The 115,343-nt window shown below is 49.4% G+C and carries 96 protein-coding genes and 3 pseudogenes (2 of these 99 running past the window's edge); 42 read left to right on the top strand and 57 right to left on the bottom strand.

Annotated elements, in window-relative coordinates; translation table 11 throughout:
- Together AC50Y5_RS02490 and AC50Y5_RS02485 are read right to left on the bottom strand one after the other, a co-directional pair.
- On the bottom strand, window positions 1-1,908 hold the 5' portion of the coding sequence (locus AC50Y5_RS02490; protein ID WP_494858236.1) for a glycosyltransferase family 39 protein. Its footprint begins 567 nt before the window's first position; only the first 1,908 of its 2,475 coding nucleotides appear in the window; the start codon lies at window positions 1,906-1,908; its stop codon lies off the left edge, out of view.
- Between the two features lie 263 nt (window positions 1,909-2,171).
- Window positions 2,172-5,948, bottom strand: coding sequence for an S-layer homology domain-containing protein (locus AC50Y5_RS02485; RefSeq protein ID WP_494858785.1), 3,777 nt, complete (start codon window positions 5,946-5,948; stop codon window positions 2,172-2,174).
- Window positions 5,949-6,134: 186 nt separating this feature from the next.
- Between AC50Y5_RS02485 and AC50Y5_RS02480 the strand changes: the two genes are divergently transcribed.
- Together AC50Y5_RS02480 and AC50Y5_RS02475 are read left to right on the top strand one after the other, a co-directional pair.
- A complete protein-coding gene (locus AC50Y5_RS02480; protein ID WP_056029652.1) occupies window positions 6,135-6,818 on the top strand; it encodes a response regulator transcription factor in 684 nt (227 codons plus the stop codon).
- Window positions 6,815-8,347, top strand: a complete 1,533-nt coding sequence (locus AC50Y5_RS02475; RefSeq protein WP_494858233.1) for a sensor histidine kinase — start codon at window positions 6,815-6,817, stop codon at window positions 8,345-8,347. Before AC50Y5_RS02480 ends, AC50Y5_RS02475 begins: the two co-directional genes overlap by 4 nt.
- 51 nt (window positions 8,348-8,398) lie before the next feature.
- Here AC50Y5_RS02475 and AC50Y5_RS02470 read toward each other — a convergent pair whose 3' ends face one another.
- Window positions 8,399-9,664 carry a purple acid phosphatase family protein gene (locus AC50Y5_RS02470; protein ID WP_494858231.1) on the bottom strand — a complete coding sequence of 422 codons (1,266 nt, stop codon included), beginning with the start codon at window positions 9,662-9,664 and terminating at the stop codon, window positions 8,399-8,401.
- Window positions 9,665-9,875: 211 nt separating this feature from the next.
- On the opposite strand from AC50Y5_RS02470, the gene AC50Y5_RS02465 reads away from it, so the two are divergent.
- Genes AC50Y5_RS02465 through AC50Y5_RS02455 form a run of 3 tightly spaced genes read left to right on the top strand, consistent with a single transcriptional unit; the run spans window position 9,876 to window position 12,987 of the window.
- Entirely contained in the window at window positions 9,876-10,589 is a 714-nt protein-coding gene (locus AC50Y5_RS02465) for a polyphosphate polymerase domain-containing protein (RefSeq protein ID WP_494858229.1), read from the top strand.
- A gap of 3 nt (window positions 10,590-10,592) precedes the next feature.
- The gene (locus tag AC50Y5_RS02460; RefSeq protein ID WP_494858227.1) at window positions 10,593-11,321 is read left to right on the top strand and encodes a DUF4956 domain-containing protein; all 729 of its coding nucleotides are present in this window, start codon (window positions 10,593-10,595) and stop codon (window positions 11,319-11,321) included.
- A gap of 19 nt (window positions 11,322-11,340) precedes the next feature.
- Window positions 11,341-12,987, top strand: a complete 1,647-nt coding sequence (locus AC50Y5_RS02455) for a CotH kinase family protein (protein ID WP_494858226.1) — start codon at window positions 11,341-11,343, stop codon at window positions 12,985-12,987.
- Window positions 12,988-13,154: 167 nt separating this feature from the next.
- Here the strand turns inward: AC50Y5_RS02455 and AC50Y5_RS02450 are convergent.
- From AC50Y5_RS02450 to AC50Y5_RS02440, 3 genes and pseudogenes are all read right to left on the bottom strand, one after another.
- Window positions 13,155-13,550: pseudogene (locus AC50Y5_RS02450) on the bottom strand (BclA C-terminal domain-containing protein); the annotation flags it as partial.
- A gap of 167 nt (window positions 13,551-13,717) precedes the next feature.
- The gene (locus AC50Y5_RS02445) at window positions 13,718-14,002 is read right to left on the bottom strand and encodes a DUF4183 domain-containing protein (RefSeq protein ID WP_494858224.1); all 285 of its coding nucleotides are present in this window, start codon (window positions 14,000-14,002) and stop codon (window positions 13,718-13,720) included.
- Window positions 14,003-14,089: 87 nt separating this feature from the next.
- Window positions 14,090-14,911, bottom strand: a complete 822-nt coding sequence (locus AC50Y5_RS02440; protein ID WP_494858223.1) for a DUF4183 domain-containing protein — start codon at window positions 14,909-14,911, stop codon at window positions 14,090-14,092.
- A 505-nt stretch (window positions 14,912-15,416) separates the two neighbouring features.
- Between AC50Y5_RS02440 and AC50Y5_RS02435 the strand changes: the two genes are divergently transcribed.
- From AC50Y5_RS02435 to AC50Y5_RS02410, 6 genes are all read left to right on the top strand, one after another.
- Window positions 15,417-16,862, top strand: coding sequence for a PTS mannitol transporter subunit IIBC (locus AC50Y5_RS02435; RefSeq protein ID WP_494858221.1), 1,446 nt, complete (start codon window positions 15,417-15,419; stop codon window positions 16,860-16,862).
- Window positions 16,863-17,045: 183 nt separating this feature from the next.
- Complete coding sequence (locus tag AC50Y5_RS02430) at window positions 17,046-19,124, top strand: BglG family transcription antiterminator (RefSeq protein WP_494858783.1); 2,079 nt, start codon at window positions 17,046-17,048, stop codon at window positions 19,122-19,124.
- Window positions 19,121-19,558, top strand: coding sequence for a PTS mannitol transporter subunit IIA (locus tag AC50Y5_RS02425; RefSeq protein WP_494858219.1), 438 nt, complete (start codon window positions 19,121-19,123; stop codon window positions 19,556-19,558). The genes AC50Y5_RS02430 and AC50Y5_RS02425 overlap by 4 nt, the downstream gene beginning before the upstream one ends.
- On the top strand, window positions 19,555-20,706 hold the full coding sequence (locus tag AC50Y5_RS02420; RefSeq protein WP_494858217.1) for a mannitol-1-phosphate 5-dehydrogenase: 1,152 nt from the start codon (window positions 19,555-19,557) through the stop codon (window positions 20,704-20,706). The genes AC50Y5_RS02425 and AC50Y5_RS02420 overlap by 4 nt, the downstream gene beginning before the upstream one ends.
- Window positions 20,707-20,792: 86 nt before the next feature.
- Window positions 20,793-22,508 carry a phosphoenolpyruvate--protein phosphotransferase gene (gene ptsP, locus AC50Y5_RS02415; protein ID WP_494858215.1) on the top strand — a complete coding sequence of 572 codons (1,716 nt, stop codon included), beginning with the start codon at window positions 20,793-20,795 and terminating at the stop codon, window positions 22,506-22,508.
- 58 nt (window positions 22,509-22,566) lie between these two features.
- Complete coding sequence (locus tag AC50Y5_RS02410; RefSeq protein WP_056029695.1) at window positions 22,567-22,827, top strand: HPr family phosphocarrier protein; 261 nt, start codon at window positions 22,567-22,569, stop codon at window positions 22,825-22,827.
- A gap of 112 nt (window positions 22,828-22,939) precedes the next feature.
- On the opposite strand, the gene AC50Y5_RS02405 is transcribed toward AC50Y5_RS02410, so the two are convergent.
- The 12 genes and pseudogenes from AC50Y5_RS02405 to AC50Y5_RS02350 all read right to left on the bottom strand — a co-directional run bounded on the left by AC50Y5_RS02405 (window position 22,940) and on the right by AC50Y5_RS02350 (window position 36,663).
- On the bottom strand, window positions 22,940-24,403 hold the full coding sequence (locus tag AC50Y5_RS02405; protein WP_494858213.1) for a sensor histidine kinase: 1,464 nt from the start codon (window positions 24,401-24,403) through the stop codon (window positions 22,940-22,942).
- Window positions 24,396-25,080: pseudogene (locus tag AC50Y5_RS02400) on the bottom strand (response regulator transcription factor). The gene AC50Y5_RS02405 and the pseudogene AC50Y5_RS02400 overlap by 8 nt, the downstream one beginning before the upstream one ends.
- Before the next feature lie 294 nt (window positions 25,081-25,374).
- Window positions 25,375-26,127: an ethanolamine ammonia-lyase subunit EutC gene (eutC, locus tag AC50Y5_RS02395; protein ID WP_494858212.1), complete on the bottom strand. Its 753-nt coding sequence runs from the start codon at window positions 26,125-26,127 to the stop codon at window positions 25,375-25,377.
- Window positions 26,105-27,469, bottom strand: coding sequence for an ethanolamine ammonia-lyase subunit EutB (gene eutB, locus AC50Y5_RS02390; protein ID WP_056029706.1), 1,365 nt, complete (start codon window positions 27,467-27,469; stop codon window positions 26,105-26,107). The genes eutC and eutB overlap by 23 nt, the downstream gene beginning before the upstream one ends.
- Window positions 27,466-28,965 (bottom strand): ethanolamine ammonia-lyase reactivating factor EutA, encoded by a 1,500-nt coding sequence (locus AC50Y5_RS02385; protein WP_494858211.1) that lies wholly within the window; start codon window positions 28,963-28,965, stop codon window positions 27,466-27,468. Before AC50Y5_RS02385 ends, eutB begins: the two co-directional genes overlap by 4 nt.
- On the bottom strand, window positions 28,962-30,377 hold the full coding sequence (locus tag AC50Y5_RS02380; protein ID WP_494858210.1) for an NAD-dependent malic enzyme: 1,416 nt from the start codon (window positions 30,375-30,377) through the stop codon (window positions 28,962-28,964). Before AC50Y5_RS02380 ends, AC50Y5_RS02385 begins: the two co-directional genes overlap by 4 nt.
- Window positions 30,378-30,409: 32 nt before the next feature.
- Window positions 30,410-31,189, bottom strand: coding sequence for an SDR family NAD(P)-dependent oxidoreductase (locus AC50Y5_RS02375; protein WP_056029709.1), 780 nt, complete (start codon window positions 31,187-31,189; stop codon window positions 30,410-30,412).
- A gap of 50 nt (window positions 31,190-31,239) precedes the next feature.
- Window positions 31,240-32,229, bottom strand: coding sequence for an ABC transporter permease (locus tag AC50Y5_RS02370; RefSeq protein WP_200931583.1), 990 nt, complete (start codon window positions 32,227-32,229; stop codon window positions 31,240-31,242).
- Between the two features lie 17 nt (window positions 32,230-32,246).
- Window positions 32,247-33,785 carry a sugar ABC transporter ATP-binding protein gene (locus AC50Y5_RS02365; protein ID WP_494858207.1) on the bottom strand — a complete coding sequence of 513 codons (1,539 nt, stop codon included), beginning with the start codon at window positions 33,783-33,785 and terminating at the stop codon, window positions 32,247-32,249.
- A gap of 18 nt (window positions 33,786-33,803) precedes the next feature.
- Entirely contained in the window at window positions 33,804-34,844 is a 1,041-nt protein-coding gene (locus AC50Y5_RS02360; RefSeq protein ID WP_056029712.1) for a sugar ABC transporter substrate-binding protein, read from the bottom strand.
- Window positions 34,845-34,871: 27 nt separating this feature from the next.
- Window positions 34,872-35,756, bottom strand: coding sequence for a nitrilase-related carbon-nitrogen hydrolase (locus AC50Y5_RS02355; protein ID WP_056029715.1), 885 nt, complete (start codon window positions 35,754-35,756; stop codon window positions 34,872-34,874).
- 34 nt (window positions 35,757-35,790) lie between these two features.
- Window positions 35,791-36,663 (bottom strand): polysaccharide deacetylase family protein, encoded by an 873-nt coding sequence (locus AC50Y5_RS02350; RefSeq protein WP_056029718.1) that lies wholly within the window; start codon window positions 36,661-36,663, stop codon window positions 35,791-35,793.
- A gap of 304 nt (window positions 36,664-36,967) precedes the next feature.
- Between AC50Y5_RS02350 and AC50Y5_RS02345 the strand changes: the two genes are divergently transcribed.
- The 6 genes from AC50Y5_RS02345 (at window position 36,968) to AC50Y5_RS02320 (ending at window position 44,097) form a co-directional block, all read left to right on the top strand.
- On the top strand, window positions 36,968-38,407 hold the full coding sequence (locus AC50Y5_RS02345) for a sensor histidine kinase (RefSeq protein WP_494858197.1): 1,440 nt from the start codon (window positions 36,968-36,970) through the stop codon (window positions 38,405-38,407).
- A gap of 2 nt (window positions 38,408-38,409) precedes the next feature.
- Window positions 38,410-39,810: a response regulator transcription factor gene (locus AC50Y5_RS02340; protein ID WP_056029724.1), complete on the top strand. Its 1,401-nt coding sequence runs from the start codon at window positions 38,410-38,412 to the stop codon at window positions 39,808-39,810.
- Window positions 39,811-39,931: 121 nt separating this feature from the next.
- On the top strand, window positions 39,932-40,684 hold the full coding sequence (locus tag AC50Y5_RS02335) for a glucose 1-dehydrogenase (protein WP_056029727.1): 753 nt from the start codon (window positions 39,932-39,934) through the stop codon (window positions 40,682-40,684).
- A 143-nt stretch (window positions 40,685-40,827) separates the two neighbouring features.
- Window positions 40,828-41,487 carry a hypothetical protein gene (locus AC50Y5_RS02330; RefSeq protein ID WP_494858194.1) on the top strand — a complete coding sequence of 220 codons (660 nt, stop codon included), beginning with the start codon at window positions 40,828-40,830 and terminating at the stop codon, window positions 41,485-41,487.
- A 165-nt stretch (window positions 41,488-41,652) separates the two neighbouring features.
- Window positions 41,653-42,846: an enoyl-ACP reductase FabV gene (gene fabV / locus AC50Y5_RS02325; RefSeq protein ID WP_494858192.1), complete on the top strand. Its 1,194-nt coding sequence runs from the start codon at window positions 41,653-41,655 to the stop codon at window positions 42,844-42,846.
- A 312-nt stretch (window positions 42,847-43,158) separates the two neighbouring features.
- Complete coding sequence (locus tag AC50Y5_RS02320; RefSeq protein ID WP_056029736.1) at window positions 43,159-44,097, top strand: ribose-phosphate diphosphokinase; 939 nt, start codon at window positions 43,159-43,161, stop codon at window positions 44,095-44,097.
- 95 nt (window positions 44,098-44,192) lie between these two features.
- Here AC50Y5_RS02320 and AC50Y5_RS02315 read toward each other — a convergent pair whose 3' ends face one another.
- The 6 genes from AC50Y5_RS02315 to AC50Y5_RS02290 form a co-directional block, all read right to left on the bottom strand.
- Window positions 44,193-44,867, bottom strand: a complete 675-nt coding sequence (locus AC50Y5_RS02315) for an NAD(P)H-dependent oxidoreductase (protein WP_494858188.1) — start codon at window positions 44,865-44,867, stop codon at window positions 44,193-44,195.
- 187 nt (window positions 44,868-45,054) lie between these two features.
- Window positions 45,055-47,346: a glycoside hydrolase family 3 protein gene (locus AC50Y5_RS02310; protein WP_494858781.1), complete on the bottom strand. Its 2,292-nt coding sequence runs from the start codon at window positions 47,344-47,346 to the stop codon at window positions 45,055-45,057.
- Between the two features lie 348 nt (window positions 47,347-47,694).
- The gene (locus tag AC50Y5_RS02305; RefSeq protein ID WP_494858184.1) at window positions 47,695-48,681 is read right to left on the bottom strand and encodes an iron-hydroxamate ABC transporter substrate-binding protein; all 987 of its coding nucleotides are present in this window, start codon (window positions 48,679-48,681) and stop codon (window positions 47,695-47,697) included.
- Window positions 48,682-48,796: 115 nt separating this feature from the next.
- Complete coding sequence (locus AC50Y5_RS02300) at window positions 48,797-49,813, bottom strand: FecCD family ABC transporter permease (protein ID WP_494858182.1); 1,017 nt, start codon at window positions 49,811-49,813, stop codon at window positions 48,797-48,799.
- A 2-nt stretch (window positions 49,814-49,815) separates the two neighbouring features.
- The gene (locus tag AC50Y5_RS02295; RefSeq protein ID WP_494858180.1) at window positions 49,816-50,820 is read right to left on the bottom strand and encodes a FecCD family ABC transporter permease; all 1,005 of its coding nucleotides are present in this window, start codon (window positions 50,818-50,820) and stop codon (window positions 49,816-49,818) included.
- A 127-nt stretch (window positions 50,821-50,947) separates the two neighbouring features.
- Entirely contained in the window at window positions 50,948-52,573 is a 1,626-nt protein-coding gene (locus AC50Y5_RS02290) for a helix-turn-helix domain-containing protein (protein ID WP_494858178.1), read from the bottom strand.
- 170 nt (window positions 52,574-52,743) lie between these two features.
- Here AC50Y5_RS02290 and AC50Y5_RS02285 point away from each other — a divergent pair, with 170 nt between their 5' ends.
- Genes AC50Y5_RS02285 through AC50Y5_RS02275 form a run of 3 tightly spaced genes read left to right on the top strand, consistent with a single transcriptional unit; the run spans window position 52,744 to window position 56,461 of the window.
- The gene (locus tag AC50Y5_RS02285) at window positions 52,744-54,243 is read left to right on the top strand and encodes a spore germination protein (RefSeq protein WP_494858176.1); all 1,500 of its coding nucleotides are present in this window, start codon (window positions 52,744-52,746) and stop codon (window positions 54,241-54,243) included.
- On the top strand, window positions 54,240-55,343 hold the full coding sequence (locus tag AC50Y5_RS02280) for a GerAB/ArcD/ProY family transporter (protein ID WP_494858174.1): 1,104 nt from the start codon (window positions 54,240-54,242) through the stop codon (window positions 55,341-55,343). The genes AC50Y5_RS02285 and AC50Y5_RS02280 overlap by 4 nt, the downstream gene beginning before the upstream one ends.
- On the top strand, window positions 55,340-56,461 hold the full coding sequence (locus tag AC50Y5_RS02275) for a Ger(x)C family spore germination protein (RefSeq protein ID WP_494858172.1): 1,122 nt from the start codon (window positions 55,340-55,342) through the stop codon (window positions 56,459-56,461). The genes AC50Y5_RS02280 and AC50Y5_RS02275 overlap by 4 nt, the downstream gene beginning before the upstream one ends.
- A gap of 84 nt (window positions 56,462-56,545) precedes the next feature.
- Here AC50Y5_RS02275 and AC50Y5_RS02270 read toward each other — a convergent pair whose 3' ends face one another.
- Window positions 56,546-57,241: a metal-dependent hydrolase gene (locus AC50Y5_RS02270; protein ID WP_494858779.1), complete on the bottom strand. Its 696-nt coding sequence runs from the start codon at window positions 57,239-57,241 to the stop codon at window positions 56,546-56,548.
- Window positions 57,242-57,454: 213 nt separating this feature from the next.
- A complete protein-coding gene (locus AC50Y5_RS02265; protein ID WP_257790756.1) occupies window positions 57,455-57,580 on the bottom strand; it encodes a hypothetical protein in 126 nt (41 codons plus the stop codon).
- Window positions 57,581-57,812: 232 nt separating this feature from the next.
- On the opposite strand from AC50Y5_RS02265, the gene AC50Y5_RS02260 reads away from it, so the two are divergent.
- The gene (locus AC50Y5_RS02260) at window positions 57,813-58,826 is read left to right on the top strand and encodes an ABC transporter substrate-binding protein (RefSeq protein ID WP_494858170.1); all 1,014 of its coding nucleotides are present in this window, start codon (window positions 57,813-57,815) and stop codon (window positions 58,824-58,826) included.
- Between the two features lie 184 nt (window positions 58,827-59,010).
- Window positions 59,011-60,624: an ABC transporter substrate-binding protein gene (locus tag AC50Y5_RS02255; protein WP_494858168.1), complete on the top strand. Its 1,614-nt coding sequence runs from the start codon at window positions 59,011-59,013 to the stop codon at window positions 60,622-60,624.
- A gap of 71 nt (window positions 60,625-60,695) precedes the next feature.
- On the opposite strand, the gene AC50Y5_RS02250 is transcribed toward AC50Y5_RS02255, so the two are convergent.
- On the bottom strand, window positions 60,696-61,799 hold the full coding sequence (locus tag AC50Y5_RS02250) for an MBL fold metallo-hydrolase (protein ID WP_494858167.1): 1,104 nt from the start codon (window positions 61,797-61,799) through the stop codon (window positions 60,696-60,698).
- Window positions 61,800-62,054: 255 nt separating this feature from the next.
- On the opposite strand from AC50Y5_RS02250, the gene AC50Y5_RS02245 reads away from it, so the two are divergent.
- Window positions 62,055-62,351, top strand: coding sequence for a hypothetical protein (locus AC50Y5_RS02245; RefSeq protein WP_056029773.1), 297 nt, complete (start codon window positions 62,055-62,057; stop codon window positions 62,349-62,351).
- A gap of 131 nt (window positions 62,352-62,482) precedes the next feature.
- Here the strand turns inward: AC50Y5_RS02245 and AC50Y5_RS02240 are convergent, their stop codons facing one another.
- The 6 genes from AC50Y5_RS02240 to AC50Y5_RS02215 form a co-directional block, all read right to left on the bottom strand.
- Window positions 62,483-66,163, bottom strand: a complete 3,681-nt coding sequence (locus AC50Y5_RS02240; protein ID WP_494858164.1) for a non-ribosomal peptide synthetase family protein — start codon at window positions 66,161-66,163, stop codon at window positions 62,483-62,485.
- 81 nt (window positions 66,164-66,244) lie between these two features.
- On the bottom strand, window positions 66,245-67,999 hold the full coding sequence (locus AC50Y5_RS02235; protein WP_494858162.1) for a methyl-accepting chemotaxis protein: 1,755 nt from the start codon (window positions 67,997-67,999) through the stop codon (window positions 66,245-66,247).
- Between the two features lie 475 nt (window positions 68,000-68,474).
- On the bottom strand, window positions 68,475-69,128 hold the full coding sequence (locus AC50Y5_RS02230) for a stalk domain-containing protein (RefSeq protein WP_494858160.1): 654 nt from the start codon (window positions 69,126-69,128) through the stop codon (window positions 68,475-68,477).
- A gap of 135 nt (window positions 69,129-69,263) precedes the next feature.
- Window positions 69,264-70,886, bottom strand: coding sequence for a helix-turn-helix domain-containing protein (locus AC50Y5_RS02225; RefSeq protein WP_494858158.1), 1,623 nt, complete (start codon window positions 70,884-70,886; stop codon window positions 69,264-69,266).
- A gap of 136 nt (window positions 70,887-71,022) precedes the next feature.
- Window positions 71,023-72,057, bottom strand: a complete 1,035-nt coding sequence (locus AC50Y5_RS02220; protein WP_056029787.1) for an ABC transporter substrate-binding protein — start codon at window positions 72,055-72,057, stop codon at window positions 71,023-71,025.
- Window positions 72,058-72,220: 163 nt separating this feature from the next.
- Window positions 72,221-73,249, bottom strand: a complete 1,029-nt coding sequence (locus tag AC50Y5_RS02215; RefSeq protein WP_056029790.1) for an AI-2E family transporter — start codon at window positions 73,247-73,249, stop codon at window positions 72,221-72,223.
- A 296-nt stretch (window positions 73,250-73,545) separates the two neighbouring features.
- Here AC50Y5_RS02215 and AC50Y5_RS02210 point away from each other — a divergent pair, with 296 nt between their 5' ends.
- From AC50Y5_RS02210 to AC50Y5_RS02200, 3 genes are read left to right on the top strand one after another with little or no spacing between them, the layout of a single operon-like run.
- Window positions 73,546-74,364, top strand: a complete 819-nt coding sequence (locus tag AC50Y5_RS02210; protein ID WP_494858155.1) for an SDR family NAD(P)-dependent oxidoreductase — start codon at window positions 73,546-73,548, stop codon at window positions 74,362-74,364.
- Between the two features lie 2 nt (window positions 74,365-74,366).
- Complete coding sequence (locus AC50Y5_RS02205) at window positions 74,367-75,182, top strand: SDR family NAD(P)-dependent oxidoreductase (protein WP_494858153.1); 816 nt, start codon at window positions 74,367-74,369, stop codon at window positions 75,180-75,182.
- Window positions 75,183-75,230: 48 nt separating this feature from the next.
- Window positions 75,231-76,616 carry a mandelate racemase/muconate lactonizing enzyme family protein gene (locus AC50Y5_RS02200; RefSeq protein ID WP_494858152.1) on the top strand — a complete coding sequence of 462 codons (1,386 nt, stop codon included), beginning with the start codon at window positions 75,231-75,233 and terminating at the stop codon, window positions 76,614-76,616.
- A 136-nt stretch (window positions 76,617-76,752) separates the two neighbouring features.
- Here AC50Y5_RS02200 and AC50Y5_RS02195 read toward each other — a convergent pair whose 3' ends face one another.
- Window positions 76,753-77,868, bottom strand: a complete 1,116-nt coding sequence (locus tag AC50Y5_RS02195; protein WP_494858777.1) for a phosphodiester glycosidase family protein — start codon at window positions 77,866-77,868, stop codon at window positions 76,753-76,755.
- A 216-nt stretch (window positions 77,869-78,084) separates the two neighbouring features.
- On the opposite strand from AC50Y5_RS02195, the gene AC50Y5_RS02190 reads away from it, so the two are divergent.
- The gene (locus AC50Y5_RS02190) at window positions 78,085-78,960 is read left to right on the top strand and encodes an aldose epimerase family protein (RefSeq protein ID WP_494858150.1); all 876 of its coding nucleotides are present in this window, start codon (window positions 78,085-78,087) and stop codon (window positions 78,958-78,960) included.
- 285 nt (window positions 78,961-79,245) lie between these two features.
- On the opposite strand, the gene AC50Y5_RS02185 is transcribed toward AC50Y5_RS02190, so the two are convergent.
- From AC50Y5_RS02185 to AC50Y5_RS02170, 4 genes are all read right to left on the bottom strand, one after another.
- Entirely contained in the window at window positions 79,246-80,268 is a 1,023-nt protein-coding gene (locus AC50Y5_RS02185) for a mannonate dehydratase (protein ID WP_494858148.1), read from the bottom strand.
- Window positions 80,269-80,317: 49 nt separating this feature from the next.
- Complete coding sequence (locus tag AC50Y5_RS02180) at window positions 80,318-81,664, bottom strand: ABC transporter substrate-binding protein (protein ID WP_494858146.1); 1,347 nt, start codon at window positions 81,662-81,664, stop codon at window positions 80,318-80,320.
- A 61-nt stretch (window positions 81,665-81,725) separates the two neighbouring features.
- Window positions 81,726-82,556 (bottom strand): carbohydrate ABC transporter permease, encoded by an 831-nt coding sequence (locus AC50Y5_RS02175; protein WP_056029811.1) that lies wholly within the window; start codon window positions 82,554-82,556, stop codon window positions 81,726-81,728.
- A complete protein-coding gene (locus tag AC50Y5_RS02170; RefSeq protein WP_056029814.1) occupies window positions 82,553-83,455 on the bottom strand; it encodes a carbohydrate ABC transporter permease in 903 nt (300 codons plus the stop codon). The genes AC50Y5_RS02175 and AC50Y5_RS02170 overlap by 4 nt, the downstream gene beginning before the upstream one ends.
- Window positions 83,456-83,716: 261 nt before the next feature.
- Here AC50Y5_RS02170 and AC50Y5_RS02165 point away from each other — a divergent pair, with 261 nt between their 5' ends.
- On the top strand, window positions 83,717-84,622 hold the full coding sequence (locus tag AC50Y5_RS02165) for an RraA family protein (protein WP_494827446.1): 906 nt from the start codon (window positions 83,717-83,719) through the stop codon (window positions 84,620-84,622).
- A 432-nt stretch (window positions 84,623-85,054) separates the two neighbouring features.
- Window positions 85,055-85,653: pseudogene (locus AC50Y5_RS02160) on the top strand (Rpn family recombination-promoting nuclease/putative transposase); the annotation flags it as partial.
- A gap of 129 nt (window positions 85,654-85,782) precedes the next feature.
- On the opposite strand, the gene AC50Y5_RS02155 reads toward AC50Y5_RS02160, so the two are convergent.
- On the bottom strand, window positions 85,783-86,952 hold the full coding sequence (locus AC50Y5_RS02155) for a helix-turn-helix domain-containing protein (RefSeq protein ID WP_494858143.1): 1,170 nt from the start codon (window positions 86,950-86,952) through the stop codon (window positions 85,783-85,785).
- Window positions 86,953-87,015: 63 nt separating this feature from the next.
- Window positions 87,016-87,663 (bottom strand): GntR family transcriptional regulator, encoded by a 648-nt coding sequence (locus AC50Y5_RS02150; protein WP_494858141.1) that lies wholly within the window; start codon window positions 87,661-87,663, stop codon window positions 87,016-87,018.
- Between the two features lie 199 nt (window positions 87,664-87,862).
- Here AC50Y5_RS02150 and nagZ point away from each other — a divergent pair, with 199 nt between their 5' ends.
- On the top strand, window positions 87,863-89,170 hold the full coding sequence (nagZ, locus tag AC50Y5_RS02145) for a beta-N-acetylhexosaminidase (RefSeq protein ID WP_056029823.1): 1,308 nt from the start codon (window positions 87,863-87,865) through the stop codon (window positions 89,168-89,170).
- Window positions 89,171-89,220: 50 nt separating this feature from the next.
- Here nagZ and AC50Y5_RS02140 read toward each other — a convergent pair whose 3' ends face one another.
- On the bottom strand, window positions 89,221-90,180 hold the full coding sequence (locus tag AC50Y5_RS02140; protein WP_494858139.1) for a hypothetical protein: 960 nt from the start codon (window positions 90,178-90,180) through the stop codon (window positions 89,221-89,223).
- A gap of 101 nt (window positions 90,181-90,281) precedes the next feature.
- Entirely contained in the window at window positions 90,282-91,103 is an 822-nt protein-coding gene (locus AC50Y5_RS02135) for a uroporphyrinogen-III synthase (protein ID WP_494858137.1), read from the bottom strand.
- Window positions 91,104-91,445: 342 nt separating this feature from the next.
- Between AC50Y5_RS02135 and AC50Y5_RS02130 the strand changes: the two genes are divergently transcribed.
- On the top strand, window positions 91,446-92,294 hold the full coding sequence (locus AC50Y5_RS02130) for a helix-turn-helix transcriptional regulator (RefSeq protein WP_494858775.1): 849 nt from the start codon (window positions 91,446-91,448) through the stop codon (window positions 92,292-92,294).
- On the opposite strand, the gene AC50Y5_RS02125 is transcribed toward AC50Y5_RS02130, so the two are convergent.
- The 6 genes from AC50Y5_RS02125 to AC50Y5_RS02100 form a co-directional block, all read right to left on the bottom strand.
- Window positions 92,249-92,893: an HAD family hydrolase gene (locus tag AC50Y5_RS02125; RefSeq protein ID WP_056029835.1), complete on the bottom strand. Its 645-nt coding sequence runs from the start codon at window positions 92,891-92,893 to the stop codon at window positions 92,249-92,251. The two genes, AC50Y5_RS02130 and AC50Y5_RS02125, sit on opposite strands and share 46 nt — an antisense overlap.
- A gap of 67 nt (window positions 92,894-92,960) precedes the next feature.
- Window positions 92,961-93,554: a DUF1349 domain-containing protein gene (locus AC50Y5_RS02120; RefSeq protein ID WP_494858135.1), complete on the bottom strand. Its 594-nt coding sequence runs from the start codon at window positions 93,552-93,554 to the stop codon at window positions 92,961-92,963.
- 280 nt (window positions 93,555-93,834) lie between these two features.
- Window positions 93,835-95,079 (bottom strand): MFS transporter, encoded by a 1,245-nt coding sequence (locus tag AC50Y5_RS02115; protein WP_056029847.1) that lies wholly within the window; start codon window positions 95,077-95,079, stop codon window positions 93,835-93,837.
- 96 nt (window positions 95,080-95,175) lie between these two features.
- Entirely contained in the window at window positions 95,176-96,207 is a 1,032-nt protein-coding gene (locus AC50Y5_RS02110) for a zinc-dependent alcohol dehydrogenase (RefSeq protein WP_494858133.1), read from the bottom strand.
- A gap of 35 nt (window positions 96,208-96,242) precedes the next feature.
- Window positions 96,243-97,514: an aminotransferase class III-fold pyridoxal phosphate-dependent enzyme gene (locus AC50Y5_RS02105; protein ID WP_494858131.1), complete on the bottom strand. Its 1,272-nt coding sequence runs from the start codon at window positions 97,512-97,514 to the stop codon at window positions 96,243-96,245.
- A 24-nt stretch (window positions 97,515-97,538) separates the two neighbouring features.
- Window positions 97,539-98,696, bottom strand: coding sequence for a glycosyltransferase family 2 protein (locus AC50Y5_RS02100; protein WP_099519552.1), 1,158 nt, complete (start codon window positions 98,694-98,696; stop codon window positions 97,539-97,541).
- Between the two features lie 404 nt (window positions 98,697-99,100).
- Between AC50Y5_RS02100 and AC50Y5_RS02095 the strand changes: the two genes are divergently transcribed.
- A complete protein-coding gene (locus tag AC50Y5_RS02095; protein WP_494858128.1) occupies window positions 99,101-100,933 on the top strand; it encodes a UbiD family decarboxylase in 1,833 nt (610 codons plus the stop codon).
- Window positions 100,934-101,066: 133 nt separating this feature from the next.
- On the opposite strand, the gene AC50Y5_RS02090 is transcribed toward AC50Y5_RS02095, so the two are convergent.
- From AC50Y5_RS02090 to AC50Y5_RS02065, 6 genes are all read right to left on the bottom strand, one after another.
- Window positions 101,067-101,804, bottom strand: a complete 738-nt coding sequence (locus AC50Y5_RS02090; RefSeq protein WP_494858126.1) for a spermidine synthase — start codon at window positions 101,802-101,804, stop codon at window positions 101,067-101,069.
- 13 nt (window positions 101,805-101,817) lie between these two features.
- Window positions 101,818-103,218, bottom strand: coding sequence for a hypothetical protein (locus AC50Y5_RS02085; protein ID WP_494858124.1), 1,401 nt, complete (start codon window positions 103,216-103,218; stop codon window positions 101,818-101,820).
- Window positions 103,219-103,360: 142 nt separating this feature from the next.
- On the bottom strand, window positions 103,361-104,359 hold the full coding sequence (gene bioB / locus AC50Y5_RS02080; protein WP_494858773.1) for a biotin synthase BioB: 999 nt from the start codon (window positions 104,357-104,359) through the stop codon (window positions 103,361-103,363).
- A gap of 282 nt (window positions 104,360-104,641) precedes the next feature.
- Complete coding sequence (locus tag AC50Y5_RS02075; RefSeq protein ID WP_494858122.1) at window positions 104,642-105,139, bottom strand: SRPBCC family protein; 498 nt, start codon at window positions 105,137-105,139, stop codon at window positions 104,642-104,644.
- Window positions 105,132-105,503 carry an ArsR/SmtB family transcription factor gene (locus tag AC50Y5_RS02070; protein ID WP_056032800.1) on the bottom strand — a complete coding sequence of 124 codons (372 nt, stop codon included), beginning with the start codon at window positions 105,501-105,503 and terminating at the stop codon, window positions 105,132-105,134. Before AC50Y5_RS02070 ends, AC50Y5_RS02075 begins: the two co-directional genes overlap by 8 nt.
- A 272-nt stretch (window positions 105,504-105,775) precedes the next feature.
- The gene (locus AC50Y5_RS02065; protein ID WP_063892464.1) at window positions 105,776-106,060 is read right to left on the bottom strand and encodes a hypothetical protein; all 285 of its coding nucleotides are present in this window, start codon (window positions 106,058-106,060) and stop codon (window positions 105,776-105,778) included.
- A 208-nt stretch (window positions 106,061-106,268) separates the two neighbouring features.
- Between AC50Y5_RS02065 and AC50Y5_RS02060 the strand changes: the two genes are divergently transcribed.
- The 6 genes from AC50Y5_RS02060 to AC50Y5_RS02035 are packed head-to-tail and all read left to right on the top strand — an operon-like array spanning window position 106,269 to window position 109,811.
- Window positions 106,269-106,499 (top strand): TM2 domain-containing protein, encoded by a 231-nt coding sequence (locus tag AC50Y5_RS02060; RefSeq protein WP_235533039.1) that lies wholly within the window; start codon window positions 106,269-106,271, stop codon window positions 106,497-106,499.
- A gap of 38 nt (window positions 106,500-106,537) precedes the next feature.
- Window positions 106,538-107,056, top strand: a complete 519-nt coding sequence (locus tag AC50Y5_RS02055) for a hypothetical protein (protein WP_056029876.1) — start codon at window positions 106,538-106,540, stop codon at window positions 107,054-107,056.
- A gap of 12 nt (window positions 107,057-107,068) precedes the next feature.
- On the top strand, window positions 107,069-107,593 hold the full coding sequence (locus AC50Y5_RS02050) for a tubby C-terminal domain-like protein (protein WP_494858119.1): 525 nt from the start codon (window positions 107,069-107,071) through the stop codon (window positions 107,591-107,593).
- A 16-nt stretch (window positions 107,594-107,609) separates the two neighbouring features.
- Window positions 107,610-107,960 carry a LytTR family DNA-binding domain-containing protein gene (locus tag AC50Y5_RS02045; RefSeq protein ID WP_056029882.1) on the top strand — a complete coding sequence of 117 codons (351 nt, stop codon included), beginning with the start codon at window positions 107,610-107,612 and terminating at the stop codon, window positions 107,958-107,960.
- Window positions 107,957-108,904: an ABC transporter ATP-binding protein gene (locus tag AC50Y5_RS02040; RefSeq protein ID WP_494858117.1), complete on the top strand. Its 948-nt coding sequence runs from the start codon at window positions 107,957-107,959 to the stop codon at window positions 108,902-108,904. The genes AC50Y5_RS02045 and AC50Y5_RS02040 overlap by 4 nt, the downstream gene beginning before the upstream one ends.
- Window positions 108,873-109,811 (top strand): DUF2705 family protein, encoded by a 939-nt coding sequence (locus AC50Y5_RS02035; RefSeq protein WP_494858115.1) that lies wholly within the window; start codon window positions 108,873-108,875, stop codon window positions 109,809-109,811. Before AC50Y5_RS02040 ends, AC50Y5_RS02035 begins: the two co-directional genes overlap by 32 nt.
- Window positions 109,812-109,912: 101 nt before the next feature.
- Here AC50Y5_RS02035 and glpK read toward each other — a convergent pair whose 3' ends face one another.
- The 3 genes from glpK to AC50Y5_RS02020 form a co-directional block, all read right to left on the bottom strand.
- Entirely contained in the window at window positions 109,913-111,403 is a 1,491-nt protein-coding gene (gene glpK, locus AC50Y5_RS02030) for a glycerol kinase GlpK (RefSeq protein ID WP_494858771.1), read from the bottom strand.
- A 20-nt stretch (window positions 111,404-111,423) separates the two neighbouring features.
- Complete coding sequence (locus tag AC50Y5_RS02025; protein ID WP_494858113.1) at window positions 111,424-111,966, bottom strand: glycerol-3-phosphate responsive antiterminator; 543 nt, start codon at window positions 111,964-111,966, stop codon at window positions 111,424-111,426.
- 242 nt (window positions 111,967-112,208) lie between these two features.
- Window positions 112,209-112,856, bottom strand: a complete 648-nt coding sequence (locus AC50Y5_RS02020) for a hypothetical protein (RefSeq protein ID WP_494858111.1) — start codon at window positions 112,854-112,856, stop codon at window positions 112,209-112,211.
- Between the two features lie 250 nt (window positions 112,857-113,106).
- Here AC50Y5_RS02020 and AC50Y5_RS02015 point away from each other — a divergent pair, with 250 nt between their 5' ends.
- The 4 genes in view from AC50Y5_RS02015 to AC50Y5_RS02000 are tightly spaced (at most 1 nt apart) and all read left to right on the top strand, a layout consistent with a single transcriptional unit that may run on beyond the window.
- Entirely contained in the window at window positions 113,107-113,664 is a 558-nt protein-coding gene (locus AC50Y5_RS02015) for an RNA polymerase sigma factor (protein ID WP_056029898.1), read from the top strand.
- On the top strand, window positions 113,651-114,415 hold the full coding sequence (locus AC50Y5_RS02010; RefSeq protein ID WP_494858109.1) for a hypothetical protein: 765 nt from the start codon (window positions 113,651-113,653) through the stop codon (window positions 114,413-114,415). The genes AC50Y5_RS02015 and AC50Y5_RS02010 overlap by 14 nt, the downstream gene beginning before the upstream one ends.
- Before the next feature lies 1 nt (window position 114,416).
- Window positions 114,417-115,298, top strand: coding sequence for an ABC transporter ATP-binding protein (locus AC50Y5_RS02005; RefSeq protein ID WP_494858107.1), 882 nt, complete (start codon window positions 114,417-114,419; stop codon window positions 115,296-115,298).
- Window positions 115,295-115,343: the beginning of a hypothetical protein gene (locus AC50Y5_RS02000; protein ID WP_494858105.1), read on the top strand. Its footprint extends 1,241 nt past the window's final position; only the first 49 of its 1,290 coding nucleotides appear in the window; it begins with the start codon at window positions 115,295-115,297; the stop codon falls past the right edge of the window. Before AC50Y5_RS02005 ends, AC50Y5_RS02000 begins: the two co-directional genes overlap by 4 nt.

Genomic DNA, 115,343 nt, shown 5'->3' with positions numbered 1-115,343 from the left:
TGCCTCCGGCAGCTGGCTGCTCTGCCCGTATACGATAGGCGTCGCCGCCCAGTAAGCCGGGCCAATGAACAGCACAAGCAGCCCGAGCAGCGCAATCAGGTTCACGGCTGGCTGCTGCCAAATTTTTTGGCGGCTCGCCGCATGCTTTCCGTTTTGAACGCCAGCATTCGCTGTCAAATATCCGCCATGCTCATACGGCAGCTTGCCGCCATACAGCTCGTTATCTGCGCCAGCATCTGCCCCTGCTTCTTCCCCTTCCGTGCCACCACTACTATGCCGTATTAATGACTTCGCCTGCTTCTGCTTCGCTATCCGCCAGCCAATGAGCAGCAAACTTGCTGCCATTCCGCCAACTAGCACGGCAAGCGACCACCCGCTGCCAATTGTCGCGTCAAATGGATGCATAATATACCATTCGAACCCCGCTGTTGCGGCAATACCGAGCGGCAGTAGCCAGCTTACCCAGCCCGCTTTGCTGCGATATTGTCTCCATAGCTCACTCCAGCCTGCTCCAAGCAGTGCGGCAATCGGGGGGCCCATCATAATTAAATAATATTGATGAAAAAAACCTGCGACGCTGAAAAAGGCCATAACCGGTACCAGCCACGCCAGCCAGAACAACGCCTCCTTATGCTTCATCGTCATATTCCGTCTGCGAATGCTAGCCAGCAAACCCACGCAGCCTACAAATACAAAAGGCAAAAACCAGCTTGCTTGACCGGACAGCTCGGCTTGGAATAATCGAAGCGGCCCTGCTGTTCCTGTTCCAAACATGCCGCCTGAGCCACCGCCGCCGCGACCACCCATGCCGTCCATTCCCCCACCTGGACCGCCGTTAAAACCGCCGGCTCCAGCATCTCCCCCGGCACCTCCTGGGAGCCCACCAGTCCCGCCGCCATTATTGTTATTGCTATCCGCGCCCTGGCTGCTTCCGCCACGGCGGCTGCCACCATCGACGCTCGCCCCCTGCCCATCCTGCTCTATAGCCGCAATGCTGCGGTTCCCGCCTGGCACATCGCCGCTGAACCAGCTATTTACAATATTCGTCTGGGCAAAATCTGTATTTCCAACCGCTGGAAGCTGCTGCTGCCCCATCATCGAGCCTGTACTGCCTCCGCGATTTCCAGTCAGCCTTAAAAGTCCGTTATACCCGAAAGCCAGCTCCAACACGGAGTTTGTCTGGCTGCTGCCCACATAGGGACGACTATCTGTGGAAATAGAATCAACTGCTACCGCCCAGGACAAGGAAATCACGAGCATAAGGGCGGTCGCTCCTGCCAGCAGGCTGATTTTTTTAAACCATTTGCCCTTCCACGCCATTAAAGCAAATAAATAAAACGCCGGAAGCACCATGTAGGCTTCCATCATTTTCATATTAAATCCAACACCTATGACGGCAAAAGCGCCTATCAGCCAAATCGCCTTGCCCTGCTTCGTTCCACGGAATAACAGCCATACGGCAAGCAGCAGCGTAAAAACGAGCATGCTATCGATATTATTCGTCCGGCTCACGGCAACCGCAACCGGCATCGTTGCCATCGCTGCTGCTCCGATCCGTGCTGCCGCAAGGCCAAAGGACGGTTTGAGCAGCACATACAGCAAAATCGTCGAGCCAATACCTGCTAACGCTTGGGGCAAAATCACGCTCCAGCCATGCAGACCCAGCACATAGGCAAAAGCCGTCTGCACCCAGAACGTGACCGGCGGCTTGTCAACGGTTACGAAGCCTCCAGAATCTACGGTTGCAAAGAAAAAATTGTGGAAGCTTTGCAGCATACTTGCGACCGTAGTCGTGTAATACGTATTGACATGGTCATCTGTCCAGATTAAAAATCCATTCAAAAATGCCGATACGAGGATACATACCATTAATATTGCATCCATGCGCTGTTTTTTTATTACTGCCATGGCTCAGCCGCCCTTTCGCTTCCGTCTCTTGCTTCACTATGAGAGATTGTGCGCCTTTTCCCTGAAAATCGAATGAAGCAAAGCTGAAATTGAGCTTAAAAAACAGAAACGATACAAATGGAGCAATAAAAGTAAGGCTGAGGTCCAGCGAAAAAAGGTTATAGTCGTTCGCCCTGAGTGGAATGCCAATGTTCAAACAAAGAAGACTCAAGAACCACCGCCAGTGGAGCTTGAGTCTTCTTTATTGAAAAATAACGATTTATCTAGATTAAATCCGATTTGCTCAACAGCTTCTGAACGAGAACGGCCACTTCAGCTCGGGTAATAAATGCACCTGGAGCAAGTTCATTCCCCTTTCGTCCTGTTACTAATCCATAGCTCAAGCTTTCGATAATGCCTTCCTTGGCCCAGCTCGATACCGCACCATTGTCGGTGAAAGCATCCAGCGCTTGCCCTGCAGCTGGTGATGTTTTCTCCTTCAATTTCGTTAGCAGCATTGCTCGGGCTAGGAGGGTCATCGCTTGCTCACGCGTCATTTTATCGTTCGGACGCATCGTCCCATCCCCGAAGCCACTGATTAAGCGATATTGGGATGCTGTGCCCAAATCTCCCGCGAACCAGCTGTTCGGAGCAACATCGACGAAGCTCGTCCCCTGCATTTTGGGCTGCAAGCCCAGAGCACGGATCAGAATCGCCGCGAACTCCGCTCGGGTTACCTCTTGATTGGGATTAAACATGCCGTTCGCGTCCCCTTTAACGATCAGGCGCGAGCCCATATCGTTAACCGCTTGTTTTGCCCAGTGTCCCTCTACATCCTTGAACGCGAGCGGGTGCCAGATTAAGGAATAGACACTGTTCGTCAAGCTGCTCACCTTAGCATAAGAAACTCCATCGCGTAACACTATTTTCGTTGGGACGTGGCGCAGCGTTCCGTCCGTTTCAATTACAACCCCAGTCGTCATTTTGCTCGTATCCACACCTGCAGGAATTGCAATACTGCGTTCTACGTAAGCATCGAACTCACTCACATTGATGCTCTCGTTCAAATATATGGCTCTTACACTAAAGTCCAGCTGTGGAACGACAAAGGCTATCTTTGCTCCAGCAGACTCATCGTGAGTCCACTTAAGCGGCTCTTTGGGCACAGCAATTTCGATCTGAAAGCGAATATCCTGCAAGGCAATCGACTTGCCAAATTGATCTGCAATGGCTCCGATATCGATCTGCAGCGCTGGTAAACGATAAATTGCTTTATCCGTTTGCAGCTCCAGAACCGCCTGCCTCGATTCCATTTCATGAATAATTTGCCCATTAAGCTCTGCGATAATAACATCGGAATTGGCTTTCGACTGTATCGTTACGACCGCCGAATGAGCCTCTGCTGCAAGCAGGCTTTCCAGCTTTTTCTGATCAACGGTAATCGTTGTTACGCTCTGGGAATCAACTTTCGTTACTTTAGCCGATCCCAAGTTCTGCGATTTACCATTAATAAGAACGAAACTGTCAGATGGGCCGGCTTCCGGCGCCGTTGAAGGTGCCGGCTGCGACGGCGTGCTTCCTCCGCCGTTGTTATTGGGAGGACTTACCGGTGTTACAGCAACGGACGCAGTAGAAGCCGCGCTATTGCCCACTTCATTAATCGCGATTACGGTAAAGGTGTACGCTGTGTCATTTGTTAAGCCTGTAACCTTAATGGGGCTGCCCGTACCGCTCGCTGTCACTCCCCCTGGATTAGACGTTACCGTGTAGCCCGTAATAGTGCTGCCTCCATCGCTGGCAGGCGGAATGAAACTTACCGTCGCTTCTCCATTGCCTGCCGTCGCTGTCACACCGGTCGGTTCGTCCGGATGTGTCATTGGCGTAACGGCATTCGTTGCCGCCGAGGAAGGTGAATCTCCGCTTCTATTCGATGCAATAACGGTAAACGTGTAGGATTGACCATTCGTCAAACCGGTCATTTTGATTGGACTATCCGTGCCGGTCGCTATCAGGCCTCCTGGATTAGCCGTTACCGTGTAGCCCGTAATTTCGCCGCCCCTATCATTGGCAGGCATAGTGAAGCTTATCGTCGCTTCTCCGTTGCCTGCGGTTGCTGCAACGCTAATAGGAGCGCTCGGAGCAGCATAATCCCATTTTTGAATACGATGATTGCCGAAATCAGCCACATATATAATTTCATTGTGGTAAACTGCCACACCGGTCGGACTGCTAAACTCGCCAAGACCGCTTCCTTCCCCGCCCCCGCTCTTTGACCACTCAATCCACATTCCATCCGCTATATTCAGCTTCTGAATGCGATGATTGCCCAAGTCCGCAACGTAAATATCCCCATTAATGTCTACCGTCAATCCGTATGGCTCGTTGAACTCGCCCAAGCCGCTTCCTTCTCCGTTGCCGATTTCCTCCCATTCGCCTTTGGAGATGTCCAGCTTTTGAATGCGATGGTTATCTGTATCGGCTACGTAAATATTGTTGCTGCTGTCTACCGCAACACCAGTCGGATAATTAAACTCGCCTATCTCGCTTCTTCCGTTTCCTCCGCCTACAGTCTTCCATGTTCCGGTTGAAGCCTCCAGCATTTGAATGCGAAAGTTGTTCGTATCAGCGACATAGACGTTACCCTCACTGTCTACTGCAACGCTGGAAGGGTATGCAAATTCCCCAGAGCCACTTCCTTGGCCGCCTCCTGCTTTTCCCCATGCCCCCCACGTTCCCGTACCTTCATCCAGCTTCTCTATCCGGTGATTGTTACGATCAGCGACATAAACGTTTCCATTGCCATCAACAGCTACGCCAGTCGGATTTTCAAACTCGCCCAGGCCGGTACCCGAGCTTCCGTCTATTTTCCCCCACGCGCTCCAGCTGCCCGTAATCGCATCGAGTTTCTGAATGCGATGGTTTTCATAATCGGCCGCGTACACATCGCCTTCATCATCTATCGCGATTCCTGTTACACCATCAAATTCGCCGAGGCCATCGCCTGCAATCGCCCCCATATAACCCCAGTTGCTCCAAGAGTCCGCCAGCCTATCCAGCTTCTGAATCCGGTGATTTTCGCTATCGGCTACATACACATCGCCGCTTTCGTCTACCGCTACGCCGAATGGACTCCTAAACTCGCCTAACTGGCTTCCCAAGCCTCCGCCGCTCTTCTTCCACTCGCTCCACGAATTTGTAGAAACATCAAGCTTCTGAATCCGATGATTTCCCGTATCGGCTACGTAAATATTCCCGCTATGATCAAGGGTGACATCGGACAAATTTTTAAACTGGCCCAGACTGCTCCCAAGCGTGCCGCCGATCAGCTTCCACTCGCCCGATGACACCGTCGAGAAATCCAGCTTCTGGATGCGGTTGTTGCGAGAGTCGGCTACATAGACATTACCACCCTCGTCTACCGCGACGCCTCTAGGAAAATTAAACTCTCCCAGGCTAGTTCCCGAGCCTCCGCCGCTCCTCTTCCACTCGCTCCACGTATTCGTAGAAACATCCAGCTTCTGGATGCGATGGTTGTCGGTATCGGCTACATACACGTTCCCGTTAAGGTCAACGTCTACGCCTCTAGGCGATTTAAATTCCCCTAAACCGCTTCCTGAGCTTCCGCCAGCCTTCGACCATGCGCTCCACGTATTCGTAGCAGCATCCAGCTTCTGGATGCGATGGTTGCCCATATCCGCTATATATACATTTCCACTGCCATCTACTGCAACGCCTGACGGGTTTTTAAACTCTCCTAGTCCGCTTCCCGAGCCACCGCCGCTTTTCTTCCACTCGCTCCATTCCCCCGTAGAAACATCCAGCTTCTGGATGCGATGGTTGTTGGAATCGGCTACGTATACGCTATTGCTGCCGTATACCGAAACGCTAACGGGTAGATCAAAAGAACCTAGCTGGTCATTCATCGTTATACCAAGCTTCGCATACTGACTCCACGTTTCGGCTTGCGCTGAAACTCCTGATACAGGAAGCACAACCATTGAGATGATTACGCTCCATACCCATAATTTTCTTAAAAAATGCTTGACATATCCCCTATTCATCACTATTGATCGTCTCCTTCGACTCTAATCGACTACATTCTACAAAAACCCACTTAACAAACACTTAAAAGACCGCTCTAACCGCAGGGCTGTCCTAGGTTTGAACAAGATTTGCAAACATGGTAGACTTTTTCATGAGATCGCCCGTGTTGAGAAGCAACCGTTTGCAAAACTGGAGATGATAAAATGTCGGTAAAAGGAATTAAGCTGCTGCTTGTTGATGACGAGCCGCATATCGTGCAGTTTTTGGAGCTTGGCTTGCTGAATGAAGGCGCGGATGTTCGAACAGCCAGCAATGGCGAGGAAGCGATTATGGTCGCTAGCGACTTTAGGCCCCATGTAGTCATTTTGGATGTGATGATGCCGGGCATGAACGGCTTTGAGGTTTGCCAGGCGCTTAAAGCAACGGGCGATAATATCGCCATTATTATGCTGACTGCCAAAGATGAAACGCAGGATCGCGTGAAAGGGCTGCGCATTGGTGCTGACGATTATGTCATTAAGCCATTCAGCTTTGAGGAATTGCTTGCCCGCATTCAAGCAAGGCTACGCAATCAATTTCCGAATTTGCTCGGGGAAGTCGTATACGGCCCGTTCCGCATCGACGATTTGCGCAAGGAGCTATCCTACATGGATCAAGTGCTGGAGCTGTCGCCTACCGAATATGAGCTGCTGAAATTTATTGTAATGAACAACGGCATTGTGCTGAGCAAGGCGCTTATTTTGGACAAAGTATGGGGCTATCATTTTGGCGGCGAGGAAAATATCGTTGAGGTGTACATTCGTTCGCTGCGCGAGAAGCTGCAGGACAAGGAGCACCGGCTTATTCGCACGCTGCGCGGCTCTGGCTATCGCATGGATTTGCCATGACGGACCGCAAAGCTCCGCTGCTGCTTCGCCTACTAAAGCCCGAATCGCTGCGCTATCAGCTGCTTAGCCGTTCGCTGTTCGTACTGGCAGGGCTGCTTCTGTTAATTGGAACGCTGCAATATGTTTTAATGAAGGACTTTATATATAATAATCGAGCCGAGGCTTTGGAAGCGCAAATTCAGGCGATGCCTCCCCAGTGGCATTCAGACGGCAAACCCGTTTACCCGAAAAAATCACCCAATATCGGCGAGATGGCATCGGATGATTCCACATTTTCACCGCCGCCTTCGCAGGAAGGCCCAAGCAATATGCCTACGATTACTCAACCAGGCCTATCACTTGCCTATGTGAGCAGCACAGGTGAACGAACGATATTAACAACTAGCAGTGAAACGTGGACACCAGAGCTAAGCAAAGCGGAATACATGAAAATTTTTGAGGATTTGAAAAAGCATCGCGACGGCGGTTATCAGCTGCTCAGCAATAGCGAAGGCGCCCAGCAGCTTGTCGTCTTTCGGCTTGCCGGACCGCCGAATTCGCCAGATGGACTCATTCAAGCAGGCAACGACACCGATTTGCTGCAAACGGTGCTTGCATCGCAGCTAGCTATTTTCGCCGGGCTGTCTATTGTTGCCTTGGCCGGTGGCTTATCGCTTTACTTGCCACTGCTGCGCAAGACGCTCGCACCGCTGTCGCGCATCGTGAAGGCCGCACAGCGCACCGATGCCATTAATCTCACCGAGCGATTGCCCATATCGCAAGGACAGCAGGAAATCGATCTGCTTTCCGAAGCGTTCAACGGCATGCTCGGTCGGCTGGAAAGCTCCTTCGAGACGGAGCGGCAGACGACGGAGAGGATGCGGCGCTTTGTTGCTGACGCTTCGCACGAGCTGCGGACGCCGCTCACTTCCATCCATGGGTTTCTGGAGGTGCTGCTGCGCGGAGCCGCTTCAAATCCGGAGCAGCTGCACCGCGCCTTAACGAGCATGAAGCTTGAATCGACGCGCATCAACAAGCTCGTAGAAGATTTACTGCTGCTAGCCAAGCTTGATCAGACGCCAGAGCTCGTTAAGGTCGATACGAACCTTGGCAATCTCATTCATGAGCTGGAGCCGCAGCTGCATATTTTGGGCGGCCAGCGTGAGGTGCGGATTGACGCTGCTGTGAGCCTAAGCGGGTGCTACAATCCCGATCAGCTCAAGCAGGTGGTGCTCAATTTATTTTTAAATGCAGTCCAGCATACCGACGCCAATCAAGGCAAAATATCGCTTAAGCTCGCAAAAGCCGGAGCCTATGCCGCCATCTCCATTACCGATAACGGAGCGGGCATTAAGCCGGAGCATCTCCCCCATTTGTTCGAGCGTTTTTATCGCAGTGAATTTTCCCGCACCCGCCTAAGCGGCGGAGCAGGCCTCGGGCTTTCAATTACGCAGTCCATCGTTGAAGCGCATGGCGGAACGATTGAGGCGGCCAGCACCGTCGGCGAAGGCAGTACATTCACCGTCAAGCTGCCGTTAGCGGATGTATAAGCAAACAGGGTGCCCCACAAGGCCACAATCTGGCCGCGGGGACACCCTGTTTTATTTTTCACTTTGCAGCACGAACGCATCCAGCTTATTGCCATCCACATCATAAGCCTCATATGTCAGCTTATCTCCTTCGATCGTAATGCCGGCAAACATTTGCTTATTATTTTGAAAATGAACCTTATGATAAAATTGATCCTCTTTCATCTCATTAAATTTCTGGCCCGCTGCGTTAGTGACGACGTAGACGGTACCGCTTGACGTGCTGATGACACCATCTCCATCCCCTGTCACCTTGCCATCCTTCAGCGGATACGATCTTGCATATTCATGGTTATGCCCCTGAAGCACGAGATCAACCCCATATTTGTCAAACAGCTTAACCCAATCATCGATTTTCTCGTATTGATTACCGGCATAGGGGCCACGATGAACCGATACGATAATCCAGCGTTTGTCTGTAGCTGCCAAATCCTTCTCCAGCCACTTGGTCTGCTCCTTTTTGTTCGACTCCGTGTTCAGCATGATGAAGTGCGCCGAGCCGTAGTCGTATGAATACGTTGTACCTTCAATCGAGCCGTCCGCTCCATTGGCTGGCAAATTGAAATGAGCGACGAATTCGTCTGCGTTATTATCGACCTCGTCATGATTGCCTGTCACAGGCATAAGCGGAAAACGCGTAACCCACTGCTGCGCCTTGCCAAAAAAGTTTTGCCACGCGATTTCATCATCCGGATTTTCCGTCAAATCGCCGTTATGCACAATAAACTGCGCGCCAGGAAATGTGCTAAACGCCTGATCCAGCGTATTTCCCCACAGCTCGAAATCCTGCTCCGTCACCCCTTGAGAATCGGTCACATTTATAAAAGTAAATGGATCCGCAGCCTGCGCCTGCGTCATAAAATGGAACGCTTCGCTCCAGCCGCTCTCACTCCCGTCGCCCACACGGTACGTATAGGCTGTGCCCGGCGACAGCCCCGTAAGCTCCAGCTTATGCCCCCCTCTTACTGCGCCATTGCCTGTATCCAGCGTTGATGTCTTCCCCTCAAGACGACTGACCTGCGCCCCCTCGCCCTCGCCTGACAATTTTGCAGCATCCATTCCTTCAATCCATTCAATCACTGTTCCCGCTTGCGGATTATCCGTAAACCAGGTGAAAGCGCGGCTCGTTGCCGCATCCTCTTTAAAGGTTGTAACGATAGCATAAGGCTTCCCAGCCGCCTTCTCTGTTGTCCCAGCCGATTTCAGCCATTCTATTCCTGCAACGACAAGCAATAGTACAAGGCAAAGGGCCAAAATCCATATCCATTCTTTTTTCATCTTAATCTCCTTTCCCGTGAAGTTCATACCTGTGCTGCCTTTTACGATAACGCTCCCGCCTAAAGCAAGTCAAACTTTTCACCCGGCATTCAGCAATCTTTCAGCGGGCACTCATTTTCACATCAGCATCTGAATTTACAATAGCTTTACAAACAGCTTAGCGAAGACACCATAACAGCTAAACGATTGATAGAGAGAAGGAGGGAGTCATTTGCAGCAAAATTTAAAGTTCCGGCATGAGCTGAAATTTATCATCAACCAGCATCAATATTTCATCATCCGGCAGCGGCTAAAAAATATGATGCAGCAGGATGCCAATGTCGGCGATACGGGCGAATACCACATTCGAAGCTTGTACTTCGACGATGTGAACAATAAAGCGCTGCATGAGAAGCTGGGCGGCGTACGCGACCGAAGCAAATATCGGATTCGCATTTATAATACGCAGGACAAGGTCATCCATTTTGAGAAAAAAATCAAATTCAAGGATTACATCGCCAAAGTCAAGGAGCCGCTTACGCGGGCCATGTACGACCAGATGATGGCTGGCGACTATGAAGTGTTCAACCGGCCTGATAAGCCGCTGCTTATGGAAATTTACAATGAGATGAAGTACCGGCTGCTTCGCCCGAAGGTGATCGTCGATTATGTGCGCGAGCCTTATGTTTATGAAAATGGCAATGTACGGATTACGTTCGACAAGGATTTGCGAACGGGGCTGCATGCGCTGGACATTTTTGACCCGAATCTAGATCCCGTCATCGCTCTGGAAGATAACCGGATGATACTCGAAGTGAAATTCGATGAATACATGCCGGCTTATATTCAAACTGCGCTTCAGCTTGAAGGGCTGCACCGTACCTCGGCATCCAAATACGTGATCTGCCGCAAATATCTTAAATTCAACACTTGGGAGGATTTTTAAACGATGGAGACGACGACTACAGCAGCTGCCGCAACAACTACAACGACGGAAACGTCCACTTCTTTTGCCGATATTATTAAAAACTCGGTGATGAGCAACTTTACTTCCGATATTAGCATTTCGAAAATACTCATTACGCTGGGCGTAGCTTTTCTGATTGGTTTCTTCATCTATACGCTGTACAAACGGATTTTCAGCGGTGTGCTTTATTCCAAAAGCTTCAACGTCTCACTCATCGGCATGACGATGGTTACTGCTATGGTCATTATCGCGATTAACTCTAATCTGGTGCTCTCGCTCGGTATGGTCGGCGCATTATCCATCGTCCGCTTTAGAACGCCAATTAAAGATCCGACCGACCTGATCTTCCTGTTCTGGGCAGCTGTTGCCGGTATCGTATCGGGTGCGGGCTTCTATACGCTCGCTGTTATTGGCTCTGTCGTGGTCGGCCTTATTCTCTTCTTCTTTGTCAAAGGCGGCTCGGTTGAGCAGCCTTACCTGCTTGTCGTCAACTGCGACAATGAAACGACCGAGAAAGAAATTCACGGCCGTCTGAACAAACTCGTTAAACGTTACAATGTGAAGCAAAAAACCGTTACGCGCGGCAATGTGGAAATGACGATTGAAATTCGGCTTCGTGATCAGGAAGGCGCGTTTGTTAACCAGCTTTCCGAGCTATCAGGTGTCAAAAATGCCGTTTTGATCAGCTACAGCGGGGATTATGTATCATAATTATGAGGAGGTTTCCGGCATGAAAGCAAAAGCTTCAACCTTGCTTCTAAGCCTGTGCTCCCTCCTTCTGCTTCTCACCATTACAGCCTGTACCAATGGTACAGGCTCTACTCCAACGACAACGGAAACAAACGTTGTCTCAGGCGGGGAGCAGACGCTGGATGAGACGGTATTTCCCAAGGACAAGGTTATCGATGTAAAAATTACAGTGGACAAAGATGACTTTCAAAATATGCTGGACAACGCCAGCGCAGAGGAATTTAAGGAAGCGACGGTCGATTACAACGGCCAAGTTTTCAAAAATGTCGGCATCCGCACGAAGGGCAATCTCAGCCTGAGCAGCGTCGTCAATATGACTGATTCGGACCGCTACAGCTTCAAGCTGTCTTTCGACGAATATGTCAATCAGACGATTAATGGCATTAGCAAAATCAATCTGAACAATAATTTCAGCGATGCCTCCTATATGCGCGAGTTTCTTTCCTATGAGCTTGCCGAAGCAATGGGCTTGCCAACCCCTAAATATTCCTATGTGAATGTATATGTAAATGGCGAGCTTTGGGGCTTCTATTTAGCGATCGAGCAAATTGGCGATGCCTATCTGGAACGCAACTTCGGCAACAGCTATGGTGCGCTTTACAAAGCAAACGGCGGCAATGGCAGCGAGCTGAACTGGCTGGAGACGATGAAATCGTACACGGGGCTTGATCTCAAGTCCGCTTCGTCCAATGACGATATTTTGCTGAAAATGCTCGATGAATTAAATAATGGTACGGACTATGACAGCGTTCTTGATGTACAGGAAGCGCTGAAATTTATTGCCTTAAACGCCGTTGCGGGCAATATGGACAGCTATTTATCGGAGAAAAAACATAACTACTATTTATATGAGGATGATGGCCTGTTCTCGGTTTTGCCCTGGGATTACAATATGTCCTTCGGCGGCTTTGGCGGCACGGGCGTGCTCATTGATGAACCGACGTCCGGCACACTGGCGGATCGGCCTCTCATCGCCAAATTGCTGGCAGTCGATGAATACAAGGAGCAGTACCACGCGATTATCAAACAAATGATAGAAGGATATTTGGCAGATGATACTTTCGCAGCCAGAGTAAAAGAAATAGCCGAGCTGATTTCTCCTTATGTAAAAGCGGACCCTTCTTCCTTCTATTCCTATGAAGAGTATGAGCAGGGCATTACGACGGTGCTTTCCTTCGCAAGCACTCAAGTAGCAAGCGTCACCCAGCAGCTTGACGGCACAATTCCTTCCTCGGGCGACGGTTCCGGCAGCGGCAGCAGCGGCTTTGGCGGTGGTGGTGGCGGAATGGGCGGCGGGGGCGGTTTCCCTGGTGGCGGCAATCCTCCAACTGACGGAGCTAATCCAGCAGGTGGCAACCCTCCAACTGACGGTGCTAACGGTGCGCAGCAAGGCGGTCAAGGCTTCGGTGGTGGCGGCTTTGGCGGCGGAGGTCCAGGTGGACAAGGCGGTATGGGCGGACAAGGCGGCATGATGGCACCGCCCAATGGCATGGGAGGCGGCGGTCCCGGCGGTCAAAGCACTCAGCCGCAGGGCAGCGCTTCGGAAGCTATTACTGCAGGCATCGCCTTAATTATATTAATCTTGTCGAGTGTGTTCGTTATTTTCTACAACCGCAGAAGGCTGTAACCAAACTTGTGAAACGGAGCGTAAAAAATCGCAGAATAAGCGATTTTTTACGCTCTTTTCTTTTGTTAAGGCTGCTCTCAACTTTTTATTCGACTTCCTTCCATTACATCGGCCGTTCGATCTAAAATGCAAACAAGATGTTCACAATTCATCCATATTGTTAGGAGCTAACTTAATTTTTTGATGACAACAGAAGCGTTTACGTTTGTTTGTGTGCCACCGGCCAAAGTCTGAAGGCCAACCGCAGCAGCTGAACTATGATTTCGCAGAGTAAGAACATCACCAGCCGCTAGAGCAATTATAGCCTGCCCATTGTTTTGCTGAGTGCCAGCACCTGAGCCATAAACAGTTCCCGCAACCAGTGTGCCGTTTAAAAATAGGGCGAATTGGTTTGGTTCTACACACGATACAGAAAAAGCAACCTCATATTTGCCCGGATTGCTAACTGCAATTTGTGCGGTTTCGGGGTCATGGGTGATTCCAGGTGAAAGAATGCCATTTGAATCAAAAATAACATCCGTTTCTACAGGAACAGTTTGAGCACCTAAATTATAAATAACACCGGAAATTATTGGGGGAATGATAGGGTATATAATCGCCATTCATCTCCACTTCCTTTATTTGTTTTTCAAGTAGATATGTACGAAAATAATATCCCCAGAAGCATTTAAAAAGACAATGCCGACAATCCAAAACAATATTATTGTCGGCATCTCATCCATAAAGATGATTAGTTTACAACAAATTCGATTACAATTGGTGTCGCAGGATCGAGTGCATCGCCACCAGGTATGGTGATCGCAGTGGTAGTAACGGTTGAAGTATCTGCTGTTTGAATCTGCGCATTAATATAAAGATTATAATACGCGGGTGCCGTTGGAAAAGCTGTGGCAGCAACTCCGGCATCATTGGTGGTGGCTGTTGCAAGAATATTAAATGCAACGCCGACACCTGTTCCGTCTCCAATTGTAGCAGAAAACCTTCGAGCAGCCATAAAGGGTTTTGTAATTGCCATTTATATCACCTCCCTTCTTCAATCTCTATTAGTAAATGACAGAGATAGATTAAAGGGAAGGGCGGAACATCTGATTAAACGCACATTTTATAAGGTTACTTGAGCAAAAAATTGAATGATTTCGATAATAATAGGCGTACCTAAAAAAATAGTTTGATTGTTTAGATTAATGTTCAAGGCACTTTCATTTAAGCTATATATACTGCCTTCTTGTAATATCCCATTGATGTAAAGATTACTATAGCTATTTTGACCTATGCCTGTAAATGCGGTTGTTAATGTTCCCTCATCATTTGTAAATTCATTAGCTGGAATCGTTACAGAGGACTGTATATCTGAGGTCACAATATAAAAATATCTTTGAGCACTTGGCAAAATAATGATATCAGGAAGGACGACAGGTCCTGGCGGTCCTGGTGGGCCCTGAGGTCCTTGCAAGCCTGGAGAGCCTTGAATCCCTTGCGAGCCTGAAGGTCCTTGAGGGCCTTGAATCCCTTGCAAGCCCGGAGGGCCTTGAGGGCCTTGAGAGCCTGAAGGGCCTTGAGGTCCTTGCGAGCCTGAAGAGCCTTGAGGTCCTTGCGAGCCTGAAGAGCCTTGCGTCCCTTGAGAGCCTGGAGGTCCTTGTATATCTCCCGGAGCTATTATAATATTTTCCGGTTGTGTACAAGCAACACGTTTAAATTTTTTTCTCGATAAAATAAACTTTTTACGTTCTTTTTTTCTTCTCAAAGGGCAAACAATAACTGTTTTCTTTTTAAAATCTTTTTTTCGGCCAGTATTAGAGCTCTTCAGTTTCCGTTTATCTGTTATACGTATGTTCTTTTTTTTGACGATACATTTCTTATTACGTGCAGGCTTTCTTGTTACTGAAGTCATTTCTTTTTTATTATGGATATTGACACTCCACAAGCTAAACACCTCCATATACAACAATTGTATATTATGAGATTTCTCTATCGAAGGTATAGACTTTTAACTACTAACGATATAGACGTTAATCTATTTTACTGAAAATAGGTGTCAGACTACTTTTCTTTATTTCCCTATTCTACAACCTTATTTATTGTGAACACCATTTCAGATTACTCCGGAAAATAGACGGACTTTTTTCACCTTTCAATGCTCAAATATTCGCCTTTTCAATAGATAAATGATCATTTATTGGCGAATCATTCGCATATTCCCCTCCATTTCTGCCAAAATAAATACTGTCAACAGCGCTCATGACGCTTTCTTCTTTTCCTTTCATTGCGACTGTAAACGCTATCCATTAACATGATTATTATCCCGTTTGTAAGGAGTAACATGACAAACGGTGAAAACATATTGCGCGTGATGATCGCTTCGTTCATTCATATACCCGCGCCTATCGAAGCTGTTATTGCTTCGCAATTCATTGAGGAGGAGTCATGTCATGAGTAGTCAAGAAGTACAACAATCGTCATCCGGCGGTGTAAAGGTAGGGGTGCAGAAATTCGGCAGATTCCTAAGCGGAATGGTTATGCCAAATATCGGCGCATTTATTGCCTGGGGGATTATTACAACCCTGTTCATTCCGACCGGCTGGTTTCCAAATGAAGATTTGGCAACGCTTGTTGGCCCAACCATTACTTATTTGCTTCCGCTCCTGATCGGTTATACAGGTGGTAAAATGGTTCACGGCACCCGCGGCGGCGTCATCGGAGCCATGGTCACGATGGGCGTTATTCTCGGATCGGATATTACGATGTTCCTCGGAGCTATGATCGTAGGTCCGCTGGCTGCATGGATTTTGAAAAAATTCGACCAAGCGCTGGAAGGTAAAATTCCATCAGGCTTCGAAATGCTTATCAATAACTTTTCTTCCGGCATCATCGGCGCGGCCCTCTCGATTGGGGCATACAAAGGCGTTGGCCCGCTGGTTACCGCATTCAGCAATCTGATTTCTTCCGGCGTAGAATTTCTCATCAACCACGGCCTCTTGCCGCTGGCGAACATTTTAATTGAACCGGGTAAAATTTTGTTCCTGAACAATGCGATTAACCACGGTATATTAAGTCCAATCGGGCTTGAGCAATCGCTGGCTACTGGCAAATCCATTATGTTCATGCTGGAGTCTAACCCAGGTCCCGGTCTTGGTATACTGCTCGCTTACTGGCTGTTTGGCAAAGGCGCAGCGAAAGGCTCTGCTCCAGGCGCTATCATCATTCAGTTTTTCGGCGGTATTCACGAAATTTATTTCCCATACGTCCTCATGAATCCGCGCCTCATTCTTGCGGTTATCGGCGGCGGCATGGCTGGTACGTTTACCTTCTCCCTGCTGGGCGCAGGCCTTACAGCCGCTCCTTCACCAGGAAGTATTCTCGCTTATTTTGCGCTCGTGCCTAAGGGCGGCTACTTTGCCATGATTAGCGGTGTTGTTATCGCGGCGGCAGTATCATTCGTAATCGGCGCGCTTCTGCTGAAAACAAGCAAAAACGCTCAAGGCGATATTGAGGAAGCAACGACTAAAATGCAAGATATGAAGGCCTCTTCTAAAGGCGCTGAAACAGCTGGTGCTCAAGCTGGCACAGTTTCCGCAGCTGCTGGCACAGTGAAATCGAAGGAAGATGTGAGCAAAATTATTTTTGCTTGCGATGCTGGAATGGGCTCTAGTGCAATGGGCGCTTCCATTATGAAAAAGAAAGTCAAAGCAGCCGGTCTTCCTATACAGGTGACCAACACGGCGATTAACGATCTCCCTTCTGATGCGGATATCGTCATTACCCATAAATCGCTGACTGAACGGGCGCGACTGAAAGTTCCTGGAGCTGAGCACATCTCCATTGAAGATTTCTTGAAGAGCCCCGAGTATGATGCTTTGATCAAAAGATTAAGCTAAACGTAAACGGCTGAAGCTGCCCTTTGGTGGCAAAGCTGCCGTTTCGAGGGTGAAATATAAGTCCAATTTAAGTGTGAGGCTTATAAATTCTTATATTTTAAACGAAGCAAGCCTAGACTTTGCGCTTAACGCTGACATTTAATGTCGGCGTTAAGTCCATTTCCCGGATAAGGATGATCTCCTATCAAAGTATCGACGAGACAGCGACGTATTGTAGAGCTGCTGCTGGAGCAGCGGGATGAAATAACAGCGGCAGATATTGCCGCTGAGGTCGGAGCAAGCACCCGAACGATTCACCGCGAGCTCAGTGACATTGAGCTTGTACTAGCTGCCAATCATATCAAGCTGCATAAGCGCTCCGGAATCGGGATCAAAATCGAAGCGGACAGCGAGAGGCTGGAACGTTTTAAGCAAGCGCTTGAGCATGCGGATCTATTTGAGTTTTCAGCCGAGGAGCGTAAGGCGCTTATATTATGCAAGCTGCTTAAGCATAATGAGCCGATCAAGCAATTTTCGCTATCCCATCAGCTGCGCGTTACGATGCCAACGATTAGCCACGATCTTGACGAGCTGGAGCAAATGATTCAGAGCCACGGGCTGACACTCGTGCGCAGGCGCGGCTACGGTGTAGAAATAAGCGGGCCGGAGTCAGCAAAAAGGCTGTTTATTGCCTGGCTCGCGCAAACCCATCTGGACGAATCCGACCTGTTCGGCCAAGCTCAGGAAGCCATCACCTTGCATCCATTATCGAAAGAGCTGCTGGCGATGGTTGGCAGGAAGCATTTTTTCTCCTTGGAGCAGGCGTTTTGGAAGCTGGAGGACGGCTGGCAGCTGCAATTGTCAGAAAAAGAGCATTTAAATCTGCTCATTCGGCTTGCTGTCACACTGACGCGAATTCAGGAAAGCCATTTGATTCCGCCGCATGTTAATGGCGTTCCTCCCTCCTACTCTGCGAGAGGAGAAAGCAAGGCCGAGGAACTGCTGAGCATGCTCGCACTGGAGCTTCCTGCTGAGGAGGTCCGCTATATCGCCAAGCTGCTTAAAGCGACCGATTCGGCTGAGGAAGATGGGCTGCTGCTCGCTCAGGGAGATTGGACGCTCAATGCAAGCGTAACGAAGCTGATCGCGTTTATGGAGGAGCAGCTCGGCGAGCCTTTTACCGAAGACCGTTCCCTAAGAGAAGGGCTCCATCAGCATATGCTGCCTGCCTTTCGCAGAATAGAGGAAGGCAGCACGATTCGCAATCCGCTGCTCGCGCAAATTAAGAAAGATTATGAATTGCTGTTTACCCTTATTCGCAAAGGCGTTAATGCTATTATAAGCAGGATCGAAGTGCCTGATGAGGAAATTGGCTACATGGTCATGCATTTTGGCGCCTCCATGGAACGGCTCAAGCAGTTTCCGCGAAAAGTTAGAGCGGTGCTCGTCTGCACCAGCGGTATCGGTTCGTCAAAGCTGCTGGCCGTTAGAATTAGCAAGGAGCTGCCGCAAATCGAGCTGATTGGCAACCGTTCTTGGTACGAAGCAGCACGAATGCCGGAGCAGCAATACGATCTTATTATTTCGACGGTTGATTTGCCGATAGCTGCCGAGCGTTATATTAAGCTGAGTCCCCTGCTGCTGGAAGCGGAAGTAGAACGGCTGCGGTCCTTTATTCAAAATATTACGCTCAAGCATGCTCCTTCGCCCAAAACGCCGGAAACGAGCAGCCACTCGCCGCTGGAACGGTTGATGCAGTTGAAAATGTACGCCTCGGATTCGGTTATGCTGCTGGAAACCTTTCAGGTGTATACGATGCCGGAACGGCCCGGCTTTCCGCGAGGCGATTTAACAGGCGTTACCGAGGAGCTTATTGAGGCGATCCGGCACTTGCATGCGGTGTCCGACGAACAGAAGGTCGTTCGCCTGCTGCTGACGCGGGAGCAGCATGGCAGCCAGGTTATTCCTGATACGGAGCTGGCATTGTTCCATACCCGGTCCGATGCGATCGCTTTTCCTATACTCAGCCTTTTTCGGTTTAACGAGCCGCTTCCGTTTGGAGACAGCAGCAGTGCTCCAGTGAAACAAATTTTATTGATGCTTGGCCCTGCCGAGCTTCGCCGTACCGCTCTGGAGATTTTGAGCGAAGTGAGCGCGATGCTGCTGATGACGGAGCTGACAGAGCTGCTCAAGCACGGCAGCGCAGCGGAAATTCAAGCTTTTCTATCCTTTCACCTAGAGAAAGAAATCAAATTCAAACTGGATTGGAGAAATGAGCCATGACTATTTTATCCACAGACAAAGTGAAATTGAACGTACAAGTTAGCGACAAATATGAAGCGATCCGCCTTGCGGGACAACTGCTCGTTGAAGCGGGCCATGTTCCAGCCTCCTACGTTGACAAAATGATTGAGCGCGAAGAGCTGCTCTCGACTTATATTGGCGGCGGACTTGCGATGCCTCACGGCACCAATGATTCCAAAAGCCTCATCCACTCGACGGGCATGTCGATACTAATCGTGCCGGGCGGAGTAGATTTTGGCGGCGACGAGCCAGCTAGACTCGTTATTGGGCTCGCTGCGGTCGGCGATGACCATCTGAACATTTTAACGAGCGTTGCGATGCTTGTATCCGAGGAAGACGATATGGAGCGGATTTTGACCGCCAGCTCTGAGGGCGAGCTCATCGCTATTTTTGAGCAAGGTATGGAAGAATGAGGGCCGTCCATTTTGGCGCAGGCAACATTGGGCGAGGCTTCATTGGCCTCCTGCTCTCGCAAGCAGGCTGCAGCGTCACCTTCGTCGATGTGAACGCCTCACTTGTTGCGCTGCTGCAGGAAAAACAGCAATACACCGTTAAGCTTGCAAGCGAGCAAGCTGAGTCGTTCACCGTCTCGGGCGTCAATGCGATTAACGGCAATGATACGGCGCTCGTTGCCGCAGCCATTGCCGAGGCTGACCTCGTCACGACAGCCGTCGGCGTGTCAGTCCTGAAGCATATTGCCGGAGCCATTGCTGAAGGCATCACGCTTCGACTGGCGAACAACCAAGCAGCTGCTGCTTCTCCCTTGCCTGTTATCGCCTGTGAAAATGCGATTGGCGGCAGTTCGCAGCTTAAGGAGCTTGTTTATTCCCATCTGGCTGCTGACGTCAAAGCACAGGCAGAGCAAGCGATTGCTTTTCCAGACGCTGCCGTTGACCGCATCGTTCCACTTCAGCAGCATGACGATCCGCTGCAAGTGACAGTTGAGCCTTTTTATGAGTGGACGGTTGACCGCTCTGCGCTCCCGCAAGGAACGCCGGAAATTCCCGGCATCCATTATGTCGATCAGCTCCAGCCTTACATCGAACGCAAGCTGTTCACCGTTAATACCGGGCATTGCGTTGCCGCTTATCATGGTTATTTGCAAGGATACGCCACTATTCAGGAAGCGATGAAGGACGCCGCTGTCCGTAGGGAAGTCGAGGGTGCGCTCAAAGAAACGGGCGCAATGCTTGTTCGTACTTACAGCTTCTCGGAAAGCGAGCATCAAGCGTATATTGAGCAAATTTTAGAGCGTTTTATTAATCCTTATTTGACCGATGAAGTGGTGCGTGTCGGCCGTTCGCCGATTCGCAAGCTGTCGCCGGATGACCGTCTCGTAAGGCCCGCCCTGCTCGCCTTTGAGCTCGGACTGCCAACTGACCATTTGACAAAAGCGATGGCCGCTGCGCTGCGCTTCAACTATACAGAAGATTCCGAGGCTGCAGAAATTCAAGCAGCTCTCTCAAGCTCCACACTCAGCGACGTTATTGCACGTTATACATCATTGCCAGCGGAACACCCGCTGCACGTGCAAATTGTGGAAGCCTACAGCAAGCTGTAATTATTTTTGAAACGAACGGCTCTTGGTTTAATTCAAGCAGGCAAGATACTGAGGAGCCATTGAGTCAAGGAAAGGAATGAGGTTGCATGACAACAGTATGGAAAGGTACGGGTGCATCGCCAGGGCTTGCGGCAGCTCCCGCCTACTTTATTCATCAAGACCTTTATACGCCGAAAAAGCTTAAAGCTGTAAATCCCACTGGGGAAATTCAGCGTTTTCGCAGCGCAGTAGCCCAAGCGCAGGAAGAGATTGAAGCGATTCGAGTTTCCACAGAGCAAAAGCTTGGCGCGGATAAAGCCGAAATTTTTGAAGGCCATCTGATGATATTGGAAGACCCTGATTTCATTGATGCTGCAGAGGAAAAAATGAGCGACGAAGGCATTAACGCTGAATATGCGCTTCATGAAGTATCGACTTCCTTCATTGAACTATTGCAAGCGATGGAGGATGAGCTGCTTCAAGGCCGCGCCGTCGATATTAAAGATGTGGCGGGCCGCATTATGAGCCATTTGCGCGGGGTGCCCCATCTCGATCTTGCGAATATGACTGAGGAATGTATTATTATTTCCGAGGATTTGACGCCTTCCGATACGGCCCAGCTCAATTTGGACTTCGTGCGCGGCTTCATTACCGAAATCGGCAGCCGCACTTCCCATTCCGCGATTATGGCGCGGACGCTGGAAATTCCGGCCATCGTTGGCGTCGGTTCCTCTCTTCGCTCATTGCCGGCCGATGCTTTTATCATAATGGATGCCGAAGCGGGCTCCATCATTATCAATCCGTCCGCTGACGAGCTCGCTGCCTTCCAGCAGCAAAAACAGCAATATGACAAGCATAAAGCTGAGCTCGCTAAGCTCAAGGATCAGCCAACCTTTTCCCGAGACGGCAAGCAGGTAGAGCTTGCGGCCAACATCGGGAAACTGGAAGATGTGCAGCGTGCGCTCGATAATGGCGCTGAAGGGATCGGCTTGTTCCGCACCGAATTTCTTTATATGGGACGCAGCTCGCTTCCAACCGAAGATGAGCAATATACCAGCTACAAATACGTACTGGAAAAAATGAACGGCAAGCCCGTCGTCATCCGCACGCTCGACATTGGCGGCGACAAAGAGCTGCCTTACATGGATTTGCCGAAGGAAAGCAATCCGTTCCTTGGGCAGCGCGCGCTCCGGCTCTGCCTTGACCGCCAGGATATTTTCCGCACGCAGCTGCGCGCTCTGCTTCGTGCCAGCAGCCATGGCAATCTTAAAATTATGTTTCCAATGATTGCGGTCATCGAGGAGCTGCTTGAAGCAAAAAAACTGCTCGCCGAAGAACAGGCAAAGCTTGCTGCCGAAGGCATCGCTGTCGCAGACCACATAGAAGTCGGCATGATGGTTGAAATTCCGTCCGCTGCTGTGTCCGCTGATCTGTTCGCGCCAGAGGTTGATTTTTTCAGCATCGGGACGAACGATTTGATTCAATATACGATGGCGGCGGACCGGATGAATGAGACGGTATCTTATTTGTATCAGCCATGGCATCCTTCGATTTTGCGCCTCATCAGCATGGTGATCAAAGCCGCGAAGCAGGAAGGCAAATGGGTGGGCATGTGTGGGGAAATGGCTGGCGATACGACGGCCATTCCGCTGCTGCTTGGGCTTGGGCTGGATGAATTCAGCATGAGCGCTGGCGCGATTTTGCAGGCTAGACAGCTCGTTGGCGAGCTGGACCAGCCCGAATGGGCCGCCTACGCGGAGCAGGCGCTTCGCATTCGCAGCTATGAGCAAGTAACCGCCTTTGTAGAGCAAAAACGGCAATAAGGATTAGCCTCCAAACCATACTTGAAATAAAATACATCCGAAACGGAGTGATCTCCTCATGATCAGTCAAACCTTTACGATTCTTAACCCAACAGGTTTTCACGTTCGCCCGGCTAAAACGTTCGTTCAAGCCGCCAGCGCCTTTCCCTGCAAAATTTCCGTCCTGAATAAGGGCAAAAAAGTGAACGGCAAAAGCTCGCTCAGCATGCTGACGCTCGGCATTGCCGTGAACGAGGAAGTGACGCTGGAAATCGACGGCGAGCAGGAAACCGAAGCGATGAAGGTGCTTGGCGATCTGCTGACACAAATTCACGAATAGGCGTAAATAGCATTCCCGCTTCTATGGAAAAAGAGAGGAAAGCCGTTTGCTTAAGCATAAACTTAAGCAAACGGCCTCCTCTCCTTTTTTTATTCAAGCAAGCTTGTCCCTCTCATTTGAAGGCAACCGGAATCATCACATAGAAGGTGCTGCCTTTGCCAACCTCAGGCCATACGCCAATTTTCCCATGATGGGCTTCCACCATTTGCTTGGCAATTGCGAGTCCCAGCCCATGACCGGATGTTCGCCGCGTTCGCACCTTGTCCGTCCGATAGAAACGGTCAAATATGCGCGCAGCGTCTGCCGCTTTAATACCCGGTCCTTTATCCTGCACCGTCAGCCTCAGCAAGCCCCGACGCTCCGACGCCGATGCGCTTAGCTGGACGATAATACGCTCTCCCTCCGGCGAAAACTTAATCGCATTATCAAGTAAAATATACAGCACCTGTTTCATGCGCTCCGCGTCGCCACGCATCATCGCCCGATTTGGCGCTTCAAGCTCCAGACGTATGCTTCTGGCAGCGGCCAGCGTCTCCATCGATTGAACGGTCTTCTCGGCAATGGGGCGAAAATCAAACATGTTATGCTCCAGCTCAAGCTCGCTCGCATCCGAACGGGCCAGCAGCAGCAAATCACCAACGAGCCGCGTCATCCGCTTCACTTCATCCTTCATCGTCGCAAGCGTCTTAGAGACAAAATCATTATCATCCTCCGCAGCCTTTTCAGATCGGGCTGTAACTGAAGCATTTTCACGCTCCATATGGACGGGGCAAGCTCTTTCAACCTTGCTGCCGGAGCTCTCCTGCTCCAGTTCGAGCGCGTTAATCGACATCAGCAGCACGCTCAGCGGCGTGCGCAGCTCATGCGACGCATCCGCTGTAAAGGTGCGCTGCCGATCATACGATTCGGCAATGGGCAGCATAGCAAGGTGCGACATGTATCGCCCAATTAGAAAAGCGACAATCGTAAATGATGCTGCGACGCCTATGAGAATGCAAAGCAGCCATTGAAACAGCGAATGCTGCTGGGAAATATTTTTCGCCACATAAAAAATGCTGGAGCTGCCCTGCCCCGTCAGAACAGGCTTGCCCGCAATCATTAATGAAAGCTTGCCTGCTGGCGGCCTGTCCCCAGGCATGCCGTCCGCAGAAGCGGCATCTGTCGTTATCGTCTCGTAGCTGACCTCGTTATTGCCGGGCTTCCAGTCCTTCACCAGCTCCAGCAGCTCTGGCCTCAAAACAGGAAATACTTCTTTCCCCGCAATAAGCGCGCCATCTGCTCCAATCAAATAATAAAAAAACTGGTCATTGCCAAATCCAAGCAAGTTGCGGTCATTCAAGTCAATTTCTTCCGCTTGCCGATTGTCCTTCATCTGCTTCTCAATAACGTTCGTCGACTGATCGAGAAACGACAGCAGATCCTTCTTCTGCTCATTGTAAATAACAAGCGAGAGCAGCCAATATACAACGACGACAAACACGGCGAGAAACAGCGACAGCAAGCCGACATAAAGCAGCGTCAGCCGCGCCTGCGTTTGCGCGAACATATCTTTATTTTTGAACAACCGATTAATCATCAAATTTGTACCCGACGCTGCGAATGCTCTGGATTTTGTCGGCGTTGCCAAACGGCTCCAGCTTTTTGCGCAGCAGCTTGATCGTCGCATCGACCGTCTTCATCGCAACATCCGTTTCGAAGCCCCATATCCGCTCCAAAATCAATTCGCGCGGCAAAACGCTCCCCTTGTTGCGAAGCAGCAGATCGAGCAGTTGGAACTCGCGCGGGCTAAGCGCCGCCTCCTGCTCTCCCTGCTTCATTGCTTGTGTGCTGCGGTTGAGTGTCATATCGCTAATTTGAACGACTTCCTCTACTAGCGGTGCAAAATTCCGGCGTCCCAGCGCCCTCAAACGAGCAAGCAGCTCGAACAGCTCAAACGGCTTAACCAAATAATCATCGGCCCCTGAATCGAGGCCTTCTATTCGATCGTGAAGCTGAATCGCGTGCCGTCAGCATGAGAATGGCTCCACTGTAGCCCTGCTCCCGCAGCTTGCTGCATACCTCTACACCTGTCATGCCCGGCATCATCCAATCGAGTACGACAACCTCATAATGGGCAGCGAGACAATAATCATACACATCCTCGCCATCCTGTACCCAGTCCACCTGATGATAGCCGGATTTATCAAGCATCTGCACAATTAATCTCCCTAGCCGCTCATCATCCTCAGCTAACAAAATATGGCCTTGCAGCATACTATTCCTCCTCGTATCGCCTTGCCCGTATGTTGTGCTTTTTCCAGTGTCTTCACACCGTTCCAGTTCATACGTCTTCTACGTTTGACAGGGTTAGCAACCAGTTTACACTTTGAAAATGTACAAGCTATGAACGCGGCCGATGTAAAAAATGGAAGCAGATGTCCAACTAACGCTCAAATCAAAAAAAGCCGGAACGCTCTGTACGCGGCCTCCGTTTTACAGAAGCCTGCGCCAGAAAGTTCCGGCTTTCAGCATACGATTTTTGAACCCTCTCCACATTCTTATTTAAGCTCAGACGATAAATCCGATCCCGCTCATGCGCTGCTCCAGCATTTTGCGCAAAACAGAGCCAATATGAGCCCCCGCTTCCACGGGCGGCGTACCTCTTGCATGAATATTGGAAATAACCGTTCGCTCCGAATCCTTCCTTCCCGGATAGGGGCGATAGCACATATAAGCGCTCATTGAAGTAGCTGCCGCAAGGCCAGGGCGTTCTCCAATGAGAAGGACAAGCAACTCAGGCTCCAAAATCCGCCCGATATCGTCCATACAGCCAACCCGCGCCCCTCTGACGTAGAAGGGTGTTCCCGCCGTTAGCCCGTTTGCTTCCAATGAATCCATTAAAGCAGGCAGAATATCAGGCAGATTGGCATCGACCGCCTTGGCGCTCAGCCCATCCGCCACAACGACCTGCACTTGAGGACGCTTCAAGCAGCGCTCCGCTATTGCCGCACTCCCCTCTTCGGACAGCAGCCTGCCTTTATCAGGACGCTTCAAATATAATTCTTTGTCATGAAACTGGGTATCAACCGAAAACAATTCGAATTCCGCAAGCAATGCCGGAGATACTTCCCCGTATACCGCATCCACCGCATGGGCATGATCCAGCCTCAGCTTCAGTACTTCCTGCGTAAGCGCACGGGTACCTGAGCGGCCAACTCCAATTCGGGCGGGCGAGTGGGCCGCGAGGCTTTCAAAGATTTCGGCCTGCCTTTGTCGATCCATTAGATGACCTCCTCTCTCAATAGACAAACCGGATGGCATCTCCCGCCTCAGCAGTGAGCCTGCCGCCCCGCATGACGCCAACGCTTTCCAGCCATGCTTCAAACGCAGGAGCCGGCTTCATCCGCAGCGTCTCGCGCACGGTGGCAATATCATGATAGCTTAACGACTGGTAATTCAGCATGCAGTCATCCGCTAACGGAACGCCAATAACGAAGCTGACTCCAGCAGATGCGAGCAAAATGCTCAAGTTATCCATATCATTCTGATCAGCCTGCATATGGTTCGTATAGCAAATGTCGCAGCCCATTGGCAGCCCGTGAAGCTTCGCCATAAAATGATCCTCAAGCCCCGCACGGATGACCTGCTTGCTGTCATACAAATATTCAGGACCGATAAAGCCGACAACCGTGTTGACGATAAACGGGTTAAACCGTTTTGCAAGGCCATAGCATCTGGCTTCCAGCGTAACCTGATCGATGCCGAAATGCGATTCCGAAGACAGCTCGGAGCCTTGCCCCGTCTCAAAATACCAGCGGTTCGGCCCCTCCGCTGTACCCCGTGCGCGAATTAAAGCATCCGCTTCCTCAAGCAGCGCCAGATCAATGCCGAAGCCGCGATTGCCCTCCTCGGTTCCGGCGAGGCTCTGGAAAAGCATATCTGCAGGAGCCCCTTCCTCCACTGCACGCATTTGCGTCGTGATATGGGCAAGCACGCAGTTTTGGGTTGGAATCGCCCAGCGGTCTATGACCTCCTTCGTCGCATAGAGCAGCGACTTCATATTTTCAACCGCATCCGTCGCCGGGTTGATGCCAATGACCGCATCACCGATGCCGTAGCTGAGCGCCTCGAACAGCGAAGCCTTCATGCCGCCAACATGGTCGGACGGGTGATTCGGCTGGGCGCGGGAAGCAAGCGTCCCCTTATAGCCGATTGTCGTCCGGCAGGTTGTCAATATTTCCATCCGCGAAGCCGCCTGAATTAAATCCAGATTGGACATCAGCTTGCATACCGCCGCTATCATTTCACTCGTCAAGCCCGAGCCGACCCGCAGCAGCTCGCTGCCTGTCGTATCGGAGCGAAGCAAATACTCCCGCAGCTCGCCGACCGAATAGTTGGCGAACGCCTGATAGACGTCCTCGGCAAGATCCTCCTCGATCAGCCGCGAAACCTCGTCCTTATCGGGGCATAGCAGCGGATTTTCCCGAATATCTGCGAGGCGCAGCTCCGAGAGCACATATTTGGCGGCAACCCGCTCCGCCGCATCGGCAGCAGCAATGCCTGCCAGCCGGTCTCCCGATTTCTCTTCGTTTGCTTTGGCCAACACCTCTTTCAAATGATGGAAGGAGTAAGTCCGGCCTTTGAGTGTAACGGATAACTTCATGTCTGTTCCTCCCCGCTCTCCCGCCGGTGAAACACCAGCGTTTTCATGATTACCGGAACCATGTCCTCCTTTATTGGAAGGCCAACGTCAACATAATCGCCGTCAACGGCGTTTATCTGATCGACGCATACGAGCCGCTGCTTGCCACGCAGCCGCTTCGCAAGCGCATGTCCGAGCGCCTTAGCCATATCATTTTGGCAAATGACCAGCAGTACTGAGGACTCAGGAGCAGCAGCCGTATATTCGGCGTATAACGCTGCTGCCAGCTTTTGCAGGCGAATATACGAGCAAACTCCGCCGCCTTGCAGAGCTAAAGCAAAGGGCGGATCGGACATTCCGCTGCCATACAAGCCAGCTGCCAGCTGCACACTGGCCCGCACCGCTTGCTGCATCTCGTCATCGGCTGGCGGCAAGCGACAGATGCCAACCGGAATGTTGCGCAGCGGCAGCGCCTCCAAATCATAATACAACGTCGCTCCGCTCACCTCCGTCATATGCGTTCCTGCGCCAATAACCGTCGCACGGGCCGACTCTTCCGCTTGCCTGACCGGAACCCCATGCCGACTTGCCAATTGCGCCAGCTGCGCTCCTAGCTCCGGCCCGATATCACCATATTTGGCTATTTCCTCCATTGTAAGGGAATCTGACATATCCATCAATGCGCCCACTCCGCCGGAAATAAAAATTTCGCCTGGCATCGGGAGTTCACCGGCAGGCGGCGCGACAAGCAGCACATCCGTTTCCCATCCACAGCGAACCGCATGTCCGCCTGATATGATGCACGAATACAAATGCTCTGCCATTCGCTTGCACAATAGACGCAAAGCTGCGAGCGGAAGCAGACTGCCTATCGCGGGCAGCTCACTTTCATAGCCCTGTTGCTTTGCCCAGAGCTGCCAATGGGCTGATACATATACGACTTTCCCCTCAGGTGTTAAACGAATAAGACGGCCGCCAATATGCAGCGTCACCGTCCCTATCATAGCGCCATCGCGGAAATAGGCCGCATTTGCCGTCCCGCCGCCGACATCCACGTTGACGATTACGCCTGGCTGCCACGCTGAGCGGGCAGCCGCTCCAGAACCTCGCCCAGCAAGCAAGGATTCCAGATCAGCACCTGCTGTTGCGACGACAAATTGTCCAGCATGCCCGGCCATCGCATGTACAATTTTCTCAGAATTGTCCTTCGTCGCCGTCTCGCCCGTGATGATAACGGCTCCGGTCTGCACATCCTGCGGCTTAATGCCGGCCTGTTGATATTCTCGCTCCAATAGACACGATAAAGCTTGCAGATCAATTTCGGATTCGCCTAGCAGCGGAGTTGAAAAAACCGGGCTTATATAAGCCAGCCTTCGCTCGGTGATTTCATAGCGCGGCAGTGAAAAGCCTCCGGAGGTCTCTACAACCTTAAGCTTCGAAACAATCCACTTGGTTGTGCTTGTGCCCAGATCGATGCCTACACTCGTCAGCCATTTCTCCCGCGCCATGCTGCTCATGCCATTTTCCAGCCAATTTCCGGCGGTATTCGGCGGGCGCATCCCGTGGATATAGCAGCTTCAATAACGGAAATCCGCACTTTAGCAACGACCTGCTCATTAAAGATGCTCGGAATAATATATTGCTCATTGAGCTCCTCGTCCGAAACGACGGCAGCAATGGCCCGCGCCGCTGCCAGCTTCATTGCCTCATTAATATGGCGCGCGCGGCAGTCCAGCGCCCCCCGGAAAATGCCGGGAAACACAAGCACATTGTTAATCTGGTTCGGCAGGTCGCTGCGACCCGTTGCAAAAATGCGAACATGGGGCAATGCTTCTTCCGGCTCGATTTCCGGCGCGGGATTCGCCATTGCAAACACAATGCTGTCCTTCGCCATCGTCTGAATATCCTGGCTATTCAGCAGGCCGCCCCGCGATACGCCGATGAACACATCCGCTCCAGCTAGCAGTTCCTTCAAGCTTCCGGGAGTTCGTTCAACCTGAGGCTGCATCGCCAGCCACTGCCACATCGGATTTTCATAGGCACCGCCGAAGACGATAGCGCCGTCCCGATCAATCGGGACGAGACGGCTCGCTCCTGCGGCAAGCAGCATTTTACAAATCGATACGCCTGCCGCTCCAATGCCATTCACCACAATTCGCACATCCGCAAGCTGCTTCCCCGTTACCTTGAGCGCATTCAGCAGGCCAGCCATCGCAACGATTGCCGTACCATGCTGGTCGTCGTGAAATACTGGAATATCCAGCTCCTCCACTAGCCTGCGCTCAATTTCAAAGCAGCGGGGCGAAGAAATATCTTCAAGATTTATGCCGCCAAAAATCGGGCTGACCGCTTTAATTGTGCGGATCAGTTCCTCCGTGTCCTGCGTATCCAGGCAAAGCGGGAACGCATCTACATCCGCAAGCTGCTTGAACAGCATCGCTTTGCCTTCCATAACGGGAGCAGCAGCATAAGGTCCAATGTCGCCAAGCCCCAGCACCGCCGTTCCGTCGGTAATAACCGCAATCGTATTGCGCTTGATTGTCAGCGAATACGCCTTATCCGGGTTTTCATGAATGGCCTTCGACACTTTAGCCACTCCGGGCGTATACACCTTGGAAAGATCATCCCGATTTTTGACCATTAGCTTCGGGCTCGTGGCAATTTTCCCGCCCAAATGCGCGAGAAATACCGGGTCAGATACATGGATTAGCTTCGTCCCTTGCAGCTCATCCAGCCGCCTTAACAATGGGCTTTCATCCGAATCATTAATATGGACTGTAATGTCGCGTACCGACATGTCCTTGCCAGAGCGAATGACATCAATTGATGTCATATCGCCGCCAGCATGGCTGACCTGAGAGGCAATCTCGCCGAACTGAACCAGCCGATGATCCATCTCCAACCTTATAATCAAACTGCTAATCGTCATGTATGCTTCCTCCGCCATTTTGGCATCCGGTTCTATTTTTGCTTCCATACATCTGGAGGACCGGCAGATACGCCGCCATCCAGTACAAATTCCGCTCCTGTCGCATATGAAGATTCATCGGAGGCAAGATACAGGGCCAGCCGTGCTACGTCGAGCGTACTGCCTACTTTGCCAAGGGGAACAAGCGCCCCTTGATCCTCCACCTTCTTGCTTGCAAGCTCTGCCGCATAATCTATCATTTGCGTATGAATATAGCCAGGATGAATGGAGTTGACCCGAATATTCGCTGAAGCAAACTCAAGCGCCGCATCCTTCGACATAATGCGGACAGCCCCTTTGGTCGCGCCATACAGCGTGAGCCCTGAGGCCCCAAACAGGCCCGCATTGGATGATGCATTAATAATCGAGCCGCCTTTGCCACCGGCCAGCATCAGGGGAATAATATGCTTCATTCCAAGAAAAACTCCTGTTACATTAACGGACATCAGGCGCTCCCAATCCGCAAGCGTCGTCTCCAGCAGCGGCTTAATCAAAAACAGCCCCGCATTGTTGAATAAAATATCCGCTTTGCCGTAAATGTTCGCCGTCTGAGCAGCAACCTCCTCCCAGTCCGTCTCGCTGCGTACATCATGCTTAACGAATAAAGCTTGTCCGCCCAGCTCTATGATTTCCTTGACAGTCCTCAGACCGCTATCCTCGTCAATATCCGTTACAACGGCGCTGGCCCCCTCGCCTGCAAACAGCAAGCTGGTCGCTCTACCAATTCCCGTTCCACCGCCAGTGATGACGGCCGTTTTTCCTTTTAGGCGCATTCAAACGTCTCCCTTCCGGACTATACGATCCAAACGATGGACATGCCTGCTCAAGTCTGCGTCTTCGTGCGGGCGTAATAATCGAACATAACCGCGCCGATAATAATGCAGCCTTTGAATACAGACTGCCAGTACGGGCTTAGCGACAAACTGTCAAAGACGTTGGACAGCACCGCCAAAATACAGCCTCCCACAATCGTTCTCCAGATCGCTCCTTCGCCCCCGCTTAGCGAGGTTCCGCCAATGACGACTGCCGCAATTACGTCCAGTGCAATCGTCTCGCCGATATTCGCCTGACCTTGGCCGAGCCGTGAAGCAATGAGAATGCCAGATACAGCTGCGCACAATCCGCTTAAGCCGTAAGTGCTGGAAATAAGCCAGTTCACGCGAAGGCCGGACAAGCGGCTCGCTTCCTTATTGCCACCAAGCGCATACAGCGAACGGCCATAGGTTGTAAAAGCAAGCACGATCGCACCAACGACGTAAACGAGGAATAGCAGGAACACCGCGATGGGAATCGCGCCAAGCTCGCCGGAGCCCATCCATTGAAACGATTCTTTTTGGACAAAGAAAGGCTGGGCATTGGAATAAATAAGGGCAATTCCCGTAAACACAGAGCCTGTCCCCAGCGTAGCTACAAATGGTGGAACCCTGAGCCTCGTCACGAGCACACCATTAATGAGTCCTGCAGCCAAGCCGACAACGAGTGTAATGGCAAAAGCAACCGGAAGCGGCATGCTGTCCGCATAGCTCGCAATTAAAGTGGCGCACAGCGCATAAATGCCGCCCACCGACATATCGAGTCCGCCTGTAATCATTACAAAGGTCATCCCAATGCTCATAATGCCGACAATCGCGAGCTGGCTAAAAATATTGACTAAGTTCGCCGGGCGCAAAAAACCCGGATACAGGATGGCAGACAAACCAACCACAACGATAAAAGCAACGACCACTCCGTAGCGCAGCATGAGGCTATTCATATTTTTGAACAATCCCTGTCGCTCCATATTCCTATTAAGCTGATTTTCCAGCGTGCTCATACGATAACCCCCTTTTTCTAAAATGTAGCTTGCAAAATATGATCGACGCTAATTTCCGAGCGCTGGCTCAGCTCCTTCACCAGCCGTCCTTTGGACAGCACCAGCACGCGGTTGCTTACGGCAATGACCTCCTCCAGCTCTGAGGAAATAATGACAATCGCCATGCCTTCGTTTGCAAGCTGGCGTAATATTTTCAGCACCTCGACCTTGACGCCAATATCAATGCCACGGGTAGGCTCATCGACAATGAGCACCTTCGGGCGCAAATTGCATACTTTCGCCAGCAGCACCTTCTGCTGATTGCCTCCGGAGAGATTGCGGCAAAGCGTTTGAATCGGACGGGTAAGGCCAAATCTTTTGCTAAGTCCATCAGCGATATGGCCGGCCTTCGCCTTGTGGTAAAAGCCCAGCTTCTTGACCTGCCCAAAGTTAACCATGTTGATATTGTCCTCGCAGGACATTCCGAGCACCAGCCCCTGATGCTTGCGATCCTCCGGCGCCAAGGCAATGCCCAGGCTCATCGGATAGCCTGGCTCACGCGGCCATTTGACCTGCTTTCCTTCAATCCACAGAGTGCCGGTCGATTTGGGCTCAAGTCCGGCCAGCGCCCGCACGAGCGTCGTCCTCCCCGAGCCTACCAGCCCGCCGATGCCGACGATTTCGCCGGCATGGAGCGTAATCGCAATATCCTCGATTGCGCCCGGCACACTCACCCCGGTTGCCCGAAGCAGCTCCGGGCCGGGAGGGGTATCCTCATGCTGGGTTTCCTGCGTCACTCTGACAATTTCCTCCGCCACCTCTGCACCTAGCATGGAAGACACCAGCTTGTCCTTCGTCCAATAGGCACGCGGCTGGCTCACAATCTTCTCCCCATTGCGCAATATCGTCACGCTATCGCTGAGCTCAAGCACTTCATCGAGATGATGGCTCACATAAATGATCGTAATACCGCCCGCTTGCAGCGTCTTGATCGTTTTCAGCAGCGACTTGCGCTCAGGGGGAGCGAGCGAAGCCGTCGGTTCATCCAAGATCAGGATGCTTGCATTCAGCTGGAGGCCCCGCATAATTTCCAGCATTTGCTGATCGGCAATCGACATATTCCCCGCCCGCTGGAGCGGCGAAATATTCACACCCATTATTGCGCAAAGCTCCATGTAGCGCTTTGTCATCCGCTTGCGGGAAATAAAGCCGTTGACCGACAAGAGCTGCCCTAGAAAAACATTTTCCAGCGCACTGAGATTGGGGGCAATCGTCAGCTCCTGATAAATCGTCGCAACACCGAGCTTGCGCGAGGACCTTGGGTCGCCGTAATGCAGCTCGCTGCCAAATATGCGGACGCTCCCCTCGCTCGGAGCTGTCCGGCCGGACAAAATGCCAAGCAGCGTCGATTTTCCCGCTCCATTTTGTCCAACCAGCGAATGAATTTCTCCGCGCTGAATGTCGATATTCACCCCGTTCAGGGCGCGAAAGCCTCCATAGGACTTAATAAGCTCCGATATTTCAATCGCCATTTCCTTCTTTACCGGCACCGCTTCAGCCACAGCTCCTCCACTCATTCGCAACCTCTCCTCCGCTTAATATTCTGGCAATCCTTTAGCTGTAAAATCAGCCATGTTGTCCTTATAGACGAACGGTGTGCCAGGGAGAATCGGATCTTTGGTCAGATCGATATATTTCTCTACTTCTTTACCGTTGAACGAATCGTAGAGCGCCTGGATCGCATGCTGAACCTCCTCGACCGGAAGCATGACAACCGTCGATTTGATTTTGCCGGAGCTTACCGAATCAAAGGCCCATTTGTCGCCGCCGAAATCATAGACCGCTACATCATCGCGTTTGGCCGCATCAATCGCTTTAACGACGCCGACGGTCATGCCCGAATAGTTGGAGAAAATAACGTCGAGGTTTTTATTGGCCTGCAAAATATTTTGTGCCACTTGGAACGCCTCGTTCGCCGTATAAGTCGTCGCATGCATGCCAATCAGCTTCCACTCCGGGTGATTTGGCAGCTCGCTGTCAAAGGCTGCCTTCATGCTCAAGTACGGACCGCCAGTTGCCGGGCCGCCAATGACGGCGATTGTGCCGCCTTCCGGCTTGTCGCTGAAAATTTTATTCACGATTTCTTTATAAACGTTGACTTCCTGACCGCCCACATAAGTCAGCGTTCCTTCCTGCCAATCCGGCGATCCGCACAGCGTAGCATTAATGATGGCTACCGCTACACCTTTGGCCGGCACATCCTTGGACAACACCTTGCAGAGCTGGTTGCCATCGACCGGTTCAACGACGAACCCTTTATATTTCCCGGTTGTCACCGCATTTTGAATTTGATTGAGCTGCGTCAACGGATCAAAGCGTCCGTCGAACGTATCGATTTCGAATCCGAGCTCCTTCGCTTTGGATTCTGCTGCTTCCAACCCTTTTTGAAGATATGCATTTGAGGCTCCAGCGGAAAAATATGCAATTTTCCCAGCTCCGCCCGCTGCGTCTGACGAGCCAGACGGCTCGGGTGAATCGGTGCCTGGACTGGAGCTATTTCCGCTGCAAGCGGAGGCTGCAAAAACAAGAACAAGAAGGGCGATTCCTGCTATCATGTGCGCGGATAAACGTTTCATATAAAATCCTCTCCCTTTTCTCATAAGTTAGTTGGAACGTTCCTGTGCATATGGAGCATGATTTGCGTACATTCCGCTTTTGCGAATGCGGTCATTGAAAGTCGTCGCCGCGCCAGTCTTGCGATTTTCATAAAGCAAATCCAGATTGACGGCTCCAGTTATGACGGTTTGTACGTTCGTTTCCGCTTCAACAGCTATGCCGTTGGCCGTCCACGGCGTGTCGCATGGCGTCAATATTGCGGAGCGGCCATAACCGCTGTCAATCGGCTTGCCGATCTCACAAATCGTCGGGCAATGCACGACATAAATCTGATTTTCAATGCTGCGGGACTGCGCGCAATGACGAACCCGCCAAAAACCGAACTCCGTGTACGTATAGGATGGACAAAATACAATATCCGCTCCCTGCCTGCTCAAAATATGGGAGACCTCGGGAATTTCAGCCTCATAGCAAATCGCAATGCCAATGCGGGCCGGACCAATGTCAAAGACGTTCAGCTCCTCGCCTTCCCTCGTCTTCCAATTGCCCTCTGCGGGAAAAATATGCGATTTCTTATGCTCCGCTATGTCGCCATTCGGCTGAAAGATCGTGCTTACATTAAAATAATCCTCGCCCCGCTTCTCCAAATGTGAACCGGCGACAATAATTTGCCCCCGCTGCGCTGCAAGGTCTGCGAACAGTTTCTTGAAAGGAACGGTAAATTGGTCCAGCCTCATCATCGCTGACGGTCCCGCTGTCTCCCAATCAGGGAATGAGGTCAGCAGGCCAACGGTGAACAGCTCAGGGAACAGCACATAATCCGAATCCAGCGGCACTTCCTCCATCAGCCCTCGAACCTGCCGTTCAAAGTCTTCAAAGCCGGATACACGCTCGGCGCGGAACTGTACAGCAGAAATACGAATGTTTGTCATAGTTGCCTCCTATTTAACCAGTGTAGGCTTTCTCTTATGAGTTGCTTGCATCTGCCTCGTTATCGGTATAGGCATCATAAATTTCACCTAGCGTTGCGAACCAGGCTCCGCGCGATTCCATATGCTGAATCAGCTTCTCCAGCATTTGAATGTTATGCGCCCGGCCAATCGTCTGCGGATGTGTCGTCAGCACATAACATGCGCCCTCTTCATGGTCACAAGCATAGTCAAAAATATCTCTCCAACGCTCGAATACCTCATGCGTAGAGCGCATGCCTTCCGCTCCGCCAATGACATATTCTTGGGTTGGAAAATCATCCAAATACCATGAAACCGGAATTTCCACGATTCGGCTAGGCGGGCCAAATACATTCGCCTTGTCCATATTAATCTCTACGACTTCCCTTGGGCGGTAGGGATGCAAATCATTGCCCATCAGACTGCTGTCATAGCTGAATCCGTGCTTCTCCAGCAGCTTCAAGGTATTGGGGCTGTAATCCCATGCAGGCGAGCGGTAGCCGCGCGGCTTGACCCCCAGCCTATCCAGCGCCGCAAAGCCGCGGAGCAAAATTTCTTCCTCTTCTTCATAGCTCATATGGGTTGGATTTTCATGCGCATAACCGTGATGGCAGATTTCATGTCCGGCGGCTACGATTTCACGACATACCTCCATATGCGTGTCGATCGTATGGCCCGGAATGCACCAGGTTGTCGTGATGCCGTATTTGCGGAACAAATGAAGCAAGCGCGGTGCGCCCACCTCTGCGCAAAATTCGCCGCGTGACAGATAGGCAGGCGAGAAGCGGTCGAATGTCCCCATCCATACGGATGCTGCATCAAAATCGACACCGATGTTTACGGCGACCTTTTTTCCTGTAGGAAGTTTCACCTTACCAGATCGTTGCATTTTTAACCCTCCCGTTAACTTTTCTCACATGATTTTGTCATTCGTCTGATTTAGGGCTTAGAGCCAGTTGCATTTGCCCCGGCCGCTTGAATTCATTATAAGATCGCTTACAAAACAAAAAAACTCTAACAATTTGCGGAAAGGTGTACTTTTTTACGGTATCAGGTTAATATTTCCTACACATTCATGCATTTATTTTTCAAATAACACTTGTCAAGCTCTTTACTATTCATGATATATTAATTAACAAGCGTTATAAAAGTCTATCGTCTATACCATGATCAGAAATTAAAGGAGGGTCCCGGTGGCGAGAGTGCCTTTGAGTGTAAAATATAAAATGATGCTTGTTCATACCATCGTCATTATGATTCCGATAATTGCTGTCCAGTGGTTGGCTTTTCAGGCGCTGAGCAGCAAGCTCTACGATAATGTTGTAGAGAGTAATCTCAATATTTTAGATGAAGCAAGCAACAGCCTGATCTTTCTTAATCTCAATGCACTGCAGCTGGAGGATAAAGGAAACGATCAGGTCCAGCAATTTATTTTATATGGCCTTGCCAATACCGCCATGGGAAAAGACAGCGACGTCATTATTAGCAACCATAGCGGGCAAACGTTATTTTCCACGAATAAGCATCTCGCTTCCAAGCATCTGCATGAACAAATTTTCACATCCAAGGAGGGCAAAGGCTCATTTACCGTCGATTATCTGCATGTCAAACGGGTCGTCTTCTATTCGTATAATGCTTTCGCAGACTGGTACATTATTGTGTACACGCCGGAATCATCCATTATGGAAAAGCTGTCGTACATTCATCATTTAATGGGTATTCTGATGCTTTCGAGCGGAATTATGTGCGTCGTGCTCATTATTATTCTATCGATCTACTATTCGGGACCGATTATTATGTTAAATCGGAAAATGCGGCAATACGCCACCGGAAAAATCGAAATGATGCGCCCAAGCCGGCGCCAAGACGAGGTTGAGGAATTGGAGGGCTACTTCGAGGACATCGTTATTCGGCTGAAGGAAAGCGTAAATCGGGAATATGAGATGAAAATGAAATCCGATAAAGCGAAGCTGCTGGCGCTGCAAGCACAAATTAATCCGCATTTTCTCCATAATGCACTGGAAACGATCAATTCCATTGCCCTGATCCACCGTGTGCCGCTCATTTCAGAGCTTGCTCGCTCCCTGTCCCAGATGTTCCGCTACAATATTGTCAATGAAGAGAAGCTTGTGACAATCGATGATGAGCTTCATCATATTGAGCATTATTTGAAGGTTCAATTAATCCGCTTCGATCAAGCGATTCAAACGAAAATCGATATTGATCCCAACGTCCGAAAGAGCCGCACGATCAAATTCGTCCTGCAGCCTATTATTGAAAATAGCATTGTGCACGGCTTTCGAAATATAGACAAGGAAGGCTTTATTAACATTACCGGGTACTGCGAACGAAGCCGGGTTATTCTCACCATCCGCGACTCCGGCGAAGGCATGAGCGAGGAAGAAGTCCAGCAAATGAACGATAAGCTTGGCAATTTGGACATGTCGCTTAGCCTGGAGCAGGATTCGCAGGAATCGGCTGGGCATAATCGCGCTTATGAATACGGAATCGGCATATACAACGTCAATAACCGCATCAAGCTTGCTTTTGGCGAGCAATACGGCCTCACTTACCGCGCTATGGAGGAAGGACTGCTGGTCATCATTACATTGCCTTATCAACCGGAGGGATAATCATGTACAAGACTATCATTGTGGAAGATGAGCCATGGATTCGCAAAGGAATTGAAGAGGTTATCCCTTGGAATGAGCTGCCCCTGCTGCATGCTGGCAGCTTCCGCGATGGCCTGGAGGCGCTGGAATGGCTGGCTTGCAATGAAGCCGATATCGTCATTACCGATATTCGAATGCCCAAGGTGGACGGCATTGAAATGCTGGGCCGGATTGCGGCCACAAACGGCAAGCAGCCAAAATGCATCATTTTATCTGGATACGATGATTTTAGTTATGCTAAAAAAGCGATTGCTTACGGGGTTAAAGAATATTTGCTGAAGCCGATTAACCCCCAGGAAATAGCGCGCGCCATGGAGAAGCTGACCGCTGAACTAGACAAGGAAAGCAGCACGCGCAATATAGAGCTGAAAAATCGTGTTTGCGAAATTATTCTTGACGACACGACACTGGCTGCCTGCGAGGAGCTGCCTTATTCAAGCCTTTGTCTGCTGCTTGCGAATGAGCCGCTTCCGCAGCAAAGCGAGCTTCCGTTAGGGATTACCCTCATCGCCATTCCGCTTGGCTCGCATACGGTGTATTGCGCGGCTTCTGACGAGAAGGACAAGCTTGCCGAATGGCTGAAGCTCCTCCCTCCGTTTGAAGCTAATGCAGCAAGGGTATCCAGTGCTATTTTTAATGGGGATGCCCAGTCTTTGCAGCAAGCCTACCGAGAAGCCGAAAAACAACTGCATATGCTGCGTTGCTCGACTACCGCAAGTCAGGTGGGCTTGACGCCACAGGATGAGAACAGCTTTGCACTTTCGGTTCAGAAGGAAGGCAAGCAAGCGGTGTTAAAGCTGCTTGAGGAATATGAGCAGCGGTTCCACACCTTTGAGGAACGGTGGATTGTGTATTTGCAGCTCTGGATTTCTATCAGCAAACATGCAACGAGTCCTTCCTGCCTGGAAGGACTGCAATCGTTGAACGAGCTTAAACGCACGAACACGCTTGTGTCGCTGGCCGCTTGGCGTTCGCAGCAGCTTGAGCCCCTTATTGACAAGCTGGCAGATGGCGTGCTGGCGACGAATGGCTCCAGCTCCCATACCGCACTTAGCATTAAACGATATGTGGAACAAAACTATCGCAACTCTTCCCTGTCGCTGCTGGAGGCAGCCGAGCGCTTTCAGCTGTCCTTCTCCTATTTGAGCAGCTTATTCAAATCGCAATATGGCGTCAATTTCACTGTATTCGTTACAAACCTGAGGGTAGAGGAAGCTAAGCGAATGCTCTCCACCTCTAGGCAAACGGTCTATGAAATTGGCGAGCTGGTCGGCTTTAATGATGTGAAATATTTTGTTCGCGTCTTCAAGAAAGCGACGGGAATAACGCCCAGCTCCTATCGGGAATTAAATGGGAGCCTCTAATCGTCTTTTAACCACTAAAACGTACACCCAGCTTGAATATTTGGAATTTACCGCCGCCAGCGTTCCTCCTATCCTAGTTATATAAAGACAGTTGTATAACTTACCTGGAGGTGCATACGGCATGAAACGATTGCAAAATAAAGTAGCCCTTGTCACTGGAGCAGCCGGAGGAATTGGAGCCGCTATAGCCGCTGTCTTCGCAGCCGAAGGCGCCAAGGTTGTGCTGACAGACCTATCGGAAGCCGCGCTGAAAGAAACCGCTGAAGCTATTCGCGAAACGGGCGGCGATGTATACCCACTTGCTCAGGATGTCTCGTCGGAGCAACAATGGCAGCATGTGACCCTGCAGGCCGTCCATCGTTATGGAAAACTAAATATTTTGGTCAATAACGCAGGCATCGCTTCGCCCTTCAACGTGGAGGAGGAAACGGTGGAGCGTTGGGATAAGGTTCAGGCGGTCAACTCCCGCGGCGTGTTTCTAGGCATGAAATACGCCGTGCCTGAAATCCGCAAAGCCGGAGGCGGCTCGATCATTAATATTTCTTCGATTTTCGGCATCATTGGCGCAGGTGGAGAAGCTGCCTATCACGCCTCTAAGGGAGCCGTGCGGCTGCTGACAAAAACGACAGCGATCGATTTAGCCAAAGACTTTATTCGTGTCAACTCCATTCATCCCGGGATGATTGAAACACCGATGACCGAGCATAAACTGACCAATCCCGCGGGACTTGAAGCAGCCAAGCAGGTTACGCCATGGCCAAGGCTCGGCAAGCCAACTGACATCGCTTATGGCGCGCTGTATCTCGCATCGGATGAGTCGAGCTTCGTCACCGGCTCCGAGCTCGTCATTGACGGCGGCTGGGTTGCCCATTAATAAGTAGAGGAATCTTCTAGCTCAGCACTCCAAGTTATTTTTTTGTTTTGCCGGCTTTCTCCGTTTTTTCACTTTTATCGCTTATCTTATAGAGGCCGGCAAGCACATACAAACTAACTATAACCTTTAGGAGTGATTGAACGATGAAAAAACTAATCCCGATTACACTGGGACTTGCCCTTACCTTCTCCAGCTCTGCATTTGCTGCACAAACGATAAATTCCGCAGCACCAGTCAAGACAGCTGCAGCGATTACGGCTTCCAGCCAAACCGCGATTAAAACAGCAACAAGCGGCGGCTTTACCGTCAAAACCGATCTGTTCGCCATCATTACTAGCCAACCGCTGCTCAAGCTGCTGAATGTAACGCGTGACGAACTGAACACTCAGCTGAAAGCGGGCAAAACGCTGGAAACGATTGCTAATTCGAAAGGCGTATCTACAGACAAGGTCATCAGCTGCTTAATGCAGATTCAAACGACCCAAATCGCAGCCAATGTCAAAGCAGGCAAGCTGACGCAAGCTAAATCGACCCAAGTCGTAAATGAGCTGAAAACACAAGTTAAAAAAGCCGTTCAGCAAAAGTACGTTACAACGACGACTACCACTACTACGACAAAAACAACGACGACGAGTAAAACTGCCGCAGATAGCAAAAGCAGCGCGGTAGACAATGTAAGGCTAAACGCAGCAGCCAAGGCGCTGGGACTTACCGAAGCGCAGCTTAAAAAACAGGCGGAAGCAGGCAAATCGATCGTCCAAGTTGCCAGCCAGATTAAAACAGCCGGCGAGCATTTTGAATAACCCCGCTTGAACCTTTCCAGCAGCATCTCACGCAAGGCCGACTCTACTCGGTCTTGCGTTTTTTCGTGCCCTTCCATTTGAACGGAAAAATCGGTAAAATGGTAGAGAATTGTTCAGCAATATGGATAGCAAGCCCATTTTACAAATAGGAAGGAATAATTAAATATGATCATTCAACCTAAAACACGCGGTTTTATTTGTACGACAGCACACCCGGAAGGCTGCGCTGAGCAAGTCCTTCGTCAAATCCAGTATGTTGCATCCAAGCCAGCTATTGCAGGACCGCGCAATGTGCTCGTAATCGGCGCTTCGACAGGCTACGGTCTGGCATCGCGCATCGTTTCCTCCTTTGCAGCTGGCGCCAATACGATTGGCGTTTATTTTGACAAAGCCGCTGAAGGCGCGCGTACCGCTTCCGCAGGCTGGTACAACTCCGCTGCTTTCGAGAAAGCCGCTGCTGAAGCTGGGCGCAAATCGTACAGCATCGTTGGCGACGCTTTCTCTGATGAGATCAAAGCCCAAACGATTGACCTGATCCGCAGCGAACTGGGCAGCATTGATCTGGTCGTGTACAGTGTAGCTTCGCCTCGCCGTACCCATCCGAAAACCGGTGAAACCTTTTCTTCGGTCATTAAGCCGATTGGCGGAACCTATACGAACAAAACGGTTAACTTCCACAGCGGCGATGTAACGGAAGCTACGATTGAGCCAGCAACTGAGGAAGAAATCAGCCAGACGATTGCCGTTATGGGCGGCGAGGACTGGCAAATGTGGATCGATCAGCTTGAGGAAGCAGGCGTATTGGCAGACGGCGCAACGACTGTTGCCTACTCCTATATCGGACCTGAAATTACGCATGCGGTTTACCGTGAAGGCACGATTGGTTATGCTAAAAATGATCTCGAAGCAACGGCGAAGCGCCTGAGCGAGCAGCTCAGCACGAAAGGCGGACGTGCCTACGTCTCCGTCAACAAAGCGCTCGTTACCCAATCCAGTTCGGCGATTCCGGTTGTACCTCTGTACATTTCCGCGCTGTATAAGGTAATGAAAGAAAACGGAACGCATGAAGGCTGCATTGAGCAAATGTACCGCCTGTTCTCGGATCGCCTGTACAATGCTTCTGGAGAAACGCTTGTTGATGACAGAGGCCTCATCCGCGTTGACGATTGGGAAATGAGACCTGAAATTCAAGCTGAGGTTGCAAAGCTATGGTCAGAGCTGACTACAGAAAATGTGTACGAGCTGTCCGACCTTGCTGGCTACCGCAAAGAGTTTTTCCAGCTATTCGGCTTTGAAACCGACGGCATTGATTATGAAGCTGATGCCAATCCGGATGTTGCAATCCCTAACCTTCGTTAATCGCTAATACTAATAAGACAGCCTCCACACTTGCGTTAATCGCAGACTTGGAGGCTGTTTTTGTATTTATATACCAGCTGCCAGCAAGTCGGGGGCTTGTTGCCTTTAAACGAAAACCCTCGTCCAAACGGACGCTAGCTTCCTAAATTGAACGAACTATGACTTGAATCTGACCTCCTTCAATGTATAATGGAATGTAGTAGTTTTTCGTAGCAAACTTAAGTTTACGCTTGCGAAATCGTTTTGCTGCGCAAAACTTAAGTTTATGCTTTCGAAGTAGTTTTGCTGCGCAAAACTTGAAGGAGGAGCACAATGCAGAAGGTAAAAATATTTTCGGGATCATCCAATCGCGCGCTTGCCGAGGAAATTTGTGGTTCACTCGGAATTCCGCTGGGCAATGTAGCGATATCCCGTCAGCAAAGCGGCGAAATTCACGTATCGTATGAAGAACCTATTCGGACATGCCATGTCTTTATTGTACAAGCGCTGTCCCATCCGGTTAATGAACATTTAGTGGAATTGATGATTATGATCGATGCGGCGAAGCGCGCTTCCGCCAAAACCATCAATCTCGTCATCCCTTATTATGGATATGCGCGCCAGGAACGCAAATCCGCTCCTCGTGAGCCGATTTCCGCCAAGCTGGTAGCTGATGTGCTGACTACGGTCGGTGCTCACCGCATCATTACCGTGGATTTGCATGCAGATCCTATTCAAGGCTTTTTCGAAATTCCGGTCGATCATCTGACGGCTCTGGATCTCATTATCAGACATTTGAAAAGCCAAAATATCGTCAATCCCGTCGTCGTTTCGCCGGATGCTGGACGAGCTTCAACGGCTGAGAAGCTGGCGAACTATTTGGATTGCCCATTTGCGATTATGATCAAAAACCGCCCTGCCCACAACCAATCGGAAATTACCCATATTATCGGTGAAGTAGAAGGCATGACGCCGATTATTATTGAGGATCTGATCGATACAGGCAGCACCATCGTAAACGTCGTAGAAGCGCTCCACAAAAAAGGCGCTCATGACGCCTACGTTTGCGCGACGCACGGCTTGTTCTCGGCCAACGCCATAGAGAAGCTGACGCATCCGAACATCCGCCAGGTGGTTGTAACGGATACGATTGCCCTAAGCGATCATTCGGACAAGTTTTTCGTTCTGCCGATGTCGCCACTCATTGCAACCGCCATTAAGATCATTTCCGAAGGCGGCTCGCTCGATAAGCTCTTCAAAATCGGCGGCTAATCTTTTATAGCGATACATGCCGCAATAGCGGCAACGCAAAAACGCATTGGAGTGCTGCCAGCAAGCAGCCTTCCAATGCGTTTTATTATAAAAACTTAGTCAACCCACTGCACGATGTCCTCTAAAGGCAGCCTTGATTTTGGGCGCTTTGGCTCAGCGAGCCGGTAGCCAAAAGCGGCCATTACGGAAACTTCCATATTCCCGCCCTCCAGCAGCCCTTCCCCGTCCAAAATCGCATGCACCTGATCCAGATTAAAGCCTTCAATCGGACAGGAATCAATGCCAATTTGCGCAGCTGCGGTCATCATATTGGCCAGCGGGATATACGTTTGCTTCGACGACCAATCCAGCAGCGTACGCTCATTATCCAGCAAATGCAGATCTGACTCCTGAAAAGCCTTATAAATAACAGGCACCTTCTGATACACTTCCTCGCGCATCCCTTTTACCTGCGTGTACATATACTTCATATATTCCGAATCATAACGCACATTGCGGCGGGCTAGAAGAACGATAAAATGGCTAGCCGTTTCCAGCTGTTTCTTCGCTCCCCAGGATACTTCAGCCAGCTTCGCGCGCAGCTCCTGGTTTTGAACAATGATAAATTTCCATGGCTCCAGCCCAATGGAGCTAGGAGACAGCCTGCCCGTTTCCAAAATAAAATGAAAATCCTCATCGGATATTTTTCGCTCGGGGTCAAATTCCTTCGTCGCATGCCTGAACCACAACGCGTCCAGGATCTGCTGTTTGTTTGCTTCGTAATCGTTCATGCTTCGCTTCCTTTCCAAACCGATAAATTAATCATAATGGAATTTTCGGCTTGAAACAAGGGGACGCCTTTATGCCGCCTGCCAGGCTCCTAACACTTGTGAACAGGCGAACAACGCCCGCCAGCATCAGCTTTCTGACAGTGGCGGGCGTTGTTGATTAGCCATACATAGGCTATTAATCGGCATGTTATTTCGTACTGTGCTTGCCGCCAGCATATTTTGCCGTCCTTGCATCCTGAATGACACCGCTCCAGTTCAGCCCGTAGCCGAAATCGTACGCATGGCCTGCTGTGTCCACATACACATCCATATCATGCGGCGTGTCTTCAAACTGCTCTTCTACCGTCAACATGTCCCGCGGCATTTGGAATGGCAGCAGACCAGATGGCTCGGAAGCACCGATAAGCGTCTCCAGCAGAGCCTGCTCCTGCAAGCCAAAATGGGCAATAATAGCATCGGCTTCAGCTTCAAATTCAGCGACTACCGCTGGGTTGCTGAGCGTAATCGAAACGATAACGGGCTTGCCCTTCATTTTCGCTTTCGTGTCCAGCACCATATCCAGATCGGATTCATTGGCAACGGTAACCGTCTTCCCTTTGTAGCTGCGATTCAGCACATCGCGAGCATCGCCTGCAAGACTCGTCTCACGAGCATGTACAGCCGTATAAGGACGGTATTGAAGGCTGACCGGCACATAGCCATTTCCGCCCGCTTCGGCGTCTGCCTTGCTGTAGCCCATCGTGCTATGAGGGCTTTCGATACACACCAATGCGAAATCCGCCTGCTCAGGGTTGTCCGTCACGTCAAAATACTTCTGGACCGTATCCACACTAATTGGATAACCCTCGAAGGACGGTATCGGCAGGCCGAGCCAGCTCGCACCCTCCGGCCGGAACTTCCTAGGAATATAGACGGTCAGGCGCCCGCTTGCAGCAGGGAGCGGCAGCGTCTGCCCTTTATTTTTCAGCAGCACCATCGATTTCAGCTGGGCTTCATAGCCTGCCGCCATGAAAGTCGGGGAACCGACCGTCGCAGCCGTCTGCGCCACTTCCAAATAAGGATTTTCAAAGAGGCCAAGCCGGAAAATATTTTTCAGCAGCCGCACCGCCGATTGCTCGAAACGGCTGCGCATGAACGCCTCGCCATGCTGCTGCACGCCGATCTGATAAGCTTCAATAACCGGACCCGTCTCATTGTTGCCGCCAAATTGGTCTACGCCAGCCATGAGCAGCTTGTAATGGCGCTCCGCTACGCTGTAGCCTTCCTCCACACCCCAGCAGCGGCCGCCGCTCATCAGCCTCGTAATGTCATCGCCTTCATCTGCAGTAATGCCCCAGTCCGTGCAGACGACGCCATCGTAGCCGTACCGTTCGCGCAGCAAATCGTTTATGAGGTAGCTGTTGTAGGAGTTGCCGACATTTTCGCCATTAACCGGGTCTTGTCCCTGCGAAATCGTATAGTAAGGCATAACCGCAGAAGCTTTTCCGGTCTTGCCATCCAGCTTGAACGCCCCTTCCGTAAAAGGTCGCAAATGCTGCTCAAATTGCTCTCCTGGATAAACGGCATATTTGCCATAGCCAAAATGCGCATCACGGCCGCCTTCGCCCGAGCCGCCGCCCGGCCAATGCTTCACCATCGCATTCACGCTGTCATATCCCCAGCCTTCGGCAATTTCTTGCTCACCCTCCGACGTCTGGAAGCCGTCAATATAAGCACGGCCCATATCGGTGGACAGCTGGGGATCTTCGCCGAACGTCATGCCAAATCGGAACCAGCGCGGATCGGTGCCAATATCGACCTGTGGCGACAACGCCGTGCCAATGCCAAGTGCCCGATACTCCTTCGCTGCAACCTCGCCGAATTTTTTCGCTTCCTCCGGATCAAACGTAGCGGCAAGCCCCATCGTCTCTGGCCACATCGAGATGCTGCCGCCAGCTCCGGCATTAAATTCCTTCGTCGAATCCGTCGCGTGCCTCGGATCTGAGCTCGTATTTACCGGAATGCCCAGCCCTAAGCCTTCAACGTACGCCTGCATCGTATTGTTCCACTGCGCCGCCGTTTCCGGGCTTTCCACCATCGTCAGCAGCACATGGCGCAAATGATCCTGCTCCAGAAAAGCAAGCTGCTGGTCCGTCAGCGCATACGAGTCCGCGCCACTGTCCGCGTAGGCTTTGCCCCCATAGGTTCCGGGGTGCCAGCCCAGGCTAGCCGGAACAGCCTGATGGCTGCTGTAGAGCATAAGCCCGGCGATTTGCTCAACGCTCATTTTCGAAGCGAGATCTTCGGCCCGCTCCTGCGGACTAAGACGCCAATCCTCATATTTATCCAGCTTGCCATCCTTGTTCAAATCTTTAAAATAAAAGCCGTCCTGCTCCAAAATACGGACGCCGGACAAGGTGGAATAGCCGAGCTTCGGCCCATTTTTATTATGAATATATTGAATAGTCGTAGCCTGATCACGCTTGTCTGCCAAACCGATCCCATCCCTTCGCTTGCCTGTAGATGTGTTGCTCACCTTCTAAGTATAGCGAATTCCGCCCTGCCCAGGCTAATCGTATTCCGACTTTTTAGTTGTGATATTAAGACTATTATTAAGGTGAAACGGCTGTCGCCATCCTCTTGCAGCGCAGCGCGTTTCAATCCGAGAAATATAGAGAAAGGATAGCTTTACAATATCCTTTCCTATATTTCAAGGATGAGCCTAATAAATTCTTATATTTTGAAAAAATGGCCGCAGAGCACATTCGCGCTCCGCAGCCATTAGATGATCGGTCGGTGAATTCTGTTCCATCACCGTTTTATTAACCCAGCCCACTGCCTTATTCGCTTATTTCTCGAACAGGCTCTGCGCATCGTCAAGCGCCATGCTGTGACCTAGCGACGAATAATCGAGCCACTTTTGCACGTCAAGCACATAGACATGGTTGTTCTTTACAGCTTTCAGATTGAGCCATACTGGATTTTGCTCCAGCTGCTCGAAATTCGCTTTCGCCTCATTGCCTTTGCTGATGATGACGAAAATCGCATCTGCGTCAAAATCAGGCAGCACCTCCTGCGAAATGACGGCATAAGGCTCATCCGTAATTTTTTCAACGCCCGTTGCCGGAGTCAGCCCCAAATCCTCGAACATAATCGGTCCTACCGGACGCTTCATGCCCATGACGCGAAGCTCCTTCGCTGTTGTGCGAATCGCCATCACCTTGGCATCAGCGCCAAGCTTGCTGTTAATAAGCGACTTCACGCTATCCGCTTTCGCTTCATAATCTTTAATAAACTGCTCCGCTTCCGCCTGCTTGTCGACATGCTCGGCAATCCGCTTTAAATGCTCTCTCCAAGTGCCATTATCCATATCGATGGAAATCGTCGGGGCAATTTTCTCGAATTTGGCGAGGTCTGCGCCGGAGTACACTTCATCGATGTAGATAACATCAGGCTTCAGCGCCAGCACAGCTTCCATATCCGGATCTGTAACAACGCCAAGCTTCGCCGTGCCTTCCAGACGATCCGCCACATGTGGCAGGAAGTCCTTCACGTCGCCGCCGACAACCGAGCCAGCTGGTTTAATTCCTAGAGCAAGCAGATTGTTCGTAATATGAATCGACATGGAGGCAATTTTCACATCAGGGCCATGCGGCTCCACTTGTTCAGCGCTTGGTGAAGCACTCGCTTCTGCAGCAGCTTCGGCCCCTTGGCCTGCATTGCTCCCATTCGTGCTTTGTGGCGAGGCAGCCTGTCCACAAGCCGCCAGCATTGCCACGACAATTAGGCTGATTAGCGTCAGCAGCGCTTTAGAAGAAAACCGTGATTTTTTCATAACTCGTTAAGTCCCCCATATTCATCGTCTGAACGTCCGTTCAGCGTCTACTGTTAGTTATTGCAAAACCTTTCCTTACCTATCCGATCTACCCTTCTTCACTTAACTGCCCTGCTCAAACTTTCTTCCTGAACAGCATGTACAGAAAATATGGCCCGCCAATAAGGGCAACGATGACACCGGCTGGAATCGCATTAGGCTGAAAAATAGACCGTCCAATCGTATCCGCAGCTACGAGTATCACAAGCCCGATGCTAGCCGCCGCCGGCAAAAAATAGCGATGCTGAGGACCCGCTAGCCTGCGTGCCAAATGCGGAGCTACAAGACCAATAAAGCCAATACCGCCGGTCATGGAGACGCTGGCGCAGGACAAAGCTACGGCAAGAATAATCATAAGCAGCCGATTTCGCGTAACGCTGCTGCCTACGCCTGAAGCGATTTCATCGCCAAAGCTGAACAAATCCAGCGTCTTCGATTTTAAGTAAATGATCGGCACCAAAATGATGATCCACGGCAGCAGCGCCCAGACGTTGATCCAATCTCTGCCCCACACGCTTCCCGCGAGCCAACGAGCAGCGAAAGCATACGTATCCGGGTCAAGCTTAAGGGATAGGAACAACGTAATCGCACTTACGCCTGCTTCTACCGCAATCCCTACAAGAATGAGCCGAATCGGCATAATTCCCCGCTGCCTGTCATACGCCAGCAAAATAATGATGATGGCGATCATGCTGCCTCCGGCAAAGGTAAACATCGGAATGAGCATCGCAAGCGAGCCCTCCATCGTCCGAAAGAAGGAGACAAATACGATTAGCCCGAAGGCTGCTCCGGCATGCAGGCCCAAAATGCCCGGATCAGCCAGCGCATTGCGCGATACGCCCTGCAGCACCGCTCCGGCTACGCCAAGCCCGATGCCGCCAAGCATCGTGACAATGATGCGCGGCAGCCGGTAGTCGAATAAAATCATCTGCTCCTCCGTCGTTCCCCCGCCCAGAAGCGTCTGCCAAACTGCAAGCGGCGATAAGCGAATCGTCCCTGTGTTTAAGCCAATCATAATGACCACAATAGCCAAAATAAACATGACGATGCTTACCGTAATCGCTCTGGGAGCTCGGTATGCCGATTGATCCATGACTACAGCTCCCTCCTCTCTTTACGTGCTAAATAGAGGAAAAATGGAACGCCGACCATAGCGACCATTGCGCCAATGGCAAATTCCCGCGGCGGATTGACCATACGCGAGGCATAATCAGCCCAGACGAGCAGGCTTCCGCCAAGCAGCGCCGAAAACGGCAGCACAAACCGGTAATCGACGCCTACGATTCGTCGGGCAATATGCGGGATAACAAGCCCGACAAAAGCGATAGAGCCTGCAGCCGACACCGAAGCTCCTGCCAACACTACAGCTATGAGCAGGCCGAGTATGCGGATGCGGGCTGTTTTAATGCCCAGTCCCGTCGCCGCTTCTTCACCAAGAGAGAGAAACGTAATGGGGCGTCCGAGCAGCATTGCACCTGCCAGGCCAGCAAGTATAACGGGGGCCAGCAGCTTCAAATGCATCCACTTAATTCCCGCTACACCGCCTGCATACCAGAACGCCAAATCCTGGCTGAGGTCAAAATAAATCGCAATGCCAGAACTGAGCGAATGCAAAATAGCAGCAACAACAGCGCCAGCAATCGTCAGCCGCAGCGAAGTAAGCCCGCCCGGAGCCGCCGAGCCCAGCAGCATGATGAACAAGGTGCTTAAAGCAGCGCCGACGAAGGAGAGCAGCATTAATTGCGAATAGGATAACGCTGGAAGCAGCGCAAAGCAAAGCGCTACAACGAAAGCCGCCCCGGCATTTACGCCCAGCAAGCCCGTATCCGCCATTGGATTGCGGGTTACCCCTTGCATAATAGCTCCGGCTACAGCAAAGGCCATGCCCGTAAGTGCTGCGCCCAATACGCGCGGCAGTCTCAGCTCATGTATAATTTGATGCGGCGTCAAGCTGGCATTATAATCGAAAACAGCCGTCCAAACCGTATGCAAATCTATTTCCTTCGCGCCACCCGACACCGCTATAAACAGTGAGAACACAAGCCATGCGCAGCCTGCAATAAGCGATAAACTAATCGTATATCCTTTGTTCCATTTCATACGCTTTTACCCGTAAAGCCTCCTCGAATACCAATATTGATAATCATTATCATCTTCTTCATTATAACGATTCCCGCTTTCCCGTACATGACATAATTCAAGATTGCCATATGGATTATTCTCAGGTTTACAGCGATAATCTATTCGGTGAAAGCAGCAATTTGCTCGCTTCCTCCAACTGCAAATCTATGCCATAAGGAGCGTAGACGATCCATTTTGTTTTATCAAGGAAATAGACACGATCATTTTTCATGGCTGGAAAGCTTCTCCACACCGCATTCGTTTTCAGCAATTCTACAAGAAGCTTATGCTCCGCCTCGTTCGAGAAAGCGAGAAATAAATAATCGGCTTCATAACCGGCCAGCTCCTCAGGCTGTATCGAAACCCAGTTGAAGCCCGTTCCCGGCGCATGCTGCGCGAGCTTCTCACGGATTTTAGCAGGCGGTGAAAGCTGCAGCGAGCGATAAAGCACATGCCCAATGTTGCGGGTGCCATAAATGCGCAGCTCCCCCTGGCGTGCGACGCAAATCGTCGCTGTCGTGCCTATGGAAAAAGAGCGCAGCAAGCTTCTGCGGATCTGCTCCGCCTTGCGTTCATGGCGATCCAGCCATTTTCGCGCAGCCTCCTGCTTGCCCGTCAGTTCGGCCAGCTCATGCATATGGCTGTATATATCCATCGTTGTCCAAGGTATGCCTACAATTGGCGCTACGTCATTCACATGCTTGAGCGCCTTCGCCAGCACATTATCTTTGCAAATAAACAAATCCGGCTGCACTTCAAGAAAGATTTGGCGCCCGATTTCCCAAGGATCGACCGCATGCTTTGGCAGTTCCAGCTCCCTTGTCACAATAGGCAAATGCCTATGAACCTGGGCCGCGCAAATGTCCAATCCCAGCGTAAATAGATGATCCGTATAGGCATAGGAAAGCGAGCTTATTTTCAATTCCCGATTCCGCGTGTAAACCGTCGGCGCATAACCGCTCGTTGCCTTAAAGCGGCGGCTGAAATAAAATTCGTCCCCATAGCCGACATCCCCGGCAATATCATGAATCGGCTTATCAGTCAGCAGCAGCAGCTCCTTCGCCTTATTCATCCGCAGATCGGTTAGAAAAGCGACCGGCGTCTTATTCATCACTTTTTTGAACACCTGAGAATAATAGGACGGGTGCAGTTGGGCAATTTCAGCAAGCTTATCCACTCGAATGTCTTCGCGAAAATGGGTCTGCATATAGCGCAGCGTCAGCCCCAGCCGCTCTTCTAAATCATTCGCCGCAGCGGGAGCCGCATGTGCAATAAAGCTCTCCAGCATTTCGTGCAAATAATGCTGCTCCAGAAAACGGCTTTTCCCCTGCCTCGTGCTTTCTTCTGCCGTTAGCAAATAGAGCAGCCGCTTGAAGCGGCTTCCCTTAAGCTTTATCAGCCCTTCCACAGGGAACTCCAGCTCTCGCTCATACTCCCGCTGATGCTCGCTGCTCACCTTCATGCGAAACATATCAAAAACAACCCAGTGCAGCTCTACTGGCGCAGCTGTGCTAAGAGATAGTTCAATCGTTGTATCCGGAGAAAAAAGATAATAACCATCGCGGGCAAGCGTTTCGCGTTCCCCGTTTATCGTAACCTCTCCCTTGCCCTTCACCACATAAAGCAGAGTATGGCTTGAAAGCGGAAGTCCGCCCTCCGCCCAGACCGGAGGACACGAGGCTTGCCTTGATTGTTTAATTTCCAGTAATGTATCGTTCAAAAATGTCGTCATTCCCTGTGCTCTCCCTCATTGCAGCGTATGCTGCTTTTCATTATATAGAAAAACAGCCCTGCTAGCACGACTATCCAAGGGGAAAGCACAAACGTCCATCTGCATACAATTTGCCTGTGCTGGAAAAAATAGCTGAACCGAATGAATCGACAGAGAGGAAGTCTACAGCTATGCCTGACAACAATACAGAGCAAAATATACCGCATAGCGACCGCATTAGCACCGATTTAAAGGAAAACCTAGCAAAAATTCAGCAGCTTTTTACCGAAACCCCCGATATGGTTACCCGCCATCTGACCATTAAACAATCAGGCAAACAGGCTTTGCTGATCTATATCGACGGGTTAAACGACAAAGCGGCGATTAATGACGATGTTCTCCGTCCACTGCAGCAAGAGATGGGCGAGAACAGTCAGGAAATTGCCGTCACCGTCGGTCATGTAGAGCATTTATACAGCTGGGAGAAAGCAGAGATGGGGCTTTTTCAGGGGAACAGCCTGTTATTTATTGATGGCAGCGAGCGGACCTACTCCCTCGATACAAAGGGATGGCCGCAGCGAAATATCGAAGACCCTCAGCTCGAATCATCGCTGAAGGGCGCACATCAGGGCTTTCTTGAGACAGGCGATTTAAACATCGCCCTCATTCGCCGTTATCTCCCCCACCGCGGACTCAAAATCAAACGGCTCATGGTTGGCGAGAGAGGACAAACGACCGTTTCCATTTTGTACATCGAGGATATTGCCAACGAGAAGTATATGGCTCAGCTGGAACAGCGAATTCGGCAAATCAATGTCGATGCCATCATTAATACAGGCGAGCTGGGCGAATTTATCGAGGATAATCCTTTTTCGTTGTTTCCGCAGCTCATAACGACGGAGCGGCCTGATACGACCGCTTCCCAGCTGCTGCAAGGACGCTGCGCGGTTGTCGTCGACCGTTCCCCAAACGTGTTGATTGCTCCCGTAACCTTCATGTCCTTCTTTCAAAATATTGACGATTACAGCTCGCGCTGGACGATTGCGACATTTCTTCGCTTGCTGCGAATGTTCGCTTTTTTTATGGCAGCATTTTTGCCCGCCTTTTATATTTCCGTCGTTTCCTATCACTTTGAAATCATCCCGCTCAAGCTGCTGCTGACGCTTGGGGAATCAAGGGGGCAGGTTCCTTTTCCCCCGTTTGTGGAGGCGATATTAATGGAAATTACACTGGAGCTGCTGCGGGAAGCTGGGATAAGGCTGCCTGCGCCAGTCGGACAAACGGTCGGCATCGTCGGCGGTATCGTTATTGGACAAGCGGTTGTGCAGGCCGGGCTTATCAGTAACGTCATGGTTATTGTCGTCGCTTTTACGGCCATTTCATCCTTTATTCTGCCTAACTATGACATGGTAGCAGCGGTGCGGCTTATCCGTTTTATTTTAATGATACTAGCGTCCATGTTCGGATTTGTTGGCCTCGTCATTGGGCTCATGACTTTGATCGGTCATATTTTGTCGCTCAAATCGCTTGGCACCGCCTATGGAACCCCGATTGGTCCAGTCAGACTGGCTGACTTGAAGGACACAATTGTAAGGGTTCCCCTGTGGCTCATGGACAAGCGTCCGTTAAGTACGGCTCCTAAACAGTCAATAAGGCAAAGACAAAGCCGGATCAAGGAGGACACAGAATGAATAGCTACGTGGGAAAGCAAATCACGCTTTTCCAGTTTATCTCCATAATTTCGGGTAGCCAGGTGAGCGTGGCAGTATTAAACTTGCCCAGAAAGCTCTCGGAGGCTGCGGATACGGACGGCTGGATCGCCCTGATTATTGGCTGGGCGCTAAGCCTGATTGCTGGACTTGCGATTGTTGGGATCATGAAATATTATCCGAACGGCACCTTATTCGACCTGCTGTCGGAATATATGGGACGGTGGGCCGGGGTGTTGGCTGCTGTGCTGTTTGCGCTATATTTTTTTTACCTGATGTATGATGGGCTTTCGCGCACGATTCTCGTAACGAAAACCTGGCTGCTGCCAACTACGCAATCATTCGTGCTCATGCCGCTGCTGCTCATTCCGGCCTATTCGATTGTCCGGCACGGCATACGCAACGTTGCGAGATACGCTGAGCTGATCATCTGGATATCGCTCTGGATTCCTTTTGTGTACATATATACGCTCAAACATGCGCACTGGGTATATTTGCTGCCTCTACTCAAGGAAGGCTGGCTGCCCATTCTGGCCGCGGTAAAAGCGACGATTTATCCTATGCTGGGCATGGTATCCATTTTCATTCTTTATCCGCATTTGAAGTATAAGGAGTATGCCACCAAAGGCATTGTAATTGCAAATTCCATTACGATGCTGTTGTATTTGTTCGTCACAATTATTTGTTACGTCTATTTCAGCCCGGAGGAATCCCATCTCTATAATGATCCTGTCATCAGTGTATTGAAATCGATTGAATTCAAATTTATTGAACGCATTGAGATTCCATTCATCTCCTTCTATCTGTTCATTTTCTCGCTTATTTGGATCCCAATGATGTATCTGCTTACCTATTGCATAGCTTGGATATTCAAGCGGGAGAGCATTGGCATTCCCTTGCGGCTGCTGATTATCCTGCTGGCAGTCGGGACGTTTTTTTATTTTCCGACCTACAATATAAACAACTTTCTGGTCAGACAATTATTTTGGGTTGGGCTGATACTGGAATATATTTTTCCAGTATGCCTGCTTTGCTATTTATGGCTAAGCAAGTTTTGGAAGGAAGAAAGGAGCAGCCTATGAGCTCATCCATCACCCGGATAACACTGTTTATTGTTATCATGCTCCTCCTGTCTAGCTGCAGCGACCAACTAAATTTGGAAAATGCCACTACCCCGCTTGTGCTGGGGATGGATTTGGATAAAAATAAAAAATTCCATTTTTATTTGACCGCACCTGTATTCAGCAATCGCATCAAGAAGAAGAGCATGGAAATGACCGGAACGGCTAAGACGCTGAGACAGTCCAGGTCTGAGCAGGACGCTCAGACGGCTGGATCCACGCAAGGGCGCAATTATAAGGTCATCTTGCTTGGCAGGCGAATGCTGAATTATGAGGGCTGGTTTCAAATGCTCGACGTCATCTATCGCGATGCCCGAAATACGGTTACGGACCGGGTCATTGTCGTTGACGGCTCCGTTCCAGAGATGTTGTATTTGAATCCACCGGATCAGCCGATGCTACCTATTTTGCTCCGCGGCATGGTAGACTCCACTAGTTCCCATTCGGAAACGGTCAGTACGACGGCGCATGAGCTTCACCGACAATTTCTTGATAAGGGAATAACCCCCTATTTCTCACAGGTCAAAATCATTGGCGGCAAAGTTCGAATTCAGGGAACGGCACTCGTATCGAAAGCAGGCATATACAAAGGGATGCTCGATGCACAGGAAACGGTACTGCTGCGCATTTTGCAGAAAAATGCGTTACCAGGCTTTAGCCTTTCCTATCAGCTGCCGGAGGAGCCGAAAAAATCGCCGTTTTCCACGAATACGGTCAGCTTTTCTGCAGGAAAGGTCAAAACCAAAATTAAAACCAGCTTTAAAAACAACCGCTTCAAATATGATATAAAAGTAAGCATGGTTGTTGGCCTATCCGAGCATCTTTTCCCCTTCGATGTATTTAATGACAGCAAGCTGCTGGAGGACATGATCGGCCAGCAGGTGACCGATCACTTCAAAGCGCTTATTGCCAAATTCCAAAAGCTCAAGGTCGATCCAGTCGGACTTGGAGTGTACGCAAGGGCGTATGAGTACAAAGCGTTCAAAAAAGTAGAGGATGATTGGGCAGAAGCGCTGTCGCAAGCCGACATTACCGTATCTGCGAAAGTCACAATCTCTTCGATGGGTCCGATAAAATAAACAAAGCAGGCTGCCGTCACTGGCAGCCTGCTTTCAATTGCTGTTTAAGAGAATTTAGCCTGATGCCTACCGTCTTAAACCTGCTTAATAATATCGAGCGAGCTTATCTCCCGGGGCCATCACTTTGCCGATGAGGCCGCGCGCTTCCAGCGCTTCCACAAAGTTTTGCGCATCCTGTCTGATTGGCTCAAATGTATTATAATGAACCGGAACGACCAGCTTGGCCCGGTACCACTCTGCTGCCTGCAAGGCTTCCTCCGGTCCCATCGTAAAGTGATCACCAATCGGAATAAAGGCAACATCAATGACCTCATGTTCGCCAATCAGCTTCATATCGCTGAACAATGCAGTGTCGCCGACATGCAATATCGTCAGCCCTTCAGCGCGAATGACATAGCCCGAAGCCAGCCCGCCGTATGTAATCGTCTGCTTTTCTTCGTCAATAATGCCTGAAGTATGAATAGCTGGTACCATTTTGGCCTGCGCAAAGCCTAAATCGACGGTGCCTCCAATATTCATCGGTATCGTCTGTACACCTTTCCATGACATATAAGCCGCTAGTTCAAAATTAGCTACAACAGGAGCATCATTTGCTTTAGCTATTGGCGCCGCATCCAAAATATGATCTTGATGAGCGTGTGTCAGAAGGACAGCATTCACTTTAATATCTTCGGGTTTCGTAACTGCCTGCCCATTTCCACTTATGAACGGATCAATAATCAGCGACTTGTCCCCTGTTATGAGCTGCACAGCAGAATGTCCATGATAAATAATTTGCATCGCTTCCTGCACTCCTTTAACAATAAGTTTGCTTGAAGTCCTCGTTTCCATATTACGCTCCTGCCTGCCGAGTTGCAACCTGTCACGCTGAGCGGAGCCTTGAATAGGCGTGAAGGGCAAGCAAAAGGCGGCCAAACGATAACAATCGCTTGCCGCCCGCCATGCTTGATGAAGAAGCTTTATAATGAAAAAAGTTTATTTTTTGCTGCTATCCTAGCTTAGTCCTTCAAGAATCCGATCCTGAATGATCGAGTCATCCTCAACAATCGTTGCTCCGGCCTTCATAATATAAATAATGCCTCCAAAAAAACAAGCCGTAAGAATCAAAAAACACAACATCGCTCACACCCCCTTGAACTATTTCCTCTACCCTTATTATAGGAGAGTATTGGGGGCAGTGGCGCAGGAGAATTTAACAGGATGGTGAACATCTTCTGCTGTCTGCACATGAATTTGTACAAACCCAAATTAGCTTTGAATTTTATCCATTGTACAACTGGCCGCAATCTATTATGCTAGTCGACGATAATGATAATCAATATCTTTGAGACGATGCAGGAGGAGAACCACAATGAAACAAGCAGGACGCATTATTTCTTTACTTACTACTGTCGCATTAATGGGGGCATTATTGTTGGCATGCGGAAGCAACACGGAGCAGTCGGCTGCTGAGCAGGCAAGCACCGCTCCTACTACAGAAGCGAGCAGCTCACCAGCTGCCGAAAGCCCAGCGGCTTCAGCAGAAGCTGAAACGGGAACGCGCATTTTCAAAGACTGGACAGGCCATGAAGTTGAAGTTCCGGTTACGCCTCAACGCGTTATTTACCATGGCGAGACGACAGGCGATTTGCTTGCGCTTGGCGTTACACCTATCGGGGTGATGAAAAACACAGAAGGGTCCGTCTACGAGGAGCAAATTAAAGATGCGGAAGATGTTGGCTTTCCAATCAGCGTTGAAAAGTCATTGTCGCTTTCTCCTGATTTGATCATTTTCGGCAACTCAGATGACGCCCAATATGAGGCGCTTGCCAAAGTCGCACCAACCATTACCTTTGATACGTTTGCTCCGCTTGAGGACCGCATGCGCATTTTGGGCGATCTGCTTAATAAGAAGCAGGAAGCCGAGGATTGGATTGCCCAATATACAGCGAAAACAAAAGAAATGTGGGCTATGCTGCACGAGAACGGCTTGAAAGAAGGAGAAACAGCTTCCGTCTTCACAATGTATCCAGGCAACCGCCTGTTCATTATGGCCAATGCTGGACTTCCACAAGCGGTTTACAACGAGGACGGCTTCAAGCCGACTCCGTTAATCCAGGAAATTATTGACGCTGGCGAAGGCTTCCGGGAAATCTCTTCGGAAATTTTGCCTGAAGCTGCAGGCGATCGTATTTTCATTTTGAACCCTGTACCTGAAGATGCCAAGAAAGATACGGAAGAATTGCTGAAAAGCACCATTTGGAAAAACCTCCCTGCTGTAAAAGAAGGAAAAGTATACTACTTTGACATTCAGAATGCATCCAGCGACGCAACTTCCCGCGACTGGCTCATTGACGCGCTGCCAGCAGAAATTTTGAAAAAATAACGTTTAACGCGCAAGCTTCGTTACAAATAATAAACGATACAGGTCGAGTTACAGGGCATGATTTAGCCCTGGCTCGGCCTGTTTTCTTTTTCGTCCATTCGCTTCCCCTCCATTCTATGGCATAATGAAAGGAAACAATGCAATCCTATTGCTAATGAACTTAAAAGTAAGGAGTTCCGCTCGCATGAATGCCCATGAAACCCCGTCCGTTCCGCTTCACCACCTTATGCTTAAGCTTGTCAGCATGAAACGGTTAACGAAGTCTGCGGACATTACTTTCGCCGAGCAAACCGTCGAGAGCCATACGCTGCTCATCATTGTCGACAGTGAAGGCACCCTTTATTTGAACAATCGCTATGTCCGGTTTGAAGCGTTCAGCGCATTCCAATTAGCCCCCGGAGATTGCTACCAATTTGATGGCCAGACGAATGAAACGATGAACTACTATTGCCTCGTTTATTCGGTCGTTCGCCTCGACTATGTTCAGCCATCGTATTACCAGCAATCGCTGTTTCCTGGCAAGCATGAGCTGCGCCTTTACCCGCTTGCTCCATACGCCAAGCTGCTGGAAGCGATACAGGCAGATGGCAAAGCGCTGCAAGGCATCGAAGCGTATAAGCAAAATCTCGCTTTCCAAAAGCTGATGGGCATGCTGCTGGAGCAGCATCTTCCAGCAAGCCAAGGGAATCGCCAGCTGTATTCATTAGAAGATACGGTTCACTATATTCAGCTTCATTATAAGAGTCCGCTTACGGTCAAGCAGCTCGCAGCGCTGACGAACATGCCCCAGTGGCAATACAGCTCCTTATTTAAAGCGCTCACTGGCAAAAAGCCGCTCGATTATTTAGTATCGCTGCGCATTGACCATGCCAAGGAATGGCTCGCGAACTCCCATGCCTCGCTGCGTGAAATTGCCGAATGGTGCGGCTTCGCTGACGAATATTATTTCAGCCGCCGCTTCCGGCAAATGACCGGCGGTTCGCCAAGGCAGTATGCCCTTTCCATGCGGCAGCGCGTTCAGGTGAAAGACTGGATGGGACATCAAGTTATCATTCCAGCAGAGCCACAGCGCATCCTGTATTATGGCGAGACACTGGGTGACCTGCATGTACTCGGGTTTCAAACGGTAGGGGGAGCGGATTATTCCGTTTTCCCGGTGTTCAATAAAGAACAAGCAGCGGAGCAGGAGCCTGATTTGATTATTTTAGCGAGCGGTGACGAGCAGATTTATGAGCAGGCGGCGGACATTGCTCCGACGCTTGCCTTTAACTCTTGGGGAACGCTGGAGGAGCGTTTGCTTATGCTGGGCGACTGGCTAGGCAAGAAACAGGAGGCGTTGCGCTGGCTTGCTAGACATGAGCGGCGGACGGAACAGATGTGGCAGCAGCTAGGCAGCCATATAAGGGAAGGCGAGACCGCCTCCGTATTCATTTTTGAACGGGGAAATCGGCTGTTTATTATGGCTGGCAGCGGGCTGGCATCCACCCTCTATCATCCGCTTGGCTTTGCCCCAATCAGCGAAGTGAAAATGCTCATTACCGCTCAGCGGGCTTATAAGGAAATTACAGTTGGCTCCCTGCCCCATTATGCCGGTGATCGCCTGTTTATGATCGTGCCCGACACAGAGGATTCTCGGCAAGCGATGGAATCACTTATAAGCAGCCCACTCTGGCAGCAGCTTCCGGCTGTGCAAAAGGGCCATGCTTACGTAGTCGACAATAGCTGGAACTACGGCGATGCGGAAACAGCAAACAAGCTGCTCGGCATGCTGCCCAAATTATTGCAAAAACCGTCCTGAAGCCTCAGCTTCGGGACGGTTTTTTAGTTGGATTTGTAGTTGGATTTTAAGTTAGTTTTTCAATTAGCCTTTCACTGTGCGGTTTTCCACCAAATGGAGGATGGAAGTCGGCCAGCCCCAACGGCTACCGGTTCGCCAATGATTGGCGTTGCAACTTGCACATTCAGCTGCTTGGCCGCTTGCGTCACGCGCTCTACTGGATCATTCCAATCGTGGAAGCTGAGTGTAAAAGCTCCCCAATGGATCGGAAGCAGCGTTTTTCCTTTTACATCGACATGGGCCTGCACCGTTTCCTCCGGCATCATATGAATCGACGCCCAGCGCGGATCATATTGTCCACATTCCATAAGGGTCAGGTCAAACGGACCATATTTCTCGCCAATTTCTTTGAAATGCGCGCCATAACCGCTGTCGCCGCTAAAATAAATGTTAGCTGCGCGTCCTGTAATTACCCAGGAGCACCACAACGTAGAATCCCGGTTGTTGAGGTTTCGTCCTGAAAAATGCTGCGCTGGAGCGGCCGCCAAGCGAATGCCTTCAAACTCCAGCTCTTCCCACCAGTCATGCTCGGTTATAATCGATTTCTCCACTCCCCACCGCTCCAAATGGCTGCCTACGCCGAGCGGAACGATAAAACGGCGAACTTTGTTTTTAAGCTTGAGAATCGAATCATAGTCCAAATGATCATAATGATCATGGGATAATACAACAGCGTCAATTTGCGGCAGCTCGGCAATTTCAAACGGCAATTTGCCGCTATAACGTTTGTTTCCGAAAAAAGGGAACGGCGTCGGCGCTTGGCCAAACATCGGATCGAGTAATATATGTTTTTCATCCAGCTCCAGCAGCATAGCCGAATGTCCAAACCAAGTGACTCGCGCTTGCTCGCCCTTATCGTCCCCGCCAAATTGCAGCTTCTGCAGCGGCAGCTGCGCCTGTGGCTTGCGATTTGGGTTTGTTTTCATATAATCGCGCAGCATGGAAAATAGGTTGCTTGCACTGTTGTCCATAGCCGTCGCACTCAAATTTTTAAACTTGCCGTCCTTGTAATGGGGCAAACGTGAAAATGCAGCAAGCTGCTCCTTCGTTAACACGCCTCCAAGCGCAGGATAGAACTTTAAAACAAGCATTACCGCAAGCAGCAGTACAGCAAGCACAATAATAGCAGTCAGCATGGCGATTACTCCTTTAAATTATGGTTAATGAAAGATAAACTCCATATAAACGAACGATCATTTATTAAAATAAAACTGTTGATAATTTAAATCGAGCTCCTTCGCTAATAATAAATGATCATTCAGTTATTGTCAATATAGGTGCAACTCCTCCTGCTAGCTATTCGTCTAAAAGATTGTAACATTTTTCACAGCTTCTCTGCGCCTAATGGATTATAATAGAAGCGAGCCCGGAAGAATAAGGAGGAAGCCCATATGTCTATCCAACATACCGTACATTTCAAAATCATTCGCCCCCATGAAACGAAGACGCTGCACGGGTTGATTTTTCTGGAAGAGAACCAGCACCCCACTGTAGAAGATTATGCCAAATGCCTTAAATTGTGCGGCCACGATGTGGTCATCCACGATGCCGATAAGTTTATTTTCAAAGCAGAATCTGACGGTCAATCCTATTTAATTGATGTTCTAGAGGATTTCGAGAAGCGCGTGCGCGATCTTGATGCTGAAAACCTGAGCAGAAGCTTCCAGAAGCCAAACCCTAGCTTTTAATCCAGCCCACCTTCTTATAGTAAAAAAACGCCAAGCTCCAGTCCTTCGCAGGTCTGATGCTTGGCGTTTTGCTTCTCATTTTGCATATTCGTCATTCATGCTTATCTCTATTATCTTGCGAATATACGTACCTATCTGACCGGACGGCGCTCGCTCGCTTGCGGAAAGTAGCCAATCGACGTTGCATACGCAAGCATATTTCCAATTAGCTGCTCATTAGGCGCTGCGCATGTAATGCCCGATTGCTGCAAAGCAGCGGTTGTCCGCTCGCAGCTGTAGCGATAGGCAGAGTCCTTCGCCCCATCGCCTTCCAATTGCGCGATCGCAAGCTGCACACCCTCCTGATTTTTCAGGATGGCTTTATCAAGCAGCCACTTCGTATAAGCGGCTGGGCTTGACGTCTCTATGGCGTAGCCATTGCTGCGCAGCATGTCCATCAACGTTTCGTAAGGCAGTGGCTCCGGGTTGCAAATATGGTAGACACCTCCGGCTGTATCCGGCTGCAGCGCCAGACTGACAATCGACTGGCCCGCATAATCAATGGGCGTAATATCGATGTCCCAAGTAACCTCTGGCGCTTGTCCAAGCAGCAGCATCGATTTGAGCATCCGGTAAAACGCATTGCTGTCAATGTTGCGCTGGAAGCTTCCGCTTACCGAGTGGCAGGACAAATTGCCTGCCCGGTAAATGCTGACGGGAACGCCCTGCTCAGCAGCAGCGTACAGCAGCTTCTCTGCTTCCATCTTGCTGTTCGTATACAAGCTCTCAACATGCAGCTCCGGCGCAAGCTCTCCAGCGGCTACAACTGCTTCCCATTGCCCGCTTAAAGCCAAGTCCTCTGGAATGCCGAGCGTAGAAATATGGTGGAAGCGAACCGTTTGGCGGCAAGCTGCGGCTAGCTCCAGCAAATACGCCGTCCCATTCACATTCGTACGGGCAAACTGTCCCTCTTCGCCAAAGTGCCTCACATCCGCTGCACTGTGCATAATTGCATCCAGACTGCTCATTAACTGCTGATACTGCTGCTCCTCAAGCCCGAGCCGCGGCATTTCCAAATTGCCTTCTACCGCTACAACGCGCCCTTCCATTAATGGAATAGCCGCATCTCCAAAATAATAGGCAAGATGGCTCCGCAGTCTCGCTTCACCCGGCTCTGTTCCTGGCCGTACGAGGCAATAAATGGTCGCGTCGCTTTGCATCAGCAATTCATAAAGCAAATAACCGCCTAGATATCCGGTAGCTCCAGTTAACAGCAAGGCCTTCGGCTGCAGCTCAAAGCTGACAGACGGTTCAGGCTTATAACGCATAGCTGGCAGCTCTTCCAGTGGCATAGCTGGCCCAACATGACGGGCTGTCTCCTGCTGCTCTGGCGCTTCGGCAGCAAGCTGCTCGATGCGAGCGGCAATCGCTTCGATCGTTCTATATTGAAATAAATCATTAATTTTCAATTCCGGGTAATACGGCTTGAGACTGGCCAAAATATGAATAATTCCGAGCGAGTCGCCGCCAATCGTAAAGAAATCATCATGAATGCCGATATGAACGAGGCTGAGTGCCTCGGCCCATGCGCCCGCAATCATTCGTTGGATGCCATTTTGAGGGGCAACGTAGTCGACGCTGATCTGCTCCTCTTGGTAGGAATAGCTGTGCAGCTTTTTCCGGTCGATTTTCCCGGTTGGCGAAATCGGCATTTCGTCCAGCTGGACGATCCATTTCGGTACAAAATAAGAGGGCAGCTTATCGCCCAGCTCTTGCTTAATGGTAACGGTAGTGAGCGGTTTACCGTCCTTTGAAGTAAAGAAGCCAACGAGCATATTTTGCTCCTGTGCATCTTTTTTGCAGATGACTGCTACGTTTTGCACATTGGCGATTTTCGAAAAGCTGTCTTCGATTTCCCCAATCTCAATGCGATGTCCGCGAATTTTTATTTGCGAATCCCGGCGTCCTACATATTCAATTGTGCCGTCCGGCAGCAGCTTCGCAATATCGCCTGACTTATAAATTTGACCGTCACCAAATGGATTGGCGACAAAGGCATCCGCCGTTTTCTCCGGCTGATTTAAATACCCTTTCGCCAGGCCGATTGTCTCAATCAGCACCTCGCCGTGCACATGCACAGGGCATAGCTGGTTCAGCTCGTTGACGATATATACTTTGTAGTTTTGGATCGGCTTGCCGATTGGCACGTTGGTCAAATCATCGGAAATATATCCGCTGATTTTATGGGTTGTTGTGCACACCGTGCATTCCGTAGGACCATATACATTGACGATAGCGATATTGTCCTGGAACTTCCGCTGGAACGCCCGCACCTGCTCGCCATAAAGCGCCTCTCCTGCTACAGTGATCAGCTTTACGCCTGCAAGCTTTTTGTAACCCTCCTCCGACAAATAAGCCGATAGCTGGTTAAAAAAGACGGTTGGCAAAATCGTAATAATCGTCGTTTTCGTCCGTTCGATCGCTGAAGCAAATTCCTCTACGGATACGCGTTCCTCTGGAGACAATAAGTACAAATGCGCACCATAGAACAGCGCTCCAATCGTATCCCATACCGATGCGTCAAAGCTGTAGGTCGCGAACTGCGTCAGTATATCCTCATGCCCAATTTCACAATCCTGCCGCACCGTGTCGCCGAGATTGACGACTCCTTCATGCGCAATGAGAGCTCCCTTCGGCCTTCCCGTAGAGCCAGACGTATAAATAATATAGGCCAAATCATCCGGTGCTACCTGAACGTTCGGGTTCGAAGCCTCTACCCTGTCATAATCGATATGCTCCACTACGATAATTTCCTTCAACTGCTCCAGCCCTTCGGACTGATGCTGCGCCTGCTCTTCGTATTTCGCTTTGGTCAGCACAAATACCGACCGGGTATCTTGCAAAATGTAGCGGTTGCGCTCCTCTGGATGCTCGGGATCGAGCGGCACATAGGCGGCTCCCGCCTTCAAAATGCCAAGCAGGCTGACAATGAGCTCCAAGCTCCGCTCCATGTAAATGGTGACGAAATCGCCTTTGCTCACGCCTTTGCTGATCAACAGGTTCGCCATTTGGTTCGCCTGCTCATTGAGCTCGCGGTATGTAAGCTCTCCGTGAATAGATGATACTGCCGTTCTTTCTCCATGCTGCGCCGCAGCAAGCTCAATCATGCCATGAATCGTCTGCTTGCGATCATAAGCGCCAGCTGTCGCATTCATTTTCTCATAGACGAGCCGGTCCTCAGCGGTTAATAGATCAATGGCTGCCACATGCGAGGCCGGATCTGTTACAGCTGCTGTGAACAGCGTCTTATAATAAGCGGCATAGCGGTCGACGGTTGCTTTCTCCAGCAACGATCGGTCATATTGCATGCTGAGCTGCCACTTTCCATTGTGTTTCAGAAGTTGAAGGCTGATAATTTCCGAAGTAGGCTGTACCGGGTGTCGATGCGAGAAGCGAGTGTCATAATGGGCTTGTTCCGAGGTTGATCCATCCTTTACAGCTTGCACTAACGAGGTTTTTAGGCTATCAAATGTAGGCGTTTCTTCGATCTGGACTAACCATGGCTTATCGTTGCCCTGGCTATCCTGCACACCGATGAGCAGCTGCTTCTCGCTTGAAAGTCGGTATAAGAGCGCTGCATACGCCGCAGCGGCCTCTGCTTCTAAATCCTTTTCTTCTCTCGTTTCTATCAGTTGGCTTACCTGTTCGCCCAGCGCATATTCTTCCATTGCATAAGAATACGTGCGGTTATGACGCGAAAAATCTAGTGGAATTAATAAGACAAAATCGCTGGAAGCAATCTGGTTAGTTGTAGTGTGTTTATTTTCCGTCATAATTGTAAAACCTCCTGTGGGGGATTTGCCCCGCAGCCGCCACGCAGCCGCAGGGCTCCCTTTATGATAGTTATACCGGGATTAAGAAGTACGGACCTGGAAATGGTTGATGAGCTCCTGCAGCTCTTCCGACATTTGCGTCAATTGAGTCGACGATTCCACAATGGCATTCATCGATTCTTTTTGCTCGGCAATCGATTTGGAAATTTTCGCACTGTTTGCTGCTGTAATGCCTGCGGAAGCCGACAGATTTTCAGCCGTAGCCGTCAATTCTTCCGTACCAGCTGAAATTTGCTCTGTGGAGCTCGATACTTCTTGAATTTGCAGCGTTACACTGCGGGTAGCGGACAAAATATCGTCCAGAAGCGAACCCGTCTCGCTGGAAATTTGCAAGCCCGTACGAACTTGGCCTGTTCCCTGATTCAGTGCATGGACAGCTGTCGTAATTTCCTGCTGAATTTCTTTAATCAATCCGGAAATTTGCGTTGCCGAGCTATTGGACTGCTCCGCCAGCTTGCGAACCTCGCCTGCTACGACTGCAAAACCTTTGCCATGTTCGCCGACTCTTGCCGCTTCAATCGCTGCGTTAAGCGCCAGAAGATTGGTCTGTGTCGCAACGCCCATAATGAGCGAAACGATATTTTCAATTTCCTGTGAACGGCTGGCGAGTGATTGAATGGCACTGGAGGATTCGACCACAAACTTTTCAATCTGTTCCATCTGCTCAACAACCTGGCCTACGACTTTATTGCCTTCCTTCGATTTGTGCTCCATATCGCCAGCTTCTTCTGCTACGCTCGACGAGCTGTGAGCAATGTTTTGAATAACGGTCGACATTTCGTTCATTGCTTTGGCTGCTTCCCCGGAGGACAACTCCTGGTTGGCAATTTCGATGTTGATTTCCCGCATGTTTTCGGTAATTTCCTCTACCGTTTTGCTGTTCTTTTCGGAAAACTCATACAAGGATTTAGCCGAATCTGTTACAGCATGCGAAGTTAGACGCACTTTGACCATCATGTCGTTAATTTTACGAATCATAATGTTGAACTTGTGATTAACAACACCGAGATCGTCGACGCCCGATTTCAGTTCGACATTCAAGTTGCCTTCGCTTACTTCTTCAATACCTTTAATCAGCTCTTTGATGGGCTTCATGGTCATTCGCGAAACGAAGAACTGAAGCAAGAAAATGAGCACAAGGAAAATGAGCATGATTGAAATGCCGCTGATCAGCAGCGTGTGCAGACCGTTAGGCACCGCACTCGCATCTACATCCGCCGCGAAGAAAGCGAATACGTTGCCGCCGCTGTCTTTGATGGGATAAAGAATCGTCGTCCAAATGCCGAAATCATCAGTGTAAAAGCTGGTGAATGTAGGCACTCCGGTTTTCAACATTTCCTCTACAGCGGTCGACATTGCTGCTGGCTGCTCATACATCGTGCCAACACCCATGTTTTCAGCGGAGAAGGCTTCTACGAGACTTGTAGGCATAGCAATAATTGACGTTTGATTGCCATTCGTCAGCTCCGTTCCGAATACATAAGCCTGTGCGATATTCGGGTTATATTTATGTATCAGATCCAGCGTTGCTTTCAATTCCAATTGGGTGGCGCCTTCGTAGCTTTTCTCGGCAATGGCTTGCTGGATTTTCGCAGGTTCCATTTCCTGTGCCCATTCCTGTGTAATGGCGCTAATTTGTCCACGAAGCTGCTTAATCAAAATATCCTTCTGAATGATGTAGCCTGATGCAATTAAAATGGATCCAATCAATACGATGTTAAAGAAGGCAAGCAGCAAATTTTTAGAAAAAAAGGACATTCTTTTTATGAATTGCATTCTGTCAACGCTCCTATATGTATGATGTAATGCTACTTTCAAAAATGATTGTGACGGTTCGTTCACGGCTCGGTCATCCGGCTGTTGCAGTAGGCTGCATTCTATTTGCTTCCCACCCATGACTGTGACTAAAGTTCTATTGTCAAAACTTGTTATGTCCCGATTCGCACTTTAGCCTTATACCGGTTTGTTTATCAGAAAATTCTAAACATTAACCACTCCCTCGCTGTTCTACTCTATATCTCTCTATATGATCTGTCGAAAGTTTCCCCTCAAACTAGTTCAATACATTATTCAACAGATACTACTAATACTATCGACCTATTCAATACGAATAGTAATAGATTTTGCTAAATTGTTATTTATCTTATGTAAAAATTTATACAACAGTTAAAACGAAAACAAGCGAACGACAGGAAATCCCTGTGTCCGCTTGCCCTCAAACCGAGTATAACAGCTTGCTTCAACGACTATATCACTTGCCTGACCACACCACTGTAATTTCGTAATAGCCATCTTTGTCCCGGTCAGGAGCACCGGTAATCGTTACAGCTAGATCGTCATCCTTTTTGCCTACCATCGTTAATGAATTGCTGCTTACATCCTCTGAAGTATCCGTCAGCTCTTTCGTTTGGAAATAGGCTTTGTAGACTACGCCAAGCGAGTCCAATCCATTTTTCGTCTCATAGACGAAGTACACCGATTTTTTGTTGTCGCGATTGTTTTCCACCGTCTCTTTTATTTTCGCATCTTTCGGAATCGGGAAATCTGCCGGCAAATATTTCGGACGCTGGCCTGTGTACACATTGCTATCGGTTCCGCCGCCTCCGGTGGAGGAGCTGCTGCCGATGGTTACCTTATTGCTTCCTGCATCGTAAGTAACGGGCACATTCAAAGCATCTGCAATCGAACGCACCGGCAAGTAGGTCGACCCTTTATAAGTAATTGGAGCCTGCTTGGCGCCATTTCCATCAACTAGCGTGTACGCGCTGCCATTAAGCTCGATTTTTAAGCCATTATTCAAATAAGCTTTAATTTGCTCCAAGTTGCTTCCTGCATATACGCCTGCCGAGCCGGTAAGCACCATGCCGAACACCGCTGCGGAAATGACCATTTTTTTGCTTTTCACATCTATCTACCCCTGTCTATTGAAAATAATATTCCCCCCAATCCTTACCTCCTCTGGATGCTCCTAAAACCATTTTCTGCAAAAATAGTTCTAATTTCCTTGCCGCGCTTCAGCAGCTATCTTGAAGCCTACGACTCAGGAACCAGCAGCAGGGCTGTACATGCGCGTTTCTTCAAGCAGCCTTACGACTTCCTCCAAATGCTTATCTAGCGTAATCGGATTGTAATTCCCCCATATTGGATCGACGATATAGGCGCTGCCGCTGCGGACGGCGGGCAAACTGTTCCATATCGGATGATTCAAAATCGCCCGTCCTTGCTGTTCATCCACCCCGGTAGGGGCAAGCGAAAAAAACACCCGGTCACCCGCGTAAACCGGCAGCTCCTCAAGCCGTATCGGCATCCATTTCAGCTGCTTGTTCCGCTCCGTCAATGCTTTCAAACGCTCAGGCAGCTTAAAGCCGATCCCCTCATAGAGCGTATGCCCAAAATGATGCGTCCCATACATATACAGCGTCTGATCCACATAAACGAACGCCGAAGCCGTCTCGCCCGGACGGATACAACAGCCTAGCCGCTCGCGCGCCAGCACCGCCTTTTCCATATAGCCCGCGATCCACTCCTCCGCCTCCTTTTGTCTGCCCAGCAGCTCGCCCACCGCACGCAGCCGTCCATACACATCATCGTTCCAGCTCACATGCGCCATAGGAGCAATTTTTACCAATTGATCGATGAGCGCTGCCTTTATAAAGCTGGGGTACAAAATTAAATCGGGATTGAGCTGCATAATTTGCTCCGCATCAATCGGCTCCTCAATGCCATGAACGCCGCGCAGCGCCTCCTCCTCAAAAACAGGAAACATCGCGCTGTTCACCGCTATCGGGCGAATGCCAAGCGCCAGCAGCTCGCCAATGTATTGAATCGAAAATATACGCGGAGCGCGACCGAATTCCTGCATATATTGCGTCGGTGTAAGTCCGGTCGTCTGCTTGAAGCGCCGGCTGAAATAATATTCATCCCCGAAGCCGACCCGCCCGGCAATTTCGCGAACGCGGGCCGTTTGGCTGAGCAGCAGCTGCTTTGCCCGCTCGATCCGCAGTGCAGTCAAATAAGCAGTTGGCGTGCTGCCCGTTAATGCTTTGAACTTTTCCCCATATTGCCAGCGGCTCATGTTCACTTCCTGTGCCAGACGCCCAATCGAAATTTCCTCTTTGTACGAATGCTGCATAAAAGAAATCGTCCGCTCCACTGCCCCTCTGGCATCCGGCTCGTCCTCCTCTTTGTGCTGGCGCTTCAGCACCTCCAGCATGAGCTGCTGAAACTGAATATGGCGCTGAAGCGCCTCCAGCTTTCCAAGGGGCGGCTTGCCGCGAAGCGACAGCAGCATATCCTCCAATAATGCAAATGGTTCAAAAACCATTTCGCCGCCATCCGCAAGCAGCTCCTCCTCCTGTGCACCGATCTCGAAAGAGAGCTCGTATAATCGAATCGGCTGAAAAGCTTCGCTTTCGACGCCGATCGCTGTGTTGGGCGCCAGCAAAAAGCATTTGCCGTATGCAGCGGGATGGCTCACCCCGTTAATCGTAATGGTGCCCTGCCCCTGCGTGACGGCCAGCAACGTATAGGCGGTCAGCCAGACGAAGGCCCGCCCTTTACCCTGCTCTTCATCTTTCCGGCAGTCATAGAGCCGATACTCCAGCCCCGAGAACAAAAGTGCTGGAGGAAGCGCAGCCGCTTGTCCATCATGCTGATATGCCATCCTTTACCTCCCGCTAGTGATAACCGTTATCAATATATGCTCCCATTATAAAAGATTCCGGGAGAGGCGTAAACGGCTCATAGCTAAGGCTTCATATTATTACGATTATACTCGTATATGGCTTGCTCTTAGCCGCTTATTGCTTCGCTAGCAGCTCATTCGTCATTTCATCCAGCAGCCAATCAAGTGTAAGCGGATCGTTGAACGACCAGCGTTTGCCCACGATGTAGGCATGGCCATTTTTCACCGCAGGGATGTTTTTCCACACAGCGCCGTTAATTATTTCTTCCGTGCCCTTCTTGGCATCCTCGTTGTCATCCTGCAAAATCAGGAATATATGGTCGCCAGCAAAATCCGGCAGCGCCTCTAGCGATATTTCCTTCCACAAGTCCTTGCCGTCCTTGAACAGCTCGCCTACTTTGTCCGGCGCTTTAAATCCGAGTGCATCATACATCGTTGGCCCCAAACGCTGCGGCCCATAAATGTACAGCTTGCCGTCTACATGCACGACGAACGCGGAAGCTGTTCCACCCGCTGCAACAACTGGCTTCAGCAGCTCACGCTTCTCTTCGCTTTTCGCCTCATATTTTTTAATCCAATCTTCAGCTTGCTCCGGCTTGCCGACAATTTCGCTCAAGGAGCGCAGACGGCTAAAAATGTCGCCGCTGTAATCAATGACCACCGTTGGGGCGATTTTGGACAATTCCTCGAACTCCGCCGCATCCAGGAAATTTGGCACGATAATAAGATCAGGCTCCAGCGCCAGCACCTTCTCCAAATTCGTCGATACGCCCTCACCGCTAACGTCTGCGATACCTTGCAGCTTCTCCTCACCAAGAACCGCTTTGGCATTCAGGAAGTTCGTACCTACCATTGGAAAACCAAGCGCCATCATCTCGGAAGCATAATAATGCGCAACAATTCGCTGCGGATTGCTTGGCAGCTCTACCTCTCTGCCCATTACATCCTTATAAATGCGGGCTGCAGCCTGCTCTTCCGTCGCTGCTGGCTGTGCAGATGCAGACTCAGTTGCTGCTGCGGCAGGCGTCGAGCCCGCACCCTCCGCTGAATGGCCTGCATTCGAGCCGCAGGCTGCAAGCAGCAGCATGAGCAAAGCTGCCGCGCTCACAAAAATCAATCGTTTTGAAGCAGAAAACAACGAAACAAACATAAGACCTCTCCCTTTTATATGATAATAATTCTCAATGATAGCTCCTTTATTCTACTCTGCCCTTTTGCTTCCTTCAATGGACTTTTTCGCAGTTTTGCATAGACGAATTTTGCGGCGGCCCAACCTGAATTAAACGGCTGCAAACAATAAAAAAACCACTGGGTTACAGTGGTTTTTTGTCAAGCTCTGCCTTTTCCGGCTTCTCTACATCCAGCACATCCATGAGGAACATGAAGATGGGAATACCGATGATGAGTCCCCATATGCCCATATAATGCTGGGAGAAGATGAGGATGATAAATGTGTAGAACATCGGAAGCTTTGTTTTGTGCGCATACAGCCTTGGATTAAGGAAATACGTCTCCACCGCGTGTATGAACAAAATAATGCCGATCGCCCACAGCACCATCGGCAGCCCGCCAATCTGGTAGCCGATAATACCAATCGGGATGAACGAAATGATAACGCCTGCCACCGGAATCAGACTGAGCAGGAATACCATAATCGTCAGCGCGATCAAATAGGGGAAACCGAGTATCCAGAGCCCAATCATCGTCAGCGCTGTATTAAACAGGGCTATCAGCAGTTGTACCTCTATCACCTTGCCGAAGGAGGAAGCAAATTTGCTGCCGAAATAATGAAACTCCCGGTATGCCCAGGAAATTTTGCTATAGCGGAATTTCTCGGTAAACTGATCGACCTTGTTTTTTTGCAAAAGGTAGAAAAAGCTGAGCAAAATTACGAACAAAATAATTTCCAGCCATTTTCCCAGCTTCATAATATAATCAACGGCACTGCCCAAATACTTCTGGTAGTCCACCTTCTCTAAAGCATCGACCAGTACTCCGACAATCTGGTTGTCTTGAGAGGTGTCTAAAAACCTCGTAATATTATTAATCATATCCACAACTTGATTGATCATTTTAGGCAAATAATTCGATATCCCGAATACTAATCCGGTCACAAGCAATACGTATAACACAACCGTCACCAAAATTGGCGATATCGGAAACAGCTTGCTGAGCTTTTTCGTAATAAATCCTTCAAGCCGTCCCATAACGAACGTTACAAGAAAGAGGAGCAGCAGTAAATTGAGCATATTGTGAAGGCTGTAGAACAACAGTACAACCAACATAATAAACAATATTCTCCTTACAACCGGATGGGCAAAAAATGTGCGCAACGCTTCCATAGACTTCCCTCATTTTTATCTAGTCTCGTCTCTTTGAACCCTTTCACCTTATACGGCGCAAGCCTGTACATGTTTCACTTTTTTTGTAGAAGGCTGCCGATTAAAGCAATATGTTCTTCACTAATAGTACCTGATACCTAAGCGAGACACAAGCAGTCGCCGCGCTTTTATCCTTCATATAAAATTCAAACAAAATCATAAATTTACGGCATCGCAACTAGCTGGGTCAAACCTTTAAGATAAAGGAGGATTGAACATTAGCTGATTATAAGCAATCCGCCCGTTGGAGGGGATCTATGACTACGATGATGCTAAAAGAGAAAGTCGTCTTTATTACCGATGCGGACAGCGGCTCTGGAAGAGCGCTTTTCCGCCTTTTTGCCGAGCAGGGCGCGCATTTTATTTTAAATAGCATGTCGGGCGGCGCCCATATTAGGGAGGAGCTTAAGCGGGCTAGCACCTTAGGACTCCATGTCTTCGTGAGCGCTGCAGATCTTTGCAGCAGCAGTGGACTGCAAGCGATGCTGGAGCAAGCAGCGACCAAGCTTGGCCGAGCAAATGTAGATGCGCTCATTCATAATAATGATCTCATGAAACCGATCTCTATTGAATATGGCGAGGAGGATTTGTTTCTAGATCTGCTGCATACGAACGCTAAATCCGCTTTTATATGCACGAAGGTAGTCGGCCAGCAAATGGCTGATGCCGGGTCAGGGTCGATCGTCTACGTCTCCTCGATTCATGCGCAGAAGCCGACCGGCTCCTCCTTCGCCTACAGCGCGTCCAAAGGTGCGGTCAGCATGCTGGCGAAAGAAGCAGCTCTCGTACTCGGACGCAGCGGCATAACTGTCAATACGATTGAGTTGGGCCCAATAGAAGGCGATGATAAGCGGTTCGCGAGCGAGCTATCCACGCTGTATGAGGATTACGCTTACAAAGTGCCAAATGCAGCACTCGGCAGCTATGATGATTTGGCGCAGCTTGCCCTATTCTTATCCTCTGGCGAGGCGCGATATATTAATGGAGCAGACATTCGGCTAGATGGCGGATTTTTGCAGCATTATATGGATTTCAATATGAAGCGTCCCCCAGAGCTGAGCGATCAAGGAGGATGAGCATGGACCTGACAGGCAAGGTAGCTCTCGTAACAGGCGCAGGAACAGGCATCGGCCAAGGTGTCGCCATTCAGCTCGCACAATGTGGCGCAAAGGTCGTCATTCATTATAATCGCAGCGATGCCGGAGCGAAAGAAACGCTAGCGCAAATTCAGGCAGCCGGCGGAGAGGCCGTGCTAGTGCAAGCCGATGTTGCCAGCAAAGCGGAAATTGAACGATTAATGAAGCAAGCCGCACATGCCTTTCCGGCAGCGGAGGCTGACGGAACAATCGATATTTTAGTCAACAATGCTGCTTTGCAGCTTAATTATGGGCTATTTGACCATGATGAAACGTCCTTTGACCGCATGATGCACATTAATTTGAAGGGTTATTGGCAGTGTATGCAAGCCGTTATTCCTTTTATGAAAAACAATCCTGCCGGGGGCCGTATCATTCTCATCTCCTCGGTTCACAGCAAGCGGCCAACTGATTTTGACGCTGTTTATTCCATGACTAAGGGTGGCGTCCGCATGCTCGGGCGGGAAGCTGCAATCGAGCTGGCTAAGTATGGCATCACCGTCAATACCATAGAGCCTGGGCAAATTGACGTTGGCGTACAGTCTGCAAGAGAATCTCGGCCCATTGGCCCCGCTGTCTCAAACCCTGATGCAGCAAAGCCCTTACGCCCAAAGCGGGATATCCGCAAAAAATTTCCGCTCGGACGTGTCGGCAAGCCGCTTGATGTCGCCCGGCTCGTCTGCTTTATCGCATCCGAAGAAAGCGAGTTTATGACCGGCTCCGCCATTCGTTTGGACGGGGGCAGCATGCTGCTGTAGCGGGCGGGTAAGCCAAATAATAACGATAACAGGGGAGTGACGGTTGTGATGAATAAAGAAACGTACGAGGAAACGCTAGCTCATGTGCGAACAAGCTCGAATCCGACAGAGCTGCGCATTACTGATATCCGGTTCACTGACATTGTAGGAGGCCCTTTCCATAGCAGCCTCATTAAAGTATATACGAATCAGGGGCTGGTCGGATTTGGCGAAGTGCGTGACGGAGCCGATAAAGTGTATGCACAAATGCTGAAGGCACGGCTGCTGGGCGAAAATCCCTGCCATGTTGATAAGCTGTTCCGCCGCATCAAGCAGTTCGGCGGCCATGCCCGTCAAGGCGGCGGTGTAAGCGGCATTGAAATTGCGTTATGGGATTTGGCGGGAAAAGCATATGGCGTTCCTGTCTATCAAATGTTGGGCGGACGCTTTCGCGACCGCATTCGCATGTACTGCGATACGGAAGTCGTAGGCAAAGACACCGGCAAGGCTATGGGCGAGGCGCTTAAGAAACGCATGGACGAAGGCTTTACTTTTCTAAAAATGGATCTCGGCATTGGCCAAATCATCCATGAACCAGGCACCCTAAGCGCCCCGCTCGGCTTTCTTGAGGAAATGCGGGAAAAATCGCGCAACCGCTACAATCAAAATTTTGACGGCATGACAGATGATCAGCTTCGCGAAATAACGAACCGCCATTATGATATTTATAATATTGCTCACCCGTTTACCGCCATTCAGGTGACTGAAAAAGGGCTTGATCTGCTTGAGCAATATGTGGCAGATGTCCGTTCCGTCATCGGCTATCAGGTACCGCTCGCCATTGACCACTTTGGACATATCGGGCTGGAAAGCTGTATCAAGCTTGGCCGTCGCGTCGAGAAGTTTAACCTCGCTTGGATGGAGGATATGCTGCCGTGGCAGTATACCGAGCAATACGCTAAGCTTGCACGGGCAGTCGCAACTCCGATCTGTACGGGCGAGGACATCTATTTGAAGGAAAACTTCAAGCCTTTGCTGGAAGCAGGCGGCGTATCCGTCATTCATCCGGATGTGCTCACGAGTGGAGGAATTTTAGAGACGAAAAAAATCGGCGATATGGCGCAGGACTACGGCGCAGCAATGGCTATCCATATGGCAGAGAGCCCGATTGCCTGCCTCGCGGCGGCTCACGTCGCAGCAGCAACGGAAAATTTCCTCGCTCTCGAATACCATTCCTGCGAGGTGCCTTGGTGGGATGATATTATGATTAGCAGCAAGCTGCCAAACAAGCTGGTGCAGAATGGCTTCATAACTGTCAGCGATGCGCCTGGACTAGGCATTGATGATTTGAATGACGAGGTGCTTGCCGAGCATCTGCATCCCGATGTTCCTGGCATCTGGGAGTCCACTGACTCGTGGAACAAGCTGCTGTCGAACGACCGTTTGTGGAGTTAGTCAACAGGAAGGATACGAAAGCAACATTATTCTAAAATAAATAAGTGTTCATAAGAAGCAAGCTGCTTCACATGCCCTAAGGGGATTAGTGAAGCAGCTTGTTTGTTTTTGCTTTTTTGCTGTTTATTTTAGACTTTTACCACTTGGAAGGATCAATGTCCCCGGGGTTAAGCCCTGCCCATACGTTCGGTACGTTCACCGCAGAAGGATCGTCAAATACGAGAAACGCGGTTGGCAGATATCGCCCGCCTTCGCTTTTAGAAGAGGGCTTATTAATGAGGTCGCCACCCTCCTTAATCAGCACGGAAGAGGAGCTGCCATCCAGATTGGCTGCAATGACTGCGCCATGCTCCAGCATAATTTGCTGGCAGTCATACAGATCGGCGCCAATGCTGTAGCCGATCTGCCTGCCATCAATGACGAGGAACAAAATCGAGCCGTCCTCCTTCTGCCCCATCACCGTCCGTGGCGCGACGCCCCAGCCATCGGCGTGATTTTTGATCAAGCCTTTGCCGTTCACAATCATTCGCGGCTCGAAGCTGACCGCCTCAGATATGCCCAGCTTCATAAGCTCCTTGATCGAATAGCGGCCTGCCAGCATTTTACCTTGCTTGTCCAGCCCGACAATTTGCGCGCTTGCATCCTTGCCAAGGCCGTTATAATAAATTTCCCCCTGCGTAATGACAAGCCCAATCGGTTGAAAGCCATTGCCCTGCCACTCTGGATCGGCAAACCCTCCGGCATTGACACCAGCAATGGCACCTGTCCGCTTGACCATGCTTCCTACCTTCTCGCCTCGGCCCGCTTTCTCCGGTACGACGAGCCGGATTTTCGTCGGGTCCTTCACCGTCATGAGAAAACCGTGATAACCTTTGCCATCGACTTCCTCTACGCTGGTCAGTGACTCTGCAGCATGGTCGCCTGCACCAGTCGGCAGCGTAATTTGATGGGTGTCCAGCTCCTCGCCCATCTCCTGAAACTGCTTGGCATAATCGGCTACACGATCGGCAAGTCCCTGCTCGCCGATTAAATATTTTGCCAGAAAGCGGTGCTGGGTTGTAATTAACGCATCCGCCAGCTTATAGCGAAAGCTCGTTCCTGAAGCGGTAAAGAAAAACCAGCTCAGGAAAAGCAGGGATGATATCAGGATGGCAGCGAATAACGCTGCCACTACCCGCCAAAAGCCAGGCTTCTTGCGTTTGCGTTTGTTCACAGGAGAACTGTTCTTCCTTGCAGAAGTACGGCTTCCCATCGACGGGGCAGAATGTGGTGCATGCGGTAAATTTGAAATGGTGCCCACTCCCTAATCCATAAATTTGATCAATGAACAGACGGGTGTAGGAGGCAAGTTGTTGCAAGCGGGCTGCTTTTCACAAATCATTCCTTTATTGCCGCTGAAATTGTTATAATGGACGGGAAGTGTTAAAGGCATTACAAAAACAGGAGTGCACCTATTGGAGGTAGAGAAATGACTGCAAACCAAGCAGGCTATGAAGTAACCAGCTTTACAGATACGTATCAGATCTATGAGCTTAAAGAAGATGCGACTCATTCCCGCGTCCTTATCTGCCCTGAGCGCGGCGGCATCGTAATCGGCTGCCAGCTGCAAGGCCAAGAGCTGCTGTACCTTGATCGCGATACCTTTATTGATCCAGATGCCAATATTCGCGGCGGCATTCCCGTCTTGTTTCCGATTTGCGGCCAATTGCAAAATGGTGCCTATGAATGGGATGGCGTAAGATATAATATGCGTAATCATGGCGTAGCCCGCCAAGCATCATGGGACGTTGAAGGGCAATCTACCGACAACGGAGCCTCGCTTACGCTTTCTCTGGAAAGCAGCGCACAGACGCAGGCGGCCTATCCCTTCAACTTCAAGCTTACATTCACTTATCGCTTGAAGGACGGCAAGCTGTCCATTGAGCAAGCATACAGTAATTTGTCCGAGACCAGCATGCCTGTACATGCCGGCTTCCATCCTTATTTTGCAATTGCCGAAAAAAATCTGACTTACCGCTCTGACGCGCAGCAAGCGCTGGATTACAACGACAATCAGGTCAAGCCGTTTGCAGGCCCGCTGGATTTGAACGGTCTCGTTGAATCGGTCGCTTTGCTGGATGCTACTACACCGGAAATTTCCTTTCCCTTCGGTGATCAGCAAATTAAGTTGAGCTACAGCGAAGTATTTGGAACAACCGTCATTTGGTCGGTAGAAGGCAAGCCTTTTATATGCGTCGAGCCATGGACTGCCCCAAATGAAGCGTTGAACCACAAAAAAGGACTTGTCATGGTGCAGCCGGGCCAAGCTTTGGAAGCCAGCTTCACGATTGAGCTGGAGGCTTAATTTAGCTGCAACAAGGTGAAACGGCTGTCGCCGTCCTTTGGTGGCGCAGCGCGTTTCATTCCGAGAAATATAGAGAAAGGATAAGAAAATCATATCCTTTCCTATAGTTCAAGGTGAAACGGCTATCGCCGTCCTTTGGCGGCGCAGCGCGTTTCAGTCCGAGAAATATAGAGAATGGATGAGAAAATCATATCCTTTCCTATAGTTTAAAAAAGGTACTGCTCGTGGCCAGCATGTCAACATGCCAGCCGTGAGCAGTACCTTTATTTTGCCTAAAGCTATATCTCATTCTACCGCTATTTTTAGTGCTGCTGCCGCATTTGCGCTAGTTTGCGCGCTTTCCACTTGCCGTCTGGACGCAGCCTCCATCAACCCTTTAATGTAGCCTACCCCGAACAAACGTCCCAGCAGCTCATAGCCGGGATTATCATTCGTTTCGCCTTCCATCGTCGGCACATGATCGGGCCTTGCCGGCCCAGTGAAGCCGACATCATAGTAGGTGTACATCGCCTCCAGCATGTCGGTAATGCCATCATCGTGGAACGTTTCCTCAAATTTCTCCGCTGTGCCGCGCACATCTCTAAAATGAACAAAAAACATTTTATCCTGCCCGGCAAAATGGCGAATGACGCTGGGGATATGCTCCCCCGCCGTCGCCAGCGTGCCTTGGCATAGCGTAATGCCATTATAAGCGCTTGGCACAAGATCAATGGCGCGCTGCAAAGCATCTGCACTGCGCAGTATACGCGATACGCCGCGAATCGGCGTAATCGGCGGATCATCGGGATGCAGCGCCAGCTTCACCTTCGCTTCCTCCGCCACAGGCACAATCTGCTCCATAAAATAATGCAGATTTTCCCACAGCTGCTGCTCGGATACGACGCCTGCTTCGGTAAGCGGGGCATCCCGCATTAAGCTGTGATCGTAGCTGGAGACGAGCGCTCCTCCCCGTGTACGTGTCGTCGTGGAGGTGCGGAACCAATTGAACTGAGCCATAAAATTGTAGCAAAGCACAGGAATACCGGCCCTTCCCATATTGACAATAAACTGCTGAAAGGTTTCAATTTCCGCATCGCGCCCTGCGGTTCCAAGCTTAATCTCATTGCTTGGCGGCATTGATTCAATAACGGCCAGTTCAATGCCGCTGTCCGCAAAACGCTGCTTCATGCGAATAAGAGGCATAAGATCCCAAGGTTTTTCGCTTTTTTCGTCCCATGCCAGACCGCTCACCGCATAATTGATATCCATTTGCTTCGCGAGCTGCCATAGACGGTCAGGCCGCGACGAGAAAAATTCTGCCAGCTGCATTACTAATTCCTCCTATTTCGTATTACAAGCGATGCAACGATTGCTTGAATTAAGATTTCCCCGCTTTGGCGGCTAGTTCCTTGCCCAGCTTGTCGATTTTATTGAATGCGTCTTCAATCGATTGCTGGCCGAAGGAGACGGCATCCATTTCTTTTTTGTACGTATCCACCCATTCTGAAAATCCGGCAGCCGGCGAATAAAACGGCAGTGCCTTATCCACCGACATATCGTAAATCTCCTTGCCTAGCAAATCCTTGGCTTCAAGCGTCGGCTCAAGCTGCTTGAATATTTCCGGATTAATGGGCAAGCCGCGCGTCAAGCCAAGTGCCTTGCCCGCCTCTTGATCCGTTATAAACCATTTCACAAACTTCTTCGCTTCCTCTTTGTTTTTCGAATTGGCGCTTACGCTGAGGAAAATCGTCGACTGCGCCCAGCCGCCGCCAGCCGGTCCCGTCTGCAAATTGACAACGCCCAGCTTGCCTGGCATCAGTTGCTCCAGTGCGCTTACGGAGCCGGTCGTCGCACCTCGGGTCATCACCACACCGGAAGCCATAGGGTCAGCTTGCGGGTCATTTTCCAGGAAAGATGCGGCTAGCTCGGCTGGTGGAACGATTTTATTTTTGCGGAAATCATCATAAATGCCATAAAACTTCATGAACAGCTCCTTATCGAGCGTGAACGTCTTGCCTCCGTCCGACATAATAGGCGGTTTGCCCATCGCCGTCTGGTAATAGTTGAAGCCATCCCATGTCGATGTATCACCAATCGGATATTTGCCCTCAGGCAGCTTGGCACGGGCATCTCTCGCCCATTGAAAAAATTCATCATACGTCCAATCTTTATGCGGTAGCGGGATGCCGAGCTGCTCCAGCTCTGTCTTGTTGTAAGCGAAGCCCTGCGCGTTCTGGCTGAGCGGAATGCCATACAGCTTGCCGTTTATTTGCAAATTTTTCAGCACATTCGGGTCCACAATGCCGGTCAAGTCAATGTCGGATAAATCCTCCAGCTGGCCTCTGGATACGTATTCCTGAATGTAAGCCGCATCCATTTGCAGTACATCGGTAATCGACTTGGAGGCTGCCAGTGTCGGAAGCTTCTGCCAATAAGCATCCCAGGCCATAAATTCCGGCTTGAATTTCACATTTGAAAACTGCTGAGAATAAATGTCCAGCGCTTTTTTCGTCGCTTCATGACGGACGTCTGATCCCCACCACATAATGCTGAGCGTCGTCGCTGCCTCGCTTGCTCCCCCAGCCGCCGCCGTCTCCGTTGCCGAGCTTGGCTCCATACCCTGATTGCCCCCGCTCCCGCTATTGCTGCTGCATGCGGTCATTGTAAGCACTACAGCGAGCGTCAGCATTGCCCAGCCTTTGCTTTTCAGCCACCTTTTTCCCATTATCCGTTCATCCCCTTCAAATGAAATACCTTTTTCTAGAAGCGCTTTTCATAAAAAGCCGTTACCCTTTGAGTCCTGTTGTAGCAATACCTTCTACAAAGTGCTTTTGGGCCAGAAAAAAGATGACAACGGAAGGCATAATCGACAGCAACGACATCGCAAGCAGCTGCCCCCACTGAATATCGAACTGGTCAATGAACATGCGCAGCGCAAGGCCGACCGTAAACTTCTCAACCGAGCTTAAATACAGCACCTGCGCAAAAAAATCATCCCAGCTCCAAATAAAGGTGAAAATCCCCACTGTCACAAGCGCCGGCTTGATGAGCGGAAAAATAATCCGCAGAAAAATGCCGTAGACGGAAGCACCGTCGATTTTGGCCGCCTCATCGAGATCACGCGGGATGCCGCGAATAAACTGCACCAGCAGAAAAATAAAGAAGGCGCCGCCACCGAAAAAATGCGGCAGCACAAGCGGAACATAGCTGTCGACCATCCCCAGCTTGTTGAACAAAATGTACTGCGGAACGACCGTCACCTGGCCAGGCAGCATCATCGTCAGCAGCAAAATCGAAAACCAGAAGCCTTTAAGCCCGAAATACAAGCGGCCGAAGCCATAAGCTACAATGGCCGCTGTCAAGACGCCGCCTGCTACATTGCCCAGCTCCATCAGCAGCGTATTGCCGAAAAAGTGGGCAAACGTATAATCTCCGGAGAAATGCCAGCCCTTGCTGTAATTTTCCCACATCGGAATGGAGGGCCAAATGGTCGGCAGTCTTAGCTCTGACGTTTTTTTGAGCGAAGCGCCCACCCACCAAATGACGGGGTAAATCATAATGAAGGAGAACACCGCCAGAAATACATGATCGAAGCTTTTTGCCCGCAGCCTGCTCATTTCGCTTTCCCTCCATCCGACTCGTAAAATACCCAATAACGGGAAGCGGCAAAGTTAATGATCGTCAGCAGCGCTACAATGACGAGCAGGATCCAGGCCAGTGCGGAGGCATAGCCCATCTGGTAATGCTTAAACGCTTTTTCATAGAGGAACATGGCGTACATGTAGGTTGAGTTAATGGGCCCGCCCTTCGTAATAATGTAGGCGGACGTAAACGTTTGAAAGGAACCGATAATGCCAAGCACCAGGTTGAAAAACATAACGGGAGAGAGCATGGGGAGTGTAATGCTGAAAAATTTTCGCGTCTTGCCCGCTCCGTCCACCGATGCGGATTCGTACAGCTCCTGCGGAATTTGCTTAAGCCCCGCGAGAAAAATAACCATGGTGGAGCCGAACTGCCACGTATTAAGCAGGATCAGCGTAGCCAGCGACGTATCGGGATTGGATATCCAGGCGACGCCTTGAATGCCAAACCAGCCAAGCACCTGATTCACATACCCGTCCAGGCTGAACATATTGCGCCACAGCGCCGCTACTGCAATGCTGCCGCCGATGAGCGACGGAAAATAAATCGCAGTGCGGTAAATATTCATGCCGCGCAAGCTTTTATTCAGCGCCATCGCCACCATTAGCGAGAAAAACAGCTTCAGCGGCACGGAGAACAGCACGAACATGAACGTAACCTTGAGCGACGTAGTGAATGTGGAATCATTCGTAAAAATGTTGACGTAGTTGTCCATCCCGGTCCACTGCGGCGCTTCGAGCAGCGAATACTCTGTAAAGGATAAATAAAATGACTGGGCAATCGGCCACAACGTCAGCAGTAAAAATCCTAGCAGCCATGGTGAAATAAATACGTAACCAGCCAAATGGGTAATCCGGTTATCTTTACGCTTCACCCCATTTCTCCCCTCCCTTTGATTATTCGAGTCAAATGCTTGCCTGAGTCAGTTGCTTTTTGTCTAGCCTTACTTTATACGAAAACGCTTTCATAAATGAAGGAGACAATTTTATGATATGGTTGGATTTTTTTATAGTCCGCTGCTGATTACCGTAAAAAAGTCGCATCGACAAATTTGTCGCTGCCTGCAACAATAAAACTATAGCTTGAACAGTTCTACCCTTGAACCAATTACAGTAGCGAAAAGAGGTGCTGCAAGATGAAGTTCGATAATCCGGAAGATATAAGGCAATTGACCCCGCTTTGGGAGGGTGAGCGCTTTGAGAATGGCCGCCCTAAAGTAGATGAAGATATATTGCGCCGTATGCGAAAAATAACGCTGGAGGAAGCATGGGGTCCGCTGTGGAATCGCGGCTATACGTTTCAATTCGAAGGAGAGTTCAAAATCATGCATCCCGAGCAGGTGATGGTCGGGCGTGCAGTTACTGCGGTCATGGTGCCCAAGCGCCCCGACCTGCATGAAACGCTGCTTGATTACGGGCATGAACAGGAGGATCGCCACGGCTTTTTCAACCAATGGGTCATTGATTCGCTCGTGGAGGATGATGTCGTCGTCGTGGACATGTTCGATAAAATTCATAGCGGCACTTACGTTGGCGGCAATTTATCTACGGCGATTGCCACACGCACGAAGCGCGGCGGCGCTGTAATCTGGGGCGGTATTCGCGATAATCAGCAGGTGAAGGAAATCGGCGGCATTAATGTCTATTATCGGGGCAGCGATCCGACAGCGATTGCCGATGTGACGATGGTCGGAATGAACGTGCCAACACGTATCGGCAAGGCGATATGCATGCCAGGGGACGTCGTGCTGGGCACGCCTGCGGGGGTTATTTTTATTCCGCCGCATTTGGCTGAGCTGACCGTTGTACAGGCGGAGAAGTCGCAGGTGCGCGACGTATTCGGCTTCATTCGCCTTAAGCAGCAGGTGTATTCAACGGCGCAAATAGACGCTGCGTGGAATACAGCCCTTTGGCAGGACTTCATCGACTGGTTTAACAACGATGATGCCGCAGCGGAATATCGGCATTTGAGCTGGGACGATGAGCTTGAGGATGCGAAGAAGAGAGAGCATGATGGGCCGCGGAGCGATGTGCGTCTATAGAACGCAAAAGGAGGTTAGGAAAATTTTCCTGACCTTTTCGCATTTTTTATTAACCCTTTTTAGGAATCCGTTTAATCAGTCTATCATTGCTGTCGTAGACCAGAATGCATAAATCTTTGAATTCTCCCTTCAATTCGAAGTACTTTTTAATAGCCTCTTCCTTTGACATCGCTTCGCCAAATCGCTCACTCTTGTATGCAATATAATATTTTGTCATAAACAAATACTGACAATTATCTACATTTTTATCAATTTTCTATTTTCACTGGATAACCATTAGTTCGATTAAACCATACCATGCTTTCAACTGTATTTGTGCCAACATGTTCTCTCCCTGTAATCCCTCACTCCACAAATTGATCAACTTTCGTTTAGTAAATTCCGGTTTCTTATTTTGCATGGTATAATCATGTTGAATGGAGCTAATTTGGGATGAACGAATTGCTTGATCCTCGTAATGATTTCGTCTTTAAGCGCATTTTTGGCAGTGAAGAAAATAAAGATGTATTGCTCGCCTTTTTAAATCGCACTTTTGCCGAGTCAAACGAACCTCCGCTAACTGAAATTGTACTTTTAAACCCCTATACGGATAAGGATGCTCCATTGGACAAACAGTCCATTTTTGACATTTGGGCCAAAACATCTGAGGGTAAGCTGATTAATATTGAAATGCAGTTATTCAACAAATACGATATAGAGAAACGTACTCTGTTTTATTGGAGCAAACGGTACTCCAGTCAATTGCAGGAAGGAAATACGTATAAAGAACCAAGGTGAAACGGTTTTCGCCATCCTTTGGCGGCACAGCGCGTTTCATTCCGAGAAATAGAGAGAAAGGATGAAAAAATCATATCCTTTTCTATATTTTCAAAAAATGTGTGACCATTAATATATTGAATTATTACTTCCTGGCTAATGACCGTTATCATAATGTGTTCCATTTGCGGGAAGACCATTCCGGCCTCGCCTTAACGGATGAAATTGAAGTTCACTTTATGGAGCTTTCCAAGCTAAGCGACCAAATGCTGCCTCATAATGAAGCAGAGGTAAGAGCATTATAACTGGATACCATTTCTGTAAATAATTACGCATTCAGACTGTCTATAACAGAGAGGGAGCCCGCCACTACGCGGGCTCCCTCTTCCTTTATGCTTCCCAATCTAATGCCCCGCCGACTCCCGATACTCGCTGGGAGACAAGCCAACCCGTTTTTTGAAAATTTGGCTAAAATAGCGTGAATCCTGATAGCCTACCTTTTCCGCCACCTCGTAGTTTTTAAAATGCGTCGTCTTGAGCATGGCTTTCGCCTTGTCGATGCGGATATCGGTCAAATGCTCGATGAACGTTTTACCGGTATTCGTCTTGAACAGCAAACTCAAATAGGTCGGCGTCATATACACCTTCTCCGCCACGCTTTGCAGCGAAACATGCTGGCATTCCTGCTCCATATAATACATCGTTTTCTTAATGATGCTGCGATGGCTCTCGCCCTGATAAGGCGACACCGCCTTCCACAAGCTTGTTACAAATTCGCTGACGCAGCGAACCAGCTCATGAAGCGTTTTCATTTTTAGAATGGATAAAATCTCATAAGGTTTATTAGCTACAGCGGCTTCCGTATCAGCCAGCACTCTTCGTTCCATTCCCACGAGCAAACGCAGCGTCAGCTCATACATGTGTGAAATAGCAATCGGCCCGCCGCGCATCACACTGCGATAAAACACTTTTACCGCTTCTTCGAGCTGCCCTTCCGACGTCGCCCCCTGGCAAGCATCGTACAGCTCCTTCTCCTTATGCTCCGGATAGTCCTGAAGCTGCACATAAGCACGAAGCTCACTATAATAAATAATTTCGCCAATGCCCTGATAAAATTGATGCTGAAGCGCCTGCCCTGCCTGTTCATAAGAATGCTTCACTTCATGCAAATAGCCACAGGGCTTCCCTACGCCAATCGTAATCGGATCGGAAAATTGCTCACCCAGCATCGCCTGCACATTATCGAGCATCTTCTTCGACACCCAGGAAAACAGCAGCACGAGCCGATGCTCCTCATCTAAAAAAAGAACACTTCCCGCCGGAATGCGCGGCTGCAAATATTCTCTTATTTTCTCCATATAACCGACCCGATCATGCTCATGATGAAAATAGGCCGCTGGCGCAAGCAAAGCTACAGCCGGATACGTAAAATAAGGGTTTATATTCAGCTTCGCCAGCTGCTCCTTCATATTCGTTCGGCCGCCGCCTCTTTCCGACATTAGCTCCTGCAGCAAACGATCCCTCATCCAAGTCAGCATATAATCGTCTTTCAGCCATTTCTCTTCTTTCAGCATGCTCCATTTCCCCTTTAAATTGAAAGGTTAACAAGCAAGTTGCCCCTCGACTTTCGTCGCGGCCTAATCCAGATGAATGATTTTGTAAGCGTGCATATGCTCGATAAACGCCTGCTCGGCCGCTGCAACATCCCCTTTGCGCAGCACGTCAATAAGTACAGTATGGTAATCTGCCAGCCCTAGTGTCGTGTAATGCCGATTGGAAATTGCCATAAACCGCATAAGCTTCGTCTTCATATCCTTCCATAACGTTAATATGGCCCCGTTGTCGCATTTACGATAGAAAAAACCGTGAAAATCCATGTCCAGCTCCAAAATGCTCAGTATATCGTTTTGCTTAACAGCTTGATCCATTTGCTCAATAATGTCCGCCAGCTCGGAAAAATCCTGCTCCGTCAGCAGCGGCATCGCCTGCCTAACCGCGAAGCCTTCAATCATTTCACGCAGCACGAACAAGTCCTTGATTTCCTTCGCCGTTATGTTGGAGACCACCGAGCCTTTGTTCGGAACGCCAATAATGAGCCCTTCCTGCTTGAGCCGTTCAAGCGCCTCCCTTACAGGAGCCTGGCTAATCTGGAATTGGCCGGCGATTTCAAGTACAATAAGGCGGGCACCCGGCTGAAGCTCGCCAGCCAAAATCTCTTTCTTGAGCTTCATATACACATGTGTACTAATAGAATGAATTGGTACGATTGCTGGATTTTCTGGCACATGAACACGTCCCTATTCCAAATTATCGATTATCGTTAATTTATCTACTTCCATTATATCGGCTCATTTCCTGCTTAACAACCCAATTTTGGAAATGATGCCGCAACAGCCCTAGCGACAGCTTTTGCTTCTAACTTTGCATAAAGTATGAGAAGCTGGCCTAAAGGGGATATTGCAAGAAAAGGAGGAACTTTCCCACATGCTTAAAAAAATGACCTCAATACTTCTTGCTTCATTTCTCGTTATATGTGCGAGTTCCTGCGGCAGCGCGAGCGATCCTGCCAATAGCAGCAACGGCAGCAACTCCGGCTCTAATCAACCAGCCACTGCCGAGGCGCCAAGCCCTTCCCCCGCAGAGTCGGCAGCAGCAACTCCAGCTGTATCGCCTACGCCAACTGTGACGGAAGCGCCTGACCTAATCAAACAAGAAATCGCCGGCATGTCGGTCGATGAGAAAATCGGACAGCTCGTGCTTGTTGGCCTGGAAGGTACCACCCTTCAAGAAGATGCCATCGAAATGATAAATACGTATCATGTAGGCGGCTTTATTTTGTACAAAAGAAACATTACCGACGCTTCGCAGACGCTAGCCCTGCTCAATGAGCTTAAAAAACAAAACAAGAAAAATCCCGTCCCGCTGTGGCTCAGCATCGACCAGGAAGGGGGAACCGTGAGCCGGATGCCCCAGGATTTCGTGAAAATTCCATCCGCCCAGTCTATTGGCAGCAAAAATAAACCTAAGTACGCCTATGGAATAGGTGAAGCTATCGGCGCCGAGCTGTATGCCCTTGGGTTTAATATGGATTTTGCCCCTGTGCTCGATATTAACAGCAACCCGGACAATCCGGTCATTGGCAACCGGGCGTTTGGCTCCACAGCGGAAAGCGTCATTGCCAGCGGCATCGAGACGATGAGGGGCATACAAGCGGGACATGTCGTACCCGTTGTCAAGCATTTTCCCGGTCATGGCGATACGTCAGTCGATTCGCATCTGGACTTGCCGGTAGTGGACAAAAGCTTGAAGCAATTGGAGCAGTTCGAGCTGCTGCCCTTTAAAGAAGCGATAAAGCAGCAAGCCCCTGCTGTCATGATCGGCCACCTGCTTATTCCAGCAATGGACAAGCAATATCCCGCTTCCCTATCCAAGGCGATCATTACCGATTTATTACGGGATAAGCTCGGGTTTACCGGTGTTGTCATCACGGATGACATGACGATGGGCGGCATTACGAAGCATTTTGGCATTTCGGATGCGGCGGTCAAAGCGGTTCAAGCGGGCAACGATATTCTTCTTGTCGGACATGATGCGAAGCAGCAGATCGCTGTGCTGAAGGCGCTAAAAAAAGCGGTCAAAACCGGCGATATCTCCATGCAAACACTCGATGACAGCGTCTATCGGATCATCCGCCTCAAAAGCGCCTTTACGCTAAAAGATGAGCTTATCAGCCGTACTAACGTTGATGCGGTCAACCGTCAAATTAAAAAAGCGCTGAACGCTTCTAAATAGAAGCATTCGGCGCTTTTTCTTCTTTAATCGGTTAAATTTCTAGTATTGCTTTACACCGGCGACATATAACGGCCATAGCTGATGTCAAGCTCGGATAGCTTGCCATCCTGCTCCGAAAGGAACGATACGTTTTCCCCTTCCGCCCCCATCCATTTAACTCCGAGAACGATACCTTCAGCTGTCTTCGCAGCGAATAGGAAGGAAAACATTTCCGGCATAACCTCACCACCATCGTCTACCCGCCACGTCGAGCTTTCATCGAACTCGGCTGGATAGTCTTGAAAAATAAAGCCGTCTGCGGTTTGCAGCGCCAGACTCGCCAGCATGTCCTTGCCCTGACGCTCGAACTGCACCAAATACAAGGTATTTCCTTCAGCGCCTATTTCCTCAAGCGGCCATAGCTTCTCTACGCTGCGATTTTTGCTCTTGGCAATGGCCGCCTTCACATCATCTGCTGCCTGCCCGCTTCTTGTATCAGCTATGGACAGCAGCATTTCCGGTTTTACCGACTGATCATCGGTTAGAAAATACGTTTCATTCGGCTCCGCCTTGCCCTCCACGACCTCAAACAGCTGGCCTTGCTGGTTTGCAAAATTTTGCGCCGTTTGCCTGCCGTTATCGGCTTCGGTCGCCTTTTGCTCACTTTTGTATTTAATTTTGAGCAGCTGCCCATTGTGACCAACCGCGAGGTTGAAGCTGGCCCACTGCTCGCTCCCCCCTTCAGCCGGGCTGACTAGCAGCTGTTTGCCTGCTTCATCGGCAAAGCCAAATGCACCTTTGCCAAGCACAGCAGTATCCAGCAGCGGCGCTGCTGTCGGCTCCGCGATGGGCTCCTTCGTCGCGGCTCCAGCATTGGTTCCGTCATCCGCTGGCGTATTAGAAACAGTTGGAGTCTCCGCTGTCCCGCTTGCGGCAGCCGAAGCTTCTCCAGATGGCTTAACCTCCGAGGAGCATGCACCTAAACATATAGTCAATATGAGCAACAACATGAACAAGCTGTTTTTTCCCATTATATCTCCCCTTTTAAACAAATGATGCAACGACTACAAGCTTAAGACGAAGCAGCCATTCAAAAGGGTGCAGCCCAAACGTACTCGAATGGGCCATTCGTTTATTGGGTTAAGCCTTGCGCTTCATAATAATGCGCCACTTCAATAATCATCGCACCCATTCGTTCAATATCCGGCACGATATATCGTTGTACGCCATTTAATTGCAGCGCCTCGGCAGTTACTTTGCCCACAGCTGCTGCCAGCACCTGACCAGCGAATAGTTCCAGGAGCTGCTGCTCAAGACCTATTTTTCGCGCATAGCGGAATAAATACTGGACTTGAACAGCTGTTGTAAAGCAGATCGCGTCAACCTCGCCTGCAGCGAGCTCTTCCATGAGCTGAGTAAGTACGCTTACTTCGGGCGGAACATGTTTGTAGGGCAGCAGCGAAATAACCTCACCCGCTTTTTTAGCAGCAAAAAAATGCTCCAGCTCAGGCGACGGCTCGCCATGCAGCTGAATGACGATACGCTGGCCGGCAAAATCATGCTCCGCCAGCTTTTCGATTAGATTTTGCACCGTGCCATCATCATCCGCAACAACCGCTTTCAAGCCGGTACGCTTAAGATAAGCCGTCGTCTTGTAGCCTCTGGAAGCAATCGATGCTTGCGTCAGCTGCTCCAAGAACGCTTCCTTTATATCCAGCTTTTCCGCGTTGCTGGCAAGCGTCTCCGAGCCAATGCCCGTCGTTAAGACGACCCAGTCCGCCCCCTCCGCCGCAAACCGCCGCAGCGGTGCTTCCAGCGTTTCCTCATCCAGCAGTGTCAAACCCTGAAGCGACCGCACGAGCGCTGTCCCGCCCTGCTTTTCAATGATGGCGCTCATTTCCTCTGTTTTTCGAGATCCTGCTATGACCAGTCGTTTCCCCTTCAATGCTTCCATTCCCATGCTTACCCCGTCACCATGCTTTCTTCTATTGTGTTTGTCATATATTTTAACATAAGCATAAAAAACTGTCGCCATTTCAAGGCAGGCAAAACTTGTTTTACATTTTTTTACTTGTTGCTGACATGAAAAAAAACCGTTCTCAAAGTCAAGAACGGCGGTTTCTTTACATCATTACAAATATTCGACATTAACGAAAGATAGCGAAAAACAGAGAAAAACATCGAAAACTAGATATAACATATATTTCTTTATCTATGTTATAATTCCAATTGAAATTCAGGTATTCGCAGTTTGAGTCTCACTTTTATTCCACTTTTAGGAGAAAAGAGGAATTTGATGCAGGAAGCAATAGACACAGGCAGCACCTACAACGAGCTCCCCCTATTGATTACCGGATCTGGAAGCGTTACCGTCACTGAGCCCGACCGTTGCCCTGGAGGCAGCCCTGATTACAAAATCGTAAACTGCGTAGGAGGTACAGGCCGCCTTGTTTTTCAAGAACGGGAAATTCAGCTGCAGGAAGGCGTTGCCATTCTTTATTTTTCCCACACCGCTTCTATTTCGTGCGAAATTAGTGAAACGCTAAGCATCAAATATTTAACCTTCACCGGTTATTTGCTGCCAGCATTTTTGCAAGCCTTACATATCGCTAACCTTTCCGTATTTCAGCTTGATCCCGCTCCGCAAATGCTCATTGACGAGATTATTTTAAGCCAGCAATCCACCCGGCAGGAGCGTATTTTCACAGGATCAGCACTCTTGTATATGCTGCTTATCAAGCTGAAGCTCTCCAAGGACCTTTACCTCGTCCCTGAACGCAAGGAGCATACACCGAAGCTGTCCAGCATCCTGACCTATATTAAGCAAAACTATCATCTCGACATTTCCCTATCCATGCTGGCCGGGCAGCTCTACATAACCGAGCAGCATTTGAATCGCATGTTCAAAAAAGAATATGCGATGACCCCGCTCGATTTTTTAACCCGCTACCGACTGCTCAAGGCAAAAGAAATGCTCATTCATGAGGATGCCATGACAGCTAATGACATTGCCAAGGCGGTCGGTTTTAATAGCGCGAGTTATTTTGGCTCCGTTTTCAAAAAGCATGAAGGCTGCTCGCCAATGGTGCTGCGCAAAAGCTACAAAGCTTCGAAATCAAATTCGGCGATTGAGGCAAGCCGCTGATCATAATTCAAAAATTCCAAATCCCGTGTCACTTCATTCGGCACCACGATACAGCGGATGCCAGCCGCCTTCGCAGCTTTCAAACCATTTGGCGAATCTTCAAAGACGATGGCTTCTGAGGCATCAATGCCAAGCCGTGCCAGCGTAAGCTCATACAGCTCCGGGTCAGGTTTCACCCGCTGCACATCTTCAGAGGTATGAATCACATCAAAAGCTTCAAAGATGCCAAGCTTCTTCAAATAGCTATGAACCCAGTCACGCGTAGAGCTGGACGCAACCGCAAGGTGCAGATTTCGCTGCTTCACGCTCGCCAGCAGCTCCGCAACCCCAGGCAATAGCCCGGTTTCGCCAATATAAACGGCATATTTTTGCTCAGAGAGCTCTTTAATATGGTCATGGTCAATTGGCGTTTGCAGCGCTTCCTCCAAATAATGAAAAGGATTGAATTCGTCGAAATTTGTGCCCACATTGCGGGACCACAGGCCCAGCGACAGCTCTACGCCATGCTCCTGATAAATGTCGCGGAAAGCATAATACCAAGGTGTCTCGGTATCCATAATCAAGCCGTCGAAATCAAAAATGATCGCTTTCAGACTCATCGCTACTATCAGCTACCTTCCTGCTTTTACTTGCAGCTTACCGCCAGCGACTTTCAGCTTGCAGCTGCTAAAATCGGCTTTCCACGTTCGGCTCGGTGAGATGGACAAAGCTGAACTCGGCCCTGCTGCCGCTGCCCTTCGGACATTGCGCGACGACACCGGCCTTTACTTCATCAGGTGTGCGCATGCCGAAATAACGGATCAGCCTCCAATCCTCGCCATCAGGCGAATAATAGAAGGACACGCAGTCTTCTACTTTATTGATTCTCAAATACGGATTGTCCGACTGAATCTCTTCCGAGTTGCAATCATCTGACCAGCCGTCCTTGGTGACGACCGAGACGATCGAGGCTGCCCGACCATTGAATTCAAAGCATAATTTGCACCAATTGTCGCTATCGACGTACAGCATAAGGCACCCAGAGTCATACTGCTGCTTCATCTCCACCGTAAGTCGCGCCGTTAATTCGAAGGAGCGCTTGACTGGAGCATACAAAAAAGGAGCTGAGCTGGCAAAATGCTTGCCTGATGGATCGCAGAAAAAATCCGCCTCCGGTGGCGCCTCAATGATCACGCCGCCCTGCTCTGTGAACTGCCACTGCGATGGCTCGTTCATCCAAGCCAGTGTATCGCGTGTTTCATGATTCAATACATTAATCATTAATTATCCCTCCGTAGCCATTTTCTGTATAACCATTCGACCTAATTAGCTTAAAACCTTCTTTTGCCAAAATATAAGAATTTATAAGTTTCCCCTTATAAATGGGCTTATATTTCTCGGACTGAAACGTGCAGCACCGCCGGAGGACGGCTTTCGGCCGTTTCACCTTGAAATAAAAGAATTTATAAGTTTTGCACTTCAAATAGGCTTATATTTCTCCGACAAAGCTCTTCGCGCGTCCTGGAAGGACGACGAAATCGTTTTTGCTTGCAAATGGTTATTAGACGTGATGGTTCGCTTTCATCACCTGCTGCTGCCTGGAAGGAACCGGGAGGAAAAACACGACAGCCATGAGCACCATATACAGCGCAACAATGACGGCGAACAGCAGCTTCGGACTGTAATTATAGAGGAGTCCCGTCAAATAACCGGAGGGAATGGCAATAAGCGTCATGACCGTCTGTACGGCCGAAAACATATCGGCTTTCTCATGCGTGCCAAGGCGATTCATCAGCAGCGCATCCCGGTACGTTTGCAAAATAAACGTTCCTGCCGCCAATATAATAATCGTCAGCATGAGCAGCGGCACATTGCCGGAAGGAATAAAGAGCAGCAGCAAGGAGCCGGCGGTGCATAAGGCAATCGACAGACTGACATATTTTTCATCCGAGCGTTGTTTCAGCCGGGGAATGACGACCAAGTATAACACCATGACCGTTACCGCAGTGACGACTGGAATGTAGGAAATTGTCCAATCGCCGAAATGCAGCTCCTCCTTGAAAAACACGACCTGAAAAAAATTCAGCTGCAAAATAAAATTCGACAGTACCGTTATGATAATAATCGGGAACAACCGGCGGGTATAAAACGCTTTGCCAAATAGTCGCAGGCTGGCTCCCAAGCTTTTCAGCACCTTGGTCTGGCTATGTACCTCAATGAGCTCTTTGCCCGCCTCCGTCTCCTCTGTCAGCCGGTTTCTTACAATAAACATAATCGTCATCATTACGCCTCCGGCAAAATAAATGACGGCAAGCGTCTTCCCGATACCAAAATCGGCGATGACAAAGCCCGCTAGCGGTGTAAGCACTCCTGCTGCGGTAATAATCATATTCATGATGCCAAAAACTTTCGGTCGCTTTCGCTCCTCGACATCTTCAATAATGAGCAAATTGAACGACACGGTGACGAACTTGGACGTCGCATTTAATAAGTAGGCAATCATAAACAGCCAGAAGCTTTGCGAGAACGCCCAAATAAACATCGGAACGCTCCAGGCTACAATATCAAAAATGAGCGAGGTGCGCTTGCGTCCCAGCTTATTCGTAATCGACCCGGCAAACAACTGAAACACAAAAGCAAAATACAGGTTTATGGAATTGATCAACCCAATTTCAATATCGCTCAGTCCCGCATCCTTCATATAGAGCGGCGCATAAAACAAAACGATCGTTCCAGGAATCGCCCAGAGCGGCTCCAGAAAAATCGAATACCGCGGATTTTTTGGCAAATCGGCAAGCAGCTTCATCTTTAAGGCTCATCCCCTCTTCTTCATGCGTCATTGCTGCGCGGCGCCCCGTAAGCCTTTCGCCGCGCAGCCAAAACGCCCTTGCCTTGCCCTACCTTATGAAATAAGTGCTGTCTTAACGGAGGTCATCGCTCTTGGCGCGCCTGTGCTCATGTCATAACCAATCGTTTCATTAAAAGCGCCTTCGTAGTCCTGCAGCTTTTTGGTTGAAGTGACCATGTTTTCGAGCTCCGGCAAGCTTTGAGCAAACTTGAGCGCCGTACTGATCATTTGATGAACCGCTACATCGCCAATGACATTGACACCGTTGTTAATAAAATCCGTCGGCTTAAACGATACTTCATAGCTGTCGTCATAGCCCATAGGAATAATTCTGCCGCCTTTGCCGATCAGCTCAAGAGCAACATGCAGCTGATTGCCGACCGCATCAATAATAATATCGAATTTATGGCCATTATTAATTTCGAGCACTTTTCCCAGCGTCAGCTCCTGAGGATGGAACACATAATCAGCGATGTTTGCAGCGAAGCTTTTACGGTATTCATCCACTTCTGTGCCAACGGTCAGGCGGCCAAGCCGCTTGCCAACAAGCTGGCACAAGGAGCCAATCGCGCCAGAGCCAAGCACAAGCACCGAATCGCTTGGTTTAACGCGAGCTTTCAAGAAGCTGTTGAGCACGCAGCCCAGCGGCTCGACCATCATGGCCGCTTCCCAGCTCATCGTGTCAGGAATTTTGAACACGTATCTTTCCTCGCCTGCGTAATATTCCGCGAAAGTGCCGTGGATGGTCATGCCAACCTGATGATCCTCGAAATTTTCGCAGTAGCAGTGCAGCCCTTCACGGCAGTAAGAACAAATGCCGCAAGATTGCGTTGGATCTATAAGCACACGGTCGCCCACTTTAACGCTTCTTACTTTAGGGCCGACTTCAACGACAGTGCCAACGCCTTCATGGCCGATAATCGTGCCGGAATTGGCCGGAATTTTTCCTTTTACAATGTTAAGGTCCGTTCCGCAAATGCCCGAGCCAAAAATTTTAACCTTGACGCCTGTCGGCGATACGATGGTTGGCTCCTCCATCTCCAGAAGTTCCACCTTGCGATAATCCTGATATACTAATGCTTTCATTAACTTGCCTCCTCTTTCGATTTGTGAATAATCGTCTAAACAGCCGACTTGCTGGATCTATGTTCTTGTTTGCTCCACTCCAGCAAAACTTCCTTAAGCGACTCTTGTACAAGCAACAGCTCCGCCTCCGAATGAGCATCCGAGAAGACGAAAAATCCCTTCGTAAAAATCCCCTGCTGAGCGAGCCGCTTCATCATATAAGCGCGGAAGGGATCGCGGTAAAAGTCTTGCTCCGCCCGCGACCTCAGGCAGAAGCTCGCATAGGTGCCGTGCAGGGCCAGCTCCTCTGTCAGTCCCAGCACATCCAGCTGCGCCTGCAGCTCTGTCATCAGCTTCTGCGTACCGCCGCGCCAGCTTGGCCAGCTCGGTGCCGCCTGCATCAGCTTCTCGCAGGCAATAAGCGCTGCCAGTGCAATCGTCTCGCTCGAATGGGCGCTGCTGAACTTGACCTGCCCACATAGCCGCATAATCGGCTCTGAGCCTAGTACGACGCCCAGCGGCAGGCCATTGGCCAGCCCCTTCGACAAGCAAAGAATATCCGGCCACAGCCCGTATTCGCCTGCGGTCGCCTGCTTGCCCATTCTTGCGCCAGATGTTACCTCGTCAAATATGATTAGAATGCTGTGGCGTGCGGCCAGTTCCATCACCTTGGCCAGCTCCTCGCGCTGCCACTCGTTCGGACATAACACGATGCAGGCCAGTTGGTCGCCATGCCGGCGCACCTCGTCTTCGATCCGCCGCAGGCTTGCATGCGGCACCCAAACGGTGCTGCTGCGGATTTCCGCCGGAATCCCCATCGCTTCCGCGTCTCCGCCGTAATAGCCATAGGCTGACCAATCGCTCCAGCCATGGTAAGCCGTCGACATCACCTTTGGCCTGCGGGTGTAAGCTCTTGCCAGCCGGACTGCGCCGCTAACTGCATCGGCTCCGCCTTTGCAGAAGCGCAGTGCTGCATAACGCTGCTCAAAGCGGGCGAGTATAAGCTCCGCTGCCGTCAGCTCTACATCAGCGGGCACCGAGAAGCTTGTCCCTTTGGCGAGCTGTTTTACAATCGCCGCTTGCACTTCCTCACGGGCATGTCCCCATGAGGCGGTGCCCATCGCCATCTCGCAATCGAGCCACTCATTGCCGTCGATATCGATAAATCTGGATTGTCTGGCTTCTACGCAGCAGATGGCCGTTTCGCCGGGGAATAAGCGCTCTGGCGTCTTTGCCAGCGTGCTGCATCCGCTCGGAATCAATTGCTGCACGCGCTCCAACCATTGCAGGCTTTGAGTAAATACCGCCTGCTCCTCTCTCGTCTTCATGGTTTCTCCTCCATTTAGCGCGTACTAGCGCACCTTAGTTCCTGGCCAGCAGCTTTCATAAATCCGGTCGATGGAGATGACATTGCCATAGAGGTCAATGATCAAATCCTGTGCCCGGTGGGCGTGGCGCATTTCAATCCAGTAGCGGTTTTCCAGCAGACGCGTGAAGTTGTCTACGAGGAACAGCAGACGGCTGCGGCTCTGAATAAGCTCCTTGCCCAGCACCTGCGGCAGCCAAATCGCCCCATTCGAGTTGAAGCGGTTCGAATAGTCGTACACCTCGGTCAGCGTAGCGAATTCTGCCTCGCGAAGCTGGCTCCAGAACATATCCGCATCGCTGCGCACTTCTGCCAAATCGACGCCAATCATCGGCAGCGATGCCGCTGCTGCATCCTGCTGCTCCAGATGCGACTTCAGATGGTCAAACATGAACGGCCAAATATCGGCCTTGATGTCGCTGCCCCATTTTTTCCAGAAGCGGGCCAGGTTGTTTTTGCGATTGAAGCTGCGGTGGATGCCGCTGCTGCGCTCCCAGTGATAGGCCAAAACTTCCGGATTAATAACGATGTCATAGCCGGCTGCACGCGCTCTCATCTGGTAATCGAAATCCTCGTAGCCGTTGAAGAACTTTTCATCAAGCAGCCCCACCTTCTCATACACTTCGCGCTTCATGCCAAACATTGCGAAAATGACGAGCTGCACGGAAAACGTCTGCTTCGGAATATCCATTGGCGACGCGTTTAGAAATAGATGACGGCCAATCGTATCCGCAAATGCAATGCCGCAATGCTGGACGCCGCCTGTTTGCGGATACAGCAGCACGCCGCCTGCCATGCCGATTTCATCGCTGCTGTCCAGCGTTTCGCTCATGAGCTGCTGCCAATTGTGATTCAGAATCGTGTCGGAATCGAGAAAATAAATATATTGCCCCTGTGCAATTTTTAGCGCGCTATTAATAGAAACGGCGCATCCAAGCGGATAGTCGTGCTGCAAAATCTCCACCGTCACGCCTTCCTTGCACTCTGACTGAAGCTTATCCAAATGCTGTCTGACTGCTGTGCCGGAACCGTCATTGATGAAGATAATCTGGGTGGATGGGCTTACTGTCCGCAGCAATGAATCCGTAAATAAGTTCAAAATGTTATAATCTTGGTTTACTGGCACAATAACTGTGTGTAGCATGTAATCTCCTCCACATGATTTATAGTTTCAACATCGTTCGACGCCAGCTGCCCTCCCTTTATTTCGACTCGACTCTATCTAATTTTGGAATTTATGACGTGTGACTGGAATAGAATCTGGTTACAGTGTATGTTTATGCACCTTGCTGTGTAAATCTCAATATCTGAACTCTATTAAATTTTGAACCTTTTCTGTCGATTGGTCGGTAAATTTGACAAGGGGTTTTAATTCGTTTTAACTAGAGATAACTGGTTTTTTTAATATAAGAATTTATAAGCTTCACACTTATAAATTCTTATATTTCTCGGATTGAAACGCGCCGCGCCGCCAAAGGACGGCGAAAGCCTTTCCACCTTGGCTGAGAATCATTTCGCAAAATTCATATAGATCGGAGCTATTTCAACATGTATCGCCACTTGGAACAATGTGTACTCGATTTGGAACAAAACGGACATCTCGTTCGAATAAAGGAAGAGGTCGACCCCCATTTGGAAATGGCGGCGATTCATATGAAGGTATTTGAAGCTGGCGGTCCCGCCCTATTGTTCGAAAATGTAAAAGGCTCCAAATTTCGTGCCGTCTCTAATTTGTTTGGAACGGTTGAGCGGAGCAAATTCATGTTCCGCCATACATGGGAGTCCACCCAGCGCGTCATCGATTTGCGCGGCGCCCCCATGAAAGCAATGAAAAACCCGTTTGGGCATATTGGAACGGGGCTTGCAGCATGGAAAGCGCTGCCGAAGCAAAGCTCAGGCAGCGTGCCAGTAGCGGCGCAGGAAATTCAAATTTCCGACCTGCCGCTCATTAAGCATTGGCCAGACGATGGCGGCGCTTTCGTAACGCTGCCGCAGGTGTTTACCGAGCAGCCGGGCAAGCCGGGACTGATGAATGCGAATCTCGGCATGTACCGCGTTCAGCTGAGCGGCAATGATTACGAGCTGAATAAGGAAATCGGCGTCCATTACCAAATTCACCGCGGCATTGGCATTCATCAGGATATGGCGAATAAGCTGGGCAGGCCGCTGAAGGTGAGCATCTTCGTTGGCGGTCCGCCAGCCCATACGCTTGCAGCTGTTATGCCGCTGCCGGAAGGCTTAAGCGAAATGACCTTTGCCGGCTTGCTCGCAGGACGCCGTTTCCGCTATAGCTACCGAGATGGATTTGTGCTTAGCAATGACGCAGATTTCGTCATTACTGGGGAAATTCATCCTGGAGAGACGAAGCCGGAAGGCCCATTTGGCGATCACTTGGGCTATTACAGCCTGACGCATCCGTTTCCGCTCATGAAGGTGCATAAAGTGTATGCAAAGCCCAATGCGATCTGGCCGTTTACGGTTGTCGGAAGACCTCCGCAGGAGGATACCGCCTTCGGAGCACTTATCCATGAGCTTACGGGAGATGCGATCAAGCAGGAAATTCCCGGCGTGAAGGAAGTCCACGCCGTCGATGCAGCAGGCGTGCATCCGCTGCTGTTCGCTATTGGAAGCGAGCGGTATACGCCGTATCAGCAGGTCAAGCGGCCAACGGAAATTTTGACGCTGGCGAACCGGATTTTGGGCACAGGGCAGCTCAGCCTGGCCAAATATTTATTTATTACGGCGGAGGACAAGCAGCCTGTAACGACGCATCATGAGGCGGAATTTCTCGCCTATGTGCTGGAGCGGCTGGAGCTGCGCCGGGATATTCATTTTTATACAAATACGACGATCGATACGCTGGACTATTCGGGTACGGGGCTTAATGAAGGCAGCAAGGTCGTTTTTGCCGCCTATGGAGAGAAGATTCGCGAGCTGTGCCGCGAAACGCCTGACGTGCTGAAGGAGCTGCGCGGATTTGAAAACGCGCGTCTCGTTATGCCCGGCGTCGTAGCCATTCAAGGTCCAGCATTCACGAGCTACGCCGATGCGAAGGCGCAATTGCAGAGCTTGAGCGAAGCAATTGCTGAGAAGGGACCTCTGCCTTCCTGCCCGATGATTGTTTTATGCGACGACAGCACGTTTTTAAGCGCGAAGGTGGATAACTTCCTGTGGGCTACGTTTACGCGCAGCAACCCTTCCCATGATATTTACGGGGTAAATAGCGGCTACGAGCACAAGCACTGGGCCTGTGATAACGTCATTATTGATGCGCGTACGAAGCCTCATCAAGCGCCGCCACTCATCGCCGATCCGGCGGTGGAGAAACGGATTGAGCGTTTGTTCGCAGCCGGTGCGAGCCTCGGCGGGCTTAAGCTGTAGGCTGATTAAATGCCGCCGCATTATAAATAGACAAACAAAGGAGTACAGGCTCATGTCCTGTACTCCTTTGTTTTGCTCATCATGCGTTGATTCATTCGCTTTATAGTTGACAATGCGATTGTACAAAATAACTTTAATCTCGAATAATATAGCCTTGACCGGGCTCAAGCTCCACGAATCCAGCCATGTGGCGAGCTTGAAAGGCGACAGGCCGATCGCTGCCCATGAGGATGATATTTTGCAAATCAGCTGATCCATCTGCTGGCAAAATGAACGCCTTCGTATAAACAAAAACCTCCCCAAGCGTCGTTTGAATGGCATGAATGAGCCTGTCCCGCTCCCCCCTGCCCATGAGATTCAAAAGGACAGCGCCACCTTCGCTGAGCTTGCTTCGAATTAAATGAAAAAACTCCAGTGACACAAGCTGCTTTGGCGTTCCCTGTCTGGTGAAAGCATCAACAATGACATAATCGTAAGCATGTTCCGCTTCTCCTTCCAGCAAAGCACGCCCATCTCCAATGACGACATTATCCTGATTATAGCCAAAATACAACCGGCTCAGCTCTACGACTGTCTCATCAAGCTCGGCTACCTTGAACGTTTTATCTTCAAAATAACGGGCGATCGTACCGATGCCATGACCGATGAGAAAAACTTTTTCAAAAGCCGCTTGATTGCTTTCCATCAGATGAATGATCGCCCGTGGATATTCGAACAATATACGTCCGGGGCGTTCCAGATCAAGCGCGCCCTGCGTCGCATCTCCAGAAAATTGCAGGACGCGAAAGCGCCCTTTTTCCCCATCCAGCTCTGTCGTGTCGTAGACGGCAATTTCGTGATGAGCGGTTCGCTCCTCAAACCATAGTTTCACTTGTTTATTCGCATCAAAAATCACTAAACGTCATATCCATCGCTTCAATCATAAAATCAATTAATCCCCCAGCTTTAGTATCATCTTTCGCCAGTCCGATAAACTCCGTAACTTTGCGGTCTATCCGATCGGCATTACCAGCCATTTCATCAAGTTCTTCTTGCGAAATCATACTGCCATCATCGTTTTCATCCATTACCGTTTTCGAGAAAGCCAGCATAAGGCTGCGCACCTGTTCCCAGACTTTTTGAAGCTCATCAACATCAGCATAACGACTGTTCATCTTTTTTTCAATATTGCCTACAACATAACTGTGAATCACTGCCCTATACTCAAGATTATAATTAGCCGCAAATTCTTGCCACATGGTGCCTTTTCCACTCTTTACGTAATTATAATCTATCACTTCACTAAGGATATCTCCCAAAAGTTCGTCATATATCTTAACCTTCTCTGCAAGCTCGTCATGACCAGCCAACATGTGAACAATATCTTGGTCGAAGCATTGCCCTAGAAGATACATTAAGCTTTTATGGAGATAGGTTGAATAATCCATAAAAATCGCAGTGGAATCGTAGGTGTTTACATATTTCAAGCTGTTCTTTTCTAACATCTTGCTGCTGCAGATGAGTGCTGCCAAATGCTCGATTTTTATTTCATCATCATCCAGGTTGGCGATCTCGTTATAAATCAATGCGGCCTCCCCCGTAACTCCTGCAATACTTTTGCTGCCATCGGTACGATTTAGCAGGTCATCAAGCCAGAGCAGCGGGACAAAATACTGATGGTCACTAAAATACACCGAGGCCCATGTCAGGGACCCGCCGTTGGCTCCCGCTCTGGCATCCTTATAGTTTCCGATAATGATAATATCCTTTTCACCGTCATGATTGATATCTTTAAAGCTAACTGCAAGAATATCCTCCAGCTCATAACGGGATGCGCTGTTGCGAGGGAGCCGATATTCCGCTTTGCCATCCTTATTGATTAGATAAAATCGCTGCTCCCCTTTATGATTAGCATTAGAATACCCGCTTACAAAATGCACCGCGCCCCAGTCCTGAAGCTCCGCCTCAAAGGATTGCTCCTCAATAATGATTAGCCCTTCGTCTTGCAGTTGAGCAAGTGTTTTTCCAACATACGACTGCTGCTCATCTTCATTCTCCTCCTCTAAATCAGCCGTATCTACGAATTGTGTTTCCTGATTGGTCGGTTGAAATGAATTATTTTGCGTGACATTTCCTGCTTCTTCACTGCTGCCAATTGGCGATGTAGTTGTCGATACTTCCGGAACGGCTTCTGTTTGAACGGATGCGGACAAATCGTCCTCTGCTTTATTGGATGAACATCCTGCCAATGCGATAATGATGGTCAGCATTCCTGCTGCCATGACGAACTTGAATTTCTTGCTCATTATTTCCCCCATGTTTACTTATCATTTTCTTATTTTCTAAAGCCCTACTCTTAAAATTCGACATGATTTTCATAGCTCCTTCCTTAAATTGGAGATAATACGATCCAGATGAAGCAGCAGAGCGGATTAAGCAATCGTCCGATTAGAGCGCATTCCGCTCAATTTCAAACCCCAGGTCTTGAATCATTTGATGGTCAATCGAAATATCCTGGCCCTCTGTCGTCAAATAATCGCCGACGAACAGCGAATTTGCCGCATATAATGCTAAAGGCTGGAGCGATCGCAGACTGCGCTCCCGTCCGCCAGCAACGCGAATTTCCCGCGACGGGCAGATTAAACGAAACAGGGCCAGCACCTTTAAAGCTTGCAGTGGCGGCACGCAGCCCGCAGCTGCAAGCGGCGTGCCTTGTATCGCATGAAGAAAGTTAATTGGAATCGAATCCGCTTCAAGCTCGCGTAAAGCAAAGGCCATTTCAACGATCTCCTCGTCTGTTTCCCCCATTCCGATAATGACGCCCGAGCACGGCGATAGACCGTGGGCTTTAGCGGTTTGCACCGTGTGGACACGCTGCTCATATGTATGTGTCGTAGTAATGGAAGAGTAGTGCTTCTCGCTCGTATTCAAATTATGATTGTATCGATGAACGCCTGCATCAGCTAAACGCTTCGCCTGCTCCTCTTTCAGCAGCCCCAGACAGGCACAAATTTTCAGCGGCATCGTCGCGCGAATTTCCTCAACCGCTTCTACCACTTGGCTGAGCTCCTTATCTGTAGGTCCCCTGCCTGCTGCAACTATGCAGTAGGTTCCCGCTTTGCGAGCCAATGCTTCGTGTGCGCCAGCTAGCAGTGTCGTTTTATCAAGCATGGTATATTTGGGGATAGGGGCGGTCGACACAATCGATTGGGAGCAGTAGCCGCAGTCCTCTGGACAGTTGCCGCTTTTCGCATTAATCAGCATATTTAGCTTTACCTTTCTGGCAAAAAAATGCTGCCTCACTGAAAATGCTGCCTGCAAAAGCGGAAGCAGCTCCTCCTGCTGCGCCCCAAGAATAGACCGTCCCTCCGCTAACGTTAGACATTGTCCAGCAAGCGCTTTTTGCGCCATCGCTTCCCACTTGCTCCCATTAAGCTGTTGCTCCATCATCATACGACCTTCCTTCCCACCAAATAAAAAGCTGCACCACTTTTATTCGGACATGTATCTATTATTTTAAATCCGATAAAATTGTTAACCTAAATAAATAAAATTTGGTTAACAATTAATCTTTGTTATTTTAGCAAAACATGCCTCCTCTGTAAAGATCGCCTTCATTTCTTTCCTGAGCACGGCATAACAAAAAGACTGTCCCCTTGCAGCTTGCACTGCGAAAGAAACAGCCTTCGGTATTGCTTAAAACCTGCATAATTACTCGATTAAAAAGGCTTAGCCTGCTTGAACGCCTTTCAAATAAGCTTCGAGCTGGTCGAACGTGCCGCCAAAGCCTTGTCTCATGGAATCGAACATGTCCATGAAAAATTGGCGTTCTGCCTCCGTCGCATTAATCGGCCCTCCAAGCAAGGTAAGAATAGTTTTGCCATCCTGCTCGGTAAACGTTAACGTATTGGACACTTCAATCGGGAATGTTTCGCTGAAAGGAGCACGTATGGCATTGCCATCCTTGTCCGAAAAAGAGTTAACGAAAACGATTTTTTCCGGCTCCACGATTTCTCCAAAAACGAATCTGCCCCACATTTCAGCACCATCCGGCGCCGTCATCTTGTAATGGAACATGCCGCCTGGTCTAAAATCCAGCTTGGCATAGCTAATTTCCAGTCCAGTCGGTCCCCACCATTTTTTCAAATGCTCGACCTCAGACCATACTTTAAATACGAGCTCGCGCGGCGCATCCAGTTCTCTTGTAATTTCTAATTGATCAGCCATGTTCATCCTCCGTCTTTAGCTTAGTAATCGATTGCTGGGCTTGTGCTGCCTCTTGCTTCTGAAGCTCCTTCAAATAAGCCTCCAAATTGTCAAAGCGCTGCTCCCACATGCTGCGGAACGTCTCCGACCATTCATTCAATTGCTGTAAAGATTGTGGCCGCAGCTTGTAAATTCGCTTATTGGCAGCCGGCTGCACCTCAACCAGGCCCGCGTCGCTGAGTACGCGAAGATGCTTCGACGTCTGGGGCTGGTTCAGCTCCAGCTGCTCGGCAATAGCTCCTACGGGCAGCGGCCCGTCACGCAGAAGCTCCACGATACTCAGGCGGTTCGGCTCGGCTAAAGCGCTAAAGGTCATCGCTTTCATCATTATAAATCTACTCCAGACTTGTTATCCATTAAAGTATACTTCAAAAGGAATATTCCTGTAAATGCATATTTAATTCAAAATGTTTTGCAGGTATTCTCTTCATCATAACAAGCCAAGCCGATTTGTACCACAGCAGAAGGAAAATAAACAAAAGAAACGGCCGTCCACGGAAAAATACCGCGAACGACCGACTTGTTTGCCCAATATTATCCTGATTAATCTACTAATAGGACAAAATTTATTTAAACTAACATTCTTCTAGTAGAAGACTAAAGAATATTAGCGCTTCCCCACAGAACCGAGATAATGTCTGCTATTTTCCCTGCAGGCGTTAAGCTCAAAATGAATTCTCCTAGATCAAGAATGACGCCGCCCAGATCTGCCCAAGAGAAATTGCCCCCAAATGAATTGTAAATAGCGCGGAACTTCCATAGCAAGGAGTTATAAAGTGAAACAGCATCCCCCGCAACATTAAGCTTTCTGAAAATCAATTGCGCAATAGACCAAGCTGCATCAGCAAGACTCGACGTACCAGTAAAAGCATTGTATAACATAATCCAATTTCCTCCTAAAAAATATGTTTTTGACTACAAACACATCGTAACCTGATTATTACTATTTTTTTTCGAATCTATTCGAACTAGTAAGTTTGATACTTAAAACAATCATTTACCAATACGTAATGGTAAAAAATCTATTCTAAATAATCAATATTGATTAGTTTGGGCATTTTTGTTATTATTAATTTCAAGATGAAAGGGGGTGAATGGGTTGAAAAAACCATGGTTAGCTATATTACTTTCTTTTATTTATCCGGGTCTTGGGCATTTATATTTAGGATATGTAAAAAAGGGAATTATTTTGCTTGTTGTTGAATTTATTTCTATTCTACTTATTTCAGTCGTTGTCGGAATTTTCTTATACCCTATTATCTGGATATACAGTATTATTAACGCTTATCAATTATCCACAAAATCGCAAGCGGCTTCATAGTTCGGCCATGCTTCCATATCCATTGAAGGGTAATTCAAATGATGAATTTTCGAAAAAAATTGATTTTATTTTTCTGCATGTTGTCCTTTATTTTTTTTCTAATCGGCTTTTTTTCGCCAGGACAATCTGAACATCATGAAATAAGTCAACTAGGCTTCAATGATGCTCTATTTATCTTTATTTTCAATAGTATCAATCTATTAATCTGGTTCATGCTTTCTTTGACGGGCTTGTCCCCATTGCTTATATTAAAAGCGATTTTCGGCATGGGCACAGGCTGGCATGCGTTGTCTATCTCTCCTTTACTCTATTACAGCACTTCATTTTCACATGGGGTTTTGGAATGGATCGCCTGTCTTATCGTCTTTCTTTTTACAATCGATCATCTTTATCATTTAACTTCATATTTCAGGAAAAAAATCTCTTATGAACAATTGAAAAGCTTTTATTGGGTGACTGTAAAGAAAACGATTCCAACGGCCCTTTTCATACTTTTCGCCGCAGCTTTTTTTGAGGTATATGTATCTAATAGGCTGTTGCTCATTCTAGTTCAATAAGAAGGGTGTCCTATGATTTATAAAACGACTTTACCTTTTCTAAGGCTGAGTACCTCATCGGCAATACTAGAAGATGAGAACGGCAGCCCTGTTGGGAGCATGCAGCGTTATTACTCAAATAAGAAACAGAAGCTCATGAATTATTTATTCGATAATATGGTGAATAATGTACATGCCTACGATGAAGATAACAATCTACTCGTTGATATTAAAGAAATAAACACAATAAAAACGCTTGTAACAGAAAAATGGCATGTGCATATTGGTCAAGATCAGTTCGTTTGCGAGAAAAAAACAAAAATCAAAACCAATCCTCAATTTTTATATAAAAAGTATAATGAAGAGATTTGGATCAAAAAAGATTTTGCTGATAAAGCTGTCCGCTTTACTTTAAATGGACAGATCATTGCTGAAGCTGTACCAGACGGGCTAATACCGCCGAAATCCAATCATATTACATTCAAAATATTCGACTCTCGATTTGAAGTTCATGAAATTGCGTCTTTATATTATGTTTTTTCTCTAAAAAATAGCTAATATTTAGGAGTTAATTATGAATATTCAATTGGTGCATAATCGACTGATTATTGCGAAAAGAGATCAGATTGTTTACCTAGACCTGTCTGAAATTATTTTTATTGAGCGTATTGGACAAAAAACCTTGATTCACACGGATACACAAGAAATTTATGTGTATGTCTCTTTGAAAGATTTAATGGGCATATTGCCCGATATGTTTGTAAGATCGCATAAGTCTTTTATAGTAAATGTCTTCAATTTAAAAGAGCTCAATTTTTTCAACCGTAATACATATGAAGCTTACTATAAAAACCGTAAAACCGCTTTAGTAAGTAAACGTGTAATACGACAATCTATTACATTGAACCAGGTGGGAACCCAGTGACCATTCATCCATTACAAATCGAAAATTTGAGCAAGACCATTCGGGGAAAAAGCATATTGCAAAATATTTCACTTGAGGTAAGAAGAGGCGAAATTTTCGGATTGCTCGGGCCCAATGGAGCAGGTAAAACAACGCTATTTCGCCTAATTGCCAACCTGATATTTCCAACACAAGGCTCCATATATATTAATGGAATAAATGCTAATCAAAATCATGTACTCGCCGCGAAACATATCGGGGCTATCATTGAAACACCGCATATGTACCCTTTTTTAACTGCTTATCAAAATCTAGTTCATTTTTCTCTCTACAGCCAACAGGAACCAGATAAAAACAGCATTTTGGAAATTTTAAAAGTCGTCGGCCTGCAAGAAGCTGCAAGAAAAAAAGTGAAAACCTTCTCGCTAGGGATGAAACAAAGGCTCGGACTAGCACAGGCGCTGCTCCATAATCCCGACCTTATTTTGCTCGATGAGCCAACCAATGGCATGGACCCTGTCGGTATGAAGGAGTTCCGAGATTATCTCCATCATTTGACCAAGGAGCAGAACAAAACCGTCATTATTTCAAGCCATTTGTTAAATGAAATGGAAATGATTTGTGATCGTGTGGCGTTTATAGTGGATGGTGAAGTCAAATCGATTGAATCCATGCAAAAAACAGAAAACGTTAGGCAAGTTGTTACAATAGAGATAGACTCAACCGAACGAGCGTTACCATTACTTCATAAGCATGAACGAACGTCGAACTTGCTCAAGGTGGAGGAATCCGAATTGGTTTTCCTGTTGCTACGCGAAGAAATTTCGGAAATGCTTTATCTCCTTATTCATCATCAGATCCATGTATATGCTGTTCAAAGCAAACAGTTGAGCCTGGAAGACAAGTTCATGAGCTTGACAGAGGAGGCTTCCATTGATAAGGCTTATAAGAGCAGAGCAAATTAAAATATACAGCCGTCCTATGGTATGGGCCATGGCTATCATTTTTGTAATCATTGTTATTATGACGGCACTGTTTAATATCGATAAAAGGAACGATTCTCAAACAGACGATTGGAAAACCGTTATAAACGAAGAAAACCAATTGTTAAAAGAACAAATGAAGGAAGCTCCAGAGGATGTTCTTCCCTATTTAAATTCACAAATTCAACGTAACGAGTATGCCTTGGAAAATGGAGTGTCTCCGGATCGCATGACATCTTGGAAATTTTTAAGCCTGGTCTCCAATTTCCTTCCATTCGTCACATTATTTACGCTTATTGTTGCCAGTGATATCGTAGCTAGTGAATTTAAATGGGACACCATGAAGCTGCTGCTCATCCGTCCAGTTCGCCGCTATAAAATATTGTTAGCGAAATATTGTTCCGTCCTTATGTTCTCAGCCTTGCTTATCTGTATGATTTTTCTTTCATCTTGGATTATTGGTTCCCTTTTATTTGGGGTCGATGGCGCTTCAGAGCCATTCATATTTTCAAAGGATAAACAAAATTATGAACACATCCCTATGGTTATGCATGTGTTCCTATCATATGGATTAAAAATGATTACCCTTTGCGTTATTGTCACTATGGCATTTGTCATCTCTATACTGTTTCGAAGCAATTCTCTCGCCATTGCATTCTCTGTGTTTATCTTGTTTGGCGGCAATATGATCTCTGCCTTCTTAAGTCGAATTCAACCGGAATTCGCAAAATATTTTTTATTTTCTCATTTGAATCTTGAGGCTTATTTTACAGGCACCCCAATAGTAGAAGGTGTTACCCTTCCATTTTCATTGATCATTCTGTCCGGTTATATGCTATGCTTTTACGCCGCCGGCTGGGCCGTATTCACTAGAAGGGAAATGGGCTAATACTCGCGTATAAACAAATAGGGCAATTCCTAAAGTCATCTTGCATGACAGCAGGAATTGCCCCTATTTATGACTGCCCCGGCAACCAGGGGGCCGTTCTATTATTTAAACGCCCTCGCGGCGTTCACTGCTTTTTTCCAGCCGGTATAGAGCTTTTCTTTACGCTCTTCCTCCATGGCGGGCTGGAATGCCCGCTCCTTGTGCCATTGCTCCATAATTTCCTCGCGGCTGGTCCAGAAGCCTACCGCCAGTCCCGCTAAATAGGCAGCGCCTAGTGCCGTCGTCTCTGCATTGACCGGACGCTCGACCGGAACGCCGAGAATATCGCTCTGGAACTGCATGAGGAAGTCATTTTTCACGGCTCCGCCATCGACGCGCAGCGTTTTCAGCGTTAGCCCAGAATCAGCCTCCATAGCCGCAAGCACATCGCGCGCCTGGTAAGCGAGCGCCTCAAGCGTTGCTCTAATAAAATGCTCCTTGGTCGTGCCGCGTGTCAGCCCGAATACCGCCCCGCGCACGTCGCTATCCCAATAAGGCGTGCCTAGTCCAACAAACGCCGGAACGACATAAACGCCTTCCGTTGAATCGACGCGCGCGGCGTACTGCTCGCTGTCCGTCGCATTTTGCAGCATGCGCAGGCCATCCCGCAGCCATTGAATAGCAGAGCCCGCTACAAAAATACTGCCCTCCAGTGCATATTCAACCTTTCCGTCTATCCCCCACGCGATTGTGGTCAGCAAGCCATGCTCGGACACCACTGCTTTTTCACCCGTGTTCATCAGCATGAAGCAGCCTGTGCCGTAAGTGTTTTTTGCCATGCCTTCCTGGTAGCAGGCTTGACCGAACAAGGCCGCTTGCTGGTCGCCTGCGATGCCGGAGATTGGAATTTTGCAGCCGAAAAAATGATATTCGTCGGTATAGCCGTAGACCTCAGAGGAAGGACGTACTTCTGGAAGCATATTAGCTGGTACCGATAGCAGCTCCAGCAGCTCTTCATCCCATTTTAACTCGTTAATGTTATACATCAGTGTGCGCGAAGCATTGGAATAATCCGTCACATGGACTTTGCGCCCGGACAGGCGCCAGATCAGCCACGTATCGACCGTTCCGAACATCAGCTCGCCGCGCTCAGCCTTCTCACGCGCGCCCTCCACATGGTCAAGAATCCATTTCACCTTGGTGCCTGAGAAATAAGCATCAATAAGCAAGCCCGTCTTGCTGCGGAACAACGGCTCGTGGCCATCAGCCTTAAGCTGCTCGCAAATCTCTGCCGTTTGGCGCGATTGCCAGACGACGGCATTGTAAATCGGAATTCCCGTCTCGCGATCCCATACAATCGCCGTTTCACGCTGGTTTGTAATGCCGATTCCAGCAATCTGCTGCGTTTTAATGCCTGATTCAGACAAACAGGCGGCAATGACAGCCAGTATAGAGCCCCAAATTTCATTGGCGTTATGCTCGACCCAACCTGATTTTGGAAAATATTGCTTAAACTCCTGCTGGGCCGTATGAACCTTTTCCCCTTTTTTATTAAATAAAATAGCTCGCGAGCTTGTCGTGCCTTGATCGAGCGCCAATATATATTTTTCCATCAATTCAATAACCTCCTGATTTACACGTTCCACAGCGCCGCATTGCTGGATGAAACCGCAATAGCACCAGAACCGAACAAAGCGGGCAAATCCTCACGTGTATGCACAAAGCCGCCCAAAATAATTTCCGTATTCGTCTCCTGCCTGATTTTGCCGACCATAGAGTTGGCGAAGCTTGGCAGCAACTCGATGTAATCGGGCTTCACATGCGCAGCCGTATTAATAATCGTCTTGACCGAATGCGAGTCAATGAGAAATCCGCGTTGAATAGCGGCCAGCCGATGTTTCTTAGCAAGCAGAAGGCTGGACGTTCTCGTGCTGATGACGCCATCAATCTTGATCGCCTTGGCTAAATAATGAATAGATGCCTCATCGTCCTTAATGCCTTTGACCATATCCAGATGCAAGAACAGCTTTTTCCCCGCGCTTCGCACCGCATCCGCAATGCCTTGCAATTGGATTAGCTCACCCTCTAGCAAAAATAAGATGGGCTGCGGCGAGGCAAGCGCCTGCTCTAGTTCCTTGAAATTCCGAATGGCCGGAATGACCGTATTCGGCTGCATGCCTGTTCCCTCCCTACTCGCAATCATTCACGGCTGCCCGGATTACTGTGAAGGCTGTCAAGCTGTAAACGATTTCAACGGCTATAAATTAAAAAAAGCCGACAGAAAGAATGTATACACCCCATATTTGGAATTTATATACTCAATCCAGCGGCTGTTCTCATTAGTCTCACAGCGAGTTTTATTTACTTGTCAGTGACGATTATAATATACTCCGATCAAGCTGTAAACCCACTCATTCCTTATGAAAGTGCCAGAAGGCCAAGCGCTTCCAGTTCCTCAAGTGCTTCCTCAGCGTCTCGCTCCGGATTCAGGCTGGCGATGAGTTCTTTTGTTATTTCGGCACCTTCAAAAACCGCGCGCACGGCTGCCAAATCCAGCTCCTCCTCAAAGTAGCCTTGCGCCCACTCCTGATAGCTTTCCGGGGAATCGCACAAATAGCCTAGGAGAAAATCCGCTCCATCTTCCCAACCACCCGGCTGCTCATATTCGCTGCTGTGCCACACGGAATTTCCATTTTCCCACCATATGCAGAAGGTAACATCCTCATAGGTGAAAGCCACATCCTGTATACGATGCAGCAGCGCTTCCGGCACCTCATCATAAATGCCCGGCCAAGTGCCGTATTCCTCCTGCGCATGCGGACTGTAGGGTGATTCATGGTCGAAGCCTTTGATAATGGCTCCTTCCGGTGCAAAAACGACAAATACAACATCGCCCGCTCCATTGTTCAAGCTGCCCATCGTTTCATCATCCGACCATGAGGAATCATAACGGTGAACGCGAAGCCATTCTTCCTCGCACATCATCAAATCCAGCGCAGCGAGTATGCGCATCTGCTTCTCCAGCCGCTCCGGTGCCGGCAACTTCGGCATATCCCATATCTTCATTCGTATCTGCCTCTTTCCCCATTAGCCAATTTATGCGCTGCTTTCCTTTAAAAGAGTCTTCATATATTTCCCATTATACAACAAAAGCATTGGAAGTTCCGCCTGATTTCATACGCGAAAGCCTGCAGCGTTTTTTCAAGTGGCTGGAAAAGATTTATTTCAGCCAAACTATTTTACGCTACACTACGAATATATAAATAAGCGGCATAAATTGTCGAGCAGCATAACGTTTTAGGAAAAGAGAGGGCGCATGGAGACGGAAGCAGCATGGATTAAGCAAATCCAAAAACAATCAAGCGAGGCAGCAGCGAACGCGCTGGTCCGCCATTATTACAAAGAAATGTACAGCTATGTGTTTAGACAGACGACGAATAAACAGCTGTCCATGGATCTCACACAGGACATCTTCATCCATATGCTGCAGGCGATTGGGCGTTATGACGGAGGCAAGGGTTCGTTCCGGGCATGGCTGTACAAGCTTGCGACGAACCGGATCGTTGACTATTACCGCTCGCGGTACTATCGCTACGATCAACGAACGACAGCGATGGATGAAGAAATTGCCGAGGAGGAGGATTTCACGCTGGAAATTGAGCAAAAAGAACAGGTCGAAGCTGTTTTGCAGCTTGTAAACGAGATGGATGCTGCCGCTCAGCATATTTTCCGGCTCAAATTTTTCGCCGAATATACGTTTGCCGACATTGCGCCGCTGCTGCATATGCCGGAATCGACCGTCAAAACGAAATATTATACGATGCTCAGAAAGCTGAAAAACAGATTGGGAGACGATTACGATGAAAACCGATAAAACGGAGACGATTGAGCTGCCAAGCGAGCTGGAAATCGAGCAGCAAATCAATCTAATTGTGGCACGGGGGCTTGTGCCGAAGCAAACCTTCTCAGCCTACTTGCGCTTAATGTATACCCGTCTTGGCTTTCGTTATATGTTTCATGACTGGACGGAAATTGCCTTTGCGCTTGCTGCCGGCTCTCTGCTTATGCTATTCGCCCTATTTTTAGAATCAAGCCATTCGCAGGTCATAGAGGAGGATATTTATGCCGCTATCTTTATCGGGTCGCCCGTCCTCTACCTCCTTGTATCCACCCTCTTCTTCGTTCGCCGCAAGCATAGCGATACGTATGAAACGGAAATGGTGTGCAAATACAATGTGTATCAGCTTGCTTCGCTGCGGATGCTGGCTTTTAGCCTCATCTGTTTGGCGCTGAATGTAGCACTCGTGCTTGCTGCTTCCGCTATGTTTCAGCACATTCACCTGCTGTTTGCGCTGGCGCTGTCAGCTTCGTCACTGTTTCTGTTTTCCGTTGTTTTTCTGTATATCATACTCCGCATTCGCTCGGACATAACGAAATACGCCCTGATCTCGCTCTGGTTTGCCGGCAATATCGGTTTGAAGGCTTTGTTTAGCACAGGGTATATACAGCTGCTTCAAACGATTCCTGTCTCCGTTTATTTGCTTTTAACAGCTGTCTGCGGGGCGTTATATATCAAAAACCTAAACCAATTGCGAAAACTGCAAAATCCGGAAGGAGCGATTTAAGATGCTGACTGTACAGCAGGTTTCCAAACGCTTCGGCAGCTTTAGCGCGCTGGAGGACATTAATCTTGAATTTACAAATGGCGTATATGGGCTGCTTGCCCCAAATGGCGCTGGCAAAACAACGCTTATTAAAATGCTCGTCACGCTGCTGTTTCCAAGCGAAGGCGAAATTTTATACAACGGTGAAAATATTATAAAAGCAGATGAGCGCTATCGCGAGCAGCTCGGCTATCTTCCGCAGCAATTTGGTTATTATAAGCATTACAGCCCGCGCAAATATTTACTTTACATCTCCGCCTTGAAAGGCATGCGCACAGCGGAAGCCAAGCCGCGAATTGCCGAGCTGCTGAAGCTCGTTGCGCTGGAGGATGTCATGGATAAAAAGATGCGCAAGTTTTCCGGCGGCATGATCCAGCGCGTCGGCATTGCGCAGGCGATGCTGAATGATCCGCGCATTCTCATCCTTGACGAGCCAACCGCAGGGCTTGATCCGAAGGAACGCGTTCGCTTTCGCAATATGCTGGCGCAGCTTGCCCGCAATCGCATCGTCATTTTATCAACCCATATCGTCTCTGATGTGGAATCGATTGCCGATGAAATTATTATGATCAAGGACAAGCGGGTGCTGCACAAACGCCCCATCGTGGACATTTGCCGCCTGCTTGAGGGAATGGTATACGAAACGACCGTCGATTATGAGGAAGCTGATCACTTTCGGGGCAAGCATTTGTCTATCTCGGAGCGGCAGGAGCAAGGAAGGCTAAAATTCCGTTTTATTGGCAGCGGCGAGCCGCAGCCGGATTGGACGATAGCTATTCCTAATTTGGAGGATGTGTTCATTTATATTTACCAGGATGAGGCGCAGGCGGATGAAACGCCATGAGGGGGATTATCTGGCGCTATGAGCTGAGAAAAGCGCTGCTGTCTC

The organism is Paenibacillus sp. JT22N7 (genome assembly GCF_059383875.1).
The sequence above is the reverse complement of the archived record's forward strand: the minus strand, read 5'-3'. Positions and strand labels throughout refer to the sequence as shown.

Bases quoted from the DNA above. Each gene is read 5' to 3' on its own strand.
- AC50Y5_RS02485 (WP_494858785.1), bottom strand. From the start codon at position 5,948: ATGAATAGGGGATATGTCAAGCATTTTTTAAGAAAATTATGGGTATGG.
- AC50Y5_RS02480 (WP_056029652.1), top strand. From the start codon at position 6,135: ATGTCGGTAAAAGGAATTAAGCTGCTGCTTGTTGATGACGAGCCGCAT.
- AC50Y5_RS02475 (WP_494858233.1), top strand. From the start codon at position 6,815: ATGACGGACCGCAAAGCTCCGCTGCTGCTTCGCCTACTAAAGCCCGAA.
- AC50Y5_RS02470 (WP_494858231.1), bottom strand. From the start codon at position 9,664: ATGAAAAAAGAATGGATATGGATTTTGGCCCTTTGCCTTGTACTATTG.
- AC50Y5_RS02460 (WP_494858227.1), top strand. From the start codon at position 10,593: ATGGAGACGACGACTACAGCAGCTGCCGCAACAACTACAACGACGGAA.
- AC50Y5_RS02455 (WP_494858226.1), top strand. From the start codon at position 11,341: ATGAAAGCAAAAGCTTCAACCTTGCTTCTAAGCCTGTGCTCCCTCCTT.
- AC50Y5_RS02445 (WP_494858224.1), bottom strand. From the start codon at position 14,002: ATGGCAATTACAAAACCCTTTATGGCTGCTCGAAGGTTTTCTGCTACA.
- AC50Y5_RS02435 (WP_494858221.1), top strand. From the start codon at position 15,417: ATGAGTAGTCAAGAAGTACAACAATCGTCATCCGGCGGTGTAAAGGTA.
- AC50Y5_RS02425 (WP_494858219.1), top strand. From the start codon at position 19,121: ATGACTATTTTATCCACAGACAAAGTGAAATTGAACGTACAAGTTAGC.
- AC50Y5_RS02420 (WP_494858217.1), top strand. From the start codon at position 19,555: ATGAGGGCCGTCCATTTTGGCGCAGGCAACATTGGGCGAGGCTTCATT.
- ptsP (WP_494858215.1), top strand. From the start codon at position 20,793: ATGACAACAGTATGGAAAGGTACGGGTGCATCGCCAGGGCTTGCGGCA.
- AC50Y5_RS02410 (WP_056029695.1), top strand. From the start codon at position 22,567: ATGATCAGTCAAACCTTTACGATTCTTAACCCAACAGGTTTTCACGTT.
- AC50Y5_RS02405 (WP_494858213.1), bottom strand. From the start codon at position 24,403: ATGATTAATCGGTTGTTCAAAAATAAAGATATGTTCGCGCAAACGCAG.
- eutC (WP_494858212.1), bottom strand. From the start codon at position 26,127: ATGCCATCCGGTTTGTCTATTGAGAGAGGAGGTCATCTAATGGATCGA.
- eutB (WP_056029706.1), bottom strand. From the start codon at position 27,469: ATGAAGTTATCCGTTACACTCAAAGGCCGGACTTACTCCTTCCATCAT.
- AC50Y5_RS02385 (WP_494858211.1), bottom strand. From the start codon at position 28,965: ATGAGCAGCATGGCGCGGGAGAAATGGCTGACGAGTGTAGGCATCGAT.
- AC50Y5_RS02380 (WP_494858210.1), bottom strand. From the start codon at position 30,377: ATGACGATTAGCAGTTTGATTATAAGGTTGGAGATGGATCATCGGCTG.
- AC50Y5_RS02375 (WP_056029709.1), bottom strand. From the start codon at position 31,189: ATGCGCCTAAAAGGAAAAACGGCCGTCATCACTGGCGGTGGAACGGGA.
- AC50Y5_RS02370 (WP_200931583.1), bottom strand. From the start codon at position 32,229: ATGAGCACGCTGGAAAATCAGCTTAATAGGAATATGGAGCGACAGGGA.
- AC50Y5_RS02365 (WP_494858207.1), bottom strand. From the start codon at position 33,785: ATGAGTGGAGGAGCTGTGGCTGAAGCGGTGCCGGTAAAGAAGGAAATG.
- AC50Y5_RS02360 (WP_056029712.1), bottom strand. From the start codon at position 34,844: ATGAAACGTTTATCCGCGCACATGATAGCAGGAATCGCCCTTCTTGTT.
- AC50Y5_RS02355 (WP_056029715.1), bottom strand. From the start codon at position 35,756: ATGACAAACATTCGTATTTCTGCTGTACAGTTCCGCGCCGAGCGTGTA.
- AC50Y5_RS02350 (WP_056029718.1), bottom strand. From the start codon at position 36,663: ATGCAACGATCTGGTAAGGTGAAACTTCCTACAGGAAAAAAGGTCGCC.
- AC50Y5_RS02340 (WP_056029724.1), top strand. From the start codon at position 38,410: ATGTACAAGACTATCATTGTGGAAGATGAGCCATGGATTCGCAAAGGA.
- AC50Y5_RS02335 (WP_056029727.1), top strand. From the start codon at position 39,932: ATGAAACGATTGCAAAATAAAGTAGCCCTTGTCACTGGAGCAGCCGGA.
- AC50Y5_RS02330 (WP_494858194.1), top strand. From the start codon at position 40,828: ATGAAAAAACTAATCCCGATTACACTGGGACTTGCCCTTACCTTCTCC.
- fabV (WP_494858192.1), top strand. From the start codon at position 41,653: ATGATCATTCAACCTAAAACACGCGGTTTTATTTGTACGACAGCACAC.
- AC50Y5_RS02320 (WP_056029736.1), top strand. From the start codon at position 43,159: ATGCAGAAGGTAAAAATATTTTCGGGATCATCCAATCGCGCGCTTGCC.
- AC50Y5_RS02315 (WP_494858188.1), bottom strand. From the start codon at position 44,867: ATGAACGATTACGAAGCAAACAAACAGCAGATCCTGGACGCGTTGTGG.
- AC50Y5_RS02305 (WP_494858184.1), bottom strand. From the start codon at position 48,681: ATGAAAAAATCACGGTTTTCTTCTAAAGCGCTGCTGACGCTAATCAGC.
- AC50Y5_RS02300 (WP_494858182.1), bottom strand. From the start codon at position 49,813: ATGGATCAATCGGCATACCGAGCTCCCAGAGCGATTACGGTAAGCATC.
- AC50Y5_RS02295 (WP_494858180.1), bottom strand. From the start codon at position 50,820: ATGAAATGGAACAAAGGATATACGATTAGTTTATCGCTTATTGCAGGC.
- AC50Y5_RS02290 (WP_494858178.1), bottom strand. From the start codon at position 52,573: ATGACGACATTTTTGAACGATACATTACTGGAAATTAAACAATCAAGG.
- AC50Y5_RS02285 (WP_494858176.1), top strand. From the start codon at position 52,744: ATGCCTGACAACAATACAGAGCAAAATATACCGCATAGCGACCGCATT.
- AC50Y5_RS02280 (WP_494858174.1), top strand. From the start codon at position 54,240: ATGAATAGCTACGTGGGAAAGCAAATCACGCTTTTCCAGTTTATCTCC.
- AC50Y5_RS02275 (WP_494858172.1), top strand. From the start codon at position 55,340: ATGAGCTCATCCATCACCCGGATAACACTGTTTATTGTTATCATGCTC.
- AC50Y5_RS02270 (WP_494858779.1), bottom strand. From the start codon at position 57,241: ATGCAAATTATTTATCATGGACATTCTGCTGTGCAGCTCATAACAGGG.
- AC50Y5_RS02265 (WP_257790756.1), bottom strand. From the start codon at position 57,580: ATGTTGTGTTTTTTGATTCTTACGGCTTGTTTTTTTGGAGGCATTATT.
- AC50Y5_RS02260 (WP_494858170.1), top strand. From the start codon at position 57,813: ATGAAACAAGCAGGACGCATTATTTCTTTACTTACTACTGTCGCATTA.
- AC50Y5_RS02255 (WP_494858168.1), top strand. From the start codon at position 59,011: ATGAATGCCCATGAAACCCCGTCCGTTCCGCTTCACCACCTTATGCTT.
- AC50Y5_RS02250 (WP_494858167.1), bottom strand. From the start codon at position 61,799: ATGCTGACTGCTATTATTGTGCTTGCTGTACTGCTGCTTGCGGTAATG.
- AC50Y5_RS02245 (WP_056029773.1), top strand. From the start codon at position 62,055: ATGTCTATCCAACATACCGTACATTTCAAAATCATTCGCCCCCATGAA.
- AC50Y5_RS02240 (WP_494858164.1), bottom strand. From the start codon at position 66,163: ATGACGGAAAATAAACACACTACAACTAACCAGATTGCTTCCAGCGAT.
- AC50Y5_RS02235 (WP_494858162.1), bottom strand. From the start codon at position 67,999: ATGCAATTCATAAAAAGAATGTCCTTTTTTTCTAAAAATTTGCTGCTT.
- AC50Y5_RS02225 (WP_494858158.1), bottom strand. From the start codon at position 70,886: ATGGCATATCAGCATGATGGACAAGCGGCTGCGCTTCCTCCAGCACTT.
- AC50Y5_RS02220 (WP_056029787.1), bottom strand. From the start codon at position 72,057: ATGTTTGTTTCGTTGTTTTCTGCTTCAAAACGATTGATTTTTGTGAGC.
- AC50Y5_RS02215 (WP_056029790.1), bottom strand. From the start codon at position 73,249: ATGGAAGCGTTGCGCACATTTTTTGCCCATCCGGTTGTAAGGAGAATA.
- AC50Y5_RS02210 (WP_494858155.1), top strand. From the start codon at position 73,546: ATGACTACGATGATGCTAAAAGAGAAAGTCGTCTTTATTACCGATGCG.
- AC50Y5_RS02205 (WP_494858153.1), top strand. From the start codon at position 74,367: ATGGACCTGACAGGCAAGGTAGCTCTCGTAACAGGCGCAGGAACAGGC.
- AC50Y5_RS02200 (WP_494858152.1), top strand. From the start codon at position 75,231: ATGAATAAAGAAACGTACGAGGAAACGCTAGCTCATGTGCGAACAAGC.
- AC50Y5_RS02195 (WP_494858777.1), bottom strand. From the start codon at position 77,868: ATGGGAAGCCGTACTTCTGCAAGGAAGAACAGTTCTCCTGTGAACAAA.
- AC50Y5_RS02190 (WP_494858150.1), top strand. From the start codon at position 78,085: ATGACTGCAAACCAAGCAGGCTATGAAGTAACCAGCTTTACAGATACG.
- AC50Y5_RS02185 (WP_494858148.1), bottom strand. From the start codon at position 80,268: ATGCAGCTGGCAGAATTTTTCTCGTCGCGGCCTGACCGTCTATGGCAG.
- AC50Y5_RS02180 (WP_494858146.1), bottom strand. From the start codon at position 81,664: ATGGGAAAAAGGTGGCTGAAAAGCAAAGGCTGGGCAATGCTGACGCTC.
- AC50Y5_RS02175 (WP_056029811.1), bottom strand. From the start codon at position 82,556: ATGAGCAGGCTGCGGGCAAAAAGCTTCGATCATGTATTTCTGGCGGTG.
- AC50Y5_RS02165 (WP_494827446.1), top strand. From the start codon at position 83,717: ATGAAGTTCGATAATCCGGAAGATATAAGGCAATTGACCCCGCTTTGG.
- AC50Y5_RS02155 (WP_494858143.1), bottom strand. From the start codon at position 86,952: ATGCTGAAAGAAGAGAAATGGCTGAAAGACGATTATATGCTGACTTGG.
- nagZ (WP_056029823.1), top strand. From the start codon at position 87,863: ATGCTTAAAAAAATGACCTCAATACTTCTTGCTTCATTTCTCGTTATA.
- AC50Y5_RS02140 (WP_494858139.1), bottom strand. From the start codon at position 90,180: ATGGGAAAAAACAGCTTGTTCATGTTGTTGCTCATATTGACTATATGT.
- AC50Y5_RS02135 (WP_494858137.1), bottom strand. From the start codon at position 91,103: ATGGAAGCATTGAAGGGGAAACGACTGGTCATAGCAGGATCTCGAAAA.
- AC50Y5_RS02130 (WP_494858775.1), top strand. From the start codon at position 91,446: ATGCAGGAAGCAATAGACACAGGCAGCACCTACAACGAGCTCCCCCTA.
- AC50Y5_RS02125 (WP_056029835.1), bottom strand. From the start codon at position 92,893: ATGAGTCTGAAAGCGATCATTTTTGATTTCGACGGCTTGATTATGGAT.
- AC50Y5_RS02120 (WP_494858135.1), bottom strand. From the start codon at position 93,554: ATGATTAATGTATTGAATCATGAAACACGCGATACACTGGCTTGGATG.
- AC50Y5_RS02115 (WP_056029847.1), bottom strand. From the start codon at position 95,079: ATGAAGCTGCTTGCCGATTTGCCAAAAAATCCGCGGTATTCGATTTTT.
- AC50Y5_RS02110 (WP_494858133.1), bottom strand. From the start codon at position 96,207: ATGAAAGCATTAGTATATCAGGATTATCGCAAGGTGGAACTTCTGGAG.
- AC50Y5_RS02105 (WP_494858131.1), bottom strand. From the start codon at position 97,514: ATGAAGACGAGAGAGGAGCAGGCGGTATTTACTCAAAGCCTGCAATGG.
- AC50Y5_RS02100 (WP_099519552.1), bottom strand. From the start codon at position 98,696: ATGCTACACACAGTTATTGTGCCAGTAAACCAAGATTATAACATTTTG.
- AC50Y5_RS02095 (WP_494858128.1), top strand. From the start codon at position 99,101: ATGTATCGCCACTTGGAACAATGTGTACTCGATTTGGAACAAAACGGA.
- AC50Y5_RS02085 (WP_494858124.1), bottom strand. From the start codon at position 103,218: ATGAGCAAGAAATTCAAGTTCGTCATGGCAGCAGGAATGCTGACCATC.
- bioB (WP_494858773.1), bottom strand. From the start codon at position 104,359: ATGGAGCAACAGCTTAATGGGAGCAAGTGGGAAGCGATGGCGCAAAAA.
- AC50Y5_RS02075 (WP_494858122.1), bottom strand. From the start codon at position 105,139: ATGGCTGATCAATTAGAAATTACAAGAGAACTGGATGCGCCGCGCGAG.
- AC50Y5_RS02070 (WP_056032800.1), bottom strand. From the start codon at position 105,503: ATGAAAGCGATGACCTTTAGCGCTTTAGCCGAGCCGAACCGCCTGAGT.
- AC50Y5_RS02065 (WP_063892464.1), bottom strand. From the start codon at position 106,060: ATGTTATACAATGCTTTTACTGGTACGTCGAGTCTTGCTGATGCAGCT.
- AC50Y5_RS02055 (WP_056029876.1), top strand. From the start codon at position 106,538: ATGATGAATTTTCGAAAAAAATTGATTTTATTTTTCTGCATGTTGTCC.
- AC50Y5_RS02050 (WP_494858119.1), top strand. From the start codon at position 107,069: ATGATTTATAAAACGACTTTACCTTTTCTAAGGCTGAGTACCTCATCG.
- AC50Y5_RS02045 (WP_056029882.1), top strand. From the start codon at position 107,610: ATGAATATTCAATTGGTGCATAATCGACTGATTATTGCGAAAAGAGAT.
- glpK (WP_494858771.1), bottom strand. From the start codon at position 111,403: ATGGAAAAATATATATTGGCGCTCGATCAAGGCACGACAAGCTCGCGA.
- AC50Y5_RS02025 (WP_494858113.1), bottom strand. From the start codon at position 111,966: ATGCAGCCGAATACGGTCATTCCGGCCATTCGGAATTTCAAGGAACTA.
- AC50Y5_RS02020 (WP_494858111.1), bottom strand. From the start codon at position 112,856: ATGAAGATATGGGATATGCCGAAGTTGCCGGCACCGGAGCGGCTGGAG.
- AC50Y5_RS02015 (WP_056029898.1), top strand. From the start codon at position 113,107: ATGGAGACGGAAGCAGCATGGATTAAGCAAATCCAAAAACAATCAAGC.
- AC50Y5_RS02010 (WP_494858109.1), top strand. From the start codon at position 113,651: ATGAAAACCGATAAAACGGAGACGATTGAGCTGCCAAGCGAGCTGGAA.
- AC50Y5_RS02005 (WP_494858107.1), top strand. From the start codon at position 114,417: ATGCTGACTGTACAGCAGGTTTCCAAACGCTTCGGCAGCTTTAGCGCG.